An 89,455-nucleotide genomic window follows, 5' to 3' on the forward strand; every position below is an offset into this window, starting at 1 on the left:
GCCTTTCATCCCATCAGAGCCGACACTCTTTCAGCAGCATACCATCGAGGTTGTAAACCGACATCTTGCCGCTTTCGTAGACGGCAAATGTGGGTTCGTTTCCACCTTTGGGGAAAGTAATCGAGCCGGTGTTACAGATGATTCCGCCCTCGTGGTGCTCTACCTTCCAAAGATGTGTATGCCCGTAAACAAAGCAGTCGAATTTGCCTCTCGGCTGTTTCTCCTCGTTATACACGTGTCCGTGGGTGAGGAAAAGGCGTTTCCCTTCATCTACCACCAATGCATAATCCGACAGAATCGGGAAATCGAGCAACATCTGGTCTACCTCTGCGTCGCAATTCCCCCGGATGGCGATAACGGAGTCTGCCATGGCGTTCAGACGTGCAGCGATACCCTTCGGGTCCAGTCCCTCCGGCAGCCGGTTGCGCGGCCCGTAATTCAAAATGTCTCCCAAGACGCAAAGCATGTCGCAATGCTGTTCGTCGTAAAACTTCAGGGCTTTTTCCAAAGCCGGCAGCGAGCCGTGTATGTCGGATATTATCAGATATTTCATACTATTATTCTTCCTCTCCTTCTTTTAGTTGTTTGATAGCATCATCGATAAAGCTGTCTGCCTTATCTAACAGATTATTCAGTTCTTCTTTAAATTCCTGATGATTGAAATCGGCTGCCTTGTTGACAAATTCTTCCGAGAGATTCTCTATCTCTTTTTGCTGTTCTTCCGTCATTTCGTTGAGCAGTCCTTTGCCTTTCGCGTTGATTTCTTTGAACCGTTCGCCCACCTCTTTCCAGTCTTCTTCCGTGTATGAAGATGCATTCTGCATGGTTTCTTCCGCAAGTTCTTTCATCTCTCTCGCGTAATCTTCGGCTGTGTAACCGGTACATGCCGTAAGACAACTTCCGCAGATAACAGCCGTTATCAGCATTTTGGCTAAATTCTTTTTCATAAGCGTAGGTGTTTTGGTGAATTAGTTTTTGCAAAGATAAAAATATCGTTAGAATAATCAACCATTCAAGGGTTTCCGACAACTATTTTTTTGATAAGAGCCTGTTTTAATTTTCCGATTAAGTATTTTTATCCGCCCCTTTTTGAGTTTGTTTCCGGTCTGTTTCCCCGTTTTTACTCGTCAGATAGCCCGCTATCCTCCTCGTAAAAACGAAAAAACATTCTCGAAAACAATTCTCAAACTGAGGCAGAGCAAAATTTAAACAGGCTCTAAAAAGAATAAAAAAACGGTCGCCTTTCCAGCGAAAAGCGACCGTTGAGGTGAGAATGAATATCAGTTTTTTTATTCTTTATTCATGAGGTTCGTTGCTCCAGTCCATAGCAGCCATGCGTTTGTAAGAAGCATAACGTTTCTTAGCCATTTCTTCGCAGGCAGCAAACAGGTCGGCAGCTTCTGTCGGGTATTGTTTCATTACCGATGCGAAACGAACTTCACCCTTCAGATAGTCTTGGAAGCCTTCCCAGTTCGGTTCTTTAGAGTCGAGTGAGAACGGATTCTTACCTTCTTCTTCCAGAGCCGGGTTGAAGCGCCACAGATGCCAGTAACCGCATTCAACCGCTTTCGCTTCTTCAGCCTGTGATTTACCCATGCCCGACTTCAATCCGTGGTTGATACACGGAGCGTAAGCGATAACCAATGACGGTCCGGGGTATGCTTCGGCTTCGCGGATAGCTTTCAGCGTCTGAGCTTGGTCGGCTCCCATAGCGATTTGAGCTACGTAAACGTATCCGTAAGTAGTGGCAATCATACCGAGGTCTTTCTTGCGTACTCGCTTACCTGAAGCAGCAAACTTAGCAATAGCTCCCATCGGAGTAGCCTTAGATGACTGACCACCGGTGTTAGAATAAACTTCCGTATCGAGAACGAGGATGTTTACGTCTTCGCCCGAAGCGATAACGTGGTCAAGACCTCCGTAACCGATATCGTAAGAAGCACCGTCACCACCGATAATCCACTGTGAACGTTTAATCAGGTAATCTCTGAATTCGTAGATGGTAGCGCAAGACGGACATTTGTCTTTAGCAGCTTCTACCAACGGGATAATCTTTTCGGCAGCAGCCTTGCTCTTGTCGGCATCGTTGCGTCCGTCAATCCACTCTTGGAATGCTTCTTTGTATTCAGCCGGAGTACCTTCAGCAGCAATAGCAGTCTGCATAGCTTCTTCAATGCGGTTACGCAGCTTCTTGTTTGCCAATTCCATACCCAAACCAAATTCGCAGAAGTCTTCGAACAAAGAGTTTGCCCAAGCCGGACCCTGACCTTTTTCGTTGGTAGTATACGGAGTTGAAGGAACAGAACCAGAGTAGATAGAAGAACATCCGGTAGCGTTAGATACCATTTCACGGTCGCCAAACAGCTGAGAAATCAGTTTTACGTACGGAGTTTCACCACATCCTGCACAAGCTCCTGAGAACTCGAACAGCGGAGTAGCAAACTGCGAGTTCTTCACGTTTGCCTTGATATCAACAAGGTGTTGTTTGCTCTTCACGTTTTCAGAACAGTAAGTCCAGTTGTCTGCTTCAGCCAATTGGCTTTCCAAGTGCTTCATCGTAAGAGCCTTGCCACCCTTCTTCGGATTGCCCGGACATACATCGGCACAGTTACCACAGCCCAAGCAGTCAAGTACGTCTACCTGTACGCGGAAAGTCATACCGTCGAATTGTTTTCCTACGGCTTTCAGCATCGGGAAGTTTGCACCCTTCTGTTCTTCAGCATCGAGAACGAACGGACGAATAGCAGCGTGCGGACAAACGTATGCACACTTGTTACACTGGATACAAGTTTCAGGATTCCATTCGGGTACGAAAGCAGCCACACCGCGTTTTTCGTATTTTGCCGTGCCCTGATACCAAGTACCGTCTTCGATACCTTTGAATGCAGATACCGGCAGCAAGTCACCGTCTTGTGCATTAATCGGACGAACTACTTCGTTGATGAATGCCGGGTCGTTGTTGGCAGCAGCAGGTTCAACTTCCAAGTTAGCCCAAGCCGGGTCAACGGTCAGCTGCTTGTATTCACCACCGCGGTCAACGGCTGCATAGTTCTTGTTCACCACGTCTTCACCCTTCTTACCGTATGACTTCACGATGAACTTCTTCATCTGTTCAACAGCCAAGTCTACCGGAATAACTCCCGTAATGCGGAAGAATGCCGACTGAAGGATGGTATTTGTACGGTTACCCAAACCAATTTCCTGTGCAATCTGAGTAGCGTTGATGTAGTAAACCGTGATATTGTTTTGAGCGAAATACTTCTTAACTTTGTTAGGCAGGTTCTTAGCCAATTCTTCGCCTTCCCAAATGGTGTTCAGCAAGAAAGTACCGTTCTTACGCAAACCGCGTGTAACATCGTACATGTGCAGGTAAGCCTGAACGTGGCAAGCTACAAAGTTCGGGGTAGTAACCAAGTAAGTAGAACGAATCGGATGGTCGCCGAAACGTAAGTGAGAGCAGGTGAAACCTCCCGACTTCTTAGAGTCGTAAGAGAAGTAAGCCTGACAATATTTGTCGGTATTGTCACCGATGATTTTTACAGAGTTCTTGTTAGCACCTACCGTACCGTCAGCTCCCAAACCATAGAACTTAGCTTCGAATACGCCTTCGCCACCCAAAGCGATTTCTTCTTTCTGGGGCAGAGAAGTAAACGTAACGTCGTCTACGATACCGATGGTAAAGTGGTCTTTCGGCATCGGGAGTTCCAAGTTTTCGAATACCGATAAGATTTGAGCCGGAGTAGTATCCTTAGAACCCAGACCGTAACGTCCGCCTACGATGATCGGGGCATTTTCCTGTCCGTAGAAGCAGTCTCTTACATCCAAGTACAACGGTTCGCCGTTAGAACCCGGTTCTTTCGTGCGGTCAAGAACAGCAATGCGTTTCACTGTCTTAGGCACTTTTGCCAAGAAATGTTTAGCAGAGAACGGACGATACAAGTGAACAGCTACCAAACCAACCTTCTTGCCTTGAGCCATCAGGTAATCGATAGCTTCGCGCGTAGCTTCGGTTACTGAACCCATAGCGATGATGATGTTTTCTGCATCTTCAGCACCATAGTAGTCGAACAAGCCATAGTTACGTCCGGTAATCTTGTTGATTTCATTCATATATTCTTCTACGATAGCCGGAACAGCTTCATAGAACGGGTTGCATGATTCTCTGTGTTGGAAGAAATGGTCAGGGTTTTCAGCCATACCGCGAGCCACCGGTTTGTTAGGAGACAAAGCACGGTTACGGAATTCAGCCAAAGCCTTCTGGTCGATAAGCGGAGCAAGGTCTTCGTTGTCCAGCTTTTCAATCTTCTGAATTTCGTGAGAAGTACGGAAACCGTCGAAGAAGTTTACGAACGGAACGCGAGACTTGATGGTAGCCAAATGAGCCACGCCCGCCAAGTCCATAACTTCCTGCACAGAACCTTCGCACAGCATAGCGAAACCGGTCTGACGGGTAGACATAACATCCTGATGGTCGCCGAAGATACACAAAGCATGAGAAGCCAGTGTACGGGCAGAAACATGGAATACGCAAGGCAAGAATTCACCTGCAATCTTATACATGTTAGGAATCATCAACAGAAGACCCTGAGAAGCTGTATAAGTAGTGGTCAATGCGCCTGCCTGAAGTGAACCGTGAACAGCACCTGCGGCACCGCCTTCAGACTGCATTTCCTGAACCAAAACAGTTTCGCCGAAGATGTTTTTACGACCTGCGGCAGCCCATTCGTCTACGTGTTCTGCCATAGTAGACGACGGAGTGATGGGGTAGATAGCAGCTACTTCCGTAAACATGTACGAAATGTGAGCAGCAGCTTCGTTACCATCACATGTGATAAATTTTTTTTGTTTAGTCATACGATTACTAATTATAACTTAGTTAATAAAATATTTGTTCTCCGCATTCCGTTCCGGTAAAACCGGACAGAATAATCTTAATAGAGGAAGCCGAACAGCCATAAAGGTATTTGGCTTCCGTGTCCTAATTCTAATTTGTGCATGGCGTAATAAACGTTCGGGTTGCTTTTTACCTTGCTTCCTTCGGCGCAGATGCGGAAATGCAAATTACCGTCTACAAGGAACGAAGTACCCTTTTCGCCTTTGTTCACCTTATGGTCTTTCCACATCGTATTTACGAAGAACGTTTCCAGAACATCCTGTTCTTCCACTTTTACCGGGTAGATGCTGTACATCAGATTTGTATTGTGCATCATGATTTTAGCCGGCTTCTTCGGAAATACTTCACCTTTCGGGTAAACCATGTTTATCAGTCGCGCGTCGGCAAGATATTTAATGTAATTCATAACCGTGGCACGCGAAGTTTGTATGTCCGTGGCAAGCTGGCTCACGTTAGGAGCCACCGGGCCGTCTACTGCCAACAAATATAGTAATTTTTTTATCTTTGAGAGATATTTCAGTTCAATTTGTTTTATAAGAAGAATATCTACTTCAATCATCATGTTCATGGTCTTCAGCAAATTCTCCGAAAAGTTTCTTTTTTCCAAGAAAAACGGATAAAAACCATGATGGATATAGTCTTGCAGATAGTTCAGCGGATTGAGGTGAGGAAGGATGGTTTTGGCGATGTGTTCGTGGTTGGTCAAGATTTCTTCCAATGTATAGGGTGAGAAATGGCTTCCTGTTTGCAGGTTCAGAAATTCGCGGAACGAGAATCCGCGCAGGTTATACGATTTTACGATTCCGTTCAGCTCCGGATTCTCATCTTTCAGCCGCATTACCGATGAACCGCTGAATACGATTTTCAGGTTGGGATAGCGTTCGTAACACGTGCGCAGCGCATGGCTCCAGTCGGGGAGCTTGAATACTTGGTCGATAAGCAAGACTTTTCCTCCGCGTTTCACGAATTCGCCTGCAAAATCCACTAAATTGCATTGTGAGAAGTAGAAGTTATTCATGTTGACAAACAGGCAAGAGCGGTCGAGCCCGAATTTTTCTTTCGCGTATTGTAACAGAAAAGTGGTTTTTCCCACGCCTCGCGTTCCTTTAATGCCGATAAGACGTGCGTTCCAGTCTATTTCGTCCATCAAATCGCGGCGTACGGGTGCATTCGTATGCTCTACCAGATAGCTGTGTGTCCTGTAAAATGATTCCATGAATGTTTGGGTTTCTTCGCTGCAAATATACGAATACTTCCTTATATTGCAAACTGGAGATTGCAGAAATTATACATCCATTGAAAGCGGCGGAAGCAAAAGAACGGAGCAAACGCTGCGTAAGTCATTGCTTGACCAGTTCAAACTTGTCGATGTCTGTTGCCCATCCGTAAGGATTTCCCATTTCTACTTTATTATATCCTTGTTTCAGTTCAACGGGGAGGGTTACGGTAGCTGTTTCCCCGCTCTCCTGTAAGTCGGTTAGCTTCTTCGTCACTCCGTTTATGCTTACTTCCAGTTGCCTGTGTTTGGCAGGGATGTAGCTGATGGTCATCAGGTAATCTCCTCCCTGTTCGCTGTAAACGTTGTCCCAGCGCAGGATGTTTTCCTTGCGTCCTCCCAAGTACGCTACAACCATGCTTCCCGAAGCGTTTTCGTTGAAAGCATATAACACTTGCTTTTCGCGTTTGCCTAATGCGTCGAAGCAAGGCAGGTACCCCCATTCGGCCTCGTATCTGCGTGGTTCGAGCCTCCGTTCTCCTTCGGCGCGGAGTATCATCACGCTGCGCGGCGGGAGGTTGTACGACAGGCTGTCTGTGGCTGAATCAATATTCCGGCGGGCGTATCAGGTCACGCAGTTTTACCTTGCCCGCCAGTTCCAATTCGCTCAGGGGTACGGACACATGGCAAGCGGAATCCGATGGATTGTACAATGCCACGGCGCGCGTGTTGCCTCTCCGTTTTTCAATGTCCTTCACCAGTACGTAAGCACCGGACCGGCGTTGCACTACATAGGTTTGCAGCCCCAACGGGTCTTGGTTGAGCGCAATCAGCTCTTCGTTTTTCAGCAAGTCGAGCGACGGTTGCGGAATCGTGGTCAGGTCGCACCCGATAAGCAGCGGCGAACTCATGATGCACCATAATCCGAAATGTGCCTCTTCTTCGTTGGCAGGAAGCCCTCGTCCGATTTCAAGCATATCCATGTCGTTATAATGCCCGTCTTTACAGTAAGCCGACAGGTAAAGATTCCGGTTTACGATGTCTTTTATCGAAGCCCATTCCGGGCGGATGTCCGGACTGATGCGCCACGATGCAGCGATGTCTTTCGCCCACGTGCCGGGGAAAGTCCAGCGGCAGATGTTTATGCTCACATTGCTGCATCCCGCCTTGTCGAACGCCTCGCGTATTTCCGTATAGCGGATTCGTTCGTCGAGGTTCAGTTCGTATCCCGCTCCGCAGTAATCTATTTTAATGAAGTCGAATCCCCATTCTTTGAAATACAGCAGGGCATCTTGGGTTTCATGTCCGTATAGTCCGGCACCGATTCCGTTCGTGTCGTTATCAAACTGCGACCCGCAGGTATCGGCTCCGGCGTCAGAATAAATCCCCGCCTTCAGCCCTAACGAATGGATGTACCGGGCAATTCCCTCCAGCCCGTTTGGAAAACGCTGCGGATGCGTGTGCATTCGTCCGGTACTGTCGCGGTAACCGAAAAATCCGTCATCGATGTTGATGTAGCCGTATCCCTTTGCTTTCAGCCCATTGTCTATTAAGGCTTTGGCTTGTTTTCTTATCAGCGAATCGTTGATGTTTACCCGATACGTGTTCCATGAACTCCACCCCATGATGGGAGGGTTAAACGGTTGTTCCGTTTTCGGGTTGGTTGCATTTCCCATTAGCGGGAGAAGACAAAGAGCTGTTGCTGCCAGTCGGATAATAGTGCTTGTTTTCATACCTGCGTGTTGTTAATCGGTGGTAAATATAGAAAGAAATATTGAATTGAGAGGTGCTTTAGAGTTTGTTTAAATTTTGCTCGGCAAAACAACTTATTGGAAAATTTAAACAAGCTCTACGGTCTTTGTCCATGCCTATTCAAAGAACTAAATTATCAAACTTTTAACAAACGTACAAATGTACGACAGGCTCTTAAATGCAATTCCAAACGCAAGCCGTAGCACTACCCAACGCAAGCCGTAGCATGGGCTGACGCTTGCGGTAGAAATGCTTGGTACATGCGGTAGCGTTTTTGTGTTCCATTCCGATGGGTTTTCCGGTACAAATAGAGTAAAATCCGTGAAGCTTTGGGCAGGGTATGACGTAATTTCCCTATTTTTGCGCGATGAATCCAAACCCGAACAGAAACAGACGATATGGCGCAGTCTCTTTATCTTTTTAATCCGGAACATGATATGGCTTTGGCTAACTTTACGCCGTACTATAAAGCTCCTTCCGAAATCCGGCGTATGGCAAACGACTTGTCGGTGCTTCCGGCGTGGTATGCCGACGAGGAGGATGAGGCATTGGTGAAGATTGATTCCGCCGGACGTGTAGAGGGGTGGGAGTCTCCGCTTTATCCGGAGAAAGTGGCGTGGATTACCGGGTGGAGGGATGCCGATTACCGTCCGTGGGGATGGAATCCGGCGTTGCTGCACAGGCTTCGCGAGGCGGGAGTCGGTGAGGGATGCCTGCTCTCCGATGAGCGCATGGAGCGGATTCGCCATCTTTCAGGCAGGCAACGCTGTGTGGATGTGTTGGACGGGTTTCGGGGGATGTCTTTCGTATGTGGGCAGGCAGTGGTTTGCCGTTCAGTGGACGAAGTGAAGAAACGTGTCTCGGAGTGGGGTACGGCGGTACTGAAAGCTCCGTGGTCGGGCAGCGGCAGAGGGTTGGCGCGCGTCTCGGAAGCGCAGTGGAGTCCGTCGTTGGAGGGATGGGTGTCACGCATACTCCGCACGCAGGGAGCAATCATGACAGAGCCTTTCTATAATAAGGTATGCGATTTCGCAATGGAGTTTCGGGCAGACGGTAGCGGCAGGGTGGACTTTGTCGGCTATTCATTATTTGAAACGGATGGGTTTGGAAACTACAAGGCAAACCTGCTGGCTGCGGATGCGGAGATAGAACGGCGGCTGTCCCGATACGTTCCGGTGGAACAACTGAATGCCGTGTGCCGTGAGTTGGAATGCCGGCTTTCGCTGCTGTTAGCGGCAGACTACGCAGGTTATTTGGGAGTAGATATGATGATTTGCTCAGACAACGGCGGTCTGCTGATTCATCCGTGTGTGGAAATCAACCTTCGCATGAACATGGGAGTGGTGTCGCACGTGCTTTCCGTCCGTTACCTGCATCCGCTCGCTACGGGCAGGTATGTGGTAGAGCATTATTCAGCCGACGGGGAAGCATGGGCTTTCCATCAGCAGATGAGCCGTGATTTCCCGCTGGAGATGCAGGCAGGCGGTATCGCGAAAGGATATCTCTCGCTCACTCCCGTTCGGGAAGATACGCACTATCAAGCCTACATCACGGTGGGGTAAGCGGAAGAAAACCGTTATACTTTCCCTTCCAACCATGCGTCTATCAGCCGGCGGGCTATGCTCAGTTTCTTGGGAATCTCTGGCAGATTGTCGCGGGTATAAAACGCTCCGGCACTCAGCTCGTCGTCTTGCAGCTTGATGGTTCCGCTTTCATACTCGGCGGTATAGCCCACCATGATTCCGCTGGGATAAGGCCACGGCTGACTGCCGAAGTATCTGAGGTTTTTGATGCGCAGTTCGGTCTCTTCCATCACTTCGCGGCACACACATTCCTCCAGCGTTTCGCCCGGTTCGAGAAATCCGGCTACCAGTCCCTTGAACGTTCCCCGGAAGTTACGCGCATGTACCAGCAGGATGCTGTCTCCCTTCTTAATCAGTACGATGACCGCCGGAGAGATACGCGGGTAAATTTCCTGTCCGCACTTCGGGCAACGTTTGGCAATGGGGCCTACCTGTACGGTGGCAACTCCGCAGGCGGGACAGTAGCGGCTGTTCTTGTCCCACGTCAGGATTTGTGAGGCTTTTCCGGCAAGGTCGTATTCACAGTGCGAAAGCACATCGAACGAAGCCCGCAGGTCTTTCAGCAAATACGGCGTACCTTCTTCTGCTATCGGTGCATCGAGCGCATACGCCCGTGCGGTAAGTCCGTTCAGGCTGCCTATCTCGTGTACGGTGTTTCCCGCAGGGACGGCTACGGGAGGCTTTTCCCCCGTGGGAATATGATAACCGTCTGCCTGTTTCTCTATCAATACTTGTCCGTTGTAAAAAGCGAACCAGCCGTATGCAGCGGCTTGTTTCATGTCTTTTTCCATAATCAGTTCAGTCCTTTCATTGTTAGTTGGATGCGTTTTCGTTCGCGGTCGATGCTCATCACACGGACACGCACGTGCTGGTGAATGCTTACCACTGTGGAGGGGTCGGAGATGAAGCGGTCGGCAAGTTGGGATACATGCACCAGTCCGTTCTCTTTGATGCCAATGTCGACAAAGCAACCGAAGTTGGTGATATTGGTCACAATGCCCGGCAGTTCCATGCCCTCCTGCAAATCATCGAGCGTGCGTACATTTTTGTCGAACTCGAACATCTCTATCTTCCGGCGCGGGTCTCGTCCCGGTTTATCCAACTCCTGCATGATGTCGGTCAGCGTGGGCAGTCCTACCGAGTCGGTGATGTAATTTTCTATCTTTATCCGGCTGCGCAGTTCCTTATCCTTTATCAAGTCTGTTACCGAGCAGCCGAGGTCTTTCGCCATACGTTCCACCACAGAATAACTTTCGGGATGGACGGCAGAGTTATCGAGCGGGTTTTCCGCCCCCGGAATCCGGAGAAATCCCGCGCACTGCTCGAAAGCCTTAGCCCCCATGCGCGGCACTTTCAGCAATTCGCGGCGCGAGCGGAACGCACCGTTTTCCGTGCGGTAATCCACGATGTTCTGAGCCAAAACCGCACCCAGCCCCGAAACGTATGTCAGCAGATGCTTGCTTGCCGTGTTCACATTAACCCCCACAAGGTTCACACAGCTCTCCACAGTCTGGTCGAGCGAGGCTTTCAGTTTGCTCTGGTCTACATCGTGCTGGTATTGCCCCACGCCGATAGACTTCGGATCTATCTTGACCAACTCCGCAAGCGGGTCTATCAGACGCCTGCCGATGGATACCGCTCCGCGCACCGTTACATCGTAGTCGGGGAACTCCTCGCGCGCCGTCTTGGATGCCGAGTAAATGGAAGCCCCATCCTCGCTCACCACGAATACCTGTATCTCACGGTCGTACCGCTGGGAGGTGACAAACTGTTCCGTCTCCCGGCTTGCCGTTCCGTTCCCTATGGCTATCGCCTCTATCTTGTATTGCTCTACTAATTGGGTCAGCTTGCGTGCCGCCTGCTTATATTCCGACTTGGGCGGATGGGGATAAATCGCCTCGTTATGAAGCAAAGCCCCTTGCGCATCCAGACACACCACCTTGCAACCCGTGCGGAATCCGGGGTCGATACCCATCACGCGCTTTTGTCCCAACGGCGGGGCGAGCAACAGTTGGCGGAGGTTTCCGGCAAAAACACGGATAGCCTCATCGTCGGCTTTCTCTTTGCTGATGGCAGCGTATTCGGTCTCGATGGAAGGTTTAAGCAGACGCTTGTACGCATCGTTCACCGCTTCGGCTACCTGATGTGCGCACTCGTTATTGGTTTTTACGAACAGCCGCTCCAGCCGTTCGCCGCATTCCGTTTCATCGGCAGGCGTGATGCTTACCTTCAGTATGCCTTCCTTCTCACCCCGGCGGATGGCAAGCAGACGGTGGGACGTGCATCGCTTCAGCGGCTCACTGAAATCGAAGTAATCGCGGTACTTGGCAGCCGCCTCATCGCCTTCCTTACCCTTTACCACCTTTGCCGTAATCACACCCTGACGCTCAAACTGCCGGCGAATCTGGTTGCGGGCACGCTCGTCCTCGCTCACCTGTTCAGCTATGATGTCACGCGCTCCCTTCAGTGCATCTTCCTCGTCTTTGACATCGCCCTTAACGAAAGCGCGTGCCTTTGCAGCAAGGTTGTTTTCGCGCTGCATCAGCAACAGAACCGCAAGCGGTTCCAATCCCTTCTGTCGGGCTATCTCGGCGCGCGTCTTGCGCTTCGGCTTGTAAGGCAGGTAAATATCCTCCAGCTCCGTGCCCTCCCAACAGTCGGCAATGCGTTTGCTCAGTTCAGGAGTCAGTTTCCCAAGCTCTCCGATGGTCGATAAAATCGTTTCCTTCCGTTTGGCGAGTTCGCACAACTTTTCGTAACGGGCGTTTATTTCGCTGATTTGTACCTCATTCATTCCGCCCGTAGCCTCTTTGCGGTAGCGGCTGATAAAAGGAATCGTTGCCCCGTCGAGCAACAGTTTAAGCGTATTCTGTACGCGATGTTCCGGCAGCTTGAGCGCATCGGAAATCATCCGGCTAAATTCTTCCATGTCTTGTTTCTGTTCAGATTCGGAACGCGAAGTTAGCGAATCCTTATAAATTGCGGCGATAATATATAGAATTTAACAACCGGACGCAGAGGATGCAGGTTATGTGCGCTTCTGTTGTAAATGGCATGAATAGAATATGTTACATTCATGTAGAGAAGTCTGTACTGATAACAAAAAATTCTACCCGTAGGACGATGGAGTTCTATGGGTAGAATGAGTGTGTTCTTCCGCATGAGATGGGTGACGCTAACCGAAGCGTTTTTTGTAGGATAACTGTTGCGGTTTTCTTGGATGATTGGTTGGGGTTATCATTCCTTTCCGTCGGAATCAGGGTTGCTCAATTTCATCCGCAGTATGGGGAACGGATTGCCTTGATCGTCCGTTTTCATCGCGACGGAAAGTTTCGAAGCCGAGGTGACGGTAAAAACCTGCTGCATGGGGATTCTGTTCGTTTACGTCTACGTAAGCAACTTTATAGCGGTTGACGGCAAGATGCACGAGCTGTTTCCCCAATCCTTTTCCTATGCAGGAGGGAGCGAGAAAAAGCATCTCTATTTTCCGGTCTTGTATGCCCATGAAACCGACGGGCACATCGGCTTGAAAAGAAACGAGCAAGGTTTCTGTTTCCTTCAGGGCAGGAGCTACCCACGGGCTGAGGCGGCGGATGTCCTCGCCTGTAAGGAAGTGATGGGAGGCGCGTACCGAGGCTTCCCATACTCGAACCAACTGTTCCGTAAATTCATCGGTACGTTCAGTCCGCCCGATTTCCCGAATCAGCCGGAGCGATTGCCATTCTTCCGCTGTAATCCGCATGAAATGTTCCGTGCGTACATCGCCGAGCGGAGAGACATTGCCGGTTTCGGTGTGATGATACGTCAGTCCGCACTTCTCCATCACCCGCCTCGACCGGTTGTTGCCGTCATAATATCCGCACCATACAGCCGATACTCCCAAATCGATGAAACATCTTTCCAGCAGGCATCTCACAGCTTCGGGTATCAGTCCTTGTCCCCAATAAGGCACGCCAATCCAGTAACCTATTTCAGCCTCGTTGTCCTGCATGGCTGCACTGTGCATCCCGTCGGTAAACATGATGCCTGCGCTTCCTACCGGCTCGCCCGTTTCTTTCAGCACCACGGCGTAAGTTTCGGGAGCGGCGAAAACGGTGCGTATAATCTCCAGACTCTCGGCTACGGAGGTGTGCGGATGCCATCCGGCTATGGGACCAATGGCAGGGTTTTTCGCATACTTATATAAAGCCTCCGCGTCGGCTTCCTGCCACGGGCGGAGAATCAGTCGTGAGGTTTCAAGATGGTTGCTCATAAGTAATAATCTTTCTTTGGATGGTTTGTATGAATTGCAGTGCTTTCGTTGCCTGTAAAGTCAGTTCTTATTTTTCCTGCTTTAAAATCTCCTGCATACGGGGACGGAAATTGTTTCCCCATTCTTCCAACATGCGGATGATAGGTATTAAGGTCAAACCTTCGTCGGTAATGAAATATTCCACGCGGGGAGGCATTTCCGGATAAATCTTTTTCCGAATCATGCCGTGGCGTTCCAGCTCCTTCAGTTGCTGATTAATGACACGCGGACTGGTGTCTTCAAAATGGCGGTGCAGTTCGCTGGGACGCTTGCAGCCTTTTTCCAGCTCGTAGAGGATACATGATTTCCACTTTCCGCCCATCACTTCCATTGCCACAGCCACTCCGCAATCAAGGTCTAAAGGTATCTTCTTTTTATACATAAGTTCCGTTGATTATGGTTCTGCCAACAAAAATAATTGTTTTGCCCGAATATAAAAAGGAGAAATTTATCCCTATCTGAATAATTCGACCCTACTTGACCTGCTTTTTCCAATCGTTTATTTTTGCGGGTAAAAGAACGGACGTATGGACAGGCGCAAATTTTTCAAAACGGCAAGCATACTTGTTGCGGCAGCGGGCACCCATTGTCTGCCTGCCGGAGGCAATGAGCTGTTCTATAATGTTATTCAGACGGAATCATTGAATCATTATAATAAAAAACGTATGAAACACAAATGTAAGATAACCGTATTAAAGCGAGAATGTTACAAAAACCTGCAAGCTGAGTATCTGGCAGACCCACAGTCGGGACCCTGTCCTTATTTCCATGAAGGACAAGAAATTATCGTAGACAGCGACAACTTTTTCCGTATGCTGAACGGAGGATTCTGTTCGGAAGCATGGGACTGCATCAGCCGGTATGTTTATGCTGCCTTGCAAGGCGGCTCGATTATGCGTGGTTGGACAAACGACGAGAAAGTCATGATAACCTGCTGTAACGACGGCACACGCCCGGTTATCTTCAAGCTCGAACGGTTGGACGAAGAAGAATAACACCGAGTCTCTGTAACAGGCAAACCGACCCGAATCGAACCTTCGGAAATTTATTGTCGGTTTGCCTCCTTGATGCTCCAAAGCGAAACATGCTCGTTACGGTAGCGGGCGTTAGGATTTATCTCGCCGCGTGCAAGCAACGGGTCGTCGGGCAGCGATTTGAACTGTATTGCTTTCTGCGGGCAGTTCTGGATGCAGGCAAAACAAAAATCACAGTCGCCCTCCGTCTTCACTCCCTGCGAAGTCAGCTTGTAATTACCTCGCGGACAAACCTCCGTACAGATTCCGCAGTCGATGCAGGCATCTGTTACTGCAAAGTATTTTTCGCTCCGCATCAGGAATCCTACCTCCGGGTCAAGCCCCGTATAAGCCATGAATCCCTCATGTTGGCGACGTTCGTCATCGCTGAAAGGTTCGTGCCAGTGGCGTTTCGCCTGAAGGTCGGAGGTGATGCGCTTCAGACTTTCGGGAATCTGTTTGTCTAATTTCATCTCTTCCGCCATATCAAAATTCGGCAACCAGTTATCCACCATAATCATCGTAGTGATATAATCGAAAGGACATCCGGCACGTTGAGTAATCTCATCCCATATCCCTACGGCATTACATTTGCGCCTGCCGTAAGTCAGCACGGCAAACTTATATCCCGCCGCCAGTTTCGCCCGTTTGATGTACTCGCGCACCATGTTGGGCGGCATGTGTCCGTAGATAGGATAAACGATACCAATCTCGTCCGCCTCCAGTTCGTAACGCTTCTCCTTTACCAACTGCGGCATACTGAGCAGCTCAGTATGCTCGTCAGCTAACTGACGTGCCACATATAAACAATTCCCCGTCCCCGTAAAATAAAGAATGATACGTTTCTTTTCCGTTTTGCCACACCCGGTAAGCGAAGTCATTCCCCATGCAGCCGTTCCAGCAATAAACGCCCCCATCCGCTTGAGAGCAGAACGGCGAGATATTCCTCCGGTATGTTCTTTTTCCATAGACACTTGTTTTTAGTTTTTACAAATGTACGCCGAATCACATACTCCATTAATACACAAATTACAGAATAATTCACCTATTTTACAGTAAAAGAAAGGCAGAAATGCGGTAAATCTTGTGGAGGTTGGCAAACGGCTTTTCTGTAACAATGGAAGTAATTAGGTTTTTATGCTTGCGGTATGCTTTCCGTTGATAGAAAGATTAATAATTGAATAGGTAATTCAAATGCTTATTTTTCTTGAGCGCTGTAAAATGAGAGGAATAAAAAATCCCCCGTTAAGGTCGAGGGAAACCTAATGTTTTCACAACGGAATAATCCTTATTGTGATTTGCTTCAAAATAGTATTGCAAATATAATATAATAGTTAAAGATAGCCAAGTCTTTTGCGGAAATTTTATAACTTTGAAAAATAAGAGAATTTTTATGCTATAAAAAACACGTTATGAAGAATATTTTAGGACTTGATTTAGGAACCAATAGTATTGGTTGGGCCGTAATTAAGGCTTCGACAAATGAAGAAGGGAAAGAACAATTACATAATATAGACAGTGCAGGTTCGCGTATAATTCCGATGGATGCAGCAATATTGGGCGATTTTGATAAAGGAAATTCAAAATCGCAGACAGCCGACCGTACACAAAGCCGGGGTATACGCCGTTTGTATGAACGGTCTAATTTACGGCGTGAAAGGTTACATCGGGTTTTGTCTTTGCTTGGCTTTTTGCCAGCTCATTATGCTCGTTATATAGACCGGTACGGACGGTTTATTGATTATGCAGAGCCTAAATTGTCTTGGGATAAGGATGAACAGGGGCATCCCGTTTTTATTTTTCAAGATTCGTTTGATGAAATGTTGAATGATTTTCGTCAGTTTCAGCCGGCTTTGGTTGATAACGGTCGGAAAGTGCCATACGATTGGACCATTTATTATTTGCGAAAGAAAGCACTTACCCAAAAGATTCGGAAAGAAGAATTGGCATGGATTTTGCTTAATTTCAATCAAAAACGGGGATATTATCAGTTGCGTGGGGAAGAAACCAATACATCTACTACTGCTAAAAGTCGTCAGTATTTCGATAGTCAGATAGTTATTGATATTATTGATACAGGACAACTTTATAAAGGGATGAAAGTTCTTACCGTAGTATTGGAGGATGGCTCAAAAGGTAAAATTTTTAAGAAAGAAATTCCAGACTGGATTGGTCAGAAAAAAGACATTATAGCATCTGTTGATATTGATAAGGATGGTAATGATAAATACGATGAAAATGGTGAATTAAGTTGCCGTTTCAAGATTCCTTCAGAGCAGGAATGGGATGAAAAATGGGAATTGATAAAAACTAAGACACAGCATGATTTAGATGTGTCAGATAAAACAGTGGGTGCTTACATCTATGACACTTTGTTGCAAATGCCTTGTCAGAAAGTACGTGGAAAATTGGTAAGGACCATCGAACGAAAATATTATAAGAAAGAATTGTATCAGATTCTGGAAAAACAGAAAGAGTTTCATGAAGAGTTCCGTAATCGAGACCTGTATTTGGCTTGTATCAATGAACTCTATTCTCTGAATGAAGCACATCGTAATGAAATAGCCAGTCGTAATCTTGTTTATCTGTTCATTGAAGATATCTTGTTTTATCAACGTCCGTTAAAGAGTAAAAAGTCATTGATCGCTGACTGTCCTTACGAGGAATATACTTGTACAAATAAAGAAACAGGAGAGATAGAGCATTTCGGAGTGAAGTGTATTGCCAAGTCTCACCCATTGTATCAGGAATTCCGCTTGTGGCAATTTCTCGCGAACTTACGTATATATCAGAAAGAACAAGTAGACAATGGAAAAACCTGTTATGATGTAGACGTTACTTCTGATTTTTTAAAGACGGAAGATGATTATACAGAATTATTCGATTGGTTGTGTGAGCAAAAAAGCATAAAGCAAGACAGTATATTGAAATGCCCGGTTTTCGGCTTGAAAAAGAATGATATTAATAAGTATCGTTGGAATTATGTGGAGGATAAATCCTATCCATGTAATGAGACTCATGCACTTCTTCTTGAATGGTTGAATAAAGCAGGCATAGCATCTTCTTTTTTGAACTCTACGACCGAAGAAGATTTATGGCATATTCTTTATTCTGTTTCGGATAAAAAAGAATTAGAAAAAGCATTAAACAAATTTGCAGAAAGATATGGACTTGCCGCAAAATTTGTTGAAGTATTCCAGTCTGTTCCGCCTTTTGAGAAAGATTATGGAGCTTATTCAGCTAAGGCTATAAAAAAACTGTTGCCTTTAATGCGGATGGGGAAATATTGGAGTGAAGATAACATTGATGAACAGACACGCAGGCGTATTGATAAAATGATATCGGGAGAGTATGATGATACCATTCGAAATCGGGTAAGAGAAAAGGCTATTCATCTGACGGATGTAACTTCATTCAGAGGGCTCCCGCTGTGGTTGGCCTGTTATATTGTGTATAATCGTCACTCTGAAGCACGAGATGTCAAAAAATGGACAGAACCTGCCGATATTGATGATTACTTGCGTAAGTTTAAACAGCATTCGTTACATAACCCCATCGTAGAACAAATAATTCTTGAAACATTACGTACAGTTCGTGATATATGGAGGCAAGTAGGACATATTGATGAAATCCATGTGGAGTTAGGGCGTGAAATGAAAAATCCAAAAGATAAACGCGCTAAAATGACTCGCCAGATGCAGGAAAATGAAAATGCAAATCTCCGTATTAAAGCAATGCTTGTAGAGTTTATGAATCCTGAATTTGAGATTGAAAATGTTCGTCCGTATTCTCCAAGTCAACAAGAGTTGTTACGAATTTATGAAGAAGGGGTTCTCAATAGTGTAAGTGAAATATCAGATGAAATAGCTACCATCATTAAGAAATTTAATGAAAGCGATATAAAGAAACGTCCCACTACATCAGAGGTATTGAAGTACAAACTTTGGCTGGAACAAAAATACCGTTCTCCTTATACGGGAGAGATGATACCACTGGGTAAATTATTTACACCGGCTTATGAGATTGAACATATTAAGACACAATAAAAATTGTATCTTTCAAGCTATGAGATAATTAACAGAGAAACAAAACAGACTTGTTAACGGTTTAGAAACCAGCGAACTTCTATAATCTGCCTCATTTTGCATCAAGCGAAAGAACGTCCTTACTTTTTGCAAAGGTACAAAACAGTCCCCGTCTTTGCAAAATTTCCCGCAATTTTATTTCGCCCGCAAATTTTATCCTCCATCATTTTTCCTGTTCTGAAAACGGCTTCCGGCTTGATGTGCGCAAGCCCATTTCAGAAGCAGCACAAGCAAAGAAAAGCCCACGACGACCACAATGTCACCAGTGACACTGCCATCGTCGCGGACACTTCTTTTATGTGCTTGTGCTGAACGGCCAAGACCGTCTTATTCGTTTTTCTTTTTTCGTTTCCGTTGTCAGCCGGAAATGCCGCCGGATGCAGGAAACGGCAAGCGTGAATCTGCTCCTGCGACTATTCCCGGCTGTCATGTGTGGCCTGTCTTCCAACCGTCTTGCCCTGCCGTTGCCAATCGGAGCAATGGCAGGCAAGACCATTTTCAGACAGATGCCGCCGGAGGAACACCCGCGACCGCAAGCCATGCCCGCATGACAATGACGGTCACGGGACTTCCGTCACGGCGGCAGGAAAGCGAGGCTTTCCCTTGTCAGTTGCGCCGCCCTTTCGATTTTCCTGTGGCGCGTTGCGCCATTTCACATACTTCCCCCTTTTCCTTTCCGTCTCTCCAAGTGTATGCCAATGTCCCCATGCCGCCATTCCAGACGGCATCAGTGGTCATTTTCGTTGCAGGGGCAAAGGTAAAGACGGGATTAGGAACACAAATTTTTTAGCCACAATCTCCACACTTCGCAGGCTCAGGTAGTATTCTGTCGAAAAAATTTGCTGAACCTACTCCCCTGACCTTTGCTTTTTCCCCTGAAACGAAAACGACCGGTGCGCGGTCGGAAGACGTCACAAGGAGACATCGGACATACGGAGAGGCGAAAAGAAAAAGGACTCGACCCGACCTCCCCATCCGAGCAAGACAAGTAACAACAATCTAAAAATTGGAAGATATGAGAATGACATTGAACGACATCGGAAAGGCTATGCGGAGCGTATTGTCCGCAATGGTGAGAGCAGCATGGGGCATTACCCTTTGCGCAGGAGGTTTGGCGGTGGGCATCGCAGGGGAAATCCTGCTGGGTATGTTGAACTTCATGTTCGGCATCCTCACCGCCCTGCTTTCAGTAGTGGCAGCTATCGGAATTTTCATTTGGTTATTAACCCTTTAATTCATACGGATATGGCGAAAAGACACAGCAAGACAGTGGCACAACAATGCAGGTATTACGAGGTGGACAACATCTTCGAGTATATGGTAGAGGTGTGCATCAACGGTAACTTTTCCTCATTCAGGAGGTTGTACCACGAGTTGAACAAGGAGGCAAGAAAGGACTTCATCGCCTTTCTCATCTTGGAATGCCCGCCCCAATACCACATAGAGATTTTACAGAAAACCGTATAACCATCTTAAATTACAGACAATGGAAACTTTTGACTTTTATATGGATTGCAAGGTAACTTGCTGGGAACGTACCCGCTTCTCCATCAAAGCGAACAGCTATGAAGAAGCCAAATCCATCATTCTTTCATGGGAAGATAAAGACGTGAACAGCCATATCGGTATGGACGAGAACGTCATCTATTGCGACTACGAATTGAACCCCGAAACGGTGGAAGGACTGTCCCCTGCGGAAAACGACAACAACCCTACGATGGAAATCTACGGACGGGATGACGAGTTGTTTTATCACAATATGTTGGACGAACAATAGAGCAAAGTTATGAGAACGGAAACGAGGAAATACGAAGTTTACAAGGTGGACGAGCTTTCGGACAAGGCGAAAGAGAACGCCTATTGGAAGTGGTTGAAAGGCTTTGAATATGACGCATCCGACAACAGGGCAACGTTGAAAGCCTTTGAGGAGATTTTCAAGGTAAAGGTAAGCAGGTGGAATTATGATGCCTGTACCTATAATTTCCAATTCATCTCAAATTACAGCGGGGAAGAGGAAGAACTGTGCGGTGTGCGGTTGCTGAAATTCATCGTGAACAACTATTGGCACAACCTTTTCAAGCCCAAGACCTATTGGCACAAAAAGGACTTCCACAAACAGCGCAGAAGTCGGATATCCGTAACCAATGATTGTGTGCTGACGGGTTATTGTGCGGACATGGACATACTGAAACCCATATACGACTTTCTGAAAGTCCCCGACAAGCATACGAACTTGTATGACTTGATGAATGACTGCATCGACAGCTTTTTCCGCTTTTGCAGGGATGATGTGGAATATGCTAGCAACGAGGAAGCCTTTGAGCGTGATTGCGAAGCCAACGAATACGAGTTTTTATCCAACGGAGAATTTTTCAAATAACTAAAATACATACAGATATGAACGGAACAGACCATTTCAAGCGGACCATCCAAGCCTATTTGGACAGCCGTGCGGCGGAGGACAAGCTGTTTGCAGCAAGTTACAGCAAGCCGAACAAGAACATGGACGATTGCATCACCTATTTGTTGCATTGGGCGAAAAGCCAATGCAATGGAGGCAACGGCATAGGCGTTACCGCAGGGGAAGTCTTGTCGCAAGCGGTACACTATTTTGACGAGGACGACATCGACATCGGCAAACCAATCCCGTGCCAAGTCATGGTATGCGGAGTTGAACTGACGGACGAGGAAAAGGCGGAAGCAAGGCAGAGAGCCATCCGCCAATACCAAGACGAGGAACTGCGCAAGATGCAAAACCGGAACAAGGCTAAGGCGAACCAAAAGACAAACGCACAACAAGTTGAACTTTCATTATTCTGAACCTATGAAACCCAAGACACCCATACAGAAAGAAGTCATCCGTCTGAGCGCAACCCTGCCCGAACTGACAAACGCACAGAGAACCTACGCTTTCCACCATTGTTTCAAGCACTACGGCAGGCGGACTGCAAAAGGCGTCATTACCTGCACGGAGTGCGGACACGCATGGAAAAGCGGACACAGCCTTGCCGACACGCTTTGCGGATGCACCTGCCCGAACTGCGGCACGGCATTGGAAATCACGGACACCCGAAAGAGGGTGTTCGTGGACAACGAGTATTTCTCCATCATCACCACCTGCAAAGGCTACCAGGTAATACGTTTCTTTTTCGTCAGGAGCCGTCAGAAAGTCGGGCAAAAGGCGGAGTATTCCATCTTTGAGGTGGCACAGCGGTGGATTGCTCCTGACGGCAAGTCCGAGACAGTGGCAAGGTTGCGTGGCTTTTCACTTCTCTACTACGACTTGTGGAACGAGGACAGCCCGATGGAAATCCGCAGGAACAACCAGCATAAGGTGTATGACATTGACCCGATATGCACCTATCCACGCCGACGGATTATCCCCGAAATTAAGCGAAATGGCTTTGACGGCAACCTGCACGGCATACTGCCTTACGACTTCTTCAAGGCTATCCTTTCGGACAGCCGTGCGGAAACATTGCTGAAGTCGGGCAACATCGAACACTTGCGCTATTTCCTCTCCCGTCCGCAGGTACTTGACAGATGTTGGAACTCGTACAAGATAGCCATGCGGAATAAATATGCCATAACCGACATCTCATTGTGGTGCGACCTCGTATATCTCTTAGAGAGATTGGGAAAAGATTTGCGCAACCCCCGTTTCATATGCCCGCCCGATTTCAAGGCGGCTCACGACCTGTATATGGGGAAACGGCAAGTCCAATTGGAGCGTGAACGGCAGCAGCAACACAGGGAGTGGGAAGCCGAGCGGTTGGAGCGTGAGCGGAAGCGTCTGGAAGAAATGGCGAAAGAGAAAGACGAGTATATCCGAAAGAAAGCCGCATTCCTCAACCTTGTACTGACGGACGGTCTAATCATCGTCAAGGTGCTGCAAAGCGTGGACGAGTTCTACGAGGAGGGGAAAGCCATGCACCATTGCGTCTATGCCAACGCCTACTACAACAATGAGAACTCCCTGATACTTTCCGCACGGATAGACGAGCGACGCATCGAGACAGTGGAGGTGGACTTGCGGACATTAAAAGTGGTGCAGAGCCGTGGCGTATGCAACTCCAACACCGAATACCACGACCGCATCATCAAATTGGTGGAGGACAATGCCGAGCAGATACGGAAACGGATGAAAGAAGCAGCGTAATCGTTTAACAACTTAATACTTATTGATATGGAAGTGAGAATAGAAAACATGATTTTCGGGTGGCACGAGAAACTGCCTGAAATGTTCATCGAATTGTTGAACACGCTTGTACTGACAAAGGACGAGCAGGATGTAAGGGGGGTAATGGAGGTGTTCGCCCGAAAGAAACTTTTCAACGCCCTTTTCGCATTCGGGTATGGCGCACACCATCTGTGGGTGACACAGAAAAAGGCATCCGACCCCGACCAATGTTTGGAGAACAGATTACTGATTGTTGAATTTTAATTGATAAGGCTATGACAACAAGAATGACTATTAACGGAGTAAGCACCTGCACGGCAGGTGAGAAATACGAGAAATTCCAACTGAAAATCGGGCGCAAAGTCCGCACGATGTACCAATATGACTATCGGGACACCACAACGGGAGAACTGTTCTCCTGCGTGAAACCCACATTGGACGAGTGCAGGCGGTTGCGTGACGAATGGATTAAAGCGAAGGAGGGCAGACGATGAGCGCAGGATATGAAACGCTGATAGTGACGTTCAGCGACCCTATCAAGGTTTTGGACAATATGTTCGCCGATGCGGACGCATGGGGAACGGACAGCCTCAAAGGATGGGTGGAGGACTATGAAAGTACGAGGTTTACGCAGATAAACGGGCATACGGCAGTCATCACTTCCGAATACAACATGCCCTGCGTAAAGGAATGGCTCACACGCTGCACGGCTATCGCCGACATAAAGGAATTTTGAGTGCGTGGCGGTGGAAACACCGCCCACACTCCATTCGTAACAACTGAAAAAACAAGCGAAATGAAATACTATTTCATACTGACAGACGGCAGGGACGCATGGGTGCAGTTCGTTTACCTGCCCACGCAAGATGAAGCGTCCGGTTATATCCGAGATTTGCGGAGCGTGGGAATATCCGTACACGGGTATAACCTTTGGAACAAGGACACACGCCCCATTGCCGAGCGCACACTTGAGCGTGTGCTGCAAAGGATAAAGCGGTAAAATCGGGCGGCAGGCTTGCCGCCCGCTACTTTCTTTCATGAGCAGGTCGGCGGATAAGAAAGTAGCAAAGAAACCGTTGCCCCCATCTTCGATAAGATGGAAAAATCCAATGAAGTCATTAATTATATATCCCAGTCTGGTTTGATAATTGTAGGATAACGTTGTTGCCTGACAATCTTTAATTTTTCTATATAATATAAATATATCTCTTTGTATGAACCAAACCCCGGTTGCTGCATATCCTCTTTGATGGATAAGCCATCAAAAACAAGAAGCCATAATCTTAAAGCAACCCCTAAATAGCCCCAAAGAAGATCCATTTCGTGCAATTCCAGTTTAGTAACCAAATTTTCTATTCGAACATCCATATCTGGATGGGTTCCACCACCAGAAATAGAATCCTCTCCCATTAATAAAAGGGCTGCTAATGTAGTTGCAATTCCTGCCTTATAGGTTCTTCCCCATGCAGAGTTATATTCAGTTTGAATAAAGCTAATTGCCATATCATCTGCTGCAATTTCATCATTTATTGAACGAGAAAGCGTTTGCTGTATTTGTGTATGCCCCAAATAATTATGTGAAAACTCGTGAGCATATATAAATGCTATTGCAGCACAATAGACATCATTCGCATGGCTTATAATATTTTCAAATTGCTGCGGATTACAGATATTTGGAGTAACCCAATATGCATCTCTATTAAAGTTATGTAATAATTGCCGTCCTCTGAAAAAACAATCATTGCCATATTCTACATCTATCATATTGGGCTTATATCCATTTTTATTAATACCAACAGCATCCATCATAGGGATATGTATAACATTTTCAAAATATGCGATAAGATAGACACAAACAGACCATAAATACTGACAGAAATTTTCGTTGATATATATATGATTTAATTTATTATTATCTTTTTTAATTTCCGCAACATCACTAATAGCTTTCTCATCTCTTATGAAAGTAAATCGGCGAGAAAAATTATTGCTATTGCAATCATTTTTTACAGCATCTAATAACTCAAAAACTTTTTCAATATATTGAATAACATCATCAGATAACTGTTCTACAGGTAAATAATAGATTTCTTTCGGCTCTTTCATTTTTCGAAAATTTATTTGTAAAGATAATATGTTTATTTGTATTGGAAGCAAAAATTCCTTGCGAAATTATTTACCGCAAGGAATTTTAATCATATCACGGAATATATAGCAACGCAAATTCTGTTTTTCTTCGATTGAATAGCATGGCGTGCTGCTTTCCTTTGTACCGGCAGTAAGCGATATATTCACGGTAAATGTCTCGATTCCCGGCTTCCAGCTTGCGGATGAGTTTGCTTTTCGGGTGTCCGCCGTGACCAAGCAATACCCCTTGACCCACATTGAAACTTAATACGGTAAGAAGCAAGGCATCTTTACCAAATTTGCGGAACAGCTTGTAGCGCACCGCCAAATCCTTGCGGAGCAGGGCTTCGGCTTCCGCCTCCGTCATGTCATAGGAAAGGTTTTCGTTGGGCAACCTGCGATGCCCGTAGCCGTAGTAGGGGTAATCGGAACGGTCGTGCAGTCCCTCGTACTTTTTTATCAGTTCAACGGCGATGTCAGCCTTGGGATGATTGTTAAACGATGCCAGCAGTTCCGCCATGCTGTCCGTGTCTTGTGCCGGCAGGCTGCCACAGAGGGCAGCCGCCAGCAGCAGGAGCAACGCCTTGCGCATCATCGGCTGGCGTTCAAGGTGTCAGACACAGCGACGCCTCCCTCCGTTTCCGCGTCCGAGTCGTTGTTGAACTCCAATTCCCACTCGCAGGCATTGCCGAAATTGTCCTCCACCGTGATGGTCAGGCTTTGCGACTCGTCGCACTCCGAGGTGTAATATAGGCGGAATTTTTCGTTCTCCAGCAGGTAGCGGTCGTTGGGCTGCAACACCAAGCCGTTATCCAGCTTCAACGTGCCCTCCCCGTCGTATTGGAAATAGCGGATGGTATAGACCGCCCCGTCAAACTCGCCCTCGCGTACCAGTTCGCAACGGATTTCCGCCGTCTCGCCCTGCGCCAGTTCCTTCGGCACGGGCATGGCTTCCACCGTGAACGGATAGGCTTGCGTCACGTCCAAATCGTCATCGCAGGCGGTGAAGCATACAGAGAGCAGCCCCAGACAAAGGGTTGCCAATGATTTTACTATGTTTCTTTTCACTTTCCGTGTATTGTTTAATTTGTTCATGTTCATAACCGTTACATTTTAAGTTTGATGTTCTTGTTGTTCTTCTCGTTTTGTTTCAGACGGCTTTGCAGATACTCGTTCAAGTCCTTGCATCCGCCGTAGATGCCGGAGCAGTCCGACACCCTTTCGCCGTAACGTGTGCGCAGGGCTTCCAATGTCCGCCGCCCGGCTTCGTCGTTGTCAAGGTGGCACCGCACCGTTCCGTAGCCGTCCAGATGCCGGTACGCCCTCGCCACATTGGACACCGAGTTGAGGACAAGGTGGTCCTCCCCGCCGCCGATGCCTAATGCACGGGCGGAAAGGTAGTCCACAAAGCCCTCGTACACGTTGCAAACGGCAGAGCCTGACGGCAGCAGGGTGACGTCCTTTGGCGGCACACAGCCCTTGAAGAACGGGTTGCGTATCTCGTAGCCGCCACCGCAGTTGCCGAAAGCCACGGCGAAATACCGTTTCCCGTGCGTGGAGTAGCGCATCTCCTTGCAGTTCGCGATGGCTATGGCGGACGGTATGCCCCTTTCTTGCAGGTAATGGAGTAACGCCCGGCTCTGCAAGGGCAGCACTTCCACGTCCTCGAAGCTGTGTCCGGCTGGTTGCCGCACTTCGGGGGTGCGGCGTTGCTCATAGTCCTGCAACGGCATGTCCGCCACCTCCGCCACATACCTCGCCTGTGTGAGGAAGTCGCCGCTTTGGATGAACTCCCCCGCAAGGGCGAAGATGTTACCGCCCTTGCCCTCGCCAAAATCAAACCAGAGGTTCTTTTCCGGGTTTACCTTGAAGGAAGGCGTGTGTTCCTCCCGGTACGGCGACCTGTACCAGATGGCGTTGGCACGTCTTTGCACGGGATGATGCCCCAGCCGTGCAAGGAAGTCCTCCAGCGGATAGCGTTTCATCGCTTCTATATCCATATAGGCGCACATTCAGTTGATGATGAACTTCACGCCTATCCCGTATTCCGTGTGGCACACGCCCATGCTGCCGCCCCACAGGAAGCGTTCACGCAGCGAGGCCGTCAGCGCAATGAAGTCCACGAGGTACAGCTCCATTTCCAGCGTGGCGGCGCAGCCATAGACAAAGGCGTCCTTGTTGTTCAGCCTCGCCCCGTCGTACAGCGTCTTTCCGCCCCAGTTCACCGTCTCGTACCCGGCAAGGGCTGACGCGCCAGCGTAGAAGAACACCACCTTTTTCGCGTCCGAGAGGAAGTTGTAGTAGTAACCGCCCTCCGCCGTGAACTGTGCCGCAGGGATGGTCGTACTCCGGTATCCGTGGCTGGTTTTCAGGTATTCCAGCCCGTACACCCACTTGTTCCCACCTTTCGCGTAGCTCGAAAGCATGGCTCCCAGCACATAGCCGTCCGCCTCGTTCAGCCCGGCTCTCAACTCGATGCCCCGCATCTTCGGCAGGCACCGTTGGGCTTCCGCCCGTCCTGCCAGGAGGACGAACAGAAGCGTTACAATAAACAGTACCTTTCCTTTCATCGCACGCGCAGTTCGTTGATGGTTTCAGCCTGTACCAAGTCCTCGTTCTCCACGGTAAACGTCTGGTGGCGTCCGCCGTCCTTCTCGTTCATCTCCACCACGAGCTGCTTGCCGTCGGGGATGGTGAACTTCGGAAGGCAGAACACCGTGCGTTCGGACCGCTTCCCGGCTACACGGACGGCGTAGTTGTAGGCGCGGAGCGGGAACAGCACCTGTTCCTGCATGGCGGTACGCTTCGCCACCTTCTTGTCCACAATCTTGAACGTGATGTAGTCCACGTCAAACGGCACATTGCTTTGGTTCTTTATCTCCGTGTAGAAATACAGCAGGTCATTGTGGACATAAATCCCTTTCAGCAGGTACTGGATGCCGAAACGCTTGCAGCCGATGTGCTTCACCTTGCGCTTGTCCTCCTTGTGCAGCGACTTCATGATGAGGTGTACCAGCATCGGGCTTTCGCTGCCCAGTTCCTTCAGGTAGATTTCCTGCGCGTTGTTCGGTCGGTTCACCGTGCTGCCGTCGTGGATAAAGTCCTTCATTTCCACGTTCAGGATAAGCGGCTCATCGGCGTATTTCACATTAAATGTGTAAAATGACCCGTCCTCCGTGATGACGCTCATGTTCGTCTCGTTGCGGAAATTCTTGACCGTCGCCTTCACACGGATGACGTTCTCCGCACCGTCCGCCTTGCCCGCTATCAGGTTGGGCGAACCCAAGTCCACGTAGCGCACCGCCGCCGGAAACAGGATGTGGACGGTCTTGTCATACGTGACTTCCAAGCCGTGCGGCGGTATCATGCGGTCGAACATCAGCTTTTTCGTCAGACCGTGGTACAGGTCGCCGTCCTCCTCCGTCTGCGGATAGACGTCCTTCACCAGTTCCAGCCCGTCCTCCTTGGCGGTGGCAGTGCTGTCGTTCGTCACTCCCTGCGCGTAGCTCGCACAGGCGATGCCCATCAGCAGGGCAAACATTGTCATTACTTTCTTGATACTCATTTTACGTTGGATTTAGTGGTAAATAAAAATTAGTTTGTTGATTATTTTTTCTTTTTTTGCCTTTATGTTTTTGGACTGTTCATTCCTTTTCTTGGTAGAGCAATACCCTGTACCCTGACTTCAGATGTACCTTGACCGTGCGCATCCTTTTCGAGATGTACTGCGAGATGCCCTGTATCGCCCCTCGCCCCAAGTCGGAGGCGAGCTGCGCCCCCGCGTCGGTCGATATGTTGATGCTGCTTCCGAGCGAGCTGCCCATGTTCGCCCCGATTTCCTTTGCCGCGTCTATCTCCATCGAGCCGGGTATGAAGATGCCCGCCTGCCCGTCGCTGTCGTACACCTCCAGTTCTACCGGGATGATGTTTCCCCCGTGTTCCAGCGAGGTGATGCCGATGCCGAGCCTTTCGCCCTGCAACCGTGCCGCGCCCACAAGGAGCGTGTTCCGGGGGATGACGCGCCCCGACACGCGCATCGGCTCCAGCAGCCGGAGCTTCACCGTCTGCCCGTCCGTCAGCGTCTGGTCGCCCTGCACACAGGCGGCGATGGTGTTCTTCCCCGTCGTTTCCTCCGCACCGATGGCGGTGTGGAAGCCGTAGTTGCGTTCCCCCGAATAGTCCGCGATGAACGCCGAGTCTGTCATGGGCTGCGGCAGGGCGGACACCACCGTCCGCCTTACATCGCTTACGGGTTCTGCCTTCATGCTCTTTTCGCCTGTACTCACAGAACCTCCCGTTTCATCGGGCTGTGCGGCTTGTCCGGCATTGTTGTCATTCTGGTACTTCGCCGCCAGCTCATAGGACTTTTCCAACAGGGCGACCTGTTCCTCCATCGTGGAAGGCTTGCTATCCTGCGCCACCAGCATGGCTTCCAGTTCGTCGATGCGCTCCCGGAGTTCCTCCTTTTCCGTGTCCTCCTTCGGCGGCTCGTAGAACGTGCCCAGCGAGGTGTTCAGCCGTTGGTAGGCGGCAGCGGAAGTGCGGATGCCCGCCTGTCTTTCGTCCGCCGTTTCCCCGTCGGTCGTTTCCGTCCGTGTCAGGCGGTAATCGTCCGAAGTGTCGGCATCGTCCGTTGGCGTGTCACCGTCGCTGTCGTTCCAGAACGCGGAGAGGTCGCCCACCATGCCCCGGCGTTCCTTCCGCTTGTTTTCCAAATCCTGCTGCTCGTAGGCTTTCGCCTTGTCCCCGATGATTTTGGAGTCTTCGGGCATGGGCATGTCCGTGTTGAATCCCTGTCCCTGCCGTTCTTTCTCCTTGTCCTCGGAGGACGGCGCGAAGATGAGCCACATACACCCGGCGAACAGCAGCACCATCAGCGGATAGACCAGCATCTTCTGCCTTTGCTGACGCTGTTGTTCCGTCAGCGGCTTTTTCTCTTTTGTTCTTGATTCATTCTTCTGTTCTTTTGTTTCCATCATCAGTTCAATTAGCTTGTCAAAGTCTGATTTTTATACCTTTATTCTCTTTGCTTACCTGATTCTGTAAGCGAATGGGCATTTTATGCGTACCCAAAGAAGCCGGATGGAGCTTTGGTTTGTTTTTATCCGGAAACAACCTGTGTTCCAAGCGTTCCAATCCTATCCGGGACTGTTCTTTGATGATGCGGTTATGATGCCCTACCATATGCTTGGGATAAGTATCGTCTCCCATGTCACAACGGATAATGTAATCCATCAACGCATCGCTTATTTTTCCGAATGATTCCGCCAACCCATACTTGACCAACAGAGGTTTCGGAATTTTTGTCTGCCCGTCCCATCCCTTTTGAGAGAGTCCATGAAGCACCATCCGTTCCCGGTGCAGGGCTTTCCGATAGTCGTCCGGGAACTTGCCCTGCACTTTCTGCTCGTACAAATCGGAGGCACTGCGCATAATCCGTCCTTTTTCCTCCTGGATGGCCGCATCGATGGAGTCCGCCGACCAGTGATTGTCCGCACGCATTTCCTTGGCCCGTTCCCATTCGAGGTCCTCTATCTTTTGGTACATATCCATCAGACCATGCCTGATGGCGGTCAGGTCTCCCGGATATTCCCCATGCAGGGCAAGCCGCTTCAAGTAGTCGAGTTCCTCGTCCTTCATGCAATACCCTACCAGCTTATGGGCGGTAGCCACTTCTTCCGGATTGGGCAGAGGACATAGGGTATGGCTTTTACCCGTATGGGCACTACAAAGCAGCGTGTACATGGCATTCAGTTTTTGGGGAAGTGTTTCATTCCCCATTTTCAATCCGGACAACAACCAGACCTGCTGTTTGCCCCAATCGGTTTGTTGCAGTACATCCATAACCTTGTGCCAGCCGCTGCGTTCCGTCTGGTCCAGATTCCGGAAGAAACGGTAATCCCAGAGTATTTTTGCCTGCTCTTCCGTAATTGCCGGGCGATGCCCGTTCCTTACGATGGAATCGGCAATGGCATTGTAATCCAAGCGAAGCACCTGATGGCAGAACTTCAAGGTCGGTTTCCATCGGAATCCGGCATCCTGCAAGTTTTCCATCTTTTCCCATATCCAATCTGATAATTTCATTGTGGATTCAAATTTGAGTGATACACCTTATTATATATTTCTAACTTCTCGATGTGCCGTATCTCCAATGCCTCTTCCCCTTTGCCGAAGCCGATGATTGCGGCGGCAGTCATGTAGAGACAGAGCGAGGCGAACACGGCAAATGCCGCAAGGACTATCCTAAGCCGTGCTTTGGGCGGCAGGGCGTCCAGCCTATTGCGTAACCAACCTTTCAGCCCGGTGGTCCACTTTTCAATGAGATTTTTCATCTTTCCCATACGCATTATCTTTCAATCGTCCGGATGTCCTTGTTCTCCAATACCGTGAAGCCCTCGATGGTGAAGCCGTTTGGGTTGTCGTCCGAGCGGCTCGCGTTGAGCAGGCGGCAGGCGGTTACTAATGTCCGTTCCGTCACGTTGCTCTCGCGGATAATCATCTGACGGGCGTATGTCCGCGCCTCGTAGGGATAGCGGTCGAAATTGCACACCACGCTGTCCACCTGCAACACTTGGTTGATGTTCCCGGCGATGATGCGGTTGTAGAAGCCCTTTTCGGCGAAGTCGGCGTAATAGTTGTACGCGCTCTTGTCTGCCAAGAGCAGGGCGCGTTTCACGTTGTGCTCTATCGCGCTTTTCTCCGGCGAGAGGGTGAAAAACAGTTCGTGGAAGCGGCGCACGTGTTCCCTGGCTTCCGCCGGGCGGTTCTGCGACAGGTCCTGCGAGAGCGCGAGCATAAGACTCTTGCCTCCATCGAGGACGTATATCTTCTGCCGTTGCGCCTCGGCGAAGCGGAAGGCGCACACCACCGAGCAGACCACCACGAGGGCGCAGGCCGCCGTATAGACGATGCCGAACAGACGTATCTGCCGGAAACTCGTCTCGATGTTCTTGAGTGATTTGAATTCCATTTTCTTCTTTTCGTCTTTTAATTGTTCAATAATCCGTTTTTAAGGGTCGGGCAACTCACGGAAACGGATTGTCCGGAATGCCTATCTTCGGAACAGCTTTCCCGCCGTTCCCTTGATGAGCTTGCCCGCGCGGCCTGCCACGTTTCCTGCGGCGGCTCCCGCCACGCTGCCGCCCAAAGCCCCGGCGGTGTTGATGTTCTTGTTGTAGCTGCCTATGCCGCCACCTGCTTGGATGATCCAGCCTGCCACCGTCGGGATGGTGAAGTAGCCCACGATGCCGATGATGAGGAACACGATGTACACCCCGTTGCTCGCCTCCACCGAGAAGTTCGGGTCGGTCTGCATCGCTTGTATGTCGTTCTGCAACATCAGAATCTGTATCTTCGCCAGTATGGTGCTGAACAAATCCGACACGGGAAGCCACAGGTAAATCTGTATGTAGCGGCTGAACCACGCCGAGAGCGTCGAGTGGAAGCCGTCCCATACGGCAAAGGCGAAGGCTACCGGTCCCAGGATGCTCAGCACCACGAGGAAGAACGTCCTGAGCGTGTCGATGATGAGCGCGGCTGCGGCGAACATCAGTTCCAGCAGTTCCCGGAACCAGTCACGCACCGTCTTCTTGATGTTGTACGCCGCCCGGTCCATGTACATCCCCGTCATCGTCACCAAGTCCGAGGGCGACCAGCCCAGCTCGTCCAACTGGCGGTCAAATTCCTCATCACTGGCGAGGTAGGCGGTCTCCGGGTTGCGCATCATCGCCTCGTATTCCAGTTTGTCTTTCTGCTCCCGGTACTCGTTCATGTCGAAGGTCTGTTCTTCGAGGATGCCGTGTACGCCCTGCACGATGGGGCTTAACACGCTGTTCATCGTACCCAACACGATGGTCGGGAAGAACAGGATGCACAAACCGAGCGCAAACGGGCGGAGCAGCGGGTACACGTCTATCGCCTCGGCGCGGGCGAGCGACTGCCACACGCGCACCGCCACGTAGAACAACGCGCCCAGCCCGGCAAGCCCTTTCGCCACGCCCGTCATGTCCGCGCACAGCGGCATCATCTCGTCGTAGAGCGAAAGGAGTATCTGGTGAAGGTTGTCGAACTCTCCCATAACTTACCAGTATTTTTCGTTGGGGTTTCCGTAGAGTCCTATCACCCGGTCCATGTCGTTCTTCTTCCTTGCCCGGAGGTAGGACACCGATATGGTCTTGTTCGTGTAGTAGCGCACGAGGTTGCGGTAGTTCATCAGGCTGCGGTAGGCGTTGTCGATAATCGCCAGCCGTTCCGCGTCCGTGAGCGACATCCCCGTCACGTTCACCACGTTCTTCAGGTCTTGCAGCACGTCCGAACTCTCGTCTATCAGCATGGTGTAGCCCGACGATATGGCGGCAAGCTCTTCCGGCGTGTAGTTCTCATCAGAGAGCATCTTCTGGTAGTTATCCACATAGATTTCTGATATTTCCATCACCAACCCGATGCTTTTCGACACCTTCACGCCGCCCTTCACCACGTCATGTACGGATTTCAGCGCGTCGTAATACTTCTTTCCCTGCTCAAACACTTTCTTGGTTTCCAAGAAGCCGTTGAGCGTGTTGGCTTTCGTGCCCGCCGTTTCCACCATCTCCTTGGCGGAGTTGATGATGCTCTGCGCGAGGTTCGTCGGGTCGGACACCACCCATTGGGCGTTTGCCGTGCCTGCACCTGCAAGGCACAGGCAGGCTGCCACCAATGGCATTTTCAGTTTTTGTCTCATATTCACATTGGATTTAGTGGTACATTCTTATTGTTCTTTCTTCTTTTCGCCATTGGCTGTTTCATCCGTGTTCACCCGGATATAGTCGCCGTTAGGCGAAAAGGACAGGATGTCCGTTTCCTCGTTGTATGCCACGTCGATGCGGAAGCCCGTGTTCAGGTAGAGGTTACCGTCCGCCTCCCTTTGCAGCAGGTAGGTCTCCGGCTTCAGTTTCCGGTGGACGCCCGCCCTGCGGAACAGCGTCACCTTGTAAAGTGCGCCCTCCTTGTACACCAATATGTCGGGCTTGCCCTCCACGCTCTGCCAGTTGCCGCAAATCTTCTCGCGGATGTCTTCGTTTTCTTTCATTACCGTCTCGCAGGCTTGCAGCATCAGCGACGCCAAGCCTATCAGACCGCCGCAAAGCAGCAGCCGTTGTGTCTTTGTCAGTTCAATGTTCATAATCTTCAATTCTTGTTTTTTTGTTGATAAAATGTGTCTTGACCTCATACGCCGTTTGATACACCCTTATATGCCGTATAAGGTGGCCTCAAACGCCGTCTGTGGTCGGGTGATGTTTCCATCGGTTACTTTTCTTCGTCCATACGTTTCTCCGCAATCTGCCGTATGGCGGCTTCCATGTCGCTGCCCAGCTTCCCCGCCAGTTCGCGGACTTCCATCTTCTCCGTTTCCTCCGTTGTATAGGCAAGGTATTCGTGTATGGACACCTCCGTGGCGTACACCGCCGACTGTGTGCCGCCTAAGCCTATCCACACCTCCTTGTATCGTCTGGACGAATCGTTGGACTGGTTGATGGAAAGTATCTGCGACTTCTCCTTTTCCGTCAGCCCCAGCAATCCCTGTATCTGGTCGAAGCGGTTCATGAACTTCCGCTGGTCGAGCAGTATCTTGCAGTCCGAGTTGTTGATGATGGACTCCTTGACGATGGGCGAGCTGATGATGTCGTCCACCTCCTGCGTCACCACTATTGCCTCGCCGAAATACTTTCTGACCGTCTTATAAAGATACTTTACATAGGAAGCCATATTCGCCGAAGCAATCGCCTTCCAAGCCTCTTCAATTATTATCATCTTTCTGATACCTTGCAGACGGCGCATCTTGTTGATGAACAACTCCATAATGATGATTGTCGTAACCGGGAACAAGATGGCGTGCTCTTTTATCTGGTCGATTTCAAAGACGATGAACCGCTTGTGTAGCAAGTCCAGTTCCTTGTCCGAATTAAGCAGGTAATTATATTCACCGCCCTTGTAGTACGGCTCCAGCACATTCAGGAAACTGGCAATGTCAAAGTCCTTTTCACGCACTTTCTTATCTTCCAATACCTTGCGATAATCCGTGTCTATAAACTCGTAGAACGTGTTGAAGCATGGGACAATGCTGTTGTCTTCCTTAATACGTCCTATGTACTGCGACACGGCATTGGAAAGTGCAACCTCCTCCGCACGGGTAGCAGGCTCATTGTCCTTCTTCCACAGCGTCAGCAACAAAGTCTTGATACTTTCCCTCTTTTCGATGTCATACACCTTGTCCTCCGTGTAGAACGGATTAAAGGAAATCGGGTTGTCCTCCGTATAGGTATAATAAACCCCGTCCTTTCCCTTGGTCTTGCGGTGTATCATCTCGCACAGCCCTTGGTAGGAGTTGCCCGTATCGACCAGCACCACATGGGAGCCTTGCTCATAGTATTGTCTGACCAGATGGTTCATGAAGAACGATTTGCCGCTGCCCGAAGGACCCAATACGAACTTGTTGCGGTTGGTCGTCACGCCGCGCTTCATCGGCAGGTCGGAGATGTCGATGTGCAGGGGCTTGCCGCTGATGCGGTCCGCCATGCGGATGCCGAAGGCGGACGGAGAGTCCTTGTAGTTGGTCTCGCCCGCGAAGAGGCACACCGCCTGCTCTATGAACGTGTGGAACGACTCTTCCGCCGGGAAGTCCGCCGCGTTGCCGGGGATGCCCGCCCAGAACAGCGTCGGGCAGTCCGTCGTGTTGTGGCGCGGCACACAGCCCATGCTTGCCATCTGGCTGCCCACGTCGTTCTTGATGCGTTTCAGCTCCTCCGCGTCGTCGCTCCACGCCATCACGTTGAAGTGGGCGCGGACGGACTTCAGCCCCTGCGAGTGCGCTTCGTTCAGGTATTCTTCAATCCACTCGCGGTTGATGGCGTTCTGGCGGCTGTACCGGGAGAGCGACTGCATGTTCCTCGCCGTTTTCTCGAAGCGGCGCAGTTCCTCGTCGCTGTTGCCGATGAAGACATACTGGTTGTAGATGTGGTTGCAGGGCAGCAGCAGTCCCAGCGGCGCGGCGAAGGACAGGCGGCAGTCCGAGCGGTCGGTGGACAGCCTTTCGTAACGGCAGTCCGTGGCCACCGCTGCGGGCAGGTCCTCCGTGTCCGACAGGGTGTGCAGGCACAGGCGGTTGTCGCCGACGCGCATTTCCCTTGCCGTCATCTCGATGTCCTCCAGACAGTCCGCGTTGCCCAGCGACAGGGCGAAGTACCTGCCTATGATGCCCGTCTCCTTGTCCGTGCCTGTAAGCTCGTCATCGGAGAGGCGGCGCAATTTGATATGCCCCGAATCGTTCAGGATACGCGCGAACTGCTCCACCGCCTCGATGAACTTCACCGCCGTCTCCTTGTCCTGTATTTCTTTCGGTACGATATGCCCCCGGCACAGCGTATTCCAGTTGCTCTGCTGCCTCATGCGCTCCTTCGTAGTCTTCGTCAGGAACAGGTAGCACTTGTGGTGCAGGAACGGGCGCTCGTTGAAGTGCATCTCGTAGCTGCGGGCGAGGAAGCCCATGCCCTCCTTGCCGAGGTCGGGGCGGTACCGTTCCTTCACGTACCAGTCTTGCTTGTGCAGCACCGAATGGTCGGGCAGTACCTTGATTGCCTTGCACCACGTGGCGTGGATGCCCTCGTATTCCTCCGCCGTGACGGTATAGACCTCCGGAAGCTCCACCTCGAAGGCGGCGGTGATGTCCGCGTCTTTCGAGACGATGCACCCGTGTTCCACCGAAAGCAGGGGGAAGCGGCTTTCCAGCGTGGTGGCTTTCATGATGTTTCTCATACGTTTCTTCCTTTCTTCTTTTTTCGTCTTAACAGATTGGACACCCGTCTGCGGTGGAGCACATGGCGTGGGCGCATCCGTGCCGCGCCCAACTTCATCAGCCCGTGTTCGCCGTACTTCGCGTTCAGCCGGAACGTGAGCCACACGAGCGACGAGGCGGATACCGCGCCGAAGCCGATGCAGAGCCACTGGCCCGCGCCTGCCATGTAGAGGATGATGAAGAGGATGAAGGCGGCGAGCAGCCCGCCCGCGAACAGGAACAGGTACTGCGCCTTCAGGCCCTTGAACTCCACCGGACGGCCGATGCCCTTGTTGATGGGGTACTCAGCCATTGTCCTTATACCTTATTATATATGTATAGGATACCCGTTTGTTAGAGGAAGAACGAGCGCAGGATGGTCGCGCTTACAATCAGGAAGATACACGCGCCGAACCAGCTTGCGGCGGTCTTCGAGGTGTCGGGGTCGCCGGCGCTGAATTTGCCGTACACCTTGATGCCTCCGATAAGCCCGACGACCGCGCCGATGGCGTAGATGAGTTTCGTCGCCGGGTCAAAGTAGGAAGTGACCATGCTGGTGGCTTCGGTGATGCCCGCCATGCCGTTGCCTTGCGCGAAAACTTGGATGTTGGCAGCCAGCAGGAGGGCCGCGAGGATGATTTGCTTTTTCTTCAATGTCTTTGTCATAATCTTTTCTGTTTTGTGCCTCCGGGTTGGATGTTCCCATTGGCGGTTGATACTTGTTTTAATTCTTGCGGCTTTGGATGAAGCCGGCTTTTGGGATTTAGTGGTCTCGGTGGCAAGCCGATGGTTTAGCCGTAGTCGATTTTCTTTTTTCGCATTGCTGTTACGTTTTTACTTGTTATACATAGTCGCGGATGTTGAAGTCCTCGAAGTTGTCCGGAACTGCGGGCGCTTTCTTGGGCATAATCACCGGTGTAGTGTTTGCCTGCGCCGCCGACACGGAGTCCAGATAGTAGTCCATCAGCTCGTCCAGTTTCCTGCGGGTCGCTTCCGAACTCTTTTCTATCATCGCGAACAGTTCGTTGCCCTTCATGTCGCAGAACACCATTCCGGCGTGACGGCGTTCCTCTTTCGTGGCTTTCGGTTTCTTCACCGTCCGCATGGCAAGGTCGATGTCCTCGAAGGTCATGCCTCCCGCTTCATGAGGCTCGCCGTCATCATCTCCGTCTTCGTCATATTCCGCCCCGATGTCGGAAACACGCTTGTCGGCAAACACCTCGTCCAGTTCCTCGTCGGGCACTTGGCGCGACGGCCTGGCTCCCGAAAGCCGGCTATTGGGGGAGGCAGTTTCATCGTCAAAGGCCACGTCCTTCTCGTCCACCTCCTCGCCGGGGGCTTGCACGGTGGCATTGGACATCGGTGCAGCAGCCTGCGGTTTTCGTTCAGGCATCCGGAACAGGCTTTTCCCCATGATGTCGCCGGACCTTTCCGGTGCGCCCACATCCTTTTCCTTGTCCTCCTTGGGTACGTTTTCTTCCCGGCGTTCCCAAGTCAGGTAGATGACCATCCATAGGTTGAAGGCCATCATCAGCACGATGAGCAGCTCGGCCATCGTCAGAGCGGTTGCGAGGTTTCACGGCGTAACAGGGCATTGATGTCGTCCCCATAGGTTTGCAAGTGCTCTTCCAGCACATTCTCGATGTACCCGCCAATGGTGCTGCCGTTCCCGCCCAGTGTCCGCACAATGCGGGACAGCTTCCCGTGCATCTCACGGCTGAGGTAAATGCACTGGCGGTGCGCTCCTTGTCTGGGCGTCAGATAGCGGAGGAACACCGCCGCTTTTTCTAATTGGGTGTCGTCCACAATGTGGATGACTACGTCCGCCTTTTCCAGATTGTTCACTTGGGGAGTGTCCGCCTTCGGGTTGCCATTCCCCTTCTTTTTCATTCTCGAATTGAAAAATCCCATCTTGTTTTCGTTTTTTAGGGTGAATAAAATCAATAAATGTCCTCGTAATTTTTCTTGTAAAGTCGGCGGATCACTTCCTCGTATTCGCGGAAGTGCTGCTCCAGCACACGGTCCACATAGACCGACAACGTAAGCCCGTTCTTCCCGATGACCTGCACGATACGCTGTATCCGCTCGTGGTAGCTTTTGCGGATGTAGGCGGTCTTGCCCGAACACACGGGGATTCTCGGTGCATGGAGGAAGCGTTCCAGGTATTCCTCTTCCTTTTCCGTGGCATCCTTGCCCACCTTTGCTTTCGGTTTTTCCGCCAGCCTGGCCTCCTTTGCGGAAGTGTTGCCATCTGTTCCGAGGCTCCCCGGGGAGGCGGGCGCGGGCATTTCCGGACGGAACGAATCCAGGAACTTGCCGGGGTCAATATCGACATCGAGTTTCTTGGCCATCGGTTCAACGCTTTACGATGCCGAGTATTTCTTCCGCGAGGGCATCGATGCCGCTCCCTTTCGCCAATGCCTTGTCCGGCGGCAGCAGCGTGGAGCGGAAAAACGGGCGGTCGCCTTCCTCAGAGCCTTCCTTGCGGAAACGCTTGCTGTCGGGCAGACTGGTGTCCAGCACTTCAAGCCCCATCCCGGCTATCACCTTGTCATAGATGTCGTACAGGTCGGTCTTCTCGCGCTTGTCCACCATGTTCCACAAGAGGCGGATGCCCTTGATGTTCGACTTGCCGGTAGTGATCAGCGTGTCGTTGATGACGCCCGCGTACTTCAGCGAGCTTTCCATGATGAAACGGTCTGCGGCTATCGGGCAGAAGATGTAGTCCATCGTCGCTACTGTCCGGATCAGGTCGAGGTTGTTCACCGTACCCGTCAGGTCGAAGAAGATGAAGTCGGGCGGTGTCGCCGACTCGACAAATGGCCTGACCGTTTCAATCGCGTTGCCGGGACGGCTCCCCACAATCGGGTAGGCGCGTTTGCCGATGCGCTTGAACTGCTCGTATGCCAGCTTGCGCAGGTACGGGTTGCGCTCGATACTTTTCAAGTCGCGTTCGCGCATGTCCTTGATGCTGAACTGGGGATAGTCGCAGTCCACGACCGCCACGTCATATCCCTTCACGTAATACAGGTAACTCGCCATCAGTACGGTGAGTGTCGTTTTGCCTGCTCCTCCCTTCTGGGTGGAGAAGGCGATGAACAAAGGTTCTTTTTTCATGCTTTCTTCTTTTTTATTTGTTAGACATCCGTTTCTTGGTCCGGTCGGCAGCCATCCGCCCGGTAAGCGAGCAGGCAGTCCGGCATCCCTCCCGGTATGCCTGTTCCCATCCATGCCTGTGTGCCGGCAGGCAAGCATAAGGGCAGGCATACCGACCATTCCGCCTGCAAAGGAAAATGACTTTCGCCAAGGTTGTGTCTCTTTGCTGTTGCGTGGCAGCATTTGGCGTTGTCGTGGCAGCTTGTGGCGTTCTTTGGCCACCCTTTCCACCGCTTTTCCTGGCGTTTGGCCCATTGAAACGGCATCCGCCCTTTGCCTTTCCACCAAGCCTTTGCCTGTATGCCTGTGTGCCGGCAGGCACAAGGGCTGGCGGACTGGCAGGCAGGTTGGCAAGGATGTCAGCCCGGAAGCAGGCAGGCGTGCCGACCGTTTCGCCTGCAAAGGAAAGGGGCTTTCTCAAAGGTTGTATCCTTTTGCCGTTGCGTGGCAGCATTTGGCGTTGTCGTGGCAGCTTGTGGCGTTCTTTACCCGGCCTTATCGCCACTCATCTTGCGTTTGGCTTGTGGCCGTTATTTGGCATTTTCACCATTCCGATGCCTGTATGCCAGCGTGCCGGCAGGCAGGCACAAGGGCAAGCAGACTGGCAGGCAGGTGAACTGGCAGGCGGGCAAGAATGCCTGCCACCTGGCAAGGAAGAATGCTAGCTTGTAGGTTCGCAGGCATATTGGCCACAAATAGGTAGAACTTTTTCTATTGTGGCCAATGTGGACTCATGAACATCTTAATTCATTCCTACCAATCGCTTTCCAATAGTTTTCTTGCTTGGCTGATTTTCGCTCTTTGGCATTTCAGCACTCCAATGCCTGTATGCCGGCAGGCAGGCACAAGGGCAAGCAGACTGGCAGGCAGGTGAGCAGGCTGGCGGGCAAGAATGCTTGCGGATTCGCAAACATATTGACTACAAACATGAAGAACTCTTTTTCACTTGTGCTAAATGTAGTCTCGTGGACATCTTAGCACATTCCTCCATCGCTTTCCAACAGTTTCTTTGTTTGGCTGGTTTATGCTCTTTGGCATTTCCCCGCTCCAATGCCTGTATGCCAGCGTGCCGGCAGGCAGGCACAAGGGCAAGCAGACTGACAGGCAGGCAGGTGAACTGGCAGGCGGGCAAGAATGCCTTCCGGTTCGCAAATCTGAAAACGGACAGGCAGGCAACTATGTTTTTTTCACTTGCGTGGCAGCATTTGGCGCTGTCGTGGCAGCTTGTGGCGTTTTTGAGCCGTATTTCAGACTTGGAAAACACCCTACCTTTGCACCCAAGCGGCAGGGCAAAGCCGAAAGCGCGCACCGCAGACCCCGGCTCCGTCCTTCTTTTGGGCAGCAGAAAGGTATCGGGCGACCGATGCCTTATAAATGGGTAATGGCAGGTCTATCCCCAATCCGTTTACCACGGATTTTTGTGTCCTCAAAGACACAGCAAGGTGTCCTTTGAGTAACTCAAAGGGTTTCGGGTTACTCCCGAAACGACCTTGCCCCTCACGGGGAGGGCTTCCTCTCCGAAGTCGGGAAGCCTGTTTCCACCTGCGGTGCGGTTGCCGAAGCTACGCTTATGCCGTGACACCACTAAATCCATTGTAATATGAACGAGAACAAGAAAAAGAACGGGACTGACAGTCCCAAGTGGGGGCGGCATCCACGGGAAAGCCGCAAGTCGCACTGCGTGATGGTGCGTTTCGACGACGGGGAATGGCTCAGGTTCCTCGCTATGCACGGCAAGTCCGGCGTGGAGGCGAGGGCGGTGTTCCTGAAGGCGCACTTCTTCGGACAGCCGTTCCGGGTACTGGTCACGGACAAGACGCTGCTCGACTACTGCACGAAGCTGTCCGCTTTCCATGCGCAGTACCGCATGGTGGGGAACAACTATAACCAGACGGTCAAGGAGCTGCGCTGCCATTTCTCGGAGAAAAAGGCGATGGCATTGCTCTACAAGCTGGAGCAATGCACGAAGGAACTGGCCGCAATCACGCGGCAGGTCGTTGAACTTTCAAGGGAGTTTCAGGAAAGATGGTCGCAAAAATCACGGTAGGCACGTCGCTGTACGGGGCGTTGGCTTACAACGGCATGAAAGTGAACGAGGGCGAGGGGAAGCTGCTCGCCGGGAACAAGGTCTTCGACGATGGCAGCGGACGGGTGGACATCGCCCGTGCCGAACAGGATTTCAAACGGTACATGCCGGAGAACGTCCGCACACGGAACAAGGTCATCCATATCTCCCTTAATCCGCATCCCGACGACCGCCTGACGGACATGGAGATGGAAAGTCTCGCGCGGGAGTATCTGGAGAAGCTGGGCTACGGCGACCAGCCTTATCTAATTTTCAAACATGAGGACATCAACCGCCACCACCTGCATATCGTCTCCGTCAATGTGGACGAGAATGGCAGGCGGTTGAACAAGGATTTCATCCATCGCCGCAGCAAGCGCATCACCACGGAGCTGGAACGCAAGTACGGTCTGCACCCCGCCGACCGCAGGCAGCACCGTAACGACAATTCCTTGCGCAAGGTGGATGCCTCGCAGGGAGACGTGAAGCGTCAGGTGTCGAACACCGTCAAGGCGGTGATGGCTACCTACAAGTTCCGGACAATGGGCGAATACCGCGCCTTGCTCTCCCTCTACAACGTCACTGTGGAGGAAGCCCGTGGCATGGTGAACGGACGCGAGTATCACGGACTGGTCTATTCCGCCACCGATGATGGCGGGAACAAGGTCGGCAATCCCTTCAAGGCATCCTGCATCGGGAAGTCCGTCGGCTATGAAGCCGTGCTGCGCAGGTTTGAGTATCCCAATGCCCAAATCCGCGACAAGCGTCTGGCGGACATGACGCGCAAGACCGTCGCTGCCGTATTGGACAGGACGTACCGCAAGGATGAATTTGTCGCCCTGCTCAAAGCGAAGGGCGTGGATGTGGTGTTCCGCCACACGGACGGGGGGCGCATCTACGGGGCGACCTTCATCGACCACCGCACGGGCTGTGTGCTGAACGGCTCCCGGCTGGGCAGGGAATTTTCCGCCAACGCCTTGCAGGAGCACTTCACTTTGCCGTATGCGGACACGCCGCCGATGCCGTTCACCCTTACACGGGACGAACCGCAGGCGGAAGCCCATACCTATGTGGAACACGGCGAGAGCCATTCCACGGGCTTGGGCTTGCTTGGCGGCGACGCATCGGGCGCACAGGCGGAAGAAGCCGCCTTCGAGCGCGAACTCAAACGCAAGCGGAAGAAACGCCGGAAGGGTTTGGGATTATAAATTATCCGTCCGCAGGGCATCCAAGCAAAGGTCAGACCTTTGGCTATCTAAGGTCAGACCTTTGGTAGCCTCACCTCGGACTTGAGATAGGCTCAGGTCGGACTTGAGGTATGCTTATGTCCGGGGAAAGCCTTGCGGACATATTGTTCAACTTAAAAACAGAAACAGATTTATGTCACAACAGGAAGACGATTTGAGGGCGTTGGCGAAAATCATGGACTTTCTCCGCGCCGTGAGCATTATTCTGGTGGTCGTCCACCTCTATTGGTACGGGTATGAAGCCGTAAGGCTGTGGGGCATCGACATCGGTGTCGTGGACCGGGTGCTGGTCAATTTCGACCGCACCGCCGGACTGTTCCACCATATCCTTTACACAAAACTTTTTGCGCTGTTGCTATTGGCTCTCTCTTGCTTGGGTACAAAGGGCGTGAAGGAGGAAAAAATCACGTGGGGCAGGATTTGGACGGTGCTTGCCGCAGGGCTGGCCCTGTTCTTCCTGAACTGGTGGATGCTCTCCCTGCCGCTGCCCGTGGAAGCCAACGTAGCCTTCTATGCCGCTTCGATGGCGGCGGGCTATGTCTGCCTCCTGATGTCCGGCACGTGGATGAGCCGCCTCTTGCGCACCAACCTCATGGATGACGTGTTCAACGTGGAAAACGAGAGCTTCATGCAGGAGACGCGCCTCATGGAGAACGAGTATTCGGTGAACCTGCCTACGCGCTTCTATTACAGGAAGAAGTGGAACGACGGGTACATCAACGTGGTAAACCCGTTCCGCGCTTCCATCGTATTGGGCACTCCGGGCAGCGGAAAGTCGTATGCCGTGGTAAACAGCTTTATCAAGCAGATGATTGAAAAATCTTACTCGATGTACATCTATGACTTCAAGTTCAGCGACCTTTCCACCATCGCTTACAACCACCTGATGAACCACGGCGACGGCTACAAGGTCAAGCCGAAGTTCTACGTCATTAACTTCGACGACCCGCGCCGGAGCCACCGCTGCAATCCCATTCACCCGGATTTCATGGAGGACATCACCGATGCCTACGAAAGTGCCTATACCATTTTATTAAATTTGAACAAAACTTGGGTGCAAAAGCAAGGCGACTTCTTCGTGGAGAGTCCGATTATACTTTTTGCCAGTATTATCTGGTTTTTACGGATTTATCAGGATGGAAAGTATTGCACCTTCCCACACGCCATTGAGTTGCTGAACAGACGTTATGAGGATGTTTTCCCTATTCTCACCAGCTATCCGGAGTTGGAAAACTATCTTTCGCCCTTTATGGACGCTTGGCAGGGAGGTGCAGCCGAGCAGTTGATGGGGCAAATCGCATCAGCGAAGATACCGCTCTCGCGCATGATTTCCCCACAGCTTTATTGGGTCATGTCAGACAGTGAGTTTACGTTGGATATTAACAACCCGGATGAGCCTAAGATTCTCTGCGTCGGCAATAATCCCGACCGTCAGAACATCTACGGCGCGGCGTTGGGTCTGTACAATTCCCGAATTGTCAAGCTCATTAACAAGAAGGGCAAGCTGAAGTCGGCGGTAATCATCGACGAGCTGCCTACGATTTACTTCAAGGGATTGGATAATCTTATCGCCACTGCCCGAAGCAACAAGGTGGCGGTCTGCCTCGGCTTTCAGGACTTTTCGCAGTTGAAACGCGATTATGGGGACAAAGAAGCGGCGGTCGTGATGAACACGGTGGGAAACATCTTTTCGGGTCAAGTCGTTGGTGAGACCGCCAAAACGCTTTCCGAGCGTTTCGGCAAAATCTTGCAGAAGCGGCAGAGCGTCACCATCAACCGGGAGGACAAGTCCACCTCCATCAACACGCAGATGGAGAGCCTGATACCCGCGAGCAAGATTTCCACGCTGACGCAGGGCATGTTCGTGGGCGCGGTGGCCGACAACTTCAACGAGCGCATCGAGCAGAAAATCTTTCATTGCGAGATTGTGGTGGACGTGGAGAAGGTGAAGCGCGAGGAACAGGCTTACAAGCCCATCCCCGTCATCACGGACTTCACCGATGCCGACGGCAACGACCGCATGAAGGAAATGATACAGGAGAACTACAACCGCATCAAGGCGGAAGTGCGGCAGATTGTCGCCGACGAGTTGCAGCGCATCCAGTCCGACCCGGAACTGCAACACCTCTTGCAGGGCAAGTAAAAACGCCATAGGCGAAAAAAGGAAAATCCTTAACTTGGCTGGATGTTCAGACCGGGTTAAGGATTGTCCTTTTCTCGTTGATTGACAATTGAAATGAAAATTACTGCATTGGTTTCTCCGTTTTATACAGCAGATGGGGCATTTCTTTTCCATTGTATATAATGGTATGGCTGCCGCAAGGTTTCATGGCAATGGCTTCCGCCACACGGATGGAGGACGTGTTTTCGGGACGGATGCTGCAATAGACCTCTTGCAAGCCCAGTTTCTCGAAAGCGTACCGCAGGCATCTTCGGGCGGCTTCCGTGGCATAGCCGTTGTGCCAATACGCATTGTCCAGGATGTAGCCGAGTTCCACCGCTTCATTCCCGTTTATCACGCTTTTCATCAGCCCGGCCTGTCCGATAAGTTTGCCCCCGTCTTTCAACACAAGGGCGAAATACCCGTAGCCGTCCTTGCGGTAACGGGAGAACTGGCGGTTCACCCATTGGCGCACCTCCTTCTTGTCAAAGCCGTGTTCCCATGCGTACATGACTTCCGACTTGCCCATGAGGGCGAGCAACGCGCCCGTGTCCTTGCGGGTGATTTTGCGGATGACGAGCCGTTCCGTTTCCATGATCGTGAGCGACTCGGCGTAGGTCTTTATCTCCAAGCCGTCGTCTTTCCACTCCTTGACCATCTTCCGGACGGTATCATCCACCAGCCTGCGGTAGGCGTCATCGGGAACGGCTTTCAAGTAAAACGTGTCATTGGTTTCCTTCAACACCCAATCGGCTATGTCCTGCAAGTCCTTCCCTTCGGGGATATAGTCCTTGTGTATCATGTACTCGTTGATGTTGTCCTCCAGTAGTTCCTCCATGGCGGTACGGGTGTCTTCCTCCAATTCCGAAAACGGGGTTTCCGCTACCTGAAAAATGTCGTTGTTCCATTCATCCGCTTCTTCATCGTCCTCTTCCGGCACAAAAACGCCCCGTTTCATGTCCAGCATCTCCTGCGCGAATTTTCCCGACTCCCTGTCCTTGTACTTCTTGGCATATTTTTCCAGCAGTTCCCAGTCCTGCCGCCTCATGGGGAAGCGGAACGCGGCGCGTTCCACCTCGTTGCAGCGCATCATGTCCGCCTGTTCGTCCTTTGGAAGCGACTGGCATTCCTTGCAGATGTGCAGCGCGTGTCCTCTGCCCGAGAAGCTCTCGTTGGACTTGTGGCAGCCGCATACCTTGCAGTAGTGTCCGCCGTGTTTCCTTTTCTTCTTCACCATGTTACTCACCCCTTTCCAGCAAAGCCTTTCCTTGTTCGGTGAGCCTGTATTTCTGCTTGGGATGTTTCGGCTGGTCAGGATAGAGCGGTTCCACCAATCCGGCTTCCATAGACGGGTTAAGGTAATTGCCCAAGAAATTCTCCCTGTCCTTCAGTTCCATCATTCCCATCATTTCTTTCAGCGAGCAAGTGTGTTCCCCTATCAGTTCAATGAGCCGGACGATGCTTGTCGGGTACTTGTCGGGTGCTTGTCGGGTACTTGTCGGATGCTTGTCGGATGCTTGTCCAGCCGTTTCCATCTCATAGCGGAATACCACCCATACGGAACTCCCGTCCGTGTGGAATTCCGGGTCGGGTATGCCGGCACGGCGGCACTCGTCTATCATCAGGCTGATGCCGCGACCCCAGCTTTCCAGCAACTCGCTTTTGTAAAGCACGTTGGCTATGATGAGGTTGGGCGGCTCTGAACTGTGTCCGCCAAGCAGTTTTTCAAGGGTCATGTCGGGAGGGAACGCGCCGCTGCTCTCTATTTCCACGCGGTCGTCATAAATGGCGATGCCCACCGAACCGCCCGGACGGTGGTAGGCTCTGTGACAAAAGGCGTTGATGCAACATTCCCTCAATGCCTTGTAAGGTATGCTCAGCTTTTCTTCACGGTACAGCCCCTCTATTTTACCCGACAAGGACAGGTGCTTGAAAAAAAACGACATGGCAGCGTCCAATAGCGCGTAGATGTTCCCTTGCTGTCTTTGGTTGTCTATGAATTCCTCTTTGCTTGTGCCTCTGAACCTTGCCATTCGCAACAGGCATTGGGGATAGTCGTACAGATTGCGCCCGAACAGTACGGCGGCGGCATTGTTCAGCTTCCCGTCATGCAACAGGTCGAATTTTTCAAGGATGGCGGGTATTTCTTCGCGAATGGTGGTTTCCGGCAGGCGTCCGCAGTTGATTCCGGCGCGTACCGCACCGATGATGACATTCTCGTCGAGGTCGCTGATTTGCAGGTCGGGGTTGGGGATTGCCTCCCAACTGTATTTGCCGCCCCTTTGCATCAGCAGGTGGTTGTACTTGTCCTGCGGCATGACAGACGTCACGCTTTCTATCCGCTGGTAAGCCCTGCCTTTATATGTGAACGGACGCATATAGCGTTGTTCCTCAGCATATAAGGCAATGACCTGTTTGTCCGTGTCGGGAATGTTTGCGTATGAGACCGTTATCGTGGCAAACGGCTCGAATAGGCGGATGGCTTCCGCAATTTCCCGTTTCGTCTTGTCGCTCACTTCCTGACCGGTGATTTTCCCGTTGTCAGCCACGCCGAACAGTACCGTACCGCCCTCGCCGTTGAGGAAGGCGCACAGTGTCTCCATGCCGCGCTCCAACTGCCCGGTGATCAGCTTGTATTCTGTCCGTCCCCCTTCATCGCCGGAGGCCAGTTTGCGTATGTCGTCTATATTGGTTATATTCATGCGTAATCGTTTGGAGGGCAAAAATAATCATTTGACCGACAGATACGAAATTTTGGAGCATTTTCTTGCAAATTGTCATTGCTAGAACAGGAAAAAGAAACCGGGAGCAAGGGGCTTCTACCCATACACCTTGTTCCCGGTCATGAATCAGACAGAAAAACTTTCATCTCTTGCGTGCCCGTTCCCGCTCATCGTCTTTCACGATTCGCTCGTTCAGCTTTTCGGAAGCCCGGTCGAAGAAATAGGTACGGCTGTCATTTTTCCGACGACGGATATCCACATAGGCGTTGTAGCACTGACTGGGCTTCAACTCCATGCCGAAGAATCGGGAGAAATGGACCATCAGTTCCTGGATACCGGTTTCTCCGCCGTTGATACATTTCAGGGTGTCGAGCCCGTACAATAATTCCACTAGGTCGGATATGCTGCCTGTCCAACATATCGGAGGGGCATCAGAAGGAGGGGCGCCGGTTTTCTCGCCGGTAAACATGTGGGAGGGCGGCAACGGATGGTATTCCCGGGCAAGGAACCGTAGCATCTTGCGCACAAAGGCAAGGGCCTTGTGTACATGCAGATTCAGTTCGCTCTCATGGCTCCTGCCTTGCAGGGCCTCATGGTATTGCAGCTCCGTTTCCGCATAGCTCAGGGCGTGTACCGGATGTCCGCTTTCGGGCGGGATGAGACAGAGTTGGATGACCCTTTGTGTAAACTCATCGTAGGCCGTGCGTAACCCGGTGCGGCTGTCGGGATTGCTTATCAGACGGAAAAACTCGGTTTCCGTCAAGGTGAGATGTTCCATTTGTTCCTAATTTTTTGTTTTTACTCGGATGAAATGTGCGCACATACATCCATAGGAGCAAATGATAGTCCAATTACAATGTTATGGTGATGAACTTGTATGCAATTTCTTGCAAATCAAGCTCTTGGCAGACGAAAATTTGTTTTAAGGAAGAATAGGCAGCCTCCTTCCCGTGTCCGACTTCCGGACAGGTGTCCGTTTTTCGTACACAGTACCGCCCTTTCTTTCCGCTTTTTTCCATTCCGTTTCGTCCTTTCCCCTGCCATGTCACCTCTTCGTCTGAATCCCATACAGGTCCATTTTCTCGTACAGCGTGCTCCGGCTTATGCCCAGCAGTCTGGCGGCCTCTTTCCGATTATGCCCGGCCTTTTCCAAAGCCTGGCATATCCGCTTCTTTTCCATGCATTCCCCTTTCAAGGCAATGTCAGGATCGGAAGGCTTTCCGGACTCATCCAAGTTCAATTCTTCCGCCGTCACCAATTCCCCTTGGGCAAAAAGCACGGCGGATTGGACCGCCTGTTTCAGTTCCCGTACGTTTCCCGGCCAGTCATGGGCCAGCAACCGTTTCTTCGCCTCCGCATCGAAACCTTTTACCTGTCTGCCATGCTCTTGGTTGTAAAGTTCCCGGAAGAATTCAGCAAGCGGCAGGATGTCTTCCGGGCATTCCCTGAGCGGGGGTACTTTCACGGTGTACTCACTCAATCGGAAATACAGGTCCCGGCGGAAACGCCTTTCCGATATGGCTTCTTCCAGATTCTCGTTCGTTGCGGTGATGATGCGCACGTTGGCTTTCCTGTCTTTTGTGCCGCCGACAGGACGGTAACGCCTGTCCTGTATGGCGCAGAGCAGCATCTGCTGTACGCCGAGGGGAAGGTTGCCTATCTCATCCAGGAACAACGTTCCTCCCTCGGCTTCCGACCAATAGCCTTCCTTGCGCCCGACCGCCCCGGTAAAAGCCCCTTTTTCATGCCCAAACAAGGCGGAAGCGGCCAGACTTTCGGATAACAGCCCGCAGTCCACTGTCACGAACGGTTTGTCCGCACGGTCGCTTTGGGCATGTATCTTTTCAGCGATATGTTTCTTTCCTGTACCGTTCTCACCCCGAACCATCACGCAGATGTCGGCTTTGGCTAGGACGTGGAGACGTCCGAATACTTTCTGGTAGGCTTCGCTCTCCCTTATGAACAGGGGTTCCTCATGGAATGACTGCCTTTTCTGCAAGTCTTGGAGCATGGCGGGAAGCTGGCTGGTCAGCAGTTTCTTGGGGATATAGTCTTCCGCTCCGGATTTCATGGAACGCACGGCGGTAGGCACTTCCGCATAATCCGTCATGATGACGTAGGGATTGTGCTTCCCCTCGCGGCGCAGTTCTTCAAGCAACAGGATGCCGTCACCGTCAGGCAACCGGAGGTCGGCAAGCACGATGTCGTCATCTTCCAGCATTGAAAACAGTTTCCGGGCACCGGTGCAATCGGAGGTACTGACTGTCCGGTATCCGTTTTCTTCCAAAAAATTGCAGACATACCTGCTGTACACAAGGTTGTCTTCCACTACGATTATCTTTCCCATTTCTTCATCTCCTTTCTGGCGGCTTCTATGATGGTTTCTCCTTGTTCCAACACGGCACGGGCTGCATAGGCGACTTCTTCGTCCGAGTACGGTTCCTTGTGGATGGCTTCGTGCAACTTCTGCAAGGGGCGTTCCGTCCGTATCACCATCCATGAGCTCCTCAAATGGTGTACCCAGCTGTTCAAGGCTGTCAAGTCTTTCCTTTCGGATGCCTTCCGGACTTCCTCTATCTCTTTCTCCGTTTCGGCAATCAGCTGCTCCAATGTTTTCCGCTTGTCGCCGAAAGCCAACAGGGCGGAGAAGTCCGGCTGCCGGTTCCCTCTTTCACGGATGCAGTGCCGTGTCGCCTCCATCAGTTCGTCTATGGAAAACGGCTTGGGAAGCAATCCGGAAAATCCGGCTTCTTTCAGTTCCTCCTCCGATACATAGCCGGCCGCAGTAGCTGCCACGATGGGAAGTTCACGGGAATTGCCGATGTCGGACATGCGCAGCAGTTCCAGAATCTCGTAGCCGTTCGCTTCCGGCATTCTCAAGTCTGTTATCAACAGGTCATAATCCTTGCTCCGTATCCTGTCGGTCAGCTCGGCCAACGTAAGGCAGTTGTCGCATGAAACGCCACATTGAAGGTACATCTCGCGCATCAGGCGGAGCGTCACCGGGTCGTTGTCTATGGCCAGCACGGAACATCCGGCCAGTGAAGGACGGACATCCATTGACTTCTCTTCTTCCGGTACTTCTTCGGCTTTCGGCAGCGGCAGGACAACGGTGAAGCGGCTTCCTATGCCAGGTTTGCTCTGTACGGAAGCAGAACCCTGCATCAGCTGTACGAGATTGGTCACAATGGCAAGGCCCAGCCCGAAGCCGTCCTGAGTCACAGCATTGCCCAGACGTTCGAAGGGGGCGAAAATCTGTTCCTGCTTTTCTTCCGGGATGCCCGTCCCGGTATCCTGCACGTACAGGATGAAGTTGCCGTCCTTATAGTCCGTGCAGAGTGTAATGCGACCGCTGCGGGTAAACTTGACCGCATTGGAGAGCAGGTTGCTTCCGATGCGCAATATGCGCTCCTTATCGCCTCCCAGCACTTCTGTCGTCTGGTTGTCAGTCACGAATTCGATTCCTTTGGCTTCAGCCAAAGGGGCGAACTCCGTTTCCAACACAGTTGCTATTGACTCGGAGCGGAATGGACGGATATGCAGCTTTTCTTTATGGATCTCCAGCCTGAAAAATTCCAGCAGCTCGGTGGTCATGGAAGCCATGCGGCTGGCAGATTCACGCACGGTTAATATGTGGCGTACCCGGTCTTCCAGGGCTTCATCCCGGAGCAGGAGTTCTGCATTGCCGCTTATCGCCGTCAGGGCCGTGCGCATTTCATGGCTGACAGTCTGCATCAGGTTGTGACGGAATTGCAGCAATTGCCGGTTCTTCTCATTGCTCGCCTGCAATTCGCCGATAAGTTCTTCGCGTTTCTTTTTTTCGCCATGATTGCGGCGGATTTCCCGGTGGATGGCGATGTGGAACAGGATTAAAAGGAGGATGGCGGTGGACAAGGTAGAGGTGAGCAGGAGCGTGGAACGGCTTTGCGCTTCCATTATCTTATGCTCACGCTGAAAGAAGGCTTCCTGCACTTGCCTGTCCAGATTCTTGATGAGGTGGTTCAGCCGGGCGTTCAATGCCAGATTGCGGGCGTACAGGCTGTCGGCACTGGTTTCCATATCCTCCGTCCCTTCCTGCTGCATGGCAATCAGGCTGTCACTGAATGCGTGCAGTTCTCCGGCGGAAGGCAAAACCCGGACGGTTTTCTTGGCGCCCAACGCTCCCAGTATATTGTCCCTTCTTTTCCTCACGGTGCGTATGCGGGTGGCACGTTCCGCCACTTTGGGCAGATGGTGGACAAGCAGACTGTCAGCAGCATCCTGTATCCCGATGGCTTCCACGACACGGAACAAGTGCATTTCCTTGTCGGCAAGCAGGTGCCGGAGCGTGTCTATCTGTTCGGGACGTACATGCTGCCTGCACCGGGGCTTCAAGGCCAGCAGCAGGCTGTCTGTGGACAGCCGTTTCTGGCGATAGTTTGCCGTATCTGCATTTTCTTGGCTGATCAGGCTCTCGCCCAGCAGGGAAAGCTCGGTGATGTGAAGGTGTGCGGCATGGATGTCATTCCGTACCGATTGCAGGTCATGCACTTCGAAATCTATCTCCCGCATCCGGCTACGCTCACGAAAGAGGATAACCACCATTCCGACTATGGCGGCCAGCAACAGGAAGTTCCCGGCATATATCTTTTGTGTCAAGGATACTTTCATTGCTAGTCATATTATCCGTAGTGCATTCTCTCATCAGAATGTGCTACCTCGTTTATGGGCAAAAATAGAAATTATCAACCACAATCCATGCGACCGGTTCAGAGTTTATGAATAATTATTTTTTTAGAACGATTCAAAACAAATTGAGCCGCACCATGACGGGTGTTTGATTGTAAAATAGTCATTGGGATTATGCAAGCGTAACGCAGGCATCCGAACGAACGGATATTACAACATCCGGCAAGAGTGCAGACAATGCAAAATGCACAGAGAGTCTGATAGACAATGCAACTACTTGCATACAGGTACAACAAAACAATGGCGACTACAACATTTGGGTTCATAGTTGCAGTCGCCATTTCACATGCAAAGGTTGTACCTGTGGTTCCCGAAAACTTACGATTTCTTTCCTGCTTCGGATACAGCTACAAAAATAGCCGTCCTGATTCCGGGCGGCTATTATAACTACTTGCAGGTAATTGCAGACAGTGCTTTTTAATATATCTGTCTACAAGGTGAGAAACAACAATCAATTGTCACTCGTCCCTCCATTATGGTTTCTGTTGTAAGAGGTTGTCACGACTGCCACATCACCGTATTGTCTTCCACTGACGGAACGGTTCAATGCGGAGACGGTCAAAGTGGTCACTTGTTGAGTACCTGCCACGTGCAAGGCCGTACCGACGGGCAAGGTCACATTGATGGGGTAAGTTCCCGTAGCCGTAGTGACACCTGCGCCGGCAATGCGGGCCAGAATCTCAATCAGGTAAGCGGTTATCCGACTGGTCCCGGACGAAGTGATTTCCGTTCCGATGTGATAAGTGAACGAGGCCGAACCAACGGTCATGTCACCCGATCCATACAGGTTGTCCCACAGGTCTTGTTCAAAGGCCAACGGCGTGCTTGTGGAGGAAGAAGTCACATCCGCTCCAAAGAGCAACGTATAGGAAGTGAACTGGTCGGCAAACACGATTACTTGTCCGCCTTCTACAGTATATTCTGCATCCACCCATTGCCCGTTCACGTATTTCTGTGCCGTGATGGATTGCGCCACTTCCGCATCCACATCGTAAGCCAATTCGATGGGACTTGAAAGCGTGGCGTTCGCATCGGTGCAAGCCACGCTTGTACCAATCAGCATGACGCTTTCGGCAGCACGGGAAGTGGCACGGGTATTGGCTTCGGCTTCATCCAGCGTGTAAAGCGGGGTAACCACGATGGAACTTCCCGCAGGCAATTCCGCCGTCTCGGGTACGGTGACAGCCACTGTGACCGCGCCCTCGTCATTGCCTTCGATGGTCTCTGAAGTCACGTTGGCCTCCGTATCGCCGTTGGCGGCTACTTCAATGGTCGTGCCTTCATTGGGCAATGACACGTTCCATACGACATTGGCTCCGCTTCCGCTTTCTGCAACGGTGACGGTTGTTTCCTTGGACTGTTTCCCCGGAGCGGAAGCCGTCAGGGTATAACTTCCGGCATCCACATCGTCAAAAGTGAACGTGCCATCTGCGCCGGTCTGTGTCGATTCGCCGTTCATGCTCACGGTAGCCGAAAGGCCGTTGCCGTCCATGCCGGTGACACGCCCGCTGATACTGTGCGATACGGACACCGTGGGCGGCGTCACGTTGCTGTAATCCGGATCATCGTCACTGCACCCTACGAAACTGGTGCACAAAGCCACACTAAGGAATGCGAACATTCCCCATCTTGATAGATTTCTAAGATTTTCCATTTCTAAAAATAATTAAACGATTAAATTAGGTTATTTTGAAATTCTGTATTCTAGTAGTTATATCCGTATTGTTTGTGTCTTCAATCAGGGTGGGTCTTGCCCAACAGGTTTAACTTGAAACACAGGCCACCTGTGAAATGTTTCCCATTCTGCAAGGTTGCCTGCAAAAAGAGGTGTTTCCACAACAAACAGTCTGCGCCGATGTTGATATCGTCACCGGTATATTCTATCGTTGCCCGAAGGTTTCTGGCAAAGGACGGGCGATAGGTGATACCGGCGGCTATGCCCCGCCATTTGGCATTGAAATCCGATGTAAAATAGCGGTAGGTCAAATGAAAACCAAATTCATTCCGCCTGTACATGACGTGTTTGCTGGCGGCTATATAATAATTCTGGAAGTAGTCGTTGACCGGATATTTGCCTTCGGCATAGGACTCGTTCACCTTGCTGCCGGGATCCTGGGTGCCTATGGCAATTGCAGGCCACCATTTGCCTTCTTTCAGCGGACGCACTTTCAGGTGAAAGTACCGGTCTTTCTTATTATGTCCGACATGGCCATCGTTGTCAATCCCCTTCAGTATGGTACAGACATACGCTATTTCTATCCAAGGGAAGGGGGTGATGGCCAGAAAATGGTTGGTCGTGTTGAATTTCTCTCCTTCATACTGGTAGGTGTCAGGAAGAAATTCCTGATTCAGGAAGAAGAAACCGATACGGGCTTCTCCCTCTGTCGCCATTTCCGCCGTGGGCACGTGGATCATGCCGGTAACGCCCGAATACTCTTGCGCCCTCAATATCGGAATGCAGCCCATCACGACAAGGAGGCCAATCAATAATCTTCTCATTTCCGCCCTCCTTCCTTTTCCGAGAAGTCCGGCTTCATGGTGTTGCTGCCCCATTGCAGGGCATTGCGGTCAAACCAGCCCTCGCGTTCGTTCTCCTCCGGGTCGGTCGTGTACATTTTGTTGGCATAGGCGTCACCTTCCATACTGTATGTCAGGCGGAAATTAGAAGCCGGACGGAAATTGACAGTGCGCCGTTTCCGCTTGTAAGGCGGTATCATCATCACCACCTTAAAACCGGCATTCTTGCCGCCCTCGTTGCTATACTCGCCGTACAATCCGACCGTACAGTGGTTGAAATGCCGCATGGCTTCAACTATGGCTCCATAATCTTCATAGAGGAAACGTCCGCCCCTTGCGCGGAACTGCGTATTCCATTTGTTCAGATAGACATCGGTGCCCAGCAAGGCGGTAATCCGTTTGGGGGTACTTGCTTCCCAGTCCACTGCCATTGAACAATAGCCGGTTAATCCAGCCTGCACTTCCAATGCCAACCAGCGGTTTACGACATACATCCCTTTCAAGTCCAATCCATACCGCTCCCTGCCGAACAAGCCGCCGCTTGCTTTCAGGAACCACCGGGATCGCCAATGCGCCTCTTTAGATAACACCGCCATGTTCAACCGTACTTTCTTGTATCGGTCGCCATAGTCGTTATACACCGGCACTAATGCCTGTGCTGCCGCCTGCCACCCCTTGCCCATGTTCCATTTCACACCGGGAGTCAGATTCAGCAAAATCTCATATATTTTCCCATTGTGAAACAAATCCCGGTAGTTGAAATCCGCCCCTACAAATATATCTACCTGACCAGCGGGTATGGACGGCTGTGCAATTATGGATGAATACCCATAAAAGACCAGCATGAATAGCAAAATGAACAGTTTCTTGCTTATTCTCTCGTAAGCTTTCATTTTTTCATATACGCTCGTAATTGTTTTATTGTTAATTGATGTCATAGTTCATATCCCGGTCATCTTTCATCTGATACCTTTTACCACATTTTCTACGAAACGCAAGTTTCTCTTCATCCTTTTAACCCAATGTGAGCCATCCTGATTTTACTCTAAGATGGCTCACATTGAAACGACACTCGCACAAAGTGCCTTTCAGTCTTTCACCAGAAAAGAGGTGAAAGGTTTATTTTTCCCAATCATTTATTCACACTTTCATTAGTCCAAATATAATCCTTCATGATAAAACTTTGTTTTAGCTTCCACCTTAGGTCAGTTTACAAGGAACTACACGCAGACCGTGAAACGGGCTGCTGACAACAAACGGCGGTATGCTCCCGGAGAGGGCAGCATACCGCCTGTTTTGTTGTCTAGGGTTTCCAAAGGGGTGCCCCCTTTGGCACACGACTTTGCTTGCAAAGTGTAGTGTGTTATACCTGCTGGCGTGGCTGACAGAGGAAACGGGGTGCGGTGCTTCTTGCACCCCGTTTGCTCCGGCAGGAAAACAGGCTGAATTTTTGCGAATGGGAATGAGCAAAAAATCGGCCTGTTTTCAGAGAACGGCGGCAGGTATATGAAAGCCCCCGTCCCTCGTCCTTCGCTCCGACTTGTGGACAAAGTGTCCCGAAGTGTGGCCACACTCCCGGAAAAGTAGCAGGACAGCAGGCAACCGTCAAGGCTGAAATGAACGGGTTTGCACCCGGCCTTGACCGCCGCCCGCCGTTCCGCTGAATGGGTGAACAAGGCGGCCAATCCTCAAAGTGCTTGACCGCTCTCTTTTTGATTTTGGAGCATTTCTTTTCCCAAAATTGAAATGGGCGGGGAAACCATTTTAGGGCTTTCCCGCCTTGATTACCCTTTAGCAAAGACGGGCGGGGCTGTCAACGGCGGCGCATGAAATGCGCCGTTCATCTTGACCGTTGACTGGCTCGGCTGGCTTTGCTATTTTTATCGAATTGCATATTGGTAAATTGCATTGATATGTACTTGGGTTGTATTCACGATTGGCACATTAACATCTTCGGGCTTTATGGCAAGTGGCAGCTCCGTACAGGCGAGAATGAGTGCATCTACATTTTCTTTTTCAATGTATTTATTTGCCAGTGCAATCATTTTCTCTTTATCACTAGGAATTACTATGCCATTCTCTAAATTGGGGTATATCAGTTTTCCTAATAGAGATATTATTTTTTCGCTATCGCCTTTACAAGTAACATCATCGGGCGGCGAAGTTCATCTTCCATACCCGGAATATCCATCATCTCTTTAGGCGGTTCTGCTTCCTCTACAACTTTAAGCTCAAACCCATTGTTCAGCAATCCCATTATAATCTGTGTAAGTGTGTGATGTTGTTTTACTACATCACATCCTAAAAAATGTGTATTTCGTTCTCCTGTTATAAAGTAATTATCAATCGCCCAATATTGCGGTTTCCCATCATCTGTATAAATCCAATCCTGCCCAACTCCTGCGGTAAAAACAGGGTGTTCGATATTAAAAAGAAAAATTCCACCTGGTTTTAATGTCCTATACACTTTTTGAAATATTTCCACTATGTCCTCTATATAGTGCAGAGCTAAATTAGATATAACACAATCCCATTCATTTTCTGGATAGTCATATTCCTCTAATCCGCTAATACGATATTCAATTTGATTTCCTGAATTGCGCTTTTGGGCTTCCTCAATCATTTTCTTACTTAAATCGATCCCTAATATTTTTGTAGCTCCTTGTTCTTCTGCGAACTTGCAGTGCCAGCCATATCCGCACCCCAAGTCAAGAACAGATTTTCCTTCTAACGAAGGAAACAAAGGTTTTAATTGATGCCATTCACCAGCAGCTTTTAACCCCTCTTTATCAATGACAATAACATTCCCTTGTGTTTCTTCAAGAATTGCTGATCGCAAACTCGTTTTCCCTGACCCTGGTTGCCCACCAAGTAAAAAAGCGGTTGGCGATTCAACCGCTTTTTTTCCTTGAACCAATTCTTCTAAATTATCATTTAAGCGATTTTCAAATTGTTTGTCAGTAAAATTGACTATATTTGCCATATTAAGCCACTTTCTCTTTATTCAAAACTTGTTTTGAATAGCGATTCATTGACCGCCAATACTCATGAACGGCTTGTAATTCTTCTAAAGAATAATCAAAAAGATTTACACGTTTTGCAAGCTTTAATTGGTTTAATAAATTGACTTCCAATAATTGAGAGTCATTTTTATTTAATTCATGATTCAAAACATAGTTTAATACTCGATTATAAACGCTTGCCGATAATTCGTTAATGATCTCTATTTCAAATGTTTTTTCATAAGTAACTGCCATTTCATTTTCACTCCTTTTAAAGTTTGTCAGGTAAATATTTCCGAATATATTCTTCTAAGGCTTTATCCATAACTTCTTTTACGTTTCCGCCATTCTTTGCTGTTTCGATTTTTATAATATGGTGCAAGTCAGCACGAACACGAACCGTCTTATCCCCCATAATATCTTTTTTTGCACTGATTGGTGTATCATTTCGTTTTGCTTTTTGTGCGCCTAAATTTCCCACAACCACTCACTTCTTTCTATTTCTTCTTACTCTTATTTTATCATCAACAATCACAAATCACAAGTGATTTGTGATTAATCACTTGTGATTTGTGATTCTATTCTTTTTCGTTTTCTAATTGAATGATTCGCTCAAGCATTTCAAAAAATACGTTCTCATACATAGATAAAATCAATATATCCCTTTTCTCCGATTTTTACAACGGCATTGTAGGACTTTCTATCTTTCGTTTTGATTCCTTTTACCAGGGTTTCTTTTCCCTCTAGTAATTCTTTTACATTTGTTTTGGTGAGTTTTTTCTTTCTAAAATGTTCAGCTAAAGTGAAGGTACATTCAGGATAATTTGAACAACCATAAAACGATTTTTTTAATACAATATTGTTGCCACACTTAGGACATTTTCCTACAAGGGGTCCCGAGCGCTTAGTGGGAATTTGTACCCCTTATCGATACAAATTCCCCGTAGGCGCTAGGGACCTCTTTAGCTCCTTGGAAGCTGTCAGTAGTATACCTAATAATTTATCTACATTCCCTTTAGTAACGTGTAACTTTCCAAATTTACAAAAGCGACTCATAGAATTATTTCCTCCCGTTAAATAATAGATAACTATTAAAAATAGACAATACTTGCTCATAAGTAACGGTACTTAAATTGTTTACTTTGGCGTGTTTCATTGCTTGATGAAACTGATTTTTAGTAAACAGTTGACGATATTCTCGATTGACCCATTTTGAAACAAAGTACGTATATAGCTTCCAATATTTATCTGGAACATCTGTGGTATGGCGGGTAAGTTTTATTAAGACACTGTTTACTTTTGGTTTAGGATGAAAGCATTCCGCTGGCAGCTTAAGCAATTGCTGAATCGAGACTTGAGTGTGCAAGAGCAACCCTAGTGTTCGGTGAATATCCAAGGTACCCTTGTAGAATCCTTCTGCAACAATCAGATAGATGTCAGACGCATGGCTTTCAAAAACCACTTTTTTAATAATTTGTGTGCTTAAATTGTAAGGAATACTCCCAACAATTTTATACCTCTGTTTGTTAGGGAATTGAAACTGTAGAATATCTTGGTGAATTAAAGTGACACGAGTATTCAGTTTTAATTTTTCTGACGATAAGTTGAATAGATGACTGTCTAATTCAATAGACGTTACCTGTTTACTTATTTTAGCCAGTTTCGTCGTTAAATGCCCTTTACCTGTTCCAATTTCGTAAACGGTATCGGTTTCTTTTAAATTCAATTGTTTTATTATTTGGTTGAGTACTTTTTCACTCGTTAAAAAGTTTTGAGAATATTTTATATTTTTGTTCATGTAATCACTCCTTCTTAATTACAAATTTTTAGCATCTAATTTAACTTCAATAGACTAATAACAATGTTTGGTCTTGCTTCACTTTGTGCTTGTCGGAAGCCTAAATAGTAACTGCGTTTTGCTTCGTGTCCGTCTGGCAACCGCTCAAATTGTTCATCAAGTTCTGATACACCTTCTTCGTTATAGCGTGGATCAAATTCTTCTAAAAAGTCTGCTTCCTCTACAACTTTAAGCTCAAACCCATTGTTCAGCAATCCCATTATAATCTGTGTAAGTGTGTGATGTTGTTTTACTACATCACATCCTAAAAAATGTGTATTTCGTTCTCCTGTTATAAAGTAATTATCAATCGCCCAATATTGCGGTTTCCCATCATCTGTATAAATCCAATCCTGCCCAACTCCTGCGGTAAAAACAGGGTGTTCGATATTAAAAAGAAAAATTCCACCTGGTTTTAATGTCCTATACACTTTTTGAAATATTTCCACTATGTCCTCTATATAGTGCAGAGCTAAATTAGATATAACACAATCCCATTCATTTTCTGGATAGTCATATTCCTCTAATCCGCTAATACGATATTCAATTTGATTTCCTGAATTGCGCTTTTGGGCTTCCTCAATCATTTTCTTACTTAAATCGATCCCTAATATTTTTGTAGCTCCTTGTTCTTCTGCGAACTTGCAGTGCCAGCCATATCCGCACCCCAAGTCAAGAACAGATTTTCCTTCTAACGAAGGAAACAAAGGTTTTAATTGATGCCATTCACCAGCAGCTTTTAACCCCTCTTTACTGCGGGACATCTTTGCATATTCTTCAAAAAACTTCTCATTATCGTATTCATTATTCATAACCTTAACATCTCCTATTTTATCCTTCGGCACCGCCGCCTCCAGGCGGCTCCCCAACTTCATCTGCTCGATAAATGGGAATTGCACCAAAACAATCTAAGACAACAATGCTGCCCTACTTGCGATTTTTTCTTGTACTGCGGAAACAGTTTCTTGAATGGAATAATTGGTCGTATCTACAACATTCGATTCATATATTCCCAGATTGCAAAATTGCTCCCACATTGTTTCTACCAATTCGATATTTGTTTTTCGGTCTAACTTTGAGCGTTCAACAGCCCGCTTTAAGGTTTCTTCCTTACTTGCCCTTAAAATAATATAATGCACCTCATAATGTTCCCGAACAAGACTTTGCCACGGCTTTAAAAACCACGGTCCGATAATACCGTCAACAATTACATCATATCCCCCACGAGCATATCGCTTCGCAGCTTCTAAAAACGCTTCAATGACAATCAAATTTTGCTCATTTGATTCTGGCAAATGCGGTGGTATTGCCCCTTTACTCAAATAATGATAAAAGTCATCTGTGTGCATATGCACAGACTTTTCCAAATCTGATTCTTTTGCAACAGCAGATGCCGTTGTAGTTTTTCCTGTCCCCGGCGCACCTGTGATTACAATAATTCTACCTTGATTCATCTATATTTTACCTCCACAAATTCCGATTTGTTGATAACTCATTATATCATAAATTTATCCACTATATCATAAATCTATCCACTTTTCAATCTATATCACGCAATTAACTTGGAAAGGAACACCGCCGAGCAATGGGTTATCTCGGCGGTCACTCTTTTACTCGTTGTCCGCTCCATACGATACCGACGACGGAATTCCGTTATCATTTAGATTTTTCTCGATATCCTTCACCGGAAGTGAGGAAAAATACGCTTCTCTTCCCTCTTTTATTATAAGCTCGTGGCACGGCTTGTTTCCGGCGTTGTCGGGAATGCGCGCGTCCATTATGTTCACGGCTATCATCTCGGGAGTAATGGCGGCTCTCCCTCCGGCTTGACCTACGCACACCACCGCGTCGGGTCTGTATTGCTCCACCGCTTTTTTAAGAACCTCTCCTGCCTTTCCAAACACCGTCGGCACTTCGAGCTTTAAAATTTCCGCGCCTTGTATTTCGTTTTTCATCATTTTTACGGCTTCTCCCGCAGGATTGATTTTCTCTCCCCCGAACGGGTCAAAGCCTGTGAACAGTATTCTCATTTTATCATGCCTTTCTTTGTCTGTATTCTCTCAAAATCTCGCGGCACCTGTTTTGAAGCCACTCTGTTGTCTCAGTATCGTTTTCGACAGCGTTTTCGTATATTTCCGTCAGCCCTATCCGCAGCTCATAGCATAAAATTCGCTCGGTATATCTCGGCAGGTGAGAGTATTTTCTCTCCCAATACGCCGCAGTTTTTTCCATGCACATGAGCCATGTCCGCCAAAAATACGCGGTCGCGATGTCGTAAAGAAAGTCCCCGTAAGCCGCGCAGTCCCAGTCTATAACGCCACTTATCCTCGATTTTTTGCCTACGATAACATTATTCGAGCCGAAATCCCCGTGGAACAGCGCTCTTTCTTCCGGGCAATAAGATATAAGCTCACGATATGCCGCGAGAAGCTCGTCGATGAGTGAGAGGTTAACATAGCTCCTGCTTACCGCCGTCCAGTCTCTCTCGAATACCTCCGCAAGATATTCTCTCCAGCTGTAAAACGGAGCGTTTCCCGTATCGCTGTCAAACACGCCGCAGCCGGAAGTGCCTGATATATCGGTTCGCGATATTGCTTCGGTTACATCCGTAATATCGCCGAGCAGTCGCACAACCGTTTCTTCATCGGAGTCCTCATATGTAATCCCGTCCGCTTTTACGCTGATGCAGAAGTAGTGCGTGCCGTCAAAGTTGCCTGTTTCAACAACCTCTGGAATAGGAACTCTATCCGAGCGGAAGTGCTCATAGGCGTATTTGTCTTTTTTGAAGCCTTCCATATTTGAATTTATGCGCACGACATATTCTCTGCCGCCACGCGAAAACCAATACGCCTGTGACTCCTGCCCTTCTTTTATCGGAAAAAGCCTTATATCCTCACCGTACTTTCGGCTTAAAAACTCTGTGATGCTTTCTTTTGAATAATCGCTTTTCATGTTCCGCTCTCTCCTTTAGCTCTGTCTGAGGATAATATACCACAAAAAAGCAAAAAAATCTAAGACAACAACGCTGCCCTACTTGCGATTTTTTCTTGTACTGCGGAAACAGTTTCTTGAATGGAATAAGTGGTCGTATCTATAACATTCGATTCATATATTCCCAGATTGCAAAATTGCTCCCACATGGTTTCTACTAATTCAACATTTGTTTTTCTGTCTAATTTTGAGCGCTCCACAGCTCGCTTCATAGTTTCTTCTTTACTGGCCCTTAAAACAATATAGTGTACTTCATAATCTTCTCGAACAAGGGCTCTCCATGGTTCTAAAAACCACGGCCCTACAATTCCATCTACAATTACATCATATCCACCGCGGGCATAGCGCTTTGCAGCTTCTAAAAAGGCTTCAATAACAACTAAATTTTGTTCGTTGGACTCTGGTAAATGCGGCGGTATTGCTCCTTTGCTTAAATAATGGAAAAAGTCGTCTGTGTGCATATGCACAGATTTATCCATGTTCGATTCTTTTGCGACAATCGACGCAATTGTTGTCTTTCCTGTTCCCGGCGAACCTGTAATCACAATAATTCTTCCTTGGTTCATTTTCACTCCTCCTATTTCGATTTGCTGTTCTCTATTTCTTTTTCCGTCCCCGCTGTGGGTTTGGATTTTTCGGCAAGTCCAACTTCTCCGCAATCTATTTTAGCCGCTTCTTTTCTTCTTCAAACAGTTTATTATACCCCAAAACCATAAATCAGCAAACGCAAAAACCGTTACCAAAGAAAATGCCGCCTGCCTTTTTTGCTAAACCTAAAGAGGCTAAGTTAGAAGTGGACGCACTATACAAAGGAATACTACCATTTCGTCTAACTGCTTCTGCCCATTCTGCAAGTGTGTGGAATGCATACCCTTTTCTTCTGTAAAGTTCAGCCGTTTCAATTCCCGCTTCCTCTGCCTCAAGAATAATCCGAACACTACGACAAATAGATACGACTTGAGAATCTTCCAAATAAGCAGCGCAAAAGGGAACATCCAGCAACTCTTCAGGTAGCCAGGGAAAATAGTGGCTCATCTGAGGCTCAATGTTGTCTTTAGTGAGTAAGCAGGCTTTTAACTTTGGCTGTTCAGGAAGCCAAAAACAAGCATCTTCTGAAATCTTACTTTCTCCTAATAGTTGCCGATATTCTTTATCATAAATAGGTGATTCATTCGGCAGCATCAGTACTGGCTCTCTGTTGGTAATTGATTGTAGTTTTTCTCTTAATTCTTTCGGTACGTCAGCGCGAAAATAAGCATGTGGTTTTTCGTAAAGTGGTCTTGTCAAATAGAAGCGGGGAGCCGGCTGTGAAGTGGAGTCCCATGGTTCCCTTATAGTCATAAGTTCGTTCTTTTCATTCATTGTAAACAGTGCTTCTACATGAAGCTGCATATAGTACGAGTTGCTTTTTCCCATTTTCTAATATTCTCCTACATTTATTTCTCTGCCTGTTCAATCATTTTCTTTACTAACCGCTGAAACAGGTCGGCGGTTTCCTCGTCCATCGGTGCAAGCTGTCCGATCTGTCCGGCTATCATCGCCGTTACATCGTCAATGGAAAGCGGTTTTTGTTTCTGTTCCGCCAGTGCGTCCCGCATGGCTTGGAACATAGCGGCGGTCACAGCTTCCCCCGGCTGTTCCCCGTTGTCAATATCTTTCTTAATATCCCGCAGGATAGCCAGGATTTGTTGCTCGATGCCAGGGCTTTCAATGCCCGAGTTGGCCGGAAGCAGCTGGTTCTTGCTGGTGGAATTGGTGAGGTAATTGCGGATATACCGTGCCATGGAAAGCTGCGTGTTCAATGCCAGAATTTGCGCATTGGTCTCGCTGCTCTGTTCCATATACATGCTGGCAGCGGCCTGTACATCGGGCAGAAGGTGTTCGCTCTTGTAAGAGGAGATGTTTTCATCCACATTGCCAAGTTCCTGCTCAATCACACCGAGACGGTCACTAATGAAAGCCGAGGTACTAACTGCGATTTGATTCTTGTCCTTTATCCAGTTCTCATTGTAAACGGCTATCACCGTATTCAGCACATCCTCCGCCCGTTGGATGCACACGTCTTTGAATGACAGATTGATGACAGTGGATTTCTCATCACTCAACGTAACTGACAAGTTGGAAGCATAGTCGCCTGTGGCATCTTGGTATCCTCTGCGTGAGACATAAACAGGTGAATCATGGGTGGCGGAATCGTTCGCAACCTTTACAACAAGTTTTCCGATAGGGGCGTCAACTGTGTCATTCAACACAGCCGTTATCTTTCCTGCCACATCTTCACCATTACGAGAAAAATCCGTCAGAAGTACTTGGCCATCAAGACCGGGGTTAATGGTAAAAGCCACGCTCTCGTTGTCTTGCAATTCGTTAAAGTCTACCGTGTAGGGGCAATCTCGACCATACAAGACTTTCTTGTAAAACCCTCCGTCCGTGTGATAACTGATGTCCAAATGAAGGCGTTTCACCACATCAAGCATTACCGCAGGAGACTGCAACGATTGTATTTCATTGTTTACGTTGGTGTTGGTCTGGAAGAGGTCGAAGTCTCCCATCAGACCAGCCGCATCACCCAATGAGTTCCCTTTGGAATCCTCTTTGATAAGGAGCGATGCTGAACGGGTATATACCGGCGGGGTGGTCAAAAGATAGACGACAGCCACTCCGACGGTAACAGCCAACGATATGACGAACCAATACCACTTGTTGAGACAGAGGTAGAACAAATCTTGTATACGGATAAAGTCATCCGCCTGTTTAGGTTTGGATATATTGTTTTGAGTTGCCACGATATACAATATTTAGATTGGACGTGATTAATTAAAAATGAGGATGGCCACAGAAGTCAGCAACGATGCCAGCGAAATCCAGAACGAGGTGGAACGCACGTTGTTGCCGTTGACGGTAGATTGACGGGCTTTCACTTCATTGGGTTCCACATACACCACGTCATTCTGTTGCAGATAATAGGCGGGTGAAGAATAGATGTGTTCGCCGGAAGTGAGGTTCAGTCCGTACACCCGTTGCACATCCCCTTCTTGCCGTAACACCATCACCTTGGAACGGTTTCCGTAGATGGTCAGGTCGCCTGCCATGCTGAGTGCATCGAGTATGGTCAGCCTGTCCCGGTCAATGCTGAAACGTCCCGGACTGTTCACCTCGCCCAACACGGATATGCAGAGATTGGCAAATTCCACGGTCACGACAGGGTCTTTCACCAAATTCTCCTTTATCAATTCGTTCTTGATACATTCGGCGATTTCTTCCCGCTTCATTCCGGCCACGTGTATCTTGCCAAGTACAGGAAAATCTATCTTACCGTTGGCATCTACGGTATAAGCGGATACTCCTTGATTGCTTGAAGCCGTCACGCCATTTGTCCTTAAAGACTGACCCAATTGCCTGGACACATAAGGCAGGTTGAACAAGTCCGTCAACTGGGGGTCACGGCTGTTGACGATAATGGAAATCTTATCCTCCGGTCGGACTGTAATGGCTTTCACTTCAGGCAACTTGATTTCTGTTTCCCCGGGTCTCAAATCCTGGAAATAAACTACTTCCTTGGAAGAACCGCACGAGCCCAGTGTCACTGTACTTGCGACAATGAGCAAGATGTAAAATACTTTATTTATACTCATATTCCTGATTTTTCTTTGTTTAAGACCTTCTATAGCCTGTGTCTTGAAATACTATGGTGTTTTGGTAGTGCCATTCATTGAATGATTTGCCGTCAACTGGCTTTCCTGTCTTGTATATCCTTTCTACAAATGTTCTTTTCATACACTCCATGTCACCTACGGCAAATGGCATTTCCCTGTCCTCTACACTTGTCACAACAATAGGGAGGGGCACACGAAACACTTTCATCGCATTAATAACCGATTTCGTATAGATGTGACAAAGGTGAAAAGCAGAACGTTCGAATGCCACCCAATAATTATCAACACGGTACAGATGAATATGCTCTCTATTGGAACGCTCACTGAAAAGTATGTCTGACAGATGATTCTCCATCAACTTGCCAAGCTCTATGCCGAACCTGTTCATTGAAATTGTGATTAAATCAATTTATAATAGCATTAGTTTTCGGTCGCAAGGGGGATTGATTTTTCCTGTTTGTTAGGGAAAAATTTACAATCGGTTCATATCCTCATGGAATAAGCTGAATATACTCCGCTTCTACTTCTATGGAGGCAGCCAACAAGGTGGGCAGTTCCACCAGCAGCCTTTTTGTCTTCGAACCACGTGTGGTCACCAATGTGCCCGTATATCCGTCCAACTGCCCGCCGATGATGCGGATTTTCCGGTTTCTCATCTCCGGTGTCACCTCGTCAGGGGAATAGAACTTAGGATTATCACTGGCTTCTACCGCCTTGATGAAACGTTCCATATCTGCGACAGGGACGATGATAGGAGTGTGCTGTACACCGAGCTTGTAACGGTATTGAAGCTTGGGGGTACTCTCCACAATGGCATCAAGATGCTCCCTCGTGTCTTTCACGAAAAGCAAGTCCTGCATGAAAGGCACTTCCTGATCCACCCGCTTGCCACCAACTACGACCAAACGATGCACCATAGGAGTGAAACACTGCACCTTCAAGTTCTCGAACATCTTGTAGGCGGGCAATTTGGCATGTCTGCGTTTGAGGTCACGCATGGCATACCAGTGCAGTTTATCCTCTATAGGTAGTATTTCGTCCATGATAATAAATGGATAGCCTTACGCCTTAGTTGGTGAAGGGATACATTTCCGACTCCTCCAAGTGTTTATTATATATTGAAACACATGTAGTTACAACGGTATTATCCAAAAGTTCGGGGAAATTCCCCAGCATTATATATGCTATCATTATCTTATTTCGGCATGACCTCAATCGTACTTTGGTAGACTCGAAATCATGTACATTATCGGTACATCTCTCCGTAAGAGATGTATCATGTTTAGCAATTGGAGATAATTAGGTGATATCCAATGAAGTATAAAATGTAATAATTACAATTTGTCAAACAACTGTTCGACAAATCCTTTTTAAGGACGTATTGGAAACTATTCATTTCTTAACTTTTTTGGTATTTATCACCGTTTTCCCAACAATTGTGTGTAACTTTGCATGCGAAATACATCTCTTACGGAGAGATACACCGATTTGTCGAACAAATCCACTTTCTACCGCCAAGCCTTTTTCCCAACGGTTTTCTTGTCGATTCGCATTTTATTCCCCCCCTAATCCGCTTATATACAAAGGATAGCTGTACCTTTAATGAGGCTACCACTACAGAATGTACATCGCGCTCTCAGGCCTTGAATCGGTACATCTCTCTTTAAGAGATGTATCCAACCTGCTATTTATTTGAAAATAAACAGTTTGTTAATTCATACACTTTTATTTGTCAAACAATTCTTCTTCTTTTGTCGAACAAATCCTGTGGGAAGGTTCGCCCAAAACGTAATTTTCAGGATTCATCCTGTGTGGATTGCAGTATTTTTTGTAATTTTGCGGCGTGCGAAACATCTCTTAAAGAGAGATTTACCACTTTGTCCAACAAAAATCCCCCTGAACGGGAAAGGTTCAAGGGGAATCTCTCAACTTACAAAATGTGTTTGGGGGTACCCAATCATTCTTATCTGCCAATAGACCGGATGACCTTGCTGTTGGCTTTGTCCACCACCGAAGAATCCAGTAGGGCCAAATAGATGCGGGTCGTATCTTCCGAATCATGCCCTAACGCCTCGCTGATGACAGGCACGGGCACATTCTGACTCTTGGCGATGCTGGCCCACCCATGCCTTGCGACATAAAACGTGAGCTTGATGGGACATTCAACCATCCGGCCAATCTTTTGCAACCGCTTGTTCATCACATGCGAGGCATTCAGGTATTGCCGTCTTTCCTTTTCTCCCGGCACCTTGATGATGGGAAGAAGGTAAGGAGAATCCGGATTTGTGTATTTCCGGACAATTTCCTGCATGGGCTGCTCCCATTTGATGCAAAGCTGTTGGTCGGTCTTGTGCCGCCGATAGACAAGCACGCCGTTTTGCAAATCTTTCTTTTTCAAGAAAGCCAAGTCCACGAAAGACATGCCGCGAAGATAAAAGCAGAGCAGGAACAGGTTCCGGGCGAAAGCCAAGGCCGGATATAATTCCAAATCCAGATTCTTGATCCGTCCGATGATTTCTGAGGATACGCCCCTTTTGACCGTCTTCTCAACTCCCGTATGGACATGGCGGAACGGACTGCGGTTTTCCACCAATCCTTCCTCCGATGCCCTATTATATAAGGTACGCAGATTGCGCAAGTAAAAAGATACCGTATTCGGGCATTTCCCGTTCTGCTTCAGGTAAGCCTCGTATTCCATCATCATGACGGAATCCATCGCATCCAAAGGTACATCTCCCGCTTCGCCCCGGAAACGGATGAAACTGTTGAGTGAACTGGCATAGACTTCGGATGTCCGCTCTTTCCCCATGCGTTTGGTCTGGTCGATGACTTTCCGGGCATAGACAAAGAAACAGTCGTCATGTCCTTCCGGACTGTGATAGGCAAGGACTATCTGCTCGGAAGAAAGTTTCCCTGACTGTTCCAGCTTCCGGATAATGCCGTTCAACCGTTTCTGGTCTTCCTCCATACGGAAACGCAAGGCTTCCAGATAGCGTTCCCGGTCCGGATTGCCTTTCACGCTGCGGATTTTGCCCGCTTCCTTGTCCCATTCATAAAGGTGCAATTTATACCCCGTACTAATCAGGCGGGTCTGCCGCCCGTGTATCACTTGATAACATAACGTGCCCTCTTTGCCTGCGACCGAAGAGGACCTGAACTTGATTTTTATTGTTGCCATAATAATCGTTTTTTTTGCTGATAAAATATAAGTGAGCCGGGGACATACGGTTGTCCTCCCGTATGCCCCTTAACTGTTTTTATCCAAGCGCCTCAAATCCTCACTTTCTTTACCTGCGGTAAAGGTGCCTCCGTTTGCATTTCCGGACGGATATGCCAAGTGTGCCTGTCTGATGGCGGAGTCGGGACGATTTCATGAGATACCCCGGCATGGAGACTTTCTTTCTGGGATTCTTTTCCCTTTCCGTCTTCTTCCAGTACTGGCTCTTGTTTAGGAGCCAGTTCCAACTGTATCTTGCGGTCAAGAGCGGAAAGTTCGGATTTCAGTTGTTTCAGTTCCTCCTCCTTCTTCCACGTCTTGCCCGCTATCTCCTGCAACTGCGGTATCTCACGCTCCAGCACCTCGTTCTTTTCCTCGTACTGCTTGATAATCGCCGGGATACGCTCCAACGCATTGAGGAAGTTCAAGGCGGCGGCATGGGTGTCCGCCATCGCCAAATGCCCGTTGTTGTAGGTGTACTTGTAGTTACCCTCGACATGGAAACGGTTGTCGATGAACTCCAACCCCTCGCTGAGCGTCCGCTCGCTCACCACCTTGATGGGGAAGCCGTACAATTCACCGATACGCTGGGGTACTCCGCCTGTCGTGGCGTTCTTGGCTATATCCTGCAACCGCTTTCCGATGGCCTTTTCATCGGTGGTGTCCAGCCCGTCAATCTTTATCAGGTTGAGCCGGTTTCCGTCCTTGTCGATCTGTGCGGCAGCGGTGAACTTCTCCCAATCCTCCGTCATGGCGGCGATAATGGCTTGGTTGTTGCGCAGAGCGGTTGTCTTGCTTTCCAGCTTCAGTTCAGAATCGCGCTTGCCCCTGTTGAACGACTTGCGCTCACCCTCCAGCGAGGCGATTTTCTTTTCGAGCTTCGCCTTGTCCAGCAAGTCCGTGTTGCCCGACAGTATCGCCATGTATTCTGAGAAGTTCATGCCCGACTTCTCGTCCATCGCCCCCTCGTCGATGGTTCGTGCGCCCATCGCGCCGGACTTCAACTGCGATATGAACGTCTGCTTGCAGTGCAACAAGTTGAACTTGTACGAGTCCAGCGACTTCTCCACGGCATAGATGATGACGTCCACCTTGTTGTCCGCGTACAGCTTGGCAATCTCGTTGCCTTTCCTGACCGCCCGTCCGTCACGCTGGGCGAGGTCGGACGGCCGCCACGGCGTGTCGAGGTGATGGATGGCGACCGCCCTGCGCTGGGCATTCACACCCGTGCCGAGCATACTCGTCGATCCGAACAGCACACGCACCTGCCCCTCGTTCATCGCCTCGATGACCGCCTTCCTTGCCTTCTCGGTCTTGCACTCCTGAATGAAGCGGATTTCATGGGCGGGTATGCCGTAGTCCTCCACCAGCTTGCGCTTGATTTCGGTATAGACGCTCCATCCGCCGCCCGGCTGGAATGTACCGAGGTCGCTGAACACGAACTGCGTACCCCTCTGCGCATCGTATTTATGATAGTATTCCGCTATCATCTTGGCGCAATGGCTCGCCTTGTTGTCGGGGTGGTCTTCGTAATTCGGGTCAATCATGCGCATGTCCAATGCCATCTTCCGGGCATAGTCCGTGGCGATGAGCATCTTCGCCTTTTCCTCTGTTTCCGACAGCGGCGGCCTGCCTAAGATAGTCGCATCGCCGGACTTGGCGAACTGCATCAGCTTTCCGATAAACACCTCTTGGTCGGGCGTGGGCGGAATGTGGTGCAGTATCTCGTTCTTCTTCGGACGTTCCACGCCAATGTCCTCCGCCGTGCGGTAGTCGGTTATCTCGTTGTAGAACGCCGCCAGTTCGGGTACTTTAATAAAGTAGCGGAAACGTTCCTTCTGCACGATGCTGTTCGTTACGTTGAACTCAAAGTCGGTCGTCTTCTTAGCGAATATCGCCGCCCATGCGTCGAAACAGCGGATGTCCTGCTTCTCCAACGCCTTCGGGCGCAGGTACTTGAACAGCAGATATAACTCCGTGAGGCTATTGGATATGGTCGTGCCGGAGAGGAACGTGGCTCCCAAATCCCTGCCCGTCCGTTCCTGTATGGTGCGGATGGCGAACAGCAGGTTCAGCGCCTTCTGGCTCCCCTCGGAGTTGCCCAGCCCCGCCACTCGGTCGTGGCGCGTGTTGAACGTCAGGTTCTTGAATTGGTGGCTCTCATCGACAAAGAGGTGGTCGATGCCCATCTGCTTGAAGTCCGCCACGTCGTCCGCCCTCGTCTTGATGGCGTGTTCCACCTTTTCCAATTTGGCTTGCAGGTTGAACTTGCGTTTCTCCAAGCCCCGCAGCATGGCGCGTGACACGTCCTTGCCCTGACTACGCAATACCTCAAGGTTTTCCTCCACCGTGTCCAGTTCCGCCTGCAAGATGCGCTGCTGCAACTCCGGCGACTGCGGGATCTTTCCGAACTGGTCGTGCGACATGATGACGCAATCCCAATCGTTGTTCTTGATGTCGTTGAAGAAGCGCACCCGGTTGGCGGCGGAAAAGTCCTTCTCCGAGGCGTAGAGGATGCGGGCGTTGGGGTAAGCCTTGCGGTAGGTCTCGGCAATCTCCCTCACGTTGGCTTTCAACCCGATAATCATCGGCTTGTGCGCCAAGCCCAGACGCTTCATCTCGTAGGAGGCGACGCACATTATCAGCGTCTTGCCGCCGCCAACTTCCTGGTCGCCTATGCCGCCGCCGTTCTGTTTCACCATCCATACGCAATCCTTCTGCGAGGGGTACAAGTCCTTTATGCCCAAGCCTTTCAGGTCCAAGCCCGGGAACTTCTGGTGCGAGCCGTCGTACTTCGGGCGCACGAAGCAGTTGAACTTGCCGTTGTACATATCTGTCAGGCGTTTCTTGAACTCCGGCGACTGTTCTTCCAGCCATTCGGTGAAGCCGTTTCGGATTTCGTCAATCTTCGCGTTGGCGAGCTGGATGCCCTCGCTGTCGCGCACCTTGATGTCGTTCCCGTTTTCGTCCTTGCCGATGCTTTTCATCATGTCCGGGCAGGTGTTGTGCAGCGCGTGTTTCAGCAGGTTCATGCCGTCGTAGTTGCGGTAATAGCCCTTTACCAGAAACTCGTCTGTGATTTTCATCGTCTTGCAGGCACAGTTCACGGAATACTCGTCAAGGCTTTCCGAGTAGGTTATCCGCACGTCCGTGTCGAACAGGCGGCTCATGTAGGCGGCATACACGCCCGTGGGTATCCAACGCTCCCCGAAGTTGAAGTCCAAGTCCTCGAAGGGGATTTGTTCGGGCACATTCTCGCGCAAAGCCGCCAATGACTCCTGCGCCTGCGGCAGCATTGCGTGTCCCTCGTGTTCCCTAATCCAGCCCTCCACGTCGGCGACTTTCTGCACCACGTTCCCGGCGATGAAGCGGTCGGCAATCTCGTAGCCCTCCGCCAACGGGTTGTAGAACACCCGCCCTTTCAGGGCTTCCAGCATCTCCGCTTGCGGCAGGTCGCAGAGGGATTCCATGTAGGGCAGGTTCACGCCGCCGTACAGGTTGAGCGAGGCGGACAGGGCTTCTTCGGGCGATTCCACTTCGACCAATGTTTCCTGCGAAAAGGAAACGGGACGGTCGAAGATGTCCGCCTTGACAAACTGCCCGTCCTCGCCGCGCTCCAACGAGAGCATGTTGCGCCCCGAAGCGTCCATCAGGATGAACTTTGCGTTGTGCTTGGCGTTCAGGTTGCCGTAGCGCATGACGAACTCATCGTAGTAGGTGTTCAGGTTGCGGCGCAGCAGGGCGTTTTCCTCGTGGTTCTCCGCTTCGTGGACGTAGAGCCGCTCGTAGGTGTTACGCAGGTCGATGTACAACTGTGCCTTCTGCGCCTGCATCCCCTCCATGTCGAGCGGCTGGAAAGTCGCCCCGTACCTGGTGACATCCCTCAGCACCCCGATTTGGAAGCGGACGCCGCCTGTGTGTTCCCATACCAGAGAGCCGTCTTTCAAGTGCGGCTCCATGATGCCCTTGAACGGGCGTGGCATCATCGCTTCCTCTTTCCGGCGTTGCCGTTCTTCGGGTGTCAAGGCGGCTTCTTCCTCGCGCATTTCCCTTTCCACACGCTCGATTTGCGCTTTCCCTTCCGCCTCAAAACCGTTCTCAACGGGATAAAATGGGCGCACGGACGATGGTTGCTCCATTTCCGTAGCCTGTCTTTCTTCTTTTTTCGCCTCCGCCGCCCTTTCCGCCTGTTTGGCTGCATTGGCATCCATCTTCTCCCGACCGAGGCGGCGCAGTTCCGCCCGGCGTTCCGGCGTGAGCGACATCATCATTTCATAGAAGCCGTTGATGGGCGGGTTGGTCTCCCAGTCCAGACTGCGGTAGATGGCATCCTCCGGGTCATCGTCCTCTGTGGTTTCGGAAGCGTCTTTCACATCGGGTGAAGTGGCAGAAACGGTTTCCTGTCGGGACGCTTGCGGCACATCCATCCTGTTGCGGATAATTTCCTCCATTTCCTGCGCTTCTTCCGGAGTCAAGGACGTGATGTCGGAAGCCGCTTCTGTGGATTTGGCTTTCACTTTTCCGCTTTCTTTTTTCGCCGCTTCCTCCTTTCCGCTCTTCGGGAGGGAGAACAATGTTGGCTGTACGGCTTTCTTCCCTTTGGACTTACCGCTTTTCTTCCGTTCCGGTTTCAGCCCCCGTTCCGCCAACCGCCGCTCTTCCTGCGTGTAGCCGAACAGGTCGTACAAGTCCATAACCGGGGCTTCGGGGCGTTTGCTTTCCACCTCCTGAGCCACGGCTTGCACCGGTTCCGCTTTCAACTGTACCGACTTTTCTTCTTTTTTCGCCTCCGTCTGCATAGGTTGTACGACAATCGTCTGCCGAGTCTCCTGCCTTTTTTCCTTGATGCCATTATAGCGTTCCAAGTCCAGCCGTGCCGACAAGTCCGCCGACAGCATTTGGTACAAATCCGTTGCGATGCCCTCCACACCACCGCTGTGCGTATAAACCATAGCGGGCTTACCGTAAGGGTCGGTGTCCCTTTTCGCGTCGGTATGGATGATGCGTTCCGGGTGGTCGAGGAAATACCCGTTGGAAACAATGTTCGTGTGGTTGCTCTTTACCACATCGCCCAACCTCTTGTCTTCCTCGGAAAGTTCCTCCTTGCCTTCATTCTTTTGCAGGATTATCAGGTCACACCCCACCTCCGTGTTGGCATCTTCCGTGAACAGGTTGTTCGGCAGGCGGATGGCGGACACCAAGTCCGCTTTCCTTGTCATCATGTAGCGTGTGCCGCCGTTGCTTTCCGTATTCAATACCCCCTGCGAGGTGATGAACGCCACGATGCCGCCGTCACGCACCGCGTCCAGCCCTTTCAGGAAGAAATAGGTATGCACCTTCCTTGCCGCTATCTTCTTGAACACCGAGCCGTTGGCATATTCCGGGTCGAACACCGCGATGTCCCCGAAAGGGATGTTGGATATGGCAAGGTCAAAACGGTTCAGGAACGGCTTTTCTATCTTCTCGAAGCCCTCCGTGCGTATCTTCTGCTGCGGGTACAGGTGTCCCAGCATCTTGCCCGTCAGCAGGTCTTTCTCGAAGGCCATCACCTCCGCCTGCGGGTTGTCCGACAGCACCGAGCCGATGAACGCGCCCATGCCCGCTGACGGCTCCAGCACGAGGTTGGGGCGCACCTTCTTGTCGTGCAGCACGTCCGCGATGGTGTCGGTTATTGCTTTCGGGGTGTAGAACGCCGTCAGCACCGAGGCTTTAAGCGAGTCCACGTAGCGTTTGTACTCCGTTTCATCCTTGCTGTTCTCTCTAATGATTCGGTGCAGTTCCACCGTAGGCGCGAACAGTTCGAGGTCGGACTTCGCCCAACGCGCGGCGTCCGCCAGTTCCCTTGCCGGGTTCAGGATGCACTTCAGGCCCCCGAAGCCGCAGTAACGCTCTAATAGCGCACGTTCCCTCTCGGTGGGTGTGCGCCGCTCCCGGTCCAGCGTGAACGCCGTGCGTACCGCCTCGATGTTGTCGCGCATCTTCTGTTTCCTATTGAACGCCATAGGACTCCAGATAAAGCATGACGGTTCCCACCAGCTCCGTGTAGAGCAGGTCGTGTCCGGGCGACAGGGCGAAGGTGTCGTCCGACGTGTCGTAACCGGCGAACAGGTTTGTCAAGTAGGGATAAAGCTCGTTGCAGAACGCCTCGCGGCCGGATTCCGCCACCTCGTCGGCGAACTCGTTTTCCACGACCTCGCGCAGCAGGGCGTAGGGCGAGAAGTGCAGCCCGTGCAGCAGGACGCGCATGGCTTCCTCGTGGGCATACTCGACCGTACTTCCTGCCGACCTTTCTTTTTCAAAGGTGGTGGCGGCAGCTTCCTCCCTCTCTGCAATAAGGTACGTGTCGGAAACTTTGTCGGGATGGTATTTTCTCAGGTAGTCCAGCAGGTACAGCCCGTAGTAGGACAGTTCCGCTGGGACGGTTTTCTTGTTCTGTTTCATTTTCTGATGGATTTAGTGGTGAAAAATCAGATTGTGGAATGGATAGGAAAGAAGAAAAAAGGCACCCGGTATCCCTCCGAGTGCCGCCACTAAATCCATGTGAATAACGAGTATCAACGAATTGAAACAGATTATGACATGAATCAGTGGCAAAAGTAATGCAAATCGAGGGGAGAACAAAATAAGCTCGCTTATTTTTTATTCCGAGATGCAGCTTACTTTATTAAAAGGTACGTATTATTTTCTTCCTCCTTTCCTGTTAGTGAATTTTTTTGTGCCTTTGGCTTCGGGAAACACGAATTTTGTATTGAAATCCGCATCGAATGTGACCATTGCGCTGAACGGCTTGCCCTGCCTGCTCTTGAAGCCGTTGAGGACACCCGTGCTGCCTTTTGCCAGCAGTTCGTTCATTTCCGCGTCGGTGAGCGTCCTGCCCGCCATCTGGCGGAACACGGGCAGGGCGCAGTCCGGGTTGTCGCAGCGCACCACCTTGCCGTAGAACTGCATCGTACCCTTGCCGCACTTGGGGCAGGCACAGTCCGATGCCTTGTGCCCGAACAGCTTGTCCGAGGCAAGCAGTTCCGTGGTGATTTTCCGGGTATAGCTTTCAATGTCGCGGATGAATGCCTCGTGCGGCATCCTGCCTTTTTCTATCTCCGCCAGTTCCGCCTCCCAGCGTCCCGTCATCTCCACGTCGGCGATGTCCATGCCCCTGACGATGGAATACAGGGCAAGCCCTTTCTCCGTCGGCACGAGCGACTTCTTCACGCGCACCATGTATTCCCTTTTGAGCAGGGTCTCGATGATGGCGGCACGGGTGGCGGGCGTGCCGATGCCGCAGTCCTTCAACGCCTGCCGCGCTTCCTCGTCCTCCAAGCCCTCGCGCCCGGCGGTCTCCATCGCCGCCAGCAGGGTGCTTTCGGTATGCAACGGCTTCGGGCGTGTCATGCCCGAACTCATCGAACAGCCGCTCATTGCCAATATATCACCTTCTTTCCAGTCGGGCAAAACGGTGTCTATGTTGTCCTCGCCATAGACCGACCGCCAGCCCGCCTTGCGCACGATGCAGCCTTTTGTCTCGAACGCTATGCCCTCACACTCCGCCCGGACGGTGGTCGTGTCCTTGACGCACTCCGGGGAGAACGCTTCCACCATGCGCCCCACAATCATGTCGTAGATGGTCTGCTCGTCCTTGTAGAGCGCCAATGGACGGTTGGGTGTCACCAACAGGGCATGGTGGTCGGTCACTTTCGAGGCGTCCACGCTGCGGCGGTTCAGTCCGTCCAAGGCTCCAATCTTCTCCGCAAAGGAAGAATGGGTTGCCAGACGGTCGAACAGCATGGGCACTTCGTCAAACACGTCCTCCGGGATGTAGCGGCTTGATGTTCTCGGATAGGTGACGAGCTTCGCCTCGTAGAGCTTCTGCACGAGGGCGAGCGTCTGTTCCGCCGTGAAGCCGTGCCTCGTGTTCGCCTTCTTTTGTAGCGTGGTCAGGTCGTACAGGAGCGGAGGGTTCTCTATCTTTTCCCTCTTTTCGACTTTGGTAACGGTTGCTGCCATCTGTTCCTTTACCTTATTATATAGTATGGCGGCTTCCTCCTTGTCCTTCCATTTCTCCACCGAGGCGAACTTCACGACCTCATCCACGCTCACCGACGGCGTGGTGAAATGGAGCTGGTATACCGGTTCGGGCTGGAAACGCTTGTTCTCCCAAAAACGTTGGCAGACCATCGTCAGCGTGGGTGTCTGCACCCGTCCCACGGAATACGTGCCGCGCCCGGCGGCCACCGACAACGCCTGTGTGCCGTTGATGCCTACCAGCCAGTCGGCTTCGCTGCGGGCTTTGGCGGCTTGATAGAGGTTGTCGTATTCGCGGCCGTCCTTCAGTTTCTTTAATCCCTTGCGGATGGCGGCATCTGTCAGCGAGCTTATCCACAGCCTTTGGAACGGCAGGGTGCAGCCGATATAGGAATACAAATACCTGAAAATCAGTTCGCCTTCACGGGCGCAGTCGGTCGCCACGATGATGCCATCGCTTTCGTTCCACAGCTTGGTTATCACCTTGATTTGCTTCACCGCCGCCGCGTCCGCCTTGTAGCCCTTGTCCGTTTTTACCTGTCGGGGTATAAGCTCGAAGTTTTTAGGAATGACAGGCAGGCTGTCGCGCCGGAAGCCCTTGATGCCGTAGCCGTCTGGCAGGGCAAGCTGCACCAGATGCCCCAGCGCCCATGTCACGTGGTAGCCGTTCCCGGTGAAATACCCTTCTTCCCTTTTCATCGCGCCGACAATCCGTGCTATCTCACGGGCGACGCTCGGTTTTTCTGCCAATATGGTAATCATGTCTTTCTCTGTTTTTTTATTCGTTGATACTTTTGTCTTTAATGGGGATGAAACGGGGCACGGCATTGTTTGTGGGATATGCGCACAAGGCGGTGCATGTTCCCCGTTTCAGCCCGTCAATACTTATCGGATGGATTTAGTGGCGGCAATCAGGAAGATACTTTCATGCCTTTGGATTTCTTGGCCTGCTGCTTCTGCTGCGCATCATTCTTCGGCGTGGTCTGACCCTGCTGCAACGGCTCTTTCACGTGTTTGGTCGCTTCGTTGGTCTTCCCTTCGTTGTTCACGGCGAGCTGTGTCCGGCTCTCGTTGGACGGTGCGACGGTCTGCGCGAGGTCGGGGTTCTGCGAGTAGGTCAGCGGTCGGCCTTTCTCGAAGTTGAACTTCAGGTACTTCGTGCAGGGCTGGCCTTGGTCGTCCTTCGCATTGGCGAGCACCACCGTCTTGCCCGCCACGTAGTCGGCTATCTGCTGGTCGGTAAACACATCGTCTTTCCATTTCTTGATGGGGCGGATGCTCCCGTCCTCGTTTGTCCACGAGCGGTTACGGCGTTGCTGGTTATTCCCATCTTCTTCACCTTGTGACTGTTGGGGCGAATTGGAATTGTCCTGCGCCTTACCTTGGCCGTTTCCCTGACGCTGGGATTGCTGCTGCCTCGGTTGTCCCGGCACGAACTCCACATCGCGCTTGTCGGCGTTCACCTGCAACAAGGCTTGGAACTTGCGCCCGTTGGAGAGCATCACTTCCTTGGGCAAAGGCAATCCCGCACGTAGGATGTCCTGCTCTTCCCTTGACAGGTTGGTCTGTCCGATTTTGTTAGGGATGCGCACCTTGTCGGCAGGGATGTCCACGATTTCATTCGTCAGGCGGTCGATGCTGATGTAGTGGGGCTTGATTTCACCTGTCTTCTCGTTGGCGAAGTTGACGGGCTTGCCGAGGTTGCCCGTGCGTTTCAACGTCTTCTTGTCCTCTTCGGTGAAGGTGTAGCCCCTGTGGGGGATGTCAAGGCGTGGTTCATTGCGGATAAAATGGGGTGTCAGCTTCAGATAGCCGTCCTCCATCTTCTGGAAAGACAATCGGGCCTGCAATTCGTAACTCTCATAGCCGAAGGTCGGCTTTACCGTCACTAATCCCGTCTTGCCGTAGTTCATCAGGGCTTTTAGGTCCTTTTCCGAGAGTTTCTCCTTGTCAATGCCGCACTTGCGCAGTTCCTCCCAGTTTACTTGGTCGTCCGCTATCAGATTAGGCTTCTCCTGTGTTTCAGCTACCTGTGGCTGCTGAACATCCTTCTCTTGTTTCAGTTCTTCTTTCTTTTCCATTTCTTCTGTCTTTTTAATGGGTTCGTTGTTATTTTTTTCTTGTTTGACATTCTCTGTTTCTGCTTGTTGCTGGTACTTGGCGGTGTCCACCTTGTGCGAGGCAAGTATCTCCGCGTTTGCCACGGGGTCTTTCAGGAAGTCCTTGATGACGGGAAGCAGCGTGTCCACCGCATCCGCCGCCACCCGATAGAAGCCGAAGCGCGTCGGCTCCTTGCACTGGCGGTAGAAGTTCTTGAAGAAATTGTCCACCATGTCCCCGTGGCGGTCGAAGCGCAGGAAGTCCTGCGAGTGTTCCGGCTTCGCGGGCTTCGTATTGGGGTAGCCCTTGCCGTCCAGCCCGGCGACCACGCTGATCTCGCCCGTTTTCTCGTCGCGGACGACCAGCACGTCCTCTTGCTTTTTCTTTTTCTGTTCCATTTTTTTCGATGTTTTTTAATGGGTTATCAAAATCACAGCTTGCGCCATTCGTCTATTTCCTTCTCATATATTTCCAAGTGGCGGCGGACGATGTTTTCCGTCAATCCTGAAACGCTCATTTTCCGCTCACCGAACAACCGGACTATCCGGTCCAGCCTGTCACGGGTCTCCTTGCTGAGGAATACCGGCTTGCGGTCTTCAATGGCAGGCACGGGCAGGTAAATCCGCCTGTAATCCGCCAAGGCTTCCTTGCAGGTGGCCATACTCGGTTTCTGTTCTCTGGTTTCAGCCGTCATGGCCATGTTTTCTTTTTCCGTTGCCATCATTTTTACTTTTATTTTTTAGGTGAATACTTCTTGTGGCCCGGTCTTTTGCCGGATTTGTTCTTTGGGGCTTCCATGCCGGGTTGCTCTTTCATGCGGAGCACCTTGGTACCGCCTTGCAGCACTTCCTCCATATTTTGGCTGATGAACTCCAGCACGTCCGATTCCTTGTAATAGGTCTTGTGACCAATCCGTTGGTAACGGAGCCTGTACTTGCTTCGGAAGCGTTGCAGCGACCGTTTGCTTGTCCTCAGCATCTCGCACAGGTCCTGGTTGTCGTACAACCGTTCCCCGTCCAGGTACTTCACTCCGGCGGCATCCTTGTTCACCAGCACCGAGATGATCCGGTCCTGGCGGTCGAAACGTTCCATGATGCGTCCCATCCATTCCTCGAAGGTGTCCCGCCCGACCGTTTCCGCCGTCTTCGGGATATTCTCCTTCTTGAAGATTCTTGCGGCTTGCCCGCCACTGCTTCCCGCCGCTTCCACGGCCGGGTTCTGTTTCACTTTCTCTGTGTCCATATCGTTCCTTGTTGATGATTACGCTGCAAAAATCGGTATTGTGCAAGAGGCGTTTTCCATAGTCGTTACCGAGTCGGCAATGATTTTTTTGAAAAGTCCCGTCCGGCAGGTCTGAAAAAGCTTTTATGCCGCTGTTTCCATCCCTCAAGGTACATAAGGTGTCTTGCCTTACCATATATTATATATAAGGTGTGGGGCAGGGACTGGAACAGGAATGATGGGGAGATAGATGTACCCGAAGAACGCCAACGGCTGCCACGACAACGCCAAATGCTGCCACGCGCCTGACAAGCGGTGGACTCTGCCCGTAATTCCGTTTACTTTGCGGCATAATCACAATTAAACGGTAATCTTATGGAAAATGTAATCGTAATCGAGCAAAAGACTTTTGAGGAATTGATGGCGCGTTTCAACCGGCTGGCCGGAATGGTGGACAGGTTCTGCCGCAAGGCGGAGGAGAAACGCCTCAGTGAATGGCTGGACAGCACGGAGGTGTGCCAGATCCTGCAAATCAGCCCGCGCACCTTGCAGACGCTGCGCGACAACGGCACGCTGGCTTACTCACAGATTGTGCGCAAGATGTTCTACCGGGCGGAGGACGTGCGGCGCATCGTGCCGCTGGTGGAGGAACGCCGCACCCTGGCGGCCTTGAAAGGAAAAACTATTTGAGGAAGGTTAAATGAGTATCACTTAAATCAGACTGACAATGAACGAATTGATGACAAGGGAAAGCGGACAGATGGCCGCGCTGTTCAGAATGCTGGAGCACGCATTGGACCACATTGAATTATTGGCCGAAAACTACCGCCCCGTATTGGGCGGGGAACGCTACCTGACAGACCGGGAAGTGGCCAAATTGTTGAAGACCTGCCGCCGGACATTGCAGGAATACCGGGATGCGGGGCGCATGTCTTATATCCAGCTGGGAGGGAAAATCCTGTACCGGGAGTCGGATATCGAACGGCTGCTGATGGAGGGTTATCGGGAGGCATTCCGTATCGGAACCTGAGAAGGACATGGGAAAAATGTAGGTGGCGGTAGAAGTCGTGTACGCATTGAAAAGTGGACCACCCTTTCCGGTATTTGCAAAAAACACTTGCAAATGACCCGGCCACCTGTAGGAATGTACGAAAGCGGCGCATCACGGGAGATAATCCTCTCATGATGCGCCGCTTTATTGTGCGTGAGTTGATAATACGGTCAATTCCGCACCATTTGCCAATGCGGACTGACCGGAAAGATGAACAGGCGGGCGGTATTCCGTCCACCGTGGCAAGTGAATTTTCCGATGACCCGTTCTCGCAGACGTTTTGCCCCGCAGGTATGAAGGCGGAAGGCAAGGGCAATGACCAACGGGAGGCCGTACAGCACGTCCATCCCGTACCCGTCCGCTTGGCGGACACGACGTTCCGCTTCGCCGGGATTCAGGATGCCGCTCTTGTACACGGCCTTTATCGCCGCCCGGAGCGTGAGGGCAACCACGCCGAACAGTTCCATCAGTTCCGGTTCATTCATCCAGATGGCTGTTGCGGAAACATCCGGCACGTGAAGTGTGCCGTGTTCGTCCAAAGTGATAATGTAACGTTCCATGATTCCTGACTTTTTTGTTATTCATCCATTGGCATTTCGTTCCGGCTGTTGCGCCGTTCCATCAGACGGTCCATGTCCTTCGATATCTTGCAGTCGGTAATCTGCGCATAAATCTGGGTGCTGTTGATGTCGGCATGGCCCATCATCTTCGCCGCGCTTTCTATGGAAATGCCCTCGGAGACCAAAAGGGTACCGAAGGTGTGCCTTGCGGCGTGATGGGAAAGGTTCTTCTGGATGCCCAGCATGACACCCAGCCCGTGAATGTCGTACCAAAGGATGTCCCGCTTGGGCAGGGGGAACACGGGACGGGTGTCGTCCGTGGTATTGTACAGTTCCAGAATCTGCCGAGCGGCCGGGTGCAGGGGGACGAAGGTCTCCACCTCGGTCTTTTCCCTCGGCTTGCGGATATAGAGCCTGCCCTCAGAAGTTTTGCCGATGTGTCGGGGGTACAGGTTATACACGTCCGCGTACGCCAGACCGGTCAGCGAGGAGAAGATGAACATGCGGCGGGCCAGCTCCACCTTGGGATCCGGCATCGGCGTGGCCATAAGGCGTTTCAGCTCGCTGCGGCTGATGTGGCGCATCTTGGGCGGGTCCTTCTTCTCATAATGCACGTCCTCCAAGGGGTTGCACCGGAGCACGCCCTCATCCACCGCAATATAGATAAGGCGGTTCAGCCAGCACAGGCAGTGGTTCACATGCCCGGAGGCATAACCCAGTTCCTTTTTCAGGAACAGTTTGAACGAATGGCCGAACTCCTCCGTGATGTCGGAAAAGGCGATGTCCTCCAGGCCACGGGACTGGAGGAACTGTTGCAGGTTGAGCTGCGTGGTCTTCGACTGCCGGAACGTGGAAGTCGAATGGATTTGTTCGGCACGCAGCCTGAGCCGTTCCCGCTCCGCTTCGCCGCCTTTGAGAAGGGTCTGGGGAATGGTCGCCACACCTGTCACGGCGTTTTTCAGCAGTTCGGCGCTGACTGCGCCCTGTTCTTTCAGGAGGCGGTCATAAGCCCGTTCGAGATTCAGGCGGAATTCTGCGAGGCGGTTGTTCTCGCGGGGCTGGCGGATGGTTCCCGTCTGGCTGTTCCAATCCTCCGGACGGCAGAAGATGCCGGTCGTGATGAGGATGCTTTTGCCGTCGATGGACACACGGCAAAGGACGGCGGTCGTGCCGTCGGACTTGATTCTTTTCCTATTGATATAGGGCAATATCTTGAAAGTGCTACGCATGATGGTTCATTTTAGCTGATGTTCTACATTTATTTTTTTCCAATCTCGTTTTTACAACCCTTTCTCATAAAACCAGTTCAAGGTCTTTGGTCGCCTCAATGAAGCGGTCCATGTCCTCGAACAGCTTTTTCGGGGTGACTCGGGCATAGATCTGGGTCGTCTTTATATTGTTATGTCCCAGCATCTTGCTGATGGTCTCGATGGGCACGCCCTCTTCGAGCGTGACAAGCGAGGCAAACGAGTGCCTTCCCATATGATAGACGAGTTCGGTCGTCAGTCCGGCCAGCACGCGCAGGATTTTCATGTTCGCCCGAAGCGTACTGTACAGCTGGTTAGGGAACAGGGTCTCCCGCAAATCGTCCCGGTATTTCTCTATCAGGGCAATGGCCTCGGGTAGCAGTTTGACGCGCGCCGTCAGTTCGTTCTTTTTCCGTCGGTATTTCAACCACAGGCTGCCTTCATCGTCGGTGAAGAGGTTCTCGCGGGTAATGGATATGGTGTCCGCATAGGCGGTTCCGGCATAACAGGCAAACAGGAACAGGTCCCTCGTAAGGACGAGGGAGCGGCGCTTTTCCGGGATTTCCAAGTCACGCAGCTTCTCGAAGTCCTCGCGGCTCAACGCCTTCGGGGTGGTCTCCTTCTGCTTGGGTATCTTGAAATGCAGGAAATGGTACCGCTCGGAGAACCCTTCCTTGTACGCTATCCGGCAGATCCGTTTCAGCAGGGCCAGATGATGCCGTGAGGTCTGGTTGGAATACCCGCATTTTACTTCGATATAGGACTGGTATTCCCGAATGAACTGTTCGTTCAACGCACCGAAGGCGATGTCCTTCACCTTGTATTTTTTCCTGACAAACTCGCCGAGCGTTTTCCGCGCATAATGGTAGGTGCTCATGGAGGACGCGCACACATCGATGCCGATGCGCTCCCTCGTTTCCTCGATGTGCCGGTCGAACAGCCGGAGCAGGGTCATCTGGGTTTCCATGCTTCCCTGGAAAAGGTTCCTCACGTCCGCAGCGCCGAAATCGCGTTTCCGTTCCTGCAATTCATTGAATGCCGCATGGATGGCCAGCAGCAGTTTCTCGATTTTCGCATTGGTCTCCACCGCCTCGCGGCTCTTTCCTTCCAGACGGTTTTCACGCACGTTCCACAGCTTGGGCGTGCACGAGAGCTTGGTGCTGAACTGCGCCACCGTCCGGTTCAATGTGATGCGTCCCATGATGGGAGCTTTGCCCGACTTGTCGGGTTCGGTCTTCTTCAAAAACAGCAAGACCTTGAATTTCTCAATTTTCATACGCCTACATTTTTTTGAGTGCAAAGTTATTATGAATGTAAGCGTTCATCGCTACGCAAAATACTGAGTATCATAGAAAAACAACCCGTCGGAGAACTTTTTTCAATCATCCGGTTAACACGGCAGGTTTCCGAAACAACCTGTTAACGGTTAAGAAACGGAACCGATTCGGCATTCCGTCTGAATCCGTTTCAGAAAGGTGTGCCAGATAATGAAATGTAGCTCATTTCTAACAGATTATGTTTCTAACGCGCTGTTCTATTTGATGTTGCTATGCTAATGAGTTCCCACATATTATACCTCAGTCTCGCTATTTCGATGACTCTTTCAGCAATAAGGTGATATGTGAATCGGAAGTGAATAAATTGAAAACAAATTTACTCGGTCATGAATTTATATCTAAGCATCACGGCGAAAAGGTATTATTGGCAAATGGCAAATGTATCAATGTCTTCTCTGTTGAGGATTATGAAAGATTTGTCAAGGATAATTATTCTCGCAATCCGGTCAAACTGAAAAAATTGATGATGGATGATATTCCCGAACAATTCATTGCTCGTCAGTTGAATGATAGTCGTTATATTAGTAAGTTGGTAAAATCTTTACTTTCTAACATTGTGCGTGAAAGCGACGAGCAAGAAGATATCTCAAAGAACGTGATTGTTTGTACGGGTGGTGTAACAGACCGATTGAAGAAAGATTGGGGGATAAACGATGTATGGAATAAAATTATTCTTCCACGCTTTCAGCAACTGAATAAATTAAGTGGCAATACTTGTTTTACATCTGTCAGTGCCAATGCTCATATTATTCCTACTGTACCTTTAGAATTTCAGAAAGGATTTAATAAGAAGCGGATTGACCATCGTCATCATGCTATGGATGCTATTGTGATAGCTTGTGCAGGACGTAATATAGTAAATTATCTTAGCAATGAATCGGCTTGTAAAAATTCAAAGATTTCTCGTTATGACTTGCAGCGTCTTTTATGTGATAAACAAAAAGTGGATGCTCAGGGAAATTATTGTTGGATGATTAAGAAGCCGTGGGATTCATTTACACAAGATGTATATGCTGTTTTGCGGAATGTAATTGTCAGTTTCAAACAGAATCTTCGTGTTATCAATAAAACTACGAATTATTATCAACGTTATATAGACGGCAAAAAGAAGATGGTGAAACAAAAAGGAGGAGATAATTGGGCTATCCGGAAATCTTTGCATAAGGAGACTGTTTTCGGTGAAGTGAATTTGCGCGACATAAAAACAGTGGCGTTGAAAGACGCCATAAAAAATCCGAATGCTATTGTAGAAAAAGATTTGAAGAAGAAGTTGAAGGAATTGTTGCGTTTGCATTTCAATGAAAAGCAGATAAAAGGTTATTTCGAAGAGCATAAAGATGTTTGGCAAGATGTGGATTTGAAGAGAATAAAAATCTATTATTTTTCTAACGAGACAAAAGACCGGTTTTTTGCTTCTCGTAAACCGTTGGATTCAAGTTTCAATCAAAAGAAAATAACGGAAAGCGTAACAGATACAGGTATCCAAAAGATATTGTTGCGTCATTTGGAAGCGAATGGAAATGTAGCAGAAAAAGCTTTCTCACCGGAAGGTATAGAGGAAATGAATAAGAATATAGTCTTGTTGAACAATGGTAAATGGCATCAACCCATCCGTAAGGTGCGCGTTTATGAAAAAGCAGATAAGTTTGCAGTAGGCCAGAAAGGGAATAAAGGTTCTAAGTTTGTGGAAGCGGCTAAGGGAACTAATTTATTCTTTGCTATTTATGAGACGGAACAAGAAGATCCCAAAACCGGTGAGGTAACTCGAAAACGAAGTTATGCAACTATACCATTAAATGTGGTAATAAATCGCCTGAAGCGTGGGTTATCACCTGCACCGGAAGATAAAAATGGCAATTCGCCTAAATATGTATTATCGCCCAATGATTTGGTGTATCTTCCTACGCAAGAAGAATTGAAGAGCGGACATATTTGTTACCCGTTAGATAAGAACAGAATTTATAGAATGATTAGTTGTACAGGAGGCAGGGTTTACTTTTTACCGTATTTTGTGGCCAGTATGATTGTTGATAAATATGAATATACGCAGTTAAATAAAGATGAGTTTACAAAAGACAAACAGTCTATAAAAGAGATATGTATTCCTATCAATGTAGACAGATTAGGTAATTTGATTAAATAGTTATGATTAAGAAAACTCTTTATTTCAGCAATCCTGCTTATTTGTCATTACGTGATGCCCAATTAGTAATCAAACTTCCGGAAGTGGAGAATAATCCTTCGCTTCCGGATACAATGAAATGTCAATCTTTGGTAACGAAGCCGATAGAAGACATTGGATTGGTGATTTTAGATCATCGGCAGATTACGATTACCTCCGGTGTTATTGAGGCATTATTGGAGAATAATAGTGCATTGATAACATGCGACAGTAAAAGTATGCCTGTAGGATTGATGTTACCTTTGTATGGTAACACTACTCAAAACGAGCGTTACCGGAAACAATTAGAAGCCTCCTTGCCTCTGAGAAAACAATTGTGGCAACAAACGGTTCAGGCTAAGATAACTAATCAGGCTGCAGTATTGTCTGCTTGTACAGGAGACATGTCAAAATGTATGTATATATGGGCAAACGAAGTACGGAGTGGTGATCCTGAAAATTTAGAAGCTCGTGCTGCTGCTTATTATTGGAAAAACTTATTTTCAGATATAACTGGTTTTACTCGAGAGCGTGAAGGAGTTCCACCCAATAATTTACTCAATTATGGTTATGCGATTCTACGTGCGGTGGTAGCGCGCGGGTTGGTAATTAGTGGATTATTGCCAACGTTAGGTATTCATCATCATAATCGTTATAATGCCTATTGTCTGGCAGATGATATCATGGAACCTTACCGTCCATTTGTAGATCGGTTGGTTTTTGATCTATATCTCAAATACGGAGCTGATGTTTTGTTGACAAAAGAAATTAAAATAGCTTTGCTTTCAATCCCAACTATTGAAGTAAATATTAATAGGAAGCGTAGTCCTCTCATGGTTGCTGTATCTCAAACTACCGCTTCTCTTTACAAATGTTTTACAGGCGAATTACGTAGAATTGTTTATCCGGATTTTAATGGATCGTTTTAGTGAATATCGGGTTATGTGGGTATTGGTTCTTTTTGATTTACCTACGGAAACAAAGAAAGATAAAAAGGCTTATATGGATTTTCGCAAGAATTTACAGCGAGATGGCTTTACTATGTTTCAGTTTTCCATTTACGTTCGTCATTGTGCGAGTAGTGAGAACGCAGCGGTACATATTAAAAGAGTAAAATCTTTTCTTCCTGAGTTTGGGCAGGTAGGTATTCTTTGTATAACGGATAAGCAATTTGCGCAGATAGAAGTTTTTTACGGAAAAAAGCCGCAAGGAGTAAAGACTCCGGGACAGCAGTTAGAACTATTTTGAAATCATAAATCCCGCCTCTTTAGACGGGATTTATGATTGGAAACGCATTTTTTTCTTTTTCTAAAAATACTTGTAATAGACTGAATATTAGTGTATTCTTTATATTCAGCTGTTTCCAATAGGACAAAGATACTAATTTGAAAGCAAATCACAACTGCTGATAAATTGGATACATCGACTAAACGTAAGCATTCGGTAAACCACGTATTTTCGTCTCCAACTTCCATCATTAACTTTACGTCCAAAAAGCCAAGTTATGAT

At 49.9% G+C, this 89,455-nt stretch carries 87 protein-coding genes and 6 pseudogenes; 24 read left to right on the top strand and 69 right to left on the bottom strand.

The genetic code is table 11. The features are described 5' to 3' along the window. Positions 1 to 13: 13 nt before the first annotated feature. The 5 genes and pseudogenes from yfcE to H9626_RS10475 form a co-directional block, all read right to left on the bottom strand. On the bottom strand, positions 14 to 553 hold the full coding sequence (yfcE, locus tag H9626_RS10455) for a phosphodiesterase (RefSeq protein ID WP_191710469.1): 540 nt from the start codon (positions 551 to 553) through the stop codon (positions 14 to 16). 4 nt (positions 554 to 557) lie between these two features. Continuing rightward, positions 558 to 947, bottom strand: a complete 390-nt coding sequence (locus tag H9626_RS10460) for a DUF6565 domain-containing protein (protein WP_191710470.1) — start codon at positions 945 to 947, stop codon at positions 558 to 560. Between the two features lie 349 nt (positions 948 to 1,296). After that, positions 1,297 to 4,854, bottom strand: a complete 3,558-nt coding sequence (gene nifJ, locus H9626_RS10465) for a pyruvate:ferredoxin (flavodoxin) oxidoreductase (protein ID WP_191710471.1) — start codon at positions 4,852 to 4,854, stop codon at positions 1,297 to 1,299. A gap of 77 nt (positions 4,855 to 4,931) precedes the next feature. After that, positions 4,932 to 6,110, bottom strand: coding sequence for an ATP-binding protein (locus H9626_RS10470; RefSeq protein ID WP_178255969.1), 1,179 nt, complete (start codon positions 6,108 to 6,110; stop codon positions 4,932 to 4,934). Positions 6,111 to 6,234: 124 nt separating this feature from the next. Continuing rightward, positions 6,235 to 7,786, bottom strand: a pseudogene (locus tag H9626_RS10475) (alpha-galactosidase D). A 474-nt stretch (positions 7,787 to 8,260) separates the two neighbouring features. Here H9626_RS10475 and H9626_RS10480 point away from each other — a divergent pair. Then, entirely contained in the window at positions 8,261 to 9,424 is a 1,164-nt protein-coding gene (locus H9626_RS10480) for a hypothetical protein (protein ID WP_191710472.1), read from the top strand. 14 nt (positions 9,425 to 9,438) lie between these two features. Here H9626_RS10480 and nudC read toward each other — a convergent pair whose 3' ends face one another. The 5 genes and pseudogenes from nudC to H9626_RS10500 form a co-directional block, all read right to left on the bottom strand. After that, entirely contained in the window at positions 9,439 to 10,236 is a 798-nt protein-coding gene (nudC, locus tag H9626_RS10485) for an NAD(+) diphosphatase (RefSeq protein WP_191710473.1), read from the bottom strand. Between the two features lie 2 nt (positions 10,237 to 10,238). Beyond that, complete coding sequence (locus H9626_RS10490) at positions 10,239 to 12,374, bottom strand: Tex family protein (protein ID WP_191710474.1); 2,136 nt, start codon at positions 12,372 to 12,374, stop codon at positions 10,239 to 10,241. A gap of 327 nt (positions 12,375 to 12,701) precedes the next feature. After that, a complete protein-coding gene (locus tag H9626_RS14910) occupies positions 12,702 to 13,187 on the bottom strand; it encodes a GNAT family N-acetyltransferase (protein ID WP_225230968.1) in 486 nt (161 codons plus the stop codon). After that, positions 13,161 to 13,697: pseudogene (locus H9626_RS14915) on the bottom strand (GNAT family N-acetyltransferase); the annotation flags it as partial. The gene H9626_RS14910 and the pseudogene H9626_RS14915, both read right to left, overlap by 27 nt. Positions 13,698 to 13,764: 67 nt before the next feature. Further along, positions 13,765 to 14,118, bottom strand: a complete 354-nt coding sequence (locus tag H9626_RS10500; protein ID WP_191710476.1) for a winged helix-turn-helix transcriptional regulator — start codon at positions 14,116 to 14,118, stop codon at positions 13,765 to 13,767. A 145-nt stretch (positions 14,119 to 14,263) separates the two neighbouring features. Here H9626_RS10500 and H9626_RS10505 point away from each other — a divergent pair, with 145 nt between their 5' ends. Continuing rightward, positions 14,264 to 14,731, top strand: coding sequence for a TIGR04076 family protein (locus H9626_RS10505; RefSeq protein ID WP_225230960.1), 468 nt, complete (start codon positions 14,264 to 14,266; stop codon positions 14,729 to 14,731). A 50-nt stretch (positions 14,732 to 14,781) separates the two neighbouring features. Here the strand turns inward: H9626_RS10505 and H9626_RS10510 are convergent, their stop codons facing one another. Continuing rightward, on the bottom strand, positions 14,782 to 15,717 hold the full coding sequence (locus H9626_RS10510; RefSeq protein WP_191710477.1) for an EFR1 family ferrodoxin: 936 nt from the start codon (positions 15,715 to 15,717) through the stop codon (positions 14,782 to 14,784). Positions 15,718 to 16,161: 444 nt separating this feature from the next. Here H9626_RS10510 and cas9 (H9626_RS10515) point away from each other — a divergent pair, with 444 nt between their 5' ends. Beyond that, a complete protein-coding gene (gene cas9 / locus H9626_RS10515) occupies positions 16,162 to 18,795 on the top strand; it encodes a type II CRISPR RNA-guided endonuclease Cas9 (RefSeq protein ID WP_191710478.1) in 2,634 nt (877 codons plus the stop codon). A gap of 338 nt (positions 18,796 to 19,133) precedes the next feature. After that, the gene (locus H9626_RS10520; protein ID WP_225230961.1) at positions 19,134 to 19,385 is read left to right on the top strand and encodes a hypothetical protein; all 252 of its coding nucleotides are present in this window, start codon (positions 19,134 to 19,136) and stop codon (positions 19,383 to 19,385) included. A gap of 55 nt (positions 19,386 to 19,440) precedes the next feature. Here H9626_RS10520 and H9626_RS15040 read toward each other — a convergent pair whose 3' ends face one another. Beyond that, positions 19,441 to 19,572 carry a hypothetical protein gene (locus tag H9626_RS15040; protein ID WP_258979004.1) on the bottom strand — a complete coding sequence of 44 codons (132 nt, stop codon included), beginning with the start codon at positions 19,570 to 19,572 and terminating at the stop codon, positions 19,441 to 19,443. 277 nt (positions 19,573 to 19,849) lie between these two features. On the opposite strand from H9626_RS15040, the gene H9626_RS10525 reads away from it, so the two are divergent. The 10 genes from H9626_RS10525 to H9626_RS10570 are packed head-to-tail and all read left to right on the top strand — an operon-like array spanning position 19,850 to position 24,014. Further along, positions 19,850 to 20,068, top strand: a complete 219-nt coding sequence (locus tag H9626_RS10525; RefSeq protein ID WP_004322004.1) for a hypothetical protein — start codon at positions 19,850 to 19,852, stop codon at positions 20,066 to 20,068. 11 nt (positions 20,069 to 20,079) lie between these two features. Beyond that, positions 20,080 to 20,301 (top strand): hypothetical protein, encoded by a 222-nt coding sequence (locus H9626_RS10530; RefSeq protein WP_004322005.1) that lies wholly within the window; start codon positions 20,080 to 20,082, stop codon positions 20,299 to 20,301. 19 nt (positions 20,302 to 20,320) lie between these two features. Continuing rightward, a complete protein-coding gene (locus H9626_RS10535) occupies positions 20,321 to 20,611 on the top strand; it encodes a hypothetical protein (protein WP_004322006.1) in 291 nt (96 codons plus the stop codon). A 9-nt stretch (positions 20,612 to 20,620) separates the two neighbouring features. Then, the gene (locus H9626_RS10540) at positions 20,621 to 21,214 is read left to right on the top strand and encodes a hypothetical protein (protein WP_004322007.1); all 594 of its coding nucleotides are present in this window, start codon (positions 20,621 to 20,623) and stop codon (positions 21,212 to 21,214) included. A 17-nt stretch (positions 21,215 to 21,231) separates the two neighbouring features. Then, entirely contained in the window at positions 21,232 to 21,654 is a 423-nt protein-coding gene (locus tag H9626_RS10545) for a PcfK-like family protein (protein ID WP_004322008.1), read from the top strand. Positions 21,655 to 21,658: 4 nt separating this feature from the next. Then, positions 21,659 to 22,993, top strand: coding sequence for a PcfJ domain-containing protein (locus H9626_RS10550; RefSeq protein WP_004322009.1), 1,335 nt, complete (start codon positions 21,659 to 21,661; stop codon positions 22,991 to 22,993). A gap of 27 nt (positions 22,994 to 23,020) precedes the next feature. Next, positions 23,021 to 23,278, top strand: coding sequence for a DUF8466 domain-containing protein (locus tag H9626_RS10555; protein WP_004322010.1), 258 nt, complete (start codon positions 23,021 to 23,023; stop codon positions 23,276 to 23,278). A gap of 11 nt (positions 23,279 to 23,289) precedes the next feature. Continuing rightward, positions 23,290 to 23,508, top strand: a complete 219-nt coding sequence (locus H9626_RS10560; protein ID WP_004322011.1) for a DUF3873 family protein — start codon at positions 23,290 to 23,292, stop codon at positions 23,506 to 23,508. After that, on the top strand, positions 23,505 to 23,750 hold the full coding sequence (locus H9626_RS10565; protein WP_004322012.1) for a DUF6956 domain-containing protein: 246 nt from the start codon (positions 23,505 to 23,507) through the stop codon (positions 23,748 to 23,750). The genes H9626_RS10560 and H9626_RS10565 overlap by 4 nt, the downstream gene beginning before the upstream one ends. A 60-nt stretch (positions 23,751 to 23,810) precedes the next feature. Next, a complete protein-coding gene (locus H9626_RS10570; protein WP_008156960.1) occupies positions 23,811 to 24,014 on the top strand; it encodes a hypothetical protein in 204 nt (67 codons plus the stop codon). A 122-nt stretch (positions 24,015 to 24,136) separates the two neighbouring features. Here the strand turns inward: H9626_RS10570 and H9626_RS10575 are convergent, their stop codons facing one another. From H9626_RS10575 to H9626_RS10675, 21 genes are all read right to left on the bottom strand, one after another. Continuing rightward, positions 24,137 to 25,120 carry a phage exclusion protein Lit family protein gene (locus tag H9626_RS10575; RefSeq protein WP_004322013.1) on the bottom strand — a complete coding sequence of 328 codons (984 nt, stop codon included), beginning with the start codon at positions 25,118 to 25,120 and terminating at the stop codon, positions 24,137 to 24,139. A gap of 94 nt (positions 25,121 to 25,214) precedes the next feature. Then, entirely contained in the window at positions 25,215 to 25,736 is a 522-nt protein-coding gene (locus H9626_RS10580; RefSeq protein WP_004322014.1) for a glycoside hydrolase family protein, read from the bottom strand. After that, positions 25,733 to 26,242: a DUF3872 domain-containing protein gene (locus tag H9626_RS10585; protein WP_004322015.1), complete on the bottom strand. Its 510-nt coding sequence runs from the start codon at positions 26,240 to 26,242 to the stop codon at positions 25,733 to 25,735. Before H9626_RS10585 ends, H9626_RS10580 begins: the two co-directional genes overlap by 4 nt. Before the next feature lie 5 nt (positions 26,243 to 26,247). Further along, the gene (locus H9626_RS10590; protein WP_007841022.1) at positions 26,248 to 27,141 is read right to left on the bottom strand and encodes a DUF8464 domain-containing protein; all 894 of its coding nucleotides are present in this window, start codon (positions 27,139 to 27,141) and stop codon (positions 26,248 to 26,250) included. Positions 27,142 to 27,153: 12 nt separating this feature from the next. Then, positions 27,154 to 27,711, bottom strand: a complete 558-nt coding sequence (locus H9626_RS10595) for a conjugal transfer protein TraO (protein ID WP_004322018.1) — start codon at positions 27,709 to 27,711, stop codon at positions 27,154 to 27,156. Beyond that, positions 27,708 to 28,706: a conjugative transposon protein TraN gene (traN, locus tag H9626_RS10600; RefSeq protein WP_004322020.1), complete on the bottom strand. Its 999-nt coding sequence runs from the start codon at positions 28,704 to 28,706 to the stop codon at positions 27,708 to 27,710. The genes H9626_RS10595 and traN overlap by 4 nt, the downstream gene beginning before the upstream one ends. Before the next feature lie 79 nt (positions 28,707 to 28,785). After that, positions 28,786 to 30,117, bottom strand: coding sequence for a conjugative transposon protein TraM (gene traM, locus H9626_RS10605; protein WP_004322021.1), 1,332 nt, complete (start codon positions 30,115 to 30,117; stop codon positions 28,786 to 28,788). A gap of 19 nt (positions 30,118 to 30,136) precedes the next feature. Beyond that, positions 30,137 to 31,225, bottom strand: coding sequence for a hypothetical protein (locus H9626_RS10610; protein ID WP_004322022.1), 1,089 nt, complete (start codon positions 31,223 to 31,225; stop codon positions 30,137 to 30,139). Next, complete coding sequence (locus tag H9626_RS10615; RefSeq protein WP_004322023.1) at positions 31,222 to 31,473, bottom strand: TraL conjugative transposon family protein; 252 nt, start codon at positions 31,471 to 31,473, stop codon at positions 31,222 to 31,224. Before H9626_RS10615 ends, H9626_RS10610 begins: the two co-directional genes overlap by 4 nt. Positions 31,474 to 31,487: 14 nt before the next feature. Then, complete coding sequence (gene traK, locus H9626_RS10620; RefSeq protein WP_004322024.1) at positions 31,488 to 32,111, bottom strand: conjugative transposon protein TraK; 624 nt, start codon at positions 32,109 to 32,111, stop codon at positions 31,488 to 31,490. Positions 32,112 to 32,192: 81 nt separating this feature from the next. Further along, entirely contained in the window at positions 32,193 to 33,218 is a 1,026-nt protein-coding gene (gene traJ / locus H9626_RS10625) for a conjugative transposon protein TraJ (protein WP_007841019.1), read from the bottom strand. Positions 33,219 to 33,221: 3 nt separating this feature from the next. Continuing rightward, positions 33,222 to 33,860, bottom strand: a complete 639-nt coding sequence (locus H9626_RS10630; protein WP_004322026.1) for a DUF4141 domain-containing protein — start codon at positions 33,858 to 33,860, stop codon at positions 33,222 to 33,224. Positions 33,861 to 33,887: 27 nt separating this feature from the next. Continuing rightward, the gene (locus tag H9626_RS10635; protein ID WP_004322027.1) at positions 33,888 to 34,301 is read right to left on the bottom strand and encodes a DUF3876 domain-containing protein; all 414 of its coding nucleotides are present in this window, start codon (positions 34,299 to 34,301) and stop codon (positions 33,888 to 33,890) included. A gap of 125 nt (positions 34,302 to 34,426) precedes the next feature. Next, positions 34,427 to 36,931: a TraG family conjugative transposon ATPase gene (locus H9626_RS10640; protein ID WP_004322029.1), complete on the bottom strand. Its 2,505-nt coding sequence runs from the start codon at positions 36,929 to 36,931 to the stop codon at positions 34,427 to 34,429. Continuing rightward, positions 36,928 to 37,263: a DUF4133 domain-containing protein gene (locus H9626_RS10645; protein WP_004322031.1), complete on the bottom strand. Its 336-nt coding sequence runs from the start codon at positions 37,261 to 37,263 to the stop codon at positions 36,928 to 36,930. The genes H9626_RS10640 and H9626_RS10645 overlap by 4 nt, the downstream gene beginning before the upstream one ends. Positions 37,264 to 37,304: 41 nt before the next feature. Further along, positions 37,305 to 37,616, bottom strand: coding sequence for a DUF4134 domain-containing protein (locus tag H9626_RS10650; RefSeq protein ID WP_004322034.1), 312 nt, complete (start codon positions 37,614 to 37,616; stop codon positions 37,305 to 37,307). A 175-nt stretch (positions 37,617 to 37,791) separates the two neighbouring features. Next, a complete protein-coding gene (locus tag H9626_RS10655) occupies positions 37,792 to 38,295 on the bottom strand; it encodes a conjugal transfer protein TraD (RefSeq protein ID WP_225230962.1) in 504 nt (167 codons plus the stop codon). A gap of 212 nt (positions 38,296 to 38,507) precedes the next feature. Further along, positions 38,508 to 38,861 (bottom strand): DUF3408 domain-containing protein, encoded by a 354-nt coding sequence (locus H9626_RS10660; protein ID WP_004322038.1) that lies wholly within the window; start codon positions 38,859 to 38,861, stop codon positions 38,508 to 38,510. 29 nt (positions 38,862 to 38,890) lie between these two features. Further along, positions 38,891 to 39,301 carry a DUF3408 domain-containing protein gene (locus tag H9626_RS10665; protein ID WP_004322040.1) on the bottom strand — a complete coding sequence of 137 codons (411 nt, stop codon included), beginning with the start codon at positions 39,299 to 39,301 and terminating at the stop codon, positions 38,891 to 38,893. A 4-nt stretch (positions 39,302 to 39,305) separates the two neighbouring features. Further along, a complete protein-coding gene (locus H9626_RS10670) occupies positions 39,306 to 40,067 on the bottom strand; it encodes a ParA family protein (RefSeq protein WP_004322043.1) in 762 nt (253 codons plus the stop codon). 13 nt (positions 40,068 to 40,080) lie between these two features. Continuing rightward, positions 40,081 to 40,527 (bottom strand): hypothetical protein, encoded by a 447-nt coding sequence (locus H9626_RS10675; RefSeq protein WP_155143600.1) that lies wholly within the window; start codon positions 40,525 to 40,527, stop codon positions 40,081 to 40,083. A gap of 52 nt (positions 40,528 to 40,579) precedes the next feature. On the opposite strand from H9626_RS10675, the gene H9626_RS10680 reads away from it, so the two are divergent. The 5 genes from H9626_RS10680 to mobC all read left to right on the top strand — a co-directional run bounded on the left by H9626_RS10680 (position 40,580) and on the right by mobC (position 45,561). Then, on the top strand, positions 40,580 to 40,771 hold the full coding sequence (locus H9626_RS10680) for a hypothetical protein (protein WP_225230963.1): 192 nt from the start codon (positions 40,580 to 40,582) through the stop codon (positions 40,769 to 40,771). 359 nt (positions 40,772 to 41,130) lie between these two features. Then, positions 41,131 to 41,559, top strand: a complete 429-nt coding sequence (locus tag H9626_RS10685; protein WP_032539464.1) for a hypothetical protein — start codon at positions 41,131 to 41,133, stop codon at positions 41,557 to 41,559. A gap of 147 nt (positions 41,560 to 41,706) precedes the next feature. Continuing rightward, the gene (gene mobA / locus H9626_RS10690; RefSeq protein WP_004292808.1) at positions 41,707 to 42,153 is read left to right on the top strand and encodes a conjugal transfer protein MobA; all 447 of its coding nucleotides are present in this window, start codon (positions 41,707 to 41,709) and stop codon (positions 42,151 to 42,153) included. Beyond that, positions 42,132 to 43,379 (top strand): conjugal transfer protein MobB, encoded by a 1,248-nt coding sequence (gene mobB / locus H9626_RS10695; RefSeq protein WP_004292807.1) that lies wholly within the window; start codon positions 42,132 to 42,134, stop codon positions 43,377 to 43,379. Before mobA ends, mobB begins: the two co-directional genes overlap by 22 nt. Before the next feature lie 172 nt (positions 43,380 to 43,551). After that, entirely contained in the window at positions 43,552 to 45,561 is a 2,010-nt protein-coding gene (mobC, locus tag H9626_RS10700) for a conjugal transfer protein MobC (RefSeq protein ID WP_004292806.1), read from the top strand. A gap of 100 nt (positions 45,562 to 45,661) precedes the next feature. Here mobC and H9626_RS10705 read toward each other — a convergent pair whose 3' ends face one another. From H9626_RS10705 to H9626_RS10855, 33 genes and pseudogenes are all read right to left on the bottom strand, one after another. After that, the gene (locus tag H9626_RS10705) at positions 45,662 to 46,816 is read right to left on the bottom strand and encodes a GNAT family N-acetyltransferase (protein WP_004292804.1); all 1,155 of its coding nucleotides are present in this window, start codon (positions 46,814 to 46,816) and stop codon (positions 45,662 to 45,664) included. A gap of 1 nt (position 46,817) precedes the next feature. Next, positions 46,818 to 48,281, bottom strand: coding sequence for an ATP-binding protein (locus H9626_RS10710; protein WP_004292801.1), 1,464 nt, complete (start codon positions 48,279 to 48,281; stop codon positions 46,818 to 46,820). Positions 48,282 to 48,444: 163 nt separating this feature from the next. Beyond that, positions 48,445 to 49,080, bottom strand: a complete 636-nt coding sequence (locus H9626_RS10715) for an RteC domain-containing protein (RefSeq protein WP_004292800.1) — start codon at positions 49,078 to 49,080, stop codon at positions 48,445 to 48,447. Between the two features lie 73 nt (positions 49,081 to 49,153). Then, positions 49,154 to 49,321 carry a hypothetical protein gene (locus H9626_RS14920; RefSeq protein ID WP_008673580.1) on the bottom strand — a complete coding sequence of 56 codons (168 nt, stop codon included), beginning with the start codon at positions 49,319 to 49,321 and terminating at the stop codon, positions 49,154 to 49,156. A 26-nt stretch (positions 49,322 to 49,347) separates the two neighbouring features. Next, positions 49,348 to 50,649 carry a sigma-54-dependent transcriptional regulator gene (locus H9626_RS10720; RefSeq protein WP_004292796.1) on the bottom strand — a complete coding sequence of 434 codons (1,302 nt, stop codon included), beginning with the start codon at positions 50,647 to 50,649 and terminating at the stop codon, positions 49,348 to 49,350. Continuing rightward, positions 50,637 to 52,952, bottom strand: a complete 2,316-nt coding sequence (locus H9626_RS10725) for a hybrid sensor histidine kinase/response regulator (protein WP_004292791.1) — start codon at positions 52,950 to 52,952, stop codon at positions 50,637 to 50,639. Before H9626_RS10725 ends, H9626_RS10720 begins: the two co-directional genes overlap by 13 nt. 529 nt (positions 52,953 to 53,481) lie before the next feature. Beyond that, positions 53,482 to 54,684 carry a beta-sandwich domain-containing protein gene (locus tag H9626_RS10730; RefSeq protein ID WP_004292790.1) on the bottom strand — a complete coding sequence of 401 codons (1,203 nt, stop codon included), beginning with the start codon at positions 54,682 to 54,684 and terminating at the stop codon, positions 53,482 to 53,484. Between the two features lie 80 nt (positions 54,685 to 54,764). Beyond that, positions 54,765 to 55,529, bottom strand: coding sequence for a YjbH domain-containing protein (locus H9626_RS10735; protein WP_004322045.1), 765 nt, complete (start codon positions 55,527 to 55,529; stop codon positions 54,765 to 54,767). Further along, complete coding sequence (locus H9626_RS10740) at positions 55,526 to 56,485, bottom strand: hypothetical protein (RefSeq protein WP_004292788.1); 960 nt, start codon at positions 56,483 to 56,485, stop codon at positions 55,526 to 55,528. Before H9626_RS10740 ends, H9626_RS10735 begins: the two co-directional genes overlap by 4 nt. 942 nt (positions 56,486 to 57,427) lie before the next feature. Next, positions 57,428 to 57,667: an aspartate/glutamate racemase family protein gene (locus H9626_RS10745; RefSeq protein WP_071585656.1), complete on the bottom strand. Its 240-nt coding sequence runs from the start codon at positions 57,665 to 57,667 to the stop codon at positions 57,428 to 57,430. Beyond that, entirely contained in the window at positions 57,664 to 58,530 is an 867-nt protein-coding gene (locus H9626_RS10750) for a methyltransferase domain-containing protein (protein WP_007857419.1), read from the bottom strand. Before H9626_RS10750 ends, H9626_RS10745 begins: the two co-directional genes overlap by 4 nt. A 1-nt stretch (position 58,531) precedes the next feature. Continuing rightward, positions 58,532 to 58,804: an antitoxin gene (locus H9626_RS10755; RefSeq protein ID WP_000301765.1), complete on the bottom strand. Its 273-nt coding sequence runs from the start codon at positions 58,802 to 58,804 to the stop codon at positions 58,532 to 58,534. 16 nt (positions 58,805 to 58,820) lie between these two features. Next, positions 58,821 to 59,030 (bottom strand): peptide-binding protein, encoded by a 210-nt coding sequence (locus H9626_RS10760; RefSeq protein ID WP_000527317.1) that lies wholly within the window; start codon positions 59,028 to 59,030, stop codon positions 58,821 to 58,823. A gap of 155 nt (positions 59,031 to 59,185) precedes the next feature. Further along, complete coding sequence (locus H9626_RS15110; protein ID WP_074118312.1) at positions 59,186 to 59,464, bottom strand: topoisomerase C-terminal repeat-containing protein; 279 nt, start codon at positions 59,462 to 59,464, stop codon at positions 59,186 to 59,188. A 145-nt stretch (positions 59,465 to 59,609) separates the two neighbouring features. Then, positions 59,610 to 60,347 (bottom strand): 23S rRNA (adenine(2058)-N(6))-methyltransferase Erm(B), encoded by a 738-nt coding sequence (gene erm(B), locus H9626_RS10770; protein WP_191710480.1) that lies wholly within the window; start codon positions 60,345 to 60,347, stop codon positions 59,610 to 59,612. A gap of 35 nt (positions 60,348 to 60,382) precedes the next feature. Next, the gene (locus tag H9626_RS10775; RefSeq protein WP_021416142.1) at positions 60,383 to 61,198 is read right to left on the bottom strand and encodes a class I SAM-dependent methyltransferase; all 816 of its coding nucleotides are present in this window, start codon (positions 61,196 to 61,198) and stop codon (positions 60,383 to 60,385) included. Between the two features lie 96 nt (positions 61,199 to 61,294). Continuing rightward, positions 61,295 to 61,840, bottom strand: coding sequence for a P-loop nucleotide/nucleoside kinase family protein (locus tag H9626_RS10780; protein ID WP_004292764.1), 546 nt, complete (start codon positions 61,838 to 61,840; stop codon positions 61,295 to 61,297). 156 nt (positions 61,841 to 61,996) lie between these two features. Then, entirely contained in the window at positions 61,997 to 62,416 is a 420-nt protein-coding gene (locus H9626_RS10785) for a pyroglutamyl-peptidase I (RefSeq protein WP_002788929.1), read from the bottom strand. Between the two features lie 4 nt (positions 62,417 to 62,420). Beyond that, entirely contained in the window at positions 62,421 to 63,338 is a 918-nt protein-coding gene (locus tag H9626_RS10790; protein ID WP_002779679.1) for an aminoglycoside phosphotransferase family protein, read from the bottom strand. 59 nt (positions 63,339 to 63,397) lie between these two features. Beyond that, positions 63,398 to 63,943 (bottom strand): P-loop nucleotide/nucleoside kinase family protein, encoded by a 546-nt coding sequence (locus H9626_RS10795; protein WP_009145352.1) that lies wholly within the window; start codon positions 63,941 to 63,943, stop codon positions 63,398 to 63,400. Positions 63,944 to 64,094: 151 nt separating this feature from the next. Beyond that, positions 64,095 to 64,739: a GNAT family N-acetyltransferase gene (locus tag H9626_RS10800; protein WP_225230964.1), complete on the bottom strand. Its 645-nt coding sequence runs from the start codon at positions 64,737 to 64,739 to the stop codon at positions 64,095 to 64,097. A 319-nt stretch (positions 64,740 to 65,058) separates the two neighbouring features. Then, positions 65,059 to 66,163: pseudogene (locus H9626_RS10805) on the bottom strand (Wzz/FepE/Etk N-terminal domain-containing protein); the annotation flags it as partial. A gap of 27 nt (positions 66,164 to 66,190) precedes the next feature. Continuing rightward, the gene (locus H9626_RS10810) at positions 66,191 to 67,012 is read right to left on the bottom strand and encodes a polysaccharide biosynthesis/export family protein (protein WP_004292760.1); all 822 of its coding nucleotides are present in this window, start codon (positions 67,010 to 67,012) and stop codon (positions 66,191 to 66,193) included. Between the two features lie 19 nt (positions 67,013 to 67,031). Continuing rightward, complete coding sequence (locus H9626_RS10815) at positions 67,032 to 67,421, bottom strand: hypothetical protein (protein WP_004292759.1); 390 nt, start codon at positions 67,419 to 67,421, stop codon at positions 67,032 to 67,034. Between the two features lie 103 nt (positions 67,422 to 67,524). Next, a complete protein-coding gene (locus H9626_RS10820) occupies positions 67,525 to 68,076 on the bottom strand; it encodes a UpxY family transcription antiterminator (RefSeq protein WP_004292758.1) in 552 nt (183 codons plus the stop codon). A 920-nt stretch (positions 68,077 to 68,996) separates the two neighbouring features. Further along, positions 68,997 to 70,211, bottom strand: coding sequence for a site-specific integrase (locus H9626_RS10825; RefSeq protein ID WP_004292757.1), 1,215 nt, complete (start codon positions 70,209 to 70,211; stop codon positions 68,997 to 68,999). A gap of 215 nt (positions 70,212 to 70,426) precedes the next feature. Further along, positions 70,427 to 74,581, bottom strand: a pseudogene (locus H9626_RS10830) (helicase-like domain-containing protein); the annotation flags it as partial. A 372-nt stretch (positions 74,582 to 74,953) separates the two neighbouring features. Further along, a pseudogene (locus H9626_RS15240) lies at positions 74,954 to 76,252 on the bottom strand (N-6 DNA methylase); the annotation flags it as partial. Beyond that, positions 76,239 to 76,691 carry a DUF1896 family protein gene (locus tag H9626_RS10835; protein WP_004292755.1) on the bottom strand — a complete coding sequence of 151 codons (453 nt, stop codon included), beginning with the start codon at positions 76,689 to 76,691 and terminating at the stop codon, positions 76,239 to 76,241. The gene H9626_RS10835 and the pseudogene H9626_RS15240, both read right to left, overlap by 14 nt. Before the next feature lie 237 nt (positions 76,692 to 76,928). Further along, positions 76,929 to 79,031 carry a type IA DNA topoisomerase gene (locus H9626_RS10840; RefSeq protein WP_004322053.1) on the bottom strand — a complete coding sequence of 701 codons (2,103 nt, stop codon included), beginning with the start codon at positions 79,029 to 79,031 and terminating at the stop codon, positions 76,929 to 76,931. A 149-nt stretch (positions 79,032 to 79,180) separates the two neighbouring features. Next, positions 79,181 to 80,767, bottom strand: a complete 1,587-nt coding sequence (locus H9626_RS10845) for a DUF3945 domain-containing protein (RefSeq protein ID WP_004292754.1) — start codon at positions 80,765 to 80,767, stop codon at positions 79,181 to 79,183. A gap of 32 nt (positions 80,768 to 80,799) precedes the next feature. Then, positions 80,800 to 81,093, bottom strand: a complete 294-nt coding sequence (locus tag H9626_RS10850; protein WP_004292753.1) for a DUF3408 domain-containing protein — start codon at positions 81,091 to 81,093, stop codon at positions 80,800 to 80,802. Positions 81,094 to 81,101: 8 nt separating this feature from the next. Next, complete coding sequence (locus H9626_RS10855) at positions 81,102 to 81,611, bottom strand: helix-turn-helix domain-containing protein (protein ID WP_004292752.1); 510 nt, start codon at positions 81,609 to 81,611, stop codon at positions 81,102 to 81,104. Between the two features lie 354 nt (positions 81,612 to 81,965). On the opposite strand from H9626_RS10855, the gene H9626_RS10860 reads away from it, so the two are divergent. Both H9626_RS10860 and H9626_RS10865 read left to right on the top strand, forming a co-directional pair. After that, entirely contained in the window at positions 81,966 to 82,280 is a 315-nt protein-coding gene (locus tag H9626_RS10860; RefSeq protein WP_004292751.1) for a helix-turn-helix domain-containing protein, read from the top strand. Positions 82,281 to 82,317: 37 nt separating this feature from the next. Then, positions 82,318 to 82,620: a helix-turn-helix domain-containing protein gene (locus H9626_RS10865; protein ID WP_004292750.1), complete on the top strand. Its 303-nt coding sequence runs from the start codon at positions 82,318 to 82,320 to the stop codon at positions 82,618 to 82,620. A 191-nt stretch (positions 82,621 to 82,811) separates the two neighbouring features. Here the strand turns inward: H9626_RS10865 and H9626_RS10870 are convergent, their stop codons facing one another. The 3 genes from H9626_RS10870 to H9626_RS10880 form a co-directional block, all read right to left on the bottom strand. Continuing rightward, positions 82,812 to 83,201 carry a hypothetical protein gene (locus H9626_RS10870; protein ID WP_004292749.1) on the bottom strand — a complete coding sequence of 130 codons (390 nt, stop codon included), beginning with the start codon at positions 83,199 to 83,201 and terminating at the stop codon, positions 82,812 to 82,814. 17 nt (positions 83,202 to 83,218) lie between these two features. Continuing rightward, positions 83,219 to 84,430, bottom strand: coding sequence for a site-specific integrase (locus H9626_RS10875; RefSeq protein WP_004322054.1), 1,212 nt, complete (start codon positions 84,428 to 84,430; stop codon positions 83,219 to 83,221). 64 nt (positions 84,431 to 84,494) lie between these two features. After that, positions 84,495 to 85,724: a site-specific integrase gene (locus tag H9626_RS10880; RefSeq protein WP_004292747.1), complete on the bottom strand. Its 1,230-nt coding sequence runs from the start codon at positions 85,722 to 85,724 to the stop codon at positions 84,495 to 84,497. A gap of 275 nt (positions 85,725 to 85,999) precedes the next feature. Here H9626_RS10880 and cas9 (H9626_RS10885) point away from each other — a divergent pair. The 3 genes and pseudogenes from cas9 (H9626_RS10885) to cas2 all read left to right on the top strand — a co-directional run. Continuing rightward, positions 86,000 to 87,928, top strand: a pseudogene (gene cas9, locus H9626_RS10885) (type II CRISPR RNA-guided endonuclease Cas9); the annotation flags it as partial. A 2-nt stretch (positions 87,929 to 87,930) separates the two neighbouring features. Beyond that, positions 87,931 to 88,875, top strand: a complete 945-nt coding sequence (gene cas1, locus H9626_RS10890) for a type II CRISPR-associated endonuclease Cas1 (protein ID WP_191710481.1) — start codon at positions 87,931 to 87,933, stop codon at positions 88,873 to 88,875. Next, the gene (gene cas2 / locus H9626_RS10895; RefSeq protein WP_178255981.1) at positions 88,862 to 89,194 is read left to right on the top strand and encodes a CRISPR-associated endonuclease Cas2; all 333 of its coding nucleotides are present in this window, start codon (positions 88,862 to 88,864) and stop codon (positions 89,192 to 89,194) included. Before cas1 ends, cas2 begins: the two co-directional genes overlap by 14 nt. The last annotated feature ends 261 nt before the right edge of the window (positions 89,195 to 89,455 follow it).

The organism is Phocaeicola faecium, from assembly GCF_014837055.1.
GTDB lineage: Bacteria > Bacteroidota > Bacteroidia > Bacteroidales > Bacteroidaceae > Phocaeicola > Phocaeicola gallinarum.

What these genes read in the sequence shown, in the direction of transcription:
- yfcE (WP_191710469.1), bottom strand. Translation starts at nt 553, where the DNA reads ATGAAATATCTGATAATATCCGACATACACGGCTCGCTGCCGGCTTTG.
- H9626_RS10460 (WP_191710470.1), bottom strand. Translation starts at nt 947, where the DNA reads ATGAAAAAGAATTTAGCCAAAATGCTGATAACGGCTGTTATCTGCGGA.
- nifJ (WP_191710471.1), bottom strand. Translation starts at nt 4,854, where the DNA reads ATGACTAAACAAAAAAAATTTATCACATGTGATGGTAACGAAGCTGCT.
- H9626_RS10470 (WP_178255969.1), bottom strand. Translation starts at nt 6,110, where the DNA reads ATGGAATCATTTTACAGGACACACAGCTATCTGGTAGAGCATACGAAT.
- H9626_RS10480 (WP_191710472.1), top strand. Translation starts at nt 8,261, where the DNA reads ATGGCGCAGTCTCTTTATCTTTTTAATCCGGAACATGATATGGCTTTG.
- nudC (WP_191710473.1), bottom strand. Translation starts at nt 10,236, where the DNA reads ATGGAAAAAGACATGAAACAAGCCGCTGCATACGGCTGGTTCGCTTTT.
- H9626_RS10490 (WP_191710474.1), bottom strand. Translation starts at nt 12,374, where the DNA reads ATGGAAGAATTTAGCCGGATGATTTCCGATGCGCTCAAGCTGCCGGAA.
- H9626_RS14910 (WP_225230968.1), bottom strand. Translation starts at nt 13,187, where the DNA reads ATGCGGATTACAGCGGAAGAATGGCAATCGCTCCGGCTGATTCGGGAA.
- H9626_RS10500 (WP_191710476.1), bottom strand. Translation starts at nt 14,118, where the DNA reads ATGTATAAAAAGAAGATACCTTTAGACCTTGATTGCGGAGTGGCTGTG.
- H9626_RS10505 (WP_225230960.1), top strand. Translation starts at nt 14,264, where the DNA reads ATGGACAGGCGCAAATTTTTCAAAACGGCAAGCATACTTGTTGCGGCA.
- H9626_RS10510 (WP_191710477.1), bottom strand. Translation starts at nt 15,717, where the DNA reads ATGGAAAAAGAACATACCGGAGGAATATCTCGCCGTTCTGCTCTCAAG.
- cas9 (WP_191710478.1), top strand. Translation starts at nt 16,162, where the DNA reads ATGAAGAATATTTTAGGACTTGATTTAGGAACCAATAGTATTGGTTGG.
- H9626_RS15040 (WP_258979004.1), bottom strand. Translation starts at nt 19,572, where the DNA reads ATGACCACTGATGCCGTCTGGAATGGCGGCATGGGGACATTGGCATAC.
- H9626_RS10525 (WP_004322004.1), top strand. Translation starts at nt 19,850, where the DNA reads ATGAGAATGACATTGAACGACATCGGAAAGGCTATGCGGAGCGTATTG.
- H9626_RS10530 (WP_004322005.1), top strand. Translation starts at nt 20,080, where the DNA reads ATGGCGAAAAGACACAGCAAGACAGTGGCACAACAATGCAGGTATTAC.
- H9626_RS10535 (WP_004322006.1), top strand. Translation starts at nt 20,321, where the DNA reads ATGGAAACTTTTGACTTTTATATGGATTGCAAGGTAACTTGCTGGGAA.
- H9626_RS10540 (WP_004322007.1), top strand. Translation starts at nt 20,621, where the DNA reads ATGAGAACGGAAACGAGGAAATACGAAGTTTACAAGGTGGACGAGCTT.
- H9626_RS10545 (WP_004322008.1), top strand. Translation starts at nt 21,232, where the DNA reads ATGAACGGAACAGACCATTTCAAGCGGACCATCCAAGCCTATTTGGAC.
- H9626_RS10550 (WP_004322009.1), top strand. Translation starts at nt 21,659, where the DNA reads ATGAAACCCAAGACACCCATACAGAAAGAAGTCATCCGTCTGAGCGCA.
- H9626_RS10555 (WP_004322010.1), top strand. Translation starts at nt 23,021, where the DNA reads ATGGAAGTGAGAATAGAAAACATGATTTTCGGGTGGCACGAGAAACTG.
- H9626_RS10560 (WP_004322011.1), top strand. Translation starts at nt 23,290, where the DNA reads ATGACAACAAGAATGACTATTAACGGAGTAAGCACCTGCACGGCAGGT.
- H9626_RS10565 (WP_004322012.1), top strand. Translation starts at nt 23,505, where the DNA reads ATGAGCGCAGGATATGAAACGCTGATAGTGACGTTCAGCGACCCTATC.
- H9626_RS10570 (WP_008156960.1), top strand. Translation starts at nt 23,811, where the DNA reads ATGAAATACTATTTCATACTGACAGACGGCAGGGACGCATGGGTGCAG.
- H9626_RS10575 (WP_004322013.1), bottom strand. Translation starts at nt 25,120, where the DNA reads ATGAAAGAGCCGAAAGAAATCTATTATTTACCTGTAGAACAGTTATCT.
- H9626_RS10580 (WP_004322014.1), bottom strand. Translation starts at nt 25,736, where the DNA reads ATGATGCGCAAGGCGTTGCTCCTGCTGCTGGCGGCTGCCCTCTGTGGC.
- H9626_RS10585 (WP_004322015.1), bottom strand. Translation starts at nt 26,242, where the DNA reads ATGAACATGAACAAATTAAACAATACACGGAAAGTGAAAAGAAACATA.
- H9626_RS10590 (WP_007841022.1), bottom strand. Translation starts at nt 27,141, where the DNA reads ATGGATATAGAAGCGATGAAACGCTATCCGCTGGAGGACTTCCTTGCA.
- H9626_RS10595 (WP_004322018.1), bottom strand. Translation starts at nt 27,711, where the DNA reads ATGAAAGGAAAGGTACTGTTTATTGTAACGCTTCTGTTCGTCCTCCTG.
- traN (WP_004322020.1), bottom strand. Translation starts at nt 28,706, where the DNA reads ATGAGTATCAAGAAAGTAATGACAATGTTTGCCCTGCTGATGGGCATC.
- traM (WP_004322021.1), bottom strand. Translation starts at nt 30,117, where the DNA reads ATGGAAACAAAAGAACAGAAGAATGAATCAAGAACAAAAGAGAAAAAG.
- H9626_RS10610 (WP_004322022.1), bottom strand. Translation starts at nt 31,225, where the DNA reads ATGAAATTATCAGATTGGATATGGGAAAAGATGGAAAACTTGCAGGAT.
- H9626_RS10615 (WP_004322023.1), bottom strand. Translation starts at nt 31,473, where the DNA reads ATGAAAAATCTCATTGAAAAGTGGACCACCGGGCTGAAAGGTTGGTTA.
- traK (WP_004322024.1), bottom strand. Translation starts at nt 32,111, where the DNA reads ATGGAATTCAAATCACTCAAGAACATCGAGACGAGTTTCCGGCAGATA.
- traJ (WP_007841019.1), bottom strand. Translation starts at nt 33,218, where the DNA reads ATGGGAGAGTTCGACAACCTTCACCAGATACTCCTTTCGCTCTACGAC.
- H9626_RS10630 (WP_004322026.1), bottom strand. Translation starts at nt 33,860, where the DNA reads ATGAGACAAAAACTGAAAATGCCATTGGTGGCAGCCTGCCTGTGCCTT.
- H9626_RS10635 (WP_004322027.1), bottom strand. Translation starts at nt 34,301, where the DNA reads ATGAACATTGAACTGACAAAGACACAACGGCTGCTGCTTTGCGGCGGT.
- H9626_RS10640 (WP_004322029.1), bottom strand. Translation starts at nt 36,931, where the DNA reads ATGAGAAACATCATGAAAGCCACCACGCTGGAAAGCCGCTTCCCCCTG.
- H9626_RS10645 (WP_004322031.1), bottom strand. Translation starts at nt 37,263, where the DNA reads ATGGCTGAGTACCCCATCAACAAGGGCATCGGCCGTCCGGTGGAGTTC.
- H9626_RS10650 (WP_004322034.1), bottom strand. Translation starts at nt 37,616, where the DNA reads ATGACAAAGACATTGAAGAAAAAGCAAATCATCCTCGCGGCCCTCCTG.
- H9626_RS10660 (WP_004322038.1), bottom strand. Translation starts at nt 38,861, where the DNA reads ATGGGATTTTTCAATTCGAGAATGAAAAAGAAGGGGAATGGCAACCCG.
- H9626_RS10665 (WP_004322040.1), bottom strand. Translation starts at nt 39,301, where the DNA reads ATGGCCAAGAAACTCGATGTCGATATTGACCCCGGCAAGTTCCTGGAT.
- H9626_RS10670 (WP_004322043.1), bottom strand. Translation starts at nt 40,067, where the DNA reads ATGAAAAAAGAACCTTTGTTCATCGCCTTCTCCACCCAGAAGGGAGGA.
- H9626_RS10685 (WP_032539464.1), top strand. Translation starts at nt 41,131, where the DNA reads ATGCTCTTTGGCATTTCCCCGCTCCAATGCCTGTATGCCAGCGTGCCG.
- mobA (WP_004292808.1), top strand. Translation starts at nt 41,707, where the DNA reads ATGAACGAGAACAAGAAAAAGAACGGGACTGACAGTCCCAAGTGGGGG.
- mobB (WP_004292807.1), top strand. Translation starts at nt 42,132, where the DNA reads ATGGTCGCAAAAATCACGGTAGGCACGTCGCTGTACGGGGCGTTGGCT.
- mobC (WP_004292806.1), top strand. Translation starts at nt 43,552, where the DNA reads ATGTCACAACAGGAAGACGATTTGAGGGCGTTGGCGAAAATCATGGAC.
- H9626_RS10705 (WP_004292804.1), bottom strand. Translation starts at nt 46,816, where the DNA reads ATGGTGAAGAAGAAAAGGAAACACGGCGGACACTACTGCAAGGTATGC.
- H9626_RS10710 (WP_004292801.1), bottom strand. Translation starts at nt 48,281, where the DNA reads ATGAATATAACCAATATAGACGACATACGCAAACTGGCCTCCGGCGAT.
- H9626_RS10715 (WP_004292800.1), bottom strand. Translation starts at nt 49,080, where the DNA reads ATGGAACATCTCACCTTGACGGAAACCGAGTTTTTCCGTCTGATAAGC.
- H9626_RS14920 (WP_008673580.1), bottom strand. Translation starts at nt 49,321, where the DNA reads ATGGAAAAAAGCGGAAAGAAAGGGCGGTACTGTGTACGAAAAACGGAC.
- H9626_RS10720 (WP_004292796.1), bottom strand. Translation starts at nt 50,649, where the DNA reads ATGGGAAAGATAATCGTAGTGGAAGACAACCTTGTGTACAGCAGGTAT.
- H9626_RS10725 (WP_004292791.1), bottom strand. Translation starts at nt 52,952, where the DNA reads ATGAAAGTATCCTTGACACAAAAGATATATGCCGGGAACTTCCTGTTG.
- H9626_RS10730 (WP_004292790.1), bottom strand. Translation starts at nt 54,684, where the DNA reads ATGGAAAATCTTAGAAATCTATCAAGATGGGGAATGTTCGCATTCCTT.
- H9626_RS10735 (WP_004322045.1), bottom strand. Translation starts at nt 55,529, where the DNA reads ATGAGAAGATTATTGATTGGCCTCCTTGTCGTGATGGGCTGCATTCCG.
- H9626_RS10740 (WP_004292788.1), bottom strand. Translation starts at nt 56,485, where the DNA reads ATGACATCAATTAACAATAAAACAATTACGAGCGTATATGAAAAAATG.
- H9626_RS10750 (WP_007857419.1), bottom strand. Translation starts at nt 58,530, where the DNA reads ATGGCAAATATAGTCAATTTTACTGACAAACAATTTGAAAATCGCTTA.
- H9626_RS10755 (WP_000301765.1), bottom strand. Translation starts at nt 58,804, where the DNA reads ATGGCAGTTACTTATGAAAAAACATTTGAAATAGAGATCATTAACGAA.
- H9626_RS10775 (WP_021416142.1), bottom strand. Translation starts at nt 61,198, where the DNA reads ATGAATAATGAATACGATAATGAGAAGTTTTTTGAAGAATATGCAAAG.
- H9626_RS10780 (WP_004292764.1), bottom strand. Translation starts at nt 61,840, where the DNA reads ATGAATCAAGGTAGAATTATTGTAATCACAGGTGCGCCGGGGACAGGA.
- H9626_RS10785 (WP_002788929.1), bottom strand. Translation starts at nt 62,416, where the DNA reads ATGAGAATACTGTTCACAGGCTTTGACCCGTTCGGGGGAGAGAAAATC.
- H9626_RS10790 (WP_002779679.1), bottom strand. Translation starts at nt 63,338, where the DNA reads ATGAAAAGCGATTATTCAAAAGAAAGCATCACAGAGTTTTTAAGCCGA.
- H9626_RS10795 (WP_009145352.1), bottom strand. Translation starts at nt 63,943, where the DNA reads ATGAACCAAGGAAGAATTATTGTGATTACAGGTTCGCCGGGAACAGGA.
- H9626_RS10800 (WP_225230964.1), bottom strand. Translation starts at nt 64,739, where the DNA reads ATGAATGAAAAGAACGAACTTATGACTATAAGGGAACCATGGGACTCC.
- H9626_RS10810 (WP_004292760.1), bottom strand. Translation starts at nt 67,012, where the DNA reads ATGAGTATAAATAAAGTATTTTACATCTTGCTCATTGTCGCAAGTACA.
- H9626_RS10815 (WP_004292759.1), bottom strand. Translation starts at nt 67,421, where the DNA reads ATGAACAGGTTCGGCATAGAGCTTGGCAAGTTGATGGAGAATCATCTG.
- H9626_RS10820 (WP_004292758.1), bottom strand. Translation starts at nt 68,076, where the DNA reads ATGGACGAAATACTACCTATAGAGGATAAACTGCACTGGTATGCCATG.
- H9626_RS10825 (WP_004292757.1), bottom strand. Translation starts at nt 70,211, where the DNA reads ATGGCAACAATAAAAATCAAGTTCAGGTCCTCTTCGGTCGCAGGCAAA.
- H9626_RS10835 (WP_004292755.1), bottom strand. Translation starts at nt 76,691, where the DNA reads ATGAAACAGAACAAGAAAACCGTCCCAGCGGAACTGTCCTACTACGGG.
- H9626_RS10840 (WP_004322053.1), bottom strand. Translation starts at nt 79,031, where the DNA reads ATGATTACCATATTGGCAGAAAAACCGAGCGTCGCCCGTGAGATAGCA.
- H9626_RS10845 (WP_004292754.1), bottom strand. Translation starts at nt 80,767, where the DNA reads ATGGAACAGAAAAAGAAAAAGCAAGAGGACGTGCTGGTCGTCCGCGAC.
- H9626_RS10850 (WP_004292753.1), bottom strand. Translation starts at nt 81,093, where the DNA reads ATGATGGCAACGGAAAAAGAAAACATGGCCATGACGGCTGAAACCAGA.
- H9626_RS10855 (WP_004292752.1), bottom strand. Translation starts at nt 81,611, where the DNA reads ATGGACACAGAGAAAGTGAAACAGAACCCGGCCGTGGAAGCGGCGGGA.
- H9626_RS10860 (WP_004292751.1), top strand. Translation starts at nt 81,966, where the DNA reads ATGGAAAATGTAATCGTAATCGAGCAAAAGACTTTTGAGGAATTGATG.
- H9626_RS10865 (WP_004292750.1), top strand. Translation starts at nt 82,318, where the DNA reads ATGAACGAATTGATGACAAGGGAAAGCGGACAGATGGCCGCGCTGTTC.
- H9626_RS10870 (WP_004292749.1), bottom strand. Translation starts at nt 83,201, where the DNA reads ATGGAACGTTACATTATCACTTTGGACGAACACGGCACACTTCACGTG.
- H9626_RS10875 (WP_004322054.1), bottom strand. Translation starts at nt 84,430, where the DNA reads ATGCGTAGCACTTTCAAGATATTGCCCTATATCAATAGGAAAAGAATC.
- H9626_RS10880 (WP_004292747.1), bottom strand. Translation starts at nt 85,724, where the DNA reads ATGAAAATTGAGAAATTCAAGGTCTTGCTGTTTTTGAAGAAGACCGAA.
- cas1 (WP_191710481.1), top strand. Translation starts at nt 87,931, where the DNA reads ATGATTAAGAAAACTCTTTATTTCAGCAATCCTGCTTATTTGTCATTA.
- cas2 (WP_178255981.1), top strand. Translation starts at nt 88,862, where the DNA reads ATGGATCGTTTTAGTGAATATCGGGTTATGTGGGTATTGGTTCTTTTT.